Source organism: Bradyrhizobium sp. BR 10261 (genome assembly GCF_019455395.1).
GTDB classification, from domain to species: domain Bacteria; phylum Pseudomonadota; class Alphaproteobacteria; order Rhizobiales; family Xanthobacteraceae; genus Bradyrhizobium; species Bradyrhizobium manausense.
In genome coordinates this window covers 113,582-226,005 of the sequence record NZ_JACOFQ010000005.1, presented here as the reverse complement: position 1 = coordinate 226,005, position 112,424 = coordinate 113,582, and the positions used below count along the sequence as shown (strand labels likewise).

The 112,424-nt window shown below is 64.1% G+C and carries 107 protein-coding genes and 1 tRNA gene (2 of these 108 running past the window's edge); 34 read left to right on the top strand and 74 right to left on the bottom strand.

Annotated elements, in window-relative coordinates:
* The 9 genes from HYH07_RS07895 to HYH07_RS07855 form a co-directional block, all read right to left on the bottom strand.
* Positions 1–139, bottom strand: the 5' portion of a protein-coding gene (locus HYH07_RS07895; protein ID WP_057758191.1) for a hypothetical protein. Its footprint begins 68 nt before the window's first position; only the first 139 of its 207 coding nucleotides appear in the window; the start codon lies at positions 137–139; the stop codon falls past the left edge of the window.
* A gap of 128 nt (positions 140–267) precedes the next feature.
* Positions 268–1,437, bottom strand: a complete 1,170-nt coding sequence (locus HYH07_RS07890; protein WP_220001963.1) for an acetyl-CoA acetyltransferase — start codon at positions 1,435–1,437, stop codon at positions 268–270.
* Positions 1,438–1,497: 60 nt separating this feature from the next.
* Positions 1,498–2,148 carry a bifunctional 4-hydroxy-2-oxoglutarate aldolase/2-dehydro-3-deoxy-phosphogluconate aldolase gene (gene eda, locus HYH07_RS07885; protein WP_220001962.1) on the bottom strand — a complete coding sequence of 217 codons (651 nt, stop codon included), beginning with the start codon at positions 2,146–2,148 and terminating at the stop codon, positions 1,498–1,500.
* A 43-nt stretch (positions 2,149–2,191) separates the two neighbouring features.
* On the bottom strand, positions 2,192–3,157 hold the full coding sequence (locus HYH07_RS07880) for a sugar kinase (protein WP_220001961.1): 966 nt from the start codon (positions 3,155–3,157) through the stop codon (positions 2,192–2,194).
* Positions 3,158–3,186: 29 nt separating this feature from the next.
* Complete coding sequence (gene denD / locus HYH07_RS07875) at positions 3,187–4,173, bottom strand: D-erythronate dehydrogenase (RefSeq protein WP_220001960.1); 987 nt, start codon at positions 4,171–4,173, stop codon at positions 3,187–3,189.
* A 76-nt stretch (positions 4,174–4,249) separates the two neighbouring features.
* A complete protein-coding gene (locus HYH07_RS07870; protein ID WP_057758200.1) occupies positions 4,250–5,125 on the bottom strand; it encodes a carbohydrate ABC transporter permease in 876 nt (291 codons plus the stop codon).
* 2 nt (positions 5,126–5,127) lie between these two features.
* A complete protein-coding gene (locus HYH07_RS07865; RefSeq protein WP_220001959.1) occupies positions 5,128–6,072 on the bottom strand; it encodes a carbohydrate ABC transporter permease in 945 nt (314 codons plus the stop codon).
* A 65-nt stretch (positions 6,073–6,137) separates the two neighbouring features.
* Positions 6,138–7,451 carry an ABC transporter substrate-binding protein gene (locus HYH07_RS07860; RefSeq protein ID WP_220001958.1) on the bottom strand — a complete coding sequence of 438 codons (1,314 nt, stop codon included), beginning with the start codon at positions 7,449–7,451 and terminating at the stop codon, positions 6,138–6,140.
* Positions 7,452–7,507: 56 nt separating this feature from the next.
* Positions 7,508–8,569, bottom strand: a complete 1,062-nt coding sequence (locus tag HYH07_RS07855) for an ABC transporter ATP-binding protein (protein ID WP_220001957.1) — start codon at positions 8,567–8,569, stop codon at positions 7,508–7,510.
* A 205-nt stretch (positions 8,570–8,774) separates the two neighbouring features.
* Between HYH07_RS07855 and HYH07_RS07850 the strand changes: the two genes are divergently transcribed.
* From HYH07_RS07850 to HYH07_RS07830, 5 genes are all read left to right on the top strand, one after another.
* Positions 8,775–9,872, top strand: coding sequence for a LacI family DNA-binding transcriptional regulator (locus HYH07_RS07850; RefSeq protein ID WP_228749306.1), 1,098 nt, complete (start codon positions 8,775–8,777; stop codon positions 9,870–9,872).
* A 127-nt stretch (positions 9,873–9,999) separates the two neighbouring features.
* Positions 10,000–11,829: an IlvD/Edd family dehydratase gene (locus HYH07_RS07845; RefSeq protein ID WP_220001956.1), complete on the top strand. Its 1,830-nt coding sequence runs from the start codon at positions 10,000–10,002 to the stop codon at positions 11,827–11,829.
* Between the two features lie 137 nt (positions 11,830–11,966).
* A complete protein-coding gene (locus HYH07_RS07840) occupies positions 11,967–12,698 on the top strand; it encodes an SDR family oxidoreductase (RefSeq protein WP_057758211.1) in 732 nt (243 codons plus the stop codon).
* 20 nt (positions 12,699–12,718) lie between these two features.
* Positions 12,719–13,465, top strand: coding sequence for an SDR family NAD(P)-dependent oxidoreductase (locus HYH07_RS07835; protein WP_220001955.1), 747 nt, complete (start codon positions 12,719–12,721; stop codon positions 13,463–13,465).
* A 7-nt stretch (positions 13,466–13,472) separates the two neighbouring features.
* Positions 13,473–13,865 (top strand): GFA family protein, encoded by a 393-nt coding sequence (locus HYH07_RS07830; RefSeq protein WP_220001954.1) that lies wholly within the window; start codon positions 13,473–13,475, stop codon positions 13,863–13,865.
* Positions 13,866–13,867: 2 nt separating this feature from the next.
* On the opposite strand, the gene HYH07_RS07825 is transcribed toward HYH07_RS07830, so the two are convergent.
* Positions 13,868–14,779: a DMT family transporter gene (locus tag HYH07_RS07825; protein ID WP_220001953.1), complete on the bottom strand. Its 912-nt coding sequence runs from the start codon at positions 14,777–14,779 to the stop codon at positions 13,868–13,870.
* 92 nt (positions 14,780–14,871) lie between these two features.
* Between HYH07_RS07825 and HYH07_RS07820 the strand changes: the two genes are divergently transcribed.
* From HYH07_RS07820 to HYH07_RS07810, 3 genes are all read left to right on the top strand, one after another.
* Positions 14,872–15,738 (top strand): LysR family transcriptional regulator, encoded by an 867-nt coding sequence (locus HYH07_RS07820; RefSeq protein ID WP_220001952.1) that lies wholly within the window; start codon positions 14,872–14,874, stop codon positions 15,736–15,738.
* Between the two features lie 74 nt (positions 15,739–15,812).
* A complete protein-coding gene (locus tag HYH07_RS07815; protein WP_220001951.1) occupies positions 15,813–16,493 on the top strand; it encodes a site-2 protease family protein in 681 nt (226 codons plus the stop codon).
* Between the two features lie 72 nt (positions 16,494–16,565).
* Complete coding sequence (locus tag HYH07_RS07810) at positions 16,566–16,988, top strand: hypothetical protein (RefSeq protein ID WP_220002029.1); 423 nt, start codon at positions 16,566–16,568, stop codon at positions 16,986–16,988.
* Positions 16,989–16,999: 11 nt separating this feature from the next.
* On the opposite strand, the gene HYH07_RS07805 is transcribed toward HYH07_RS07810, so the two are convergent.
* The 6 genes from HYH07_RS07805 to HYH07_RS07780 all read right to left on the bottom strand — a co-directional run bounded on the left by HYH07_RS07805 (position 17,000) and on the right by HYH07_RS07780 (position 23,064).
* Positions 17,000–17,791 (bottom strand): energy transducer TonB, encoded by a 792-nt coding sequence (locus HYH07_RS07805; protein ID WP_220001950.1) that lies wholly within the window; start codon positions 17,789–17,791, stop codon positions 17,000–17,002.
* 10 nt (positions 17,792–17,801) lie between these two features.
* Positions 17,802–18,263 carry a TonB system transport protein ExbD gene (exbD, locus tag HYH07_RS07800; protein WP_220001949.1) on the bottom strand — a complete coding sequence of 154 codons (462 nt, stop codon included), beginning with the start codon at positions 18,261–18,263 and terminating at the stop codon, positions 17,802–17,804.
* 3 nt (positions 18,264–18,266) lie between these two features.
* Complete coding sequence (gene exbB, locus HYH07_RS07795; protein WP_220001948.1) at positions 18,267–19,229, bottom strand: tonB-system energizer ExbB; 963 nt, start codon at positions 19,227–19,229, stop codon at positions 18,267–18,269.
* The gene (locus tag HYH07_RS07790) at positions 19,226–19,915 is read right to left on the bottom strand and encodes a Fe2+-dependent dioxygenase (protein WP_220001947.1); all 690 of its coding nucleotides are present in this window, start codon (positions 19,913–19,915) and stop codon (positions 19,226–19,228) included. The genes exbB and HYH07_RS07790 overlap by 4 nt, the downstream gene beginning before the upstream one ends.
* Before the next feature lie 20 nt (positions 19,916–19,935).
* Positions 19,936–22,497, bottom strand: coding sequence for a TonB-dependent siderophore receptor (locus tag HYH07_RS07785; protein WP_220001946.1), 2,562 nt, complete (start codon positions 22,495–22,497; stop codon positions 19,936–19,938).
* Positions 22,498–22,824: 327 nt separating this feature from the next.
* Positions 22,825–23,064 (bottom strand): hypothetical protein, encoded by a 240-nt coding sequence (locus HYH07_RS07780; protein ID WP_128960038.1) that lies wholly within the window; start codon positions 23,062–23,064, stop codon positions 22,825–22,827.
* Between the two features lie 390 nt (positions 23,065–23,454).
* On the opposite strand from HYH07_RS07780, the gene HYH07_RS07775 reads away from it, so the two are divergent.
* The 3 genes from HYH07_RS07775 (at position 23,455) to HYH07_RS07765 (ending at position 28,401) form a co-directional block, all read left to right on the top strand.
* Positions 23,455–24,630, top strand: a complete 1,176-nt coding sequence (locus HYH07_RS07775; RefSeq protein WP_220001945.1) for an efflux RND transporter periplasmic adaptor subunit — start codon at positions 23,455–23,457, stop codon at positions 24,628–24,630.
* The gene (locus tag HYH07_RS07770; RefSeq protein WP_220001944.1) at positions 24,627–27,767 is read left to right on the top strand and encodes a multidrug efflux RND transporter permease subunit; all 3,141 of its coding nucleotides are present in this window, start codon (positions 24,627–24,629) and stop codon (positions 27,765–27,767) included. The genes HYH07_RS07775 and HYH07_RS07770 overlap by 4 nt, the downstream gene beginning before the upstream one ends.
* Positions 27,768–27,831: 64 nt before the next feature.
* Positions 27,832–28,401, top strand: coding sequence for an invasion associated locus B family protein (locus HYH07_RS07765; RefSeq protein ID WP_220001943.1), 570 nt, complete (start codon positions 27,832–27,834; stop codon positions 28,399–28,401).
* Between the two features lie 19 nt (positions 28,402–28,420).
* Here the strand turns inward: HYH07_RS07765 and HYH07_RS07760 are convergent, their stop codons facing one another.
* The 14 genes from HYH07_RS07760 to HYH07_RS07695 form a co-directional block, all read right to left on the bottom strand.
* Entirely contained in the window at positions 28,421–29,284 is an 864-nt protein-coding gene (locus HYH07_RS07760) for an FkbM family methyltransferase (protein WP_220001942.1), read from the bottom strand.
* 64 nt (positions 29,285–29,348) lie between these two features.
* Positions 29,349–31,355, bottom strand: a complete 2,007-nt coding sequence (locus HYH07_RS07755; protein ID WP_220001941.1) for a tetratricopeptide repeat protein — start codon at positions 31,353–31,355, stop codon at positions 29,349–29,351.
* Positions 31,356–31,624: 269 nt separating this feature from the next.
* On the bottom strand, positions 31,625–33,100 hold the full coding sequence (locus HYH07_RS07750) for a porin (RefSeq protein ID WP_220001940.1): 1,476 nt from the start codon (positions 33,098–33,100) through the stop codon (positions 31,625–31,627).
* Positions 33,101–33,809: 709 nt separating this feature from the next.
* Positions 33,810–33,883: transfer RNA gene (locus HYH07_RS07745), tRNA-Gln, on the bottom strand.
* 264 nt (positions 33,884–34,147) lie between these two features.
* Positions 34,148–35,173, bottom strand: coding sequence for a 4-hydroxythreonine-4-phosphate dehydrogenase PdxA (gene pdxA, locus HYH07_RS07740; protein WP_220001939.1), 1,026 nt, complete (start codon positions 35,171–35,173; stop codon positions 34,148–34,150).
* On the bottom strand, positions 35,170–36,276 hold the full coding sequence (locus HYH07_RS07735) for a four-carbon acid sugar kinase family protein (protein ID WP_220002028.1): 1,107 nt from the start codon (positions 36,274–36,276) through the stop codon (positions 35,170–35,172). Before HYH07_RS07735 ends, pdxA begins: the two co-directional genes overlap by 4 nt.
* Before the next feature lie 22 nt (positions 36,277–36,298).
* A complete protein-coding gene (locus HYH07_RS07730; RefSeq protein ID WP_228749317.1) occupies positions 36,299–37,219 on the bottom strand; it encodes a dihydrodipicolinate synthase family protein in 921 nt (306 codons plus the stop codon).
* Between the two features lie 234 nt (positions 37,220–37,453).
* Entirely contained in the window at positions 37,454–37,657 is a 204-nt protein-coding gene (locus HYH07_RS07725) for a hypothetical protein (protein WP_220001937.1), read from the bottom strand.
* 119 nt (positions 37,658–37,776) lie between these two features.
* The gene (gene rnz / locus HYH07_RS07720) at positions 37,777–38,682 is read right to left on the bottom strand and encodes a ribonuclease Z (RefSeq protein ID WP_220001936.1); all 906 of its coding nucleotides are present in this window, start codon (positions 38,680–38,682) and stop codon (positions 37,777–37,779) included.
* Positions 38,683–38,731: 49 nt separating this feature from the next.
* The gene (locus HYH07_RS07715) at positions 38,732–39,715 is read right to left on the bottom strand and encodes an antibiotic biosynthesis monooxygenase (RefSeq protein ID WP_220001935.1); all 984 of its coding nucleotides are present in this window, start codon (positions 39,713–39,715) and stop codon (positions 38,732–38,734) included.
* A 10-nt stretch (positions 39,716–39,725) separates the two neighbouring features.
* Entirely contained in the window at positions 39,726–41,123 is a 1,398-nt protein-coding gene (gene guaD, locus HYH07_RS07710; RefSeq protein WP_220001934.1) for a guanine deaminase, read from the bottom strand.
* Positions 41,120–42,349, bottom strand: a complete 1,230-nt coding sequence (locus tag HYH07_RS07705; RefSeq protein ID WP_220001933.1) for a multidrug effflux MFS transporter — start codon at positions 42,347–42,349, stop codon at positions 41,120–41,122. Before HYH07_RS07705 ends, guaD begins: the two co-directional genes overlap by 4 nt.
* A gap of 322 nt (positions 42,350–42,671) precedes the next feature.
* A complete protein-coding gene (locus HYH07_RS07700; protein WP_220001932.1) occupies positions 42,672–44,786 on the bottom strand; it encodes a methyl-accepting chemotaxis protein in 2,115 nt (704 codons plus the stop codon).
* A 234-nt stretch (positions 44,787–45,020) separates the two neighbouring features.
* Entirely contained in the window at positions 45,021–45,623 is a 603-nt protein-coding gene (locus tag HYH07_RS07695) for a TetR/AcrR family transcriptional regulator (protein ID WP_220001931.1), read from the bottom strand.
* A 202-nt stretch (positions 45,624–45,825) separates the two neighbouring features.
* Here HYH07_RS07695 and HYH07_RS07690 point away from each other — a divergent pair, with 202 nt between their 5' ends.
* The gene (locus HYH07_RS07690; protein ID WP_220001930.1) at positions 45,826–47,067 is read left to right on the top strand and encodes an efflux RND transporter periplasmic adaptor subunit; all 1,242 of its coding nucleotides are present in this window, start codon (positions 45,826–45,828) and stop codon (positions 47,065–47,067) included.
* Between the two features lie 185 nt (positions 47,068–47,252).
* Positions 47,253–50,453, top strand: a complete 3,201-nt coding sequence (locus HYH07_RS07685; protein WP_220001929.1) for an efflux RND transporter permease subunit — start codon at positions 47,253–47,255, stop codon at positions 50,451–50,453.
* 37 nt (positions 50,454–50,490) lie between these two features.
* Here the strand turns inward: HYH07_RS07685 and HYH07_RS07680 are convergent, their stop codons facing one another.
* The 6 genes from HYH07_RS07680 to HYH07_RS07655 all read right to left on the bottom strand — a co-directional run bounded on the left by HYH07_RS07680 (position 50,491) and on the right by HYH07_RS07655 (position 55,598).
* Positions 50,491–50,988, bottom strand: coding sequence for a hypothetical protein (locus HYH07_RS07680; protein ID WP_220001928.1), 498 nt, complete (start codon positions 50,986–50,988; stop codon positions 50,491–50,493).
* Positions 50,989–51,082: 94 nt separating this feature from the next.
* A complete protein-coding gene (locus HYH07_RS07675) occupies positions 51,083–51,529 on the bottom strand; it encodes a MaoC family dehydratase (RefSeq protein WP_220001927.1) in 447 nt (148 codons plus the stop codon).
* 387 nt (positions 51,530–51,916) lie between these two features.
* Positions 51,917–52,339, bottom strand: coding sequence for a hypothetical protein (locus HYH07_RS07670; protein WP_057758277.1), 423 nt, complete (start codon positions 52,337–52,339; stop codon positions 51,917–51,919).
* A 12-nt stretch (positions 52,340–52,351) separates the two neighbouring features.
* Positions 52,352–52,573 (bottom strand): hypothetical protein, encoded by a 222-nt coding sequence (locus HYH07_RS07665; protein WP_057758280.1) that lies wholly within the window; start codon positions 52,571–52,573, stop codon positions 52,352–52,354.
* A 114-nt stretch (positions 52,574–52,687) separates the two neighbouring features.
* A complete protein-coding gene (locus HYH07_RS07660) occupies positions 52,688–53,503 on the bottom strand; it encodes a lytic transglycosylase domain-containing protein (protein WP_220001926.1) in 816 nt (271 codons plus the stop codon).
* A 235-nt stretch (positions 53,504–53,738) separates the two neighbouring features.
* The gene (locus HYH07_RS07655) at positions 53,739–55,598 is read right to left on the bottom strand and encodes an NAD(P)/FAD-dependent oxidoreductase (RefSeq protein WP_220001925.1); all 1,860 of its coding nucleotides are present in this window, start codon (positions 55,596–55,598) and stop codon (positions 53,739–53,741) included.
* Positions 55,599–55,824: 226 nt separating this feature from the next.
* Here HYH07_RS07655 and HYH07_RS07650 point away from each other — a divergent pair, with 226 nt between their 5' ends.
* Positions 55,825–56,934: a glycoside hydrolase family 172 protein gene (locus HYH07_RS07650; protein ID WP_220001924.1), complete on the top strand. Its 1,110-nt coding sequence runs from the start codon at positions 55,825–55,827 to the stop codon at positions 56,932–56,934.
* 29 nt (positions 56,935–56,963) lie between these two features.
* Here HYH07_RS07650 and HYH07_RS07645 read toward each other — a convergent pair whose 3' ends face one another.
* The 4 genes from HYH07_RS07645 to HYH07_RS07630 all read right to left on the bottom strand — a co-directional run bounded on the left by HYH07_RS07645 (position 56,964) and on the right by HYH07_RS07630 (position 61,156).
* Entirely contained in the window at positions 56,964–57,830 is an 867-nt protein-coding gene (locus HYH07_RS07645) for an HlyD family secretion protein (RefSeq protein WP_220001923.1), read from the bottom strand.
* The gene (locus HYH07_RS07640) at positions 57,827–58,033 is read right to left on the bottom strand and encodes a DUF1656 domain-containing protein (RefSeq protein ID WP_220001922.1); all 207 of its coding nucleotides are present in this window, start codon (positions 58,031–58,033) and stop codon (positions 57,827–57,829) included. Before HYH07_RS07640 ends, HYH07_RS07645 begins: the two co-directional genes overlap by 4 nt.
* On the bottom strand, positions 58,030–60,081 hold the full coding sequence (locus HYH07_RS07635; protein ID WP_220001921.1) for an FUSC family protein: 2,052 nt from the start codon (positions 60,079–60,081) through the stop codon (positions 58,030–58,032). Before HYH07_RS07635 ends, HYH07_RS07640 begins: the two co-directional genes overlap by 4 nt.
* A 166-nt stretch (positions 60,082–60,247) precedes the next feature.
* Positions 60,248–61,156 carry an amino acid ABC transporter substrate-binding protein gene (locus tag HYH07_RS07630; protein WP_220001920.1) on the bottom strand — a complete coding sequence of 303 codons (909 nt, stop codon included), beginning with the start codon at positions 61,154–61,156 and terminating at the stop codon, positions 60,248–60,250.
* A gap of 189 nt (positions 61,157–61,345) precedes the next feature.
* On the opposite strand from HYH07_RS07630, the gene HYH07_RS07625 reads away from it, so the two are divergent.
* The 3 genes from HYH07_RS07625 (at position 61,346) to HYH07_RS07615 (ending at position 64,303) form a co-directional block, all read left to right on the top strand.
* Entirely contained in the window at positions 61,346–62,587 is a 1,242-nt protein-coding gene (locus HYH07_RS07625) for an amidohydrolase family protein (RefSeq protein ID WP_220001919.1), read from the top strand.
* Between the two features lie 36 nt (positions 62,588–62,623).
* Positions 62,624–63,829 (top strand): amidohydrolase family protein, encoded by a 1,206-nt coding sequence (locus tag HYH07_RS07620; protein WP_220001918.1) that lies wholly within the window; start codon positions 62,624–62,626, stop codon positions 63,827–63,829.
* Positions 63,830–63,979: 150 nt separating this feature from the next.
* Complete coding sequence (locus HYH07_RS07615; RefSeq protein ID WP_220001917.1) at positions 63,980–64,303, top strand: hypothetical protein; 324 nt, start codon at positions 63,980–63,982, stop codon at positions 64,301–64,303.
* Positions 64,304–64,330: 27 nt separating this feature from the next.
* Here HYH07_RS07615 and HYH07_RS07610 read toward each other — a convergent pair whose 3' ends face one another.
* The 6 genes from HYH07_RS07610 to HYH07_RS07585 all read right to left on the bottom strand — a co-directional run bounded on the left by HYH07_RS07610 (position 64,331) and on the right by HYH07_RS07585 (position 69,799).
* The gene (locus tag HYH07_RS07610) at positions 64,331–65,245 is read right to left on the bottom strand and encodes a DUF1932 domain-containing protein (RefSeq protein ID WP_409363887.1); all 915 of its coding nucleotides are present in this window, start codon (positions 65,243–65,245) and stop codon (positions 64,331–64,333) included.
* Positions 65,245–66,114, bottom strand: a complete 870-nt coding sequence (locus tag HYH07_RS07605; protein WP_220001916.1) for an ABC transporter substrate-binding protein — start codon at positions 66,112–66,114, stop codon at positions 65,245–65,247. The genes HYH07_RS07610 and HYH07_RS07605 overlap by 1 nt, the downstream gene beginning before the upstream one ends.
* A 44-nt stretch (positions 66,115–66,158) precedes the next feature.
* Positions 66,159–66,872, bottom strand: a complete 714-nt coding sequence (locus HYH07_RS07600; RefSeq protein ID WP_220001915.1) for a PIG-L deacetylase family protein — start codon at positions 66,870–66,872, stop codon at positions 66,159–66,161.
* 50 nt (positions 66,873–66,922) lie between these two features.
* Positions 66,923–67,807 (bottom strand): amidohydrolase, encoded by an 885-nt coding sequence (locus HYH07_RS07595; protein ID WP_220002026.1) that lies wholly within the window; start codon positions 67,805–67,807, stop codon positions 66,923–66,925.
* A 29-nt stretch (positions 67,808–67,836) separates the two neighbouring features.
* Positions 67,837–68,547: a TetR/AcrR family transcriptional regulator gene (locus tag HYH07_RS07590; protein ID WP_220001914.1), complete on the bottom strand. Its 711-nt coding sequence runs from the start codon at positions 68,545–68,547 to the stop codon at positions 67,837–67,839.
* Between the two features lie 106 nt (positions 68,548–68,653).
* Positions 68,654–69,799, bottom strand: coding sequence for a mechanosensitive ion channel family protein (locus HYH07_RS07585; protein WP_220001913.1), 1,146 nt, complete (start codon positions 69,797–69,799; stop codon positions 68,654–68,656).
* A gap of 121 nt (positions 69,800–69,920) precedes the next feature.
* Here HYH07_RS07585 and HYH07_RS07580 point away from each other — a divergent pair, with 121 nt between their 5' ends.
* The gene (locus HYH07_RS07580) at positions 69,921–71,174 is read left to right on the top strand and encodes a DUF763 domain-containing protein (RefSeq protein WP_220001912.1); all 1,254 of its coding nucleotides are present in this window, start codon (positions 69,921–69,923) and stop codon (positions 71,172–71,174) included.
* A gap of 35 nt (positions 71,175–71,209) precedes the next feature.
* On the opposite strand, the gene HYH07_RS07575 is transcribed toward HYH07_RS07580, so the two are convergent.
* The 8 genes from HYH07_RS07575 to HYH07_RS07540 all read right to left on the bottom strand — a co-directional run bounded on the left by HYH07_RS07575 (position 71,210) and on the right by HYH07_RS07540 (position 75,091).
* The gene (locus HYH07_RS07575; protein WP_220001911.1) at positions 71,210–71,452 is read right to left on the bottom strand and encodes a hypothetical protein; all 243 of its coding nucleotides are present in this window, start codon (positions 71,450–71,452) and stop codon (positions 71,210–71,212) included.
* A gap of 33 nt (positions 71,453–71,485) precedes the next feature.
* Positions 71,486–71,749, bottom strand: a complete 264-nt coding sequence (locus tag HYH07_RS07570) for a hypothetical protein (RefSeq protein ID WP_220001910.1) — start codon at positions 71,747–71,749, stop codon at positions 71,486–71,488.
* A gap of 16 nt (positions 71,750–71,765) precedes the next feature.
* Positions 71,766–71,993 (bottom strand): hypothetical protein, encoded by a 228-nt coding sequence (locus HYH07_RS07565; RefSeq protein ID WP_220001909.1) that lies wholly within the window; start codon positions 71,991–71,993, stop codon positions 71,766–71,768.
* A 1-nt stretch (position 71,994) separates the two neighbouring features.
* The gene (locus HYH07_RS07560) at positions 71,995–72,195 is read right to left on the bottom strand and encodes a hypothetical protein (protein WP_220001908.1); all 201 of its coding nucleotides are present in this window, start codon (positions 72,193–72,195) and stop codon (positions 71,995–71,997) included.
* A gap of 10 nt (positions 72,196–72,205) precedes the next feature.
* Positions 72,206–72,391: a hypothetical protein gene (locus tag HYH07_RS07555; RefSeq protein ID WP_025035631.1), complete on the bottom strand. Its 186-nt coding sequence runs from the start codon at positions 72,389–72,391 to the stop codon at positions 72,206–72,208.
* Positions 72,392–72,538: 147 nt separating this feature from the next.
* Positions 72,539–73,810 (bottom strand): cytochrome P450, encoded by a 1,272-nt coding sequence (locus HYH07_RS07550; RefSeq protein WP_220001907.1) that lies wholly within the window; start codon positions 73,808–73,810, stop codon positions 72,539–72,541.
* Positions 73,811–73,884: 74 nt separating this feature from the next.
* On the bottom strand, positions 73,885–74,211 hold the full coding sequence (locus HYH07_RS07545) for a hypothetical protein (RefSeq protein ID WP_220001906.1): 327 nt from the start codon (positions 74,209–74,211) through the stop codon (positions 73,885–73,887).
* A 106-nt stretch (positions 74,212–74,317) separates the two neighbouring features.
* The gene (locus HYH07_RS07540) at positions 74,318–75,091 is read right to left on the bottom strand and encodes a ferredoxin--NADP reductase (RefSeq protein WP_220001905.1); all 774 of its coding nucleotides are present in this window, start codon (positions 75,089–75,091) and stop codon (positions 74,318–74,320) included.
* A 160-nt stretch (positions 75,092–75,251) separates the two neighbouring features.
* On the opposite strand from HYH07_RS07540, the gene HYH07_RS07535 reads away from it, so the two are divergent.
* Positions 75,252–76,448 (top strand): amidohydrolase family protein, encoded by a 1,197-nt coding sequence (locus HYH07_RS07535; RefSeq protein ID WP_220001904.1) that lies wholly within the window; start codon positions 75,252–75,254, stop codon positions 76,446–76,448.
* Positions 76,449–76,729: 281 nt separating this feature from the next.
* Here HYH07_RS07535 and HYH07_RS07530 read toward each other — a convergent pair whose 3' ends face one another.
* The 8 genes from HYH07_RS07530 to HYH07_RS07495 all read right to left on the bottom strand — a co-directional run bounded on the left by HYH07_RS07530 (position 76,730) and on the right by HYH07_RS07495 (position 84,966).
* Positions 76,730–77,185, bottom strand: a complete 456-nt coding sequence (locus tag HYH07_RS07530; protein WP_220001903.1) for a MarR family winged helix-turn-helix transcriptional regulator — start codon at positions 77,183–77,185, stop codon at positions 76,730–76,732.
* Between the two features lie 11 nt (positions 77,186–77,196).
* On the bottom strand, positions 77,197–77,901 hold the full coding sequence (locus HYH07_RS07525) for an ABC transporter ATP-binding protein (RefSeq protein ID WP_220001902.1): 705 nt from the start codon (positions 77,899–77,901) through the stop codon (positions 77,197–77,199).
* Positions 77,898–78,689: an ABC transporter ATP-binding protein gene (locus HYH07_RS07520; RefSeq protein WP_220001901.1), complete on the bottom strand. Its 792-nt coding sequence runs from the start codon at positions 78,687–78,689 to the stop codon at positions 77,898–77,900. The genes HYH07_RS07525 and HYH07_RS07520 overlap by 4 nt, the downstream gene beginning before the upstream one ends.
* A complete protein-coding gene (locus HYH07_RS07515) occupies positions 78,686–80,575 on the bottom strand; it encodes an ABC transporter permease (RefSeq protein ID WP_220001900.1) in 1,890 nt (629 codons plus the stop codon). The genes HYH07_RS07520 and HYH07_RS07515 overlap by 4 nt, the downstream gene beginning before the upstream one ends.
* Positions 80,576–80,763: 188 nt before the next feature.
* Positions 80,764–81,966, bottom strand: a complete 1,203-nt coding sequence (locus HYH07_RS07510; RefSeq protein ID WP_220001899.1) for an ABC transporter substrate-binding protein — start codon at positions 81,964–81,966, stop codon at positions 80,764–80,766.
* Positions 81,967–82,015: 49 nt separating this feature from the next.
* Complete coding sequence (locus HYH07_RS07505) at positions 82,016–82,600, bottom strand: amino acid synthesis family protein (protein ID WP_220001898.1); 585 nt, start codon at positions 82,598–82,600, stop codon at positions 82,016–82,018.
* Between the two features lie 15 nt (positions 82,601–82,615).
* Complete coding sequence (locus HYH07_RS07500) at positions 82,616–83,512, bottom strand: UPF0280 family protein (protein WP_220001897.1); 897 nt, start codon at positions 83,510–83,512, stop codon at positions 82,616–82,618.
* Entirely contained in the window at positions 83,509–84,966 is a 1,458-nt protein-coding gene (locus tag HYH07_RS07495) for a 6-hydroxynicotinate reductase (protein WP_220001896.1), read from the bottom strand. Before HYH07_RS07495 ends, HYH07_RS07500 begins: the two co-directional genes overlap by 4 nt.
* Before the next feature lie 244 nt (positions 84,967–85,210).
* Here HYH07_RS07495 and HYH07_RS07490 point away from each other — a divergent pair, with 244 nt between their 5' ends.
* Together HYH07_RS07490 and HYH07_RS07485 are read left to right on the top strand one after the other, a co-directional pair.
* Complete coding sequence (locus tag HYH07_RS07490) at positions 85,211–85,693, top strand: (2Fe-2S)-binding protein (RefSeq protein ID WP_220001895.1); 483 nt, start codon at positions 85,211–85,213, stop codon at positions 85,691–85,693.
* On the top strand, positions 85,693–89,208 hold the full coding sequence (locus HYH07_RS07485) for a molybdopterin cofactor-binding domain-containing protein (protein WP_220001894.1): 3,516 nt from the start codon (positions 85,693–85,695) through the stop codon (positions 89,206–89,208). Before HYH07_RS07490 ends, HYH07_RS07485 begins: the two co-directional genes overlap by 1 nt.
* Before the next feature lies 1 nt (position 89,209).
* Here HYH07_RS07485 and HYH07_RS07480 read toward each other — a convergent pair whose 3' ends face one another.
* Complete coding sequence (locus tag HYH07_RS07480; protein WP_220001893.1) at positions 89,210–90,178, bottom strand: catechol 2,3-dioxygenase; 969 nt, start codon at positions 90,176–90,178, stop codon at positions 89,210–89,212.
* A gap of 362 nt (positions 90,179–90,540) precedes the next feature.
* Here HYH07_RS07480 and HYH07_RS07475 point away from each other — a divergent pair, with 362 nt between their 5' ends.
* From HYH07_RS07475 to HYH07_RS07460, 4 genes are all read left to right on the top strand, one after another.
* Positions 90,541–92,280, top strand: a complete 1,740-nt coding sequence (locus HYH07_RS07475; RefSeq protein WP_220001892.1) for an ATP-binding protein — start codon at positions 90,541–90,543, stop codon at positions 92,278–92,280.
* Between the two features lie 209 nt (positions 92,281–92,489).
* A complete protein-coding gene (locus HYH07_RS07470) occupies positions 92,490–93,080 on the top strand; it encodes a peroxidase-related enzyme (protein WP_220001891.1) in 591 nt (196 codons plus the stop codon).
* Positions 93,081–93,090: 10 nt separating this feature from the next.
* Positions 93,091–93,570, top strand: coding sequence for an MgtC/SapB family protein (locus HYH07_RS07465; protein WP_220001890.1), 480 nt, complete (start codon positions 93,091–93,093; stop codon positions 93,568–93,570).
* Positions 93,571–93,680: 110 nt separating this feature from the next.
* Positions 93,681–94,343: a flavin reductase family protein gene (locus HYH07_RS07460; RefSeq protein ID WP_220002025.1), complete on the top strand. Its 663-nt coding sequence runs from the start codon at positions 93,681–93,683 to the stop codon at positions 94,341–94,343.
* A gap of 169 nt (positions 94,344–94,512) precedes the next feature.
* Here HYH07_RS07460 and HYH07_RS07455 read toward each other — a convergent pair whose 3' ends face one another.
* From HYH07_RS07455 to HYH07_RS07430, 6 genes are all read right to left on the bottom strand, one after another.
* Positions 94,513–94,707, bottom strand: coding sequence for a hypothetical protein (locus HYH07_RS07455; protein ID WP_220001889.1), 195 nt, complete (start codon positions 94,705–94,707; stop codon positions 94,513–94,515).
* 215 nt (positions 94,708–94,922) lie between these two features.
* Positions 94,923–95,075 carry a hypothetical protein gene (locus HYH07_RS07450; protein WP_228749305.1) on the bottom strand — a complete coding sequence of 51 codons (153 nt, stop codon included), beginning with the start codon at positions 95,073–95,075 and terminating at the stop codon, positions 94,923–94,925.
* A gap of 178 nt (positions 95,076–95,253) precedes the next feature.
* Positions 95,254–95,487, bottom strand: a complete 234-nt coding sequence (locus tag HYH07_RS07445; protein ID WP_220001887.1) for a DUF6894 family protein — start codon at positions 95,485–95,487, stop codon at positions 95,254–95,256.
* Positions 95,488–95,967: 480 nt separating this feature from the next.
* A complete protein-coding gene (locus HYH07_RS07440) occupies positions 95,968–96,171 on the bottom strand; it encodes a hypothetical protein (RefSeq protein ID WP_220001886.1) in 204 nt (67 codons plus the stop codon).
* Between the two features lie 138 nt (positions 96,172–96,309).
* Positions 96,310–96,552, bottom strand: a complete 243-nt coding sequence (locus tag HYH07_RS07435; RefSeq protein ID WP_220001885.1) for a DUF6894 family protein — start codon at positions 96,550–96,552, stop codon at positions 96,310–96,312.
* Between the two features lie 7 nt (positions 96,553–96,559).
* A complete protein-coding gene (locus HYH07_RS07430; protein WP_220001884.1) occupies positions 96,560–97,291 on the bottom strand; it encodes a Crp/Fnr family transcriptional regulator in 732 nt (243 codons plus the stop codon).
* Positions 97,292–97,440: 149 nt separating this feature from the next.
* Here HYH07_RS07430 and HYH07_RS07425 point away from each other — a divergent pair, with 149 nt between their 5' ends.
* On the top strand, positions 97,441–97,641 hold the full coding sequence (locus tag HYH07_RS07425; RefSeq protein ID WP_228749304.1) for a hypothetical protein: 201 nt from the start codon (positions 97,441–97,443) through the stop codon (positions 97,639–97,641).
* Positions 97,642–97,662: 21 nt separating this feature from the next.
* Here HYH07_RS07425 and HYH07_RS07420 read toward each other — a convergent pair whose 3' ends face one another.
* Positions 97,663–97,806, bottom strand: a complete 144-nt coding sequence (locus tag HYH07_RS07420) for a hypothetical protein (RefSeq protein ID WP_220001883.1) — start codon at positions 97,804–97,806, stop codon at positions 97,663–97,665.
* 273 nt (positions 97,807–98,079) lie between these two features.
* Between HYH07_RS07420 and HYH07_RS07415 the strand changes: the two genes are divergently transcribed.
* A complete protein-coding gene (locus HYH07_RS07415; RefSeq protein ID WP_167354019.1) occupies positions 98,080–98,235 on the top strand; it encodes a hypothetical protein in 156 nt (51 codons plus the stop codon).
* Positions 98,236–98,252: 17 nt separating this feature from the next.
* Here HYH07_RS07415 and HYH07_RS07410 read toward each other — a convergent pair whose 3' ends face one another.
* Complete coding sequence (locus tag HYH07_RS07410) at positions 98,253–98,879, bottom strand: ParB-like protein (protein WP_057758369.1); 627 nt, start codon at positions 98,877–98,879, stop codon at positions 98,253–98,255.
* A gap of 279 nt (positions 98,880–99,158) precedes the next feature.
* On the opposite strand from HYH07_RS07410, the gene HYH07_RS07405 reads away from it, so the two are divergent.
* From HYH07_RS07405 to HYH07_RS07380, 6 genes are all read left to right on the top strand, one after another.
* A complete protein-coding gene (locus HYH07_RS07405; protein WP_220001882.1) occupies positions 99,159–99,503 on the top strand; it encodes a hypothetical protein in 345 nt (114 codons plus the stop codon).
* A 354-nt stretch (positions 99,504–99,857) separates the two neighbouring features.
* Positions 99,858–100,145 carry an acyl carrier protein gene (locus tag HYH07_RS07400; RefSeq protein WP_007592476.1) on the top strand — a complete coding sequence of 96 codons (288 nt, stop codon included), beginning with the start codon at positions 99,858–99,860 and terminating at the stop codon, positions 100,143–100,145.
* A gap of 10 nt (positions 100,146–100,155) precedes the next feature.
* Positions 100,156–100,626 (top strand): 3-hydroxyacyl-ACP dehydratase FabZ family protein, encoded by a 471-nt coding sequence (locus HYH07_RS07395; RefSeq protein ID WP_220001881.1) that lies wholly within the window; start codon positions 100,156–100,158, stop codon positions 100,624–100,626.
* Positions 100,623–101,828 carry a beta-ketoacyl-ACP synthase gene (locus tag HYH07_RS07390; RefSeq protein WP_220001880.1) on the top strand — a complete coding sequence of 402 codons (1,206 nt, stop codon included), beginning with the start codon at positions 100,623–100,625 and terminating at the stop codon, positions 101,826–101,828. Before HYH07_RS07395 ends, HYH07_RS07390 begins: the two co-directional genes overlap by 4 nt.
* Before the next feature lie 21 nt (positions 101,829–101,849).
* Entirely contained in the window at positions 101,850–103,127 is a 1,278-nt protein-coding gene (locus HYH07_RS07385) for a beta-ketoacyl-ACP synthase (RefSeq protein WP_220001879.1), read from the top strand.
* 10 nt (positions 103,128–103,137) lie between these two features.
* Positions 103,138–104,070, top strand: a complete 933-nt coding sequence (locus HYH07_RS07380; RefSeq protein WP_220001878.1) for a lipid A biosynthesis lauroyl acyltransferase — start codon at positions 103,138–103,140, stop codon at positions 104,068–104,070.
* Between the two features lie 183 nt (positions 104,071–104,253).
* On the opposite strand, the gene HYH07_RS07375 is transcribed toward HYH07_RS07380, so the two are convergent.
* A complete protein-coding gene (locus HYH07_RS07375; protein ID WP_220001877.1) occupies positions 104,254–105,978 on the bottom strand; it encodes a tetratricopeptide repeat protein in 1,725 nt (574 codons plus the stop codon).
* A gap of 189 nt (positions 105,979–106,167) precedes the next feature.
* Here HYH07_RS07375 and HYH07_RS07370 point away from each other — a divergent pair, with 189 nt between their 5' ends.
* On the top strand, positions 106,168–110,499 hold the full coding sequence (locus HYH07_RS07370) for an autotransporter domain-containing protein (RefSeq protein WP_220001876.1): 4,332 nt from the start codon (positions 106,168–106,170) through the stop codon (positions 110,497–110,499).
* Between the two features lie 153 nt (positions 110,500–110,652).
* Here the strand turns inward: HYH07_RS07370 and HYH07_RS07365 are convergent, their stop codons facing one another.
* Together HYH07_RS07365 and HYH07_RS07360 are read right to left on the bottom strand one after the other, a co-directional pair.
* A complete protein-coding gene (locus HYH07_RS07365; protein ID WP_220001875.1) occupies positions 110,653–111,765 on the bottom strand; it encodes a polyamine ABC transporter substrate-binding protein in 1,113 nt (370 codons plus the stop codon).
* 6 nt (positions 111,766–111,771) lie between these two features.
* Positions 111,772–112,424: the 3' portion of an aminotransferase gene (locus HYH07_RS07360; protein ID WP_220001874.1), read on the bottom strand. 526 nt of this gene lie beyond the right edge of the window; only the last 653 of its 1,179 coding nucleotides appear in the window; its start codon lies beyond the right edge, outside the window; it ends in the stop codon at positions 111,772–111,774.

Below are 112,424 nucleotides of genomic sequence, written 5' to 3'. Positions count from 1 at the left end.
GGTCGGCAATGCGCGACTCGTTCTGCTCGCCGGAGGCGGCGGCGGCCTGCTCGATCAGCTGTCGGATATTATCCTCGAGAATCGCGATGCGATCGTTGAGGGCTTCGATAGAGAGAGAATCTTCGTAGTTAGTGCTCATGATGCTTTTCCGCAAATCAATCAGGAGCCGTAGGGTGGGCAAAGCAAAGCGTGCCCACCATGATCTACCGCAAGGAAATGGTGGGCACGGCGCTTTTGTGCCTTTGCCCACCCTACAAGAGTCGAACCTTACTTCAATGGCTCGAGAACCGAGACGTAGTTGGCAACGGCAGCGCCGCCCATGTTGAAGATGCCGCCGAGCTTGGCATTCTTCAACTGCATGCCCTCGGGCGCCTGCCCGGCGAGCTGCATCGCGGTCATCACATGCATGGAGACGCCGGTGGCGCCGATCGGGTGGCCCTTGGCCTTCAAGCCGCCGGACGGATTGACCGGCAGCTTGCCGTCCTTGAGCGTCCAGCCTTCCTTGATGGCGCGGGCGCCCTGCCCCCTCGGCGTCAGTCCCATCGCTTCGTACTCGATCAGCTCGGCGACGGTGAAGCAGTCATGGGTCTCGACAAAGGAGAGATCGGACAGCGTCACGCCCGCCTTCTCCAGCGCGCGCTGCCAGGCGACCGTGCAGCCCTCGAACTGGAGGATGTCGCGCTTGCTCATCGGCAGGAAATCCTGGGCATGCGCGGTGGCGCGGAAGCCGATCGACTTGCCCATGGTCCTGGCGGTCTCGGCGTCGGCCAGCACCAGCGCGGCGGCGCCGTCGGACACCAGCGAGCAGTCGGTGCGCTTCAGGGGACCGGCGACGTACGGGTTCTTCTCGCTCTCGGCGCGGCAGAAGTCGAAGCCGAAATCCTTGCGCATCTGCGCGAAGGGATTGGCGACGCCGTTCTTGTGGTTCTTGGCCGCGATCAGCGCCAGCGCATCGGACTGATCGCCGTATTTCTGGAAGTAGGAGCTGGCGATCTTGCCGAACACGCCGGCAAAGCCGCCGACGGTGTCGCCGTCCTCGGGCAGGTACGAGGCCTTGAGCAGGTTCTTGCCGATCTCCGGCCCCGGCGTCCGGGTCATCTGCTCGACGCCGACGACCAGCACGATTCTGGCTGCGCCTGCGGCGATCGCACGCAGGCCCTGATGGACGGCAGCCGAGCCCGTCGCACAGGCGTTCTCCACACGGGTGGCCGGCTTGAAGCGCAGCTTCGGGTCGGCCTGCAGCACCAGCGAGGCGGTAAAATCCTGCGCCGAGAAGCCGGCGTTGAAATGGCCAAGCACGATCTCGTCGACATCGGAGGCCGAAATGCCGGCATCGGCCATCGCCTCATTGGCGACCCGGGTGACGAGGCTCTCGACGGTCTCGGTATCGAACTTGCCGAACGGGGTATGCGCCCATCCGACGATGCTGGCAGTCATGGTCTTCTCTCCCTGGCAGTCTCTTGCTGACCTAAGTCTTAGCCCAGGGATGGCAAGACTTCACGCGGGTTTAAGGGCCTGGAGGGTGCGCTGGCAGATGGCAGTTATGCCGGCCCAGTTCCCGGCCCTGATCTCCGCCGTCGGGCACAGCCAGGAACCGCCGACACAGACCACATTGGGCTCGGCGAGCCAGGTCGCCGCATTGGCCTCGCCGACCCCACCGGTCGGGCAGAACCGGACGTTCGGGAAGGGCCCACCGAGCGAGCGCAGGCCCTTGATGCCGCCGGCCTGCTCGGCCGGGAAGAATTTTGCGACGTCGAAGCCGTAGGACAGCGCCGTCATGAGCTCGGAGGCGGTCGCGATGCCCGGCGCAAACGGCAGGGAGCTATCGGCGGCGACCTTGAGGAGGTCGGGGGTCAGGCCCGGGCTGATGCCAAAGGCGACGCCGAGCTTCTCGACCCGGGTGAAGTCAGCCGGATTGAGGATGGTGCCGATCCCGACGACCGCGTCGGGGACCTCGGCCATCATCGCCCGCGCTGCCTCGATCGCAACGGGGGTCCGCATGGTCACCTCCAGCGTGCGGACGCCGCCGGCCACCAGGGCTTTTGCCAGCGGCACGGCATCCTGCATCCGCTCGATGGTCAGGACGGGAATGACGGTCGCGGCCTTGAACAGCGCGACGAGGTGGTTCTGTTGGGCAGCAGTGGGCATTTTCTGGATCTTTTCGTTGACTCGGTCGTGTGACTTCGTGGCTCTACTTCGTGGCTTGGCGTGTGGTCGCAGGCCGGTGCCGCTTCTTCGGCGGCATGGCATAGCCCGGAATGATGGCGCCGGGATAGCAGATCACGAGACTGGCGAGGCGATGGCCCGATTGGGCCGCCTCGACCGGATCCGAACCGCCGAGCCGGGCCGCGATATAGGCTGCGGCAAAACTGTCACCGGCCGCCGTGGTGTCGACGACGGGCTTTGTCATGGGTTCAGCGCGGACCTCGCTGGTACCACCGGGGTAGCGCAGCAGGCTGGCGGGCTCCGCGAGCCGGAACACCAGCTCCGGCGTAGGGATGCGCGCCATCAATTGCTCAGGACTTTCGCCGGGATAGAGCGCGAGCAGATCCTCGGCCGACGTCAGCACGATGTCGGCGGCGGCAAAGGCCGCAGAAAACACCTCGCGGGCGATGTCGCGATCGGGCCAGCCGCGTGCGCGGAAATTGGTGTCGAACACGAAGCGGGTGCCGAGCAGGCGGGCGCGCTTGATCGCCGCGAACAGGCGGTCGCGCCCGGTCTGATCGTAGATCGAGAGCGTGATCGCGGAGAGATAGACGATGTCGTAGCTCATCAGAGAGTTGAGCAGCTCGTCGGTCTCCGGCAGGCTCATGAGTTGCCGCGCCGCCGCGCTGTCGCGCCAGTGGTAGAACTGGCGCTCGCCCTTGGCATCGAGCTGGATCATGTAGAGGCCGGGCAGCTTGCCCGGCAGTCGCACGACCCGGCGGGTGCCGACGCCCTCGGCGTTCCAGGCCGCAATCATCTCCTCGCTCATCGCATCGTCGCCAAGCGCGGTGAAATAGTCGACCTTGACGTCGAGCCGCGCCAGATACACCGCTGTGTTGAGGGTGTCGCCGCCGAAGCCGCGCGAGAACAGGCCACCGCCCTGCCCTGCCTGCCCACCCTGAGCCTGTCGAAGCTCGACCATGCATTCACCGATGCAAGCCACGCTCGCCATCGTCATATCCACGCTGTTCATCAGTTACGTCAGGCGACGAAGTTGCCGCCGAGCTCGTCTTCGATGTGAATGCGGATGATGTCGTCAAAGGTCTTCTCGGCCGTGGTGAAGCCGAGCTCGAGCGCCCGCTTTGGGTTGAAATTGCGCGGCCAGCCGCCGACGATGCCGACAATGAAAGGGTCGGGCTCCCGCTTGATGCGGGCGGCGACCTTCTCGCCGGCAACGCGCTTCAAGGCGGCAATCTGCTCGCCGACGGTGGCCGACAGGCCCGGCATCGTCAGATTGCGGCGCGGGCCGACCGTGGCGAGGTCCATGGTGCCGGCGTGGAGCAGGAAGCCGACCGCCGAGCGCGGCGTGGCGTGCCAGTGGCGGACGTCCTCGGAGACCGGAAGCACCGCTTCCTTGCCGGCCAAGGGCTCTCGCAGGATGTTGGAGAAGAAGCCCGATGCCGCCTTGTTGGGCAGGCCAGGCCGGATGCAGATGGTCGGCAGCCGGATGCCGATGCCGTCAAGGAAGCCGCGACGCGAATAATCCGCGAGGAGGAGTTCACCGATCGCCTTCTGGGTCCCGTAGCTGAGCAGCGGAGTATGGAAGAATTCGTCGCCGATCGCGTCCGGGAACGGCGCGCCGAACACCGCAATCGAGGAGGTGAACACCACACGCGGCTTGTAGCCGCCGCCGACCAGGCGGATGGCGTCGAGCAGCATCCGCGTGCCATCGAGATTGATGCGGTAGCCCTTGTCGAAATCGAGCTCGGCCTCGCCCGAGACGATGGCCGCGAGATGGAAGATCACATCGGGACGGCCGGCGATCAGCTTCTCGGCAGCGCCCGGCACGGCAAAATCGCCCGAGACCGTCTCGACGGCAAAACCCGCCTTCTCCGGCTTCTTGGGCTCGACCACATCATGCATGGTCAATTTGGTGACGTCGCTCTTGCCGAGCCGGCCGTCGCGCAAGAGACGTTCACACAATTTGCGGCCGACCATGCCGGCAGCGCCCAGAACCAGAATGTGCAAGAGCCTACTCCTTCTTATTGGCCGGAACGCGCCGCTCTTGAAAGATGTTGGCGCGTTCCCAGGCAGGCCCCGCTGGTCATTCCTTCACGGCGCCGGTCATCGCCGACACATAGTACTCTACGAAGAAGGAATAAAGGATAACTACGGGGACCGAGCCGGTCAGGGCCGCCGCCATCAGGGCGCCCCAATGATAGACGTCGCCGTTGACGAGCTCCGTGATGGCGCCGACCGGAATGGTCTTGTTCTCCGAAGAGGAGATGAAGGTCAGCGCGTAGATGAACTCGTTCCAGGACAAGGTGAAGGCGAAGATGCCGGCCGAAATGACCCCCGGCAGCGACAGCGGCAGCGTGATCTTGACCAGGATCTGCAGCCGCGTCGCCCCATCGATCAGCGCGCATTCCTCCAGCTCATAGGGGATGGTGCGGAAATAGCCCATCAGCAGCCAGGTGCAGAACGGGATCAGGAAGGTCGGGTAGGTCAGGATCAGCGCCAGATTGCCGTCAAACAGGCCCAGCTGGAACACGATCGCCGCCAGCGGAATGAACAGGATCGAGGGCGGCACGAGATAGCCGAGAAAGATCGCGAGGCCGACATAGCGCGAGCCGGTGTAACGGAGCCGCTCGATCGCGTAGGCCGCGCAGACGCTGGCGAACAGCGAGATGAAGGTCGAGGACACCGAGACGATCACCGTGTTCCACATCCACAGCGGATAGTCGGTGTCCACGAACAGCTTCTTGATGTGCTCGAGCGTCGGATGCGCGATCAGGAACGGATTGTACTTCTCGTAATCGTACATCTCCGCATCTGGTTTGAACGTCGTCACCGCCATCCAGTAGAACGGAAACAGCAGGAAGAAGATGATCAGGCCGAGCGGGACGTAGACCCGGAGAAACTTCTTCGGAAAGCTCTCCAGATAGTCCATTCCGACGCTTTGGTCGTCCACGGTGGTCATGGTCAGTCCCTCCCGCCCTGTTGCCAGCGCGAGCGCTGAAGCCCGAAGAAGCTGAGCAGGATCGCGGCGACCAGGAACGGGATCATCGCATTGGAGATCGCCGCCCCCTCGCCGAGATTGCCACCGGTGATGGCGCGCTGGAACGACAGCGTCGCCATCAGATGCGTGGCGTTGATCGGCCCGCCGCGCGTGATGGTGTAGATCAGCTGGAAGTCGGTGAACGTCATCAGCACCGAGAATGTCATCACGACCGCGATGATCGGCGACAGCATCGGCAGCGTGATGTGGCGGAAGCGCTGCAGATTGGTGGCGCCATCGAGATTGGCGGCCTCATAGAGCGAGGGCGAGATGGTCTGCAATCCCGCCAGCAGCGTGATCGCCACGAACGGCACGCCGCGCCAGATATTGGCGATCACGACCGACCAGCGTGCATTCCAGGGATCGCCGAGGAAATCGATGTAGCGGGTCAGAAGGCCCGCCTTGATCAGCACCCAGGAGACGATCGAGAACTGGCTGTCATAGATCCACCAGAACGCGATCGCCGACAACACGGTCGGCACCACGAAGGGCAACAGCACGATGGCGCGGATCATCGACTTGAATGGCAGCCGCTCGTTGAGCAGCAGCGCCAGATAAAGTCCGATCGCGAACTTCACGATGCTGGCGGTCGCCGTATAGAAAATCGTGTTGAACACCGAGAGCCAGAACACCGAGTCCTTGGCAAGGGAAACGAAATTGCCAAAGCCGATGAAGCGCCCTGCCCCTCCGATCTTGGTGTCGGTCAGGCCCAGATACAAACCGAGCCCAAGCGGATAGGCCAGGAACAGGACCAGGATGGCCACGGCCGGCACCATGAACATCGCGCCGAGGCAGTTACGGCTCTCAAATGCCCTCGACCACAGGCTGCTGCGTTTCGGCTGCGCGATTGGCTCCGCCAAGACCGCCATATCGGACTCCCCTAGACAAATAGCAGCAGCGTCCGGCTCGCCGGACGCTGCGCTGAAGGTGCGGATCAGACCTGGTAGTAGCGCTTGGCACGCTCGGCTGCGCGCGCCGCAGCCTCTTTCGGCGTCGCAGAACCGGTGGCTGCTTCCGCGAACATGTCGACGAGGACGAAGTCGCCCATCACCGCCGCGGAGGCGTAGCCGAGATCGCCGGCATAGCCGTTGTCAAGGCAACGTTTCAGGCAATCACGGAACGGCGTGATCTTCGGGTCGGAGGTCCAGACCGGATTGTCGTTGTAGGCCGGCAGCGGCGGTGCGACGTAGCCGTTGGAGGCAACCTCCCACGCGTCGTAGTTCTCCTTTTCCCACATGAAACGGAGAAACTCTTTCACCGCGTTCGGATATTTCGAGTATTTGTAACCGTAGGCGATCACGATGTTCTGTTGCTCGGTCGGCTTGCCGACCGGACCGATGGGCAGGGCTGCGTGATCCGTATCCTTGGCGATCTCCTGCTGCTTTGGATCCGGGGAATTCTTGCCGACCGTCCAGATCGAGATGCCATTCAGGGTCAAACTGAGTTCGCCGGACAGGTAGGCCTTGTTGTTGTTGGAATCGTTCCACGACAACACGCCCGGGATGAAGGTCGGATACAGCTGCTTGACGTATTCCAGCGCGGCGATCGTTTCCGGCGACTCGATCACCACCTCGTTCTTCTCGTTGACGAGCTTGCCGCCATGCGCCCAGAGCAGCCAATGGACCCAGCCATTGGCGTCGCCGGTCGCATGTCCCAGCGCAAATCCGGCCGGCGTGTTGTTCTTCTTCAGATTCTGGCAGAGCTTGAGGAAGCCGGGCAGATCCTTCGGAAACTCTTCGAATCCGGCGGCCTTCATGTGGCTGATCCGGTAGTTCATGCAGCCGCCGGTGGCGCCCTGGGGAATGGCGATCCAGCTATTGCCCTTCTTGCCGTATTTCTCGGCGACCGGATACCAACCGCCATATTTTGCGCCGAGATAATTCGCGACGTCGGTGACGTCGATCAGCTTCTCGGGAAACTTGTGGGCATCGTCCAGCGTGCCGATGATGAGGTCGGGACCGGCGCCGACATTGGCGGCCACCGCCGCCTTGGGGCGAATGTCATCCCAGCTCTCGGCCTCGAGCTTGACCTTGACGCCGGTGGTCTCGGCGAACTTCTTGGTCTGCTCGGCGAACTTGTCGTACTCGGCCTGGATGAATTGCTTCCAGCGCAGGATCCGGATGGAGGCGTTCGGCTCGGGCTTGTTGGTCCACTCGGCTGCGCGCACCGGGACGATACCCGGGCCGGCCAGCAATGCTGCGCCACCCAGGCCGGCTTTAAGCACACTTCGCCTGTCGAAATCGCTCATCGTTCTCTCCCTGATTTTTTAATTGTCTTTGGGTCGTCTTAAATCAAGAAACGCCACTACAGGCGTTTGCCTGTCGCCTCGTCAAACAAGTGAATCACGCCCGGATCGGGCTTCAGCTTGACCTTGTCGCCTGGATTGAACTGGTGGCGCTCGCGGAAGACCGCGACGACCTGCTCGCCCCCGAGCTTCGCAAACACCTGCGTCTCCGAGCCGGTCGGCTCGACCACGACGATCTCGGCGTCGGCGCCGTCATCGGCAATGGTGAAATGCTCGGGACGGACGCCGTAAACCACAGGCTTGCCGTCCGAGGCAGCCGGCGCGCTCTTGAGCGGCAGCTTGACGCCGTTTGGTCCCTCGAAGGTCGCAACGCCGTTGACGCGGATATGCCCCTTCAGGAAATTCATGGCGGGTGAGCCAATGAAGCCGGCGACGAACTGGTTTTCCGGCCGGTCATAGAGCTCGAGCGGCGTGCCCATCTGCTCGACGATGCCGTCATGCATCACGACGATCTTGTCGGCCATGGTCATGGCCTCGATCTGGTCGTGGGTGACGTAAACGGTGGTGGTCTTGAGCCGCTGGTGCAGTTCCTTGATCTCGGTGCGCATGGCGACGCGCAGCTTGGCGTCGAGGTTCGACAACGGCTCATCGAACAGGAAGACCTGGGGATCGCGCACGATGGCGCGGCCCATGGCGACGCGCTGGCGCTGGCCGCCGGAGAGCTGGCGCGGGTAGCGGTCGAGCAACGGCGTCAGGGCAAGAATTTCGGCGGCGCGCTTGACCCGCTTGCTGATCTCGTCCGAGCCGGCGTTCCGCAGCTTCAGCGAGAAGCCCATGTTCTCGGCGACGGTCATGTGCGGATAGAGCGCGTAATTCTGGAACACCATCGCAATGTCCCGCTCCTTGGGCTGGACATTGTTGACGACGCGATCGCCAATCGAGATCGTGCCTGAGGTGATGTTCTCGAGGCCTGCGAGCATGCGCAGCAGCGTCGACTTGCCGCAGCCGGAGGGGCCAACCAGGACGACGAACTGGCCATCCTCGATCGGGATCGAGACGCCGTGCAGGACCTCAAAATTGCCGAACGATTTCCGCACGTCGCGGATTTGCACAGACGACATCTAGCTCCCTCCTCCGACCGAGACGACACATCTGCAGCGCCGCCACCGTCTTGTTTTTTCTGAACTTCGCTGACCCGAAGCCCCTCTTAACAGGCGACATTGTCAGCAGTTTGTGCGGGTTTGGCAATTTGTCTTTGGTTAGTCGTTGCTGGTAGCGCTGTCAACGATCCTTTGTTTGCGGGAATGGCTGTGTTATGAGCAACAAATGGGTCGAAAGCGCACCAAGTCTGGGAAGATTCGGTTAGCGGAAGTCGCCGAGCTGGCCGGCGTCAGCCCGATCACGGCGTCCCGCTTCTTCCGCAATCCCGAGGCGCTGTCGGTGGCCAAGCGGACGCGGGTCGAAAGCGCGGCCCGGGAGCTCGGCTATGTGCCCAACCTTGCGGCACGTGCGCTGGCCTCGCAGCGCACCGAAGTGATCGGCGTCTTGATTCCGTCGCTGACCAACAACGTTTTTTCCGACGTGCTGCGCGGCATCTATGACGCGTCCGAAGGCAGCCGTTACTCGATCCAGCTGTCCAACACGCGCTACTCCATTCTCCAGGAGGAGAAGCTGCTGCGGCTGTTTCTGGCACAGAAGCCGGCGGGACTGATCGTCACCGGCATCGACCAGACTACCGAGTCCCGCGCGATGCTTGAGGCGGCCGACTGCCCGATCGTGCAGATCATGGAGATCGGGCCCAATCCGGTCGACATGATGATCGGCTTCTCCCATTATGAGGCGGCGCGCGCGGCAATTGCCCATTTGTTCGCGCAGGGCCACCGCAGGATCGGCTTCGTCGGCGCCCGCATGGATCCGCGGGTGCAGCGTCGGCTCGACGGTTATGCCGCAGCCATGAAAGAGGCCGGCCTGTTCGACCAAAGACTGACCGTGACGACGGCAACGCCGACCTCGGTGACGCTTGGCGGCGCGCTGTTCGCCGATCTGATCGCGCGCGAGCCCGACATCGACGCGGTGTTCTGCGCCAATGACGACCTCGCGCTCGGCGTTCTCTTCGAATGCCGCCGGCGCGAGATCCCGGTCCCCGACCAGATCGCGATCGTCGGCTTCAACGACCTCGAATTCATGGCCTCCTCGGTGCCGACGCTGACGAGCGTGCGGACCAATCGTTACGAGATGGGCAGCACGGCTGCCGCGATGCTGATCGAGGCGATCGAGGGAAAGCGCCCCGAAAAGCCCGTGCTCGATCTCGGCTTCACGGTGATCGAACGACAGAGTTCGCAAGCACAGCGGCCGACGGCGAGCCCCCGCGCGGGCGAATGGGTGGCTGCCGTACAAAATGATAGCGTTACCAACGACCCGTGAGTAATATCCCGATCCTGAGGAAATGTTCGCCAGCAGGCGGGCCGTCTGACCATGCTCGCGCTGCCGGGCAGCGCACCGATCGACATCCCGAACGTCGCACGGTGCGTTTGCATTGAAGGAGAAACCCGTGACAAAAAACCCAACCAATGGGCACGCGCCCGCCGGCAACGGCACCCGCCGCCATCTTCGCTCGCAGGACTGGTTCAACAATCCGCATAATCCGGGCATGACCGCGCTCTATATGGAGCGCTACCTGAATTTCGGTCTCACCCGCGCCGAGCTGCAATCCGGCAAGCCGATCATCGGTATCGCCCAGACCGGCAACGACCTGTCGCCCTGCAACCGCCACCATATCGAGCTGGCCCACCGCGTCCGCGAGGGTATCCGCGAGGCCGGCGGCATTGCGATGGAATTCCCGACCCACCCGATCCAGGAGACCGGCAAGCGCCCGACCGCGGCGCTGGACCGCAACCTCGCTTATCTGGGCCTGGTCGAGGTGCTTTACGGCTACCCGCTCGACGGCGTGGTGCTGACCACCGGCTGCGACAAGACCACGCCGGCCTGCATGATGGCGGCGGCGACCGTCAACTTGCCCGCGATCGTTTTGTCGGGCGGGCCCATGCTGAACGGCTGGCACAATGGCGAGCGCACCGGCTCCGGCACCATCGTCTGGAAGTCGCGCGAGCGGCTCGCCGCCGGCGAGATCGACTATGAAGAGTTCATGGAGATCGTGGCGTCCTCGGCGCCGTCGGTCGGTCATTGCAACACCATGGGCACGGCCTCGACCATGAACGGCCTTGCCGAAGCGCTCGGCTTCTCGTTGCCGGGCTGCGCGGCCATCCCCGCTCCCTATCGCGAGCGCGGCCAGATCGCCTATGAGACGGGAAAACGTATCGTCGAGATGGTCTGGGAAGACCTCAAGCCGTCGGACATCCTGACCCGCAAGGCGTTCGAGAACTGCATCGTCATCAATTCGGCGATCGGCGGCTCGACCAACGCGCCGATCCACATCAACGCGTTGGCCCGACACATCGGCGTCGAGCTGTCGATTGACGACTGGCAGAAATTCGGCCACGACGTGCCGCTGCTGGTCAACATGCAGCCGGCCGGATTCTATCTCGGCGAGGAATTCCACCGCGCCGGCGGCGTGCCCGCGGTGGTGCGCGAATTGATGAAGCACAAGCGCATCCATGAGGACGCGGTCACCGTCAACGGCCGCGGCATCGGCGAGAATTGCAAGAATGCGCCGGCGCCCGACAACGACGTGATCTGGGCCTACGACAAGCCGCTGGTGAAGGACGCCGGCTTCCTGGTGCTGAGGGGCAATCTGTTCGATTCCGCGATCATGAAGACCTCGGTGATCTCGAAGGAATTCCGCGATCGCTATCTGAGCAACCCGAAGGATCTGAACGCCTTCGAGGGCCGCGCCGTCGTGTTCGAGGGGCCGGAGGATTATCACGCGCGGATCGACGATGCCTCGCTCGACATCGACGAGCATTGCGTGCTGTTCATCCGCGGCACCGGCCCGATCGGCTACCCCGGTGGTGCCGAGGTCGTGAACATGCAGCCGCCGGCGGCGCTGATCAAACGCGGCATCCTGTCCCTGCCCTGCATCGGCGATGGCCGTCAGTCCGGCACCTCGGGCTCGCCGTCCATCCTGAACGCCTCGCCGGAAGCCGCCGCGAACGGCGGCCTCGCGATCCTCAGGACCGGCGACAAGGTCCGCATCGACCTCAACAAGGGCAGCGCCAACATCCTGATCTCGGACGAGGAGCTGAAGAAGCGCCATGCCGAGCTGAAGGCCGCCGGCGGCTTCAAGCATCCGCCGAACCAGACGCCGTGGCAGGAGATCTATCGCAGCACCGTCGGCCAGCAATCGACCGGCGCCTGCATGGAGCTCGCCACGCGCTACCAGAACGTCGCCTCGGCGTTTGGCGTGCCGCGGGATAACCACTAGCAGCTTCTGTCATTCCGGGGCGCGACGAAGTCGCGAGCCCGGAATCCGTCAAGCCACCAACATCGCAGCACAATGGATTCCGGGCTCGCGCCAAGAGGCGCGCCCCGGAATGACCAGTTCAAAGGGAGAAAAACAACATGGCCAACCGCCTCAAGGGCAAGCGCGCCGTCGTCACGGCTGCAGCCGCAGGTATCGGACGCGCATGCGCCCTCGCATTCGCGCGTGAGGGCGCAACCGTCATCGCCACCGACATCAACGAGGCGGGCATCGCAGGCCTGACCAGGGAGGGCGTCGCCGAAGTGGCGAAACTCGACGTCCGCAACACGGCCGACGTCAACGCTTTTGCAAAACGTGTCGGCAAGATCGACATCCTGCTCAACGCGGCCGGCTTCGTGCACCACGGGACCATCCTGGATTGCTCGGAAGAGGATTTCGATTTCTCGTTCGACCTCAACGTCAAGTCGATGCACCGGACCATCAAGGCCTTCCTGCCTGACATGATCGCGGGCGGCGGCGGCAGCATCGTCAACATCTCGTCCTGCGCGGCGCTGCGTCCGCCGGCGAACCGCTATGTTTACAGCTCGTCGAAGGCGGCAGTATCGCTGCTGTCGCGGGCGGTCGCGCTGGACTTCATCACCAAGGGCATCCGTTGCAACGCGATCTGCCCCGGCACCGTCGAGACCCCCTCGATGCTCGACCGCGCCGCAGCCCAAGGGCCGCAGGGCAAGGAGATGTTCATCTCGCGCCAGAAGATGGGCCGGCTCGGCACTGCCGAGGAGATCGCATCCATGGCGGTCTATCTCGGCAGCGACGAGAGCGCCTTCACCACCGGTGTCGACCTCGTGGTTGACGGCGGCTACATGCTCTGACGCCCACCGGATCACATCTGATGAACAAGATTGATCTCAACGACCGCGTCGCAGTCGTCACCGGCGGCGCGCAGGGCTTTGGCCGCGCCATCAGCGAGCGTTTCGTCGCCTCCGGCGCCAGGGTCGCAATCTGGGATTTTGATTCAGATTTGGCCGAGAAGACCGCCGCGGAGATCGGCGACAACGTCCGCGTCTTCAAGGTCGACGTCACCGACACCGCAGCCGTCGAGCAGGCCCGCGATGGGACGCTCGCCGCCCTCGGCAGGATCGACATCCTCGTCAACAATGCCGGCATCGCCGGCGTCAACAAGCCCGTCTGGGAGACCGATCTGGAGGAATGGCGGAAAGTTCTGCGCATCAACCTCGACGGCCCCTTCATCGTCTGCAAGGCGATCGTGCCCGTGATGCTCAAGCAGAAATACGGGCGGATCGTCAACATCGCCTCGATCGCCGGCAAGGAAGGCAATCCCAACGCCTCGCACTATTCGGCCTCCAAGGCCGGTCTGATCGCGCTGACGAAATCGCTCGGCAAGGAGCTCGCCGCGCATGACATTCTCGTGAATGCGGTGACGCCGGCGGCGGCCAAGACCGCGATCTTCGACCAGATGACGCAGCAGCATATCGATTTCATGCTGTCTAAAATCCCCAAAGCGCGCTTCGTGCTGGTGGAGGAGCTTGCCGCGATGGTGAGCTGGCTTGCGTCCGAAGACTGTGCGTTCTCGACCGGCGCGGTGTTCGATATCTCGGGTGGACGGGCAACCTATTGAGGACACCATGATCCGGGAAGGTGGATGCCTGTGCGGCGCAGTGCGGTTCAAGGCGGAGGGCGAGCCGCTGAACGTGCGCATCTGTCACTGCCGCATGTGCCAGAAGGCGATGGGCTCGCCCTATTTCGCCCGCGCCCAGTTCGACCAGAAGGCGCTGACAGTCGAGGGGGAGACCGGCCGCTACAAGTCGTCTGAGGCGATCGACCGCGTGTTCTGCATGACCTGCGGCACGCGGCTGTTCTCCTGGCGGCGCAACGGCACGCTGGCCGGCGTCGCGCTCGCGACCTTCGACGACCGCAACGCCTTCGCGCCGACCGAGCACATCTGGGTCTCGGAAAAGCTCGCCTGGGTGAAGCTCGACGACGGCCTGACGCAGTATGAGACGACGATCCCGGCCTGAGGTCAGGGCTGCCTTGAAACGGTGATGCCTGCCGCCTGCACGCGCTTCCCCGTTGTCGTGGCTAACCAAATCCCTGCGAACACCGCGACAATGCCGGCCGCGAGGTTCCAGCGCAGCGGCTCATGCAGCAGCCAGGCGCCGACCAGCGATGCCGTGATCGGATTGACCGTGACCGAAATCGCCACGCGCGTCGGCGTGGTCCGCTCCAGCGCGAAGGCCCATAGATAGAAGGTCAGCGCCGCGCCGAAGGCGCCGAGATAAAGCGCAGCCAGCCATTGGGGCGTGCCGAAATCTGCAACGGGCGCGAAGCTGCCTCGAAAACTTGAAAGCAGGATGAGGCAGAGACCGCCCGCGGCCATGCTCATGGTCGTAAACCCGATTGGGCTGGAGCGCCGGATCAGCGGCTTCGACCAGATGCCATACAGCGCCATGCACAGCGCAGCCGCCATCATCAGAAGATCACCGCGCCAGGCCCCTGACGGCGCCGAGCTCAGGTCAGAGAGGAGCGCGACGGCAACGCCCGATGTTGCCACCACGACACCAATTGACTTGCGCCAGGTCAGGGCTTCGCTGCCGAGCGCGGCGCCAATCACGAGCGACAACAGTGGCAATGTCGATAGCGCGAGCGCACCGCGCGCGGCTGTCGTGAAGATCAGGGATGCGTTGAACAGGATTGGAAACAGCGCGAAAAACAATATGCCGAGCCCGACGGTAGCCGCCCAGTCATCGCGCTCCGGCCAGCGGTCGCCGCGCAGCAGGGTCAGCGGCAGTAGCAGCAGAAAGCCAATGCCAAACCGGAATGAGCCAATCGCCAGCGGATCAATGCTGCCGACGAGGTAGCGCGTCGCGCCAATCGAGGTGCCGCCCAGCGCGCTCGACAGCACCGCGGCCAGAACGCCGAAAATCTCGCTCACGATTGCTCCCTGACGAACGCGCTGACGAACAGCATACGGGCCGTGTCAAAACTGAGAATGGAATTTCCGTCATGCTGGGATAACGTTCCGTCATGACCGCGCCCGACCTCGATCCCGATCTGCTGAGGGCTTTTCTCGCCGTCGCCGAACAGCGCTCGTTCACGCGCGCGGCCCATCGGCTCAACCGGACCCAGTCGGCGGTGAGCGTGCAGGTCCGGCGCCTCGAGCAGCGGCTCGGCACAAAGTTGTTTCAGCGCAACCGGGACGGCATCGTGCAGACCGCCGCGGGCAAAGAGCTGCGCGACTATGCCCAGCGTATCCTGGCTCTTCATGCTGAAGCGGTCGACGCCTTGCGCGCGCGCAAGCCCGAGGCGGTCATTCGCCTCGGCGTGATGGACGATTATGGCACGATCGTCGTTCCGCCGCTGCTGGCGAGCTTTGCCAGGAATCATCCGACCGTCAGGGTCGAGGTCGAGACCGGGCTGACCGCCACCATGCCGGCCCGCCTCGGGGAGGCCTATGACCTCGTCATCGCCATGCATCCGGAAGGGTGTGCCGAGGGCGAGCTGTTACGGCGCGAGCAGGCCATCTGGGCAGCCGCCGCCGCTTGTCGCGCCATGGCGGAAGACACCCTGCCCGTCGCGCTCTACCCGCCGGGCTGCCTGTTCCGCCAATGGGCCGCGGAAGCACTTGATCACGCCGGCCGGCCCTGGCGGCTCGCCTTTGTCAGCCGGACGACGGCGGCGGTGGAATCGATCGTAGCGGAAGGCCTTGCGGTGACCGTCGTGAAGGCCGGCACCCTGCCGCGCCGCCTTCGACCTCTCGGCTTACGCGACGGGCTGCCGCCGCTGCCGGTGGCGGACATCCGCCTCCATTGCGCGCGCGGCCTATCGCGCCCGGCGGTGCTGCTTGCCGATCATCTGCAACGTGGCATTTCGGAACCGGCCACCCTATGTTGAGCTGAAGCATTGCTGCACCGCCGGTTTGGCCAGGTCGTCTGCAAGGCGACAGGCATAGACGCGCGAGATGCGACGTGAACGTTTCCTTGTACGACCTTTCAGTGTGGGTGCTGCCGGTGCTGCTCGCCATCACCTTTCACGAGGCCGCGCACGGCTTCGTGGCGCACCGGCTCGGCGACGACACCGCCTGGCAGCTCGGCCGCGTCAGCTTCAATCCGATCAGGCACATCGACCCGTTCGGCACGCTGATATTACCGGCGATGCTGCTGTTTGCGCATTCCCCGTTCCTGTTCGGCTATGCCAAGCCCGTGCCGGTGAATTTTCGCAAGCTCAACAATCCGAAGCTGGACATGGTCTGGGTCGCCCTCGCCGGTCCCGCCACCAACATCCTGCTGGCGCTGGTCGCCGGCATCGCCGCACACGCCTTGCCCCTGGTGCCGGCAAGCACGGCCCGGTGGATCGCCGACAATCTGGACAACACCATCACGATCAACGCCGTGCTGGCGGTGTTCAACATGATGCCGATCCCGCCGCTCGACGGTGGGCGGGTCGCGGTCGGGCTGTTGCCCCGGCCGCTCGCCCTGCCCCTGTCGCGACTCGAGCCGTTCGGCATGATGATCCTGATCGCGCTGCTGATTTTGCTGCCGCTGGCGGGTTCCCAGTTCGGTCTAAATCTTGATGTTATTTCAGCAATACTGCGAACGTTGACCGGTTATGTGATTCAAGCTGTTCTCTTGGCCACCGGCAATGCGTAGTTGAAACCGTACTTGATTATCCCTGAAGACAAAGCCGAAGGGCTAGAGGCCAACTTGGTCAAAGCTGCCGATATGCTGATCGCGCGTCGCGCCGACACCCGTGCCCGCGCCGATTTCGCCACCTGGAAGATGATGGCCAAGCTGAACGGGTTGTCGGCGCTGCCCCCTGACGCACAGGGCTTCCTGGACGGCTACAAGAAGCTGCTGGAGCGGATGAGCGAGGCTGAGGCGACAGAGGCCGCCATCGCCGAGGTCTACAAATCCTATTATCTGGAGATGGGCGGCGGCGGGAACCCGCCCGACGTCCGCACGCGGCCGGCCGAACCGGCAAGGGACAATGTTACCGCATTCCGGCGCCCGGCTCCCAAGCCGAAAAAGGCCGGCTTCTTCGGGGCGACGACAGTCGGAGGAACCCAGAAACGCCCGCTGCCGGTGGCGCTGATCTTCGCCTGCCTCGTCGTGGTCTATGTCGGGATCAAGTACTACTGGCGCTGACGGCCACACCGTTATTTCGACGGCTTCTTGAAATTCACCGGCAGGCTGAAGGCGAACTGATCGTCGGTCAGCTCGGCCGGCGGAACCGGCACCGGATCCGACCGGCGCACCATAGAAATGGCCGCATCGTCGAAGGCGGGATCCCCTGAGGACTCCGCGACATTGACGGACACGACATTGCCGCGCCGGTTCAGGACCAGGCTGAGCGTCACCGTCGTCGTCTTGATCTTGTCCTTGGGATAGCGCTTGTGAATCTCGAAATAGGCGCTGATCCGCTTGCCCCACTCGGCGGTCAGCTTGCGGATATCCTTGCCAATGCCCTGATGGGGCGCCGCCGCCTTCTCGTCCTCGCGCGCGTCCTCGTTCAGTGCCTGCCTTGCCGATTCCTGGGCGTTCGGCATCTCCTCGACGGCCTGGGTCTCGACCTTGGCCACCTTCGTGGTGTCCTCCACCGGCTTCTTGGAGTCATTCTCAGTGACGAGGCGGTCCGGATCCTCGGCCTCCTGAGGGATTTCCTTCGGCAGATCGGTCTCTTTGACCTCGGCCTGCTGCTGCATCTGCTGCGGCTGGTACTGCGAGGCTTCGCTGTCCGGACCGGGCGGCAACTCCGTCTCGGGGAGTTTTGGCGAGGTCATTTCGACAGCATATTCCGCGCCGTTGGCGCCGAGGCCGTCGTCACCGTCATCGGCACGTAGGTTGGCGAGCGCCAGCGCGGCCCCGCCGAGATGCAGGCCAACCGCTACGACAGCGGCCACGATCCACAACGGCCGCGAGGATCTTGCCTCGAACACAGGGTCGGTCATGGCGCCGCCATCAGGGTTGGACTGCCCCTTGCGCCGGCCCGGCCGCCGCAGGAGGTGCCTCGAGCGCCACCAGCTTGATCCGAGAATAGCCGCCGGATCGCAGGATTTCCATCACGCCCATCAACTCGCCGTACGGCACCGCCTTGTCGGCGCGGAGGAACAGATATTTGTCCTTGCTCATATCGGCGATGGCATCGAGCGAGCTGACGAGGTCGGTGCGCTTGACCGGATTCTCTCCGATCGCCAGCGTCAGATCGGGCTTGATGCTGACATAGGTCGGCTTGTCCGGCTTCTTCTGCGGCTGCGCGCTCGACGTCGGCAGGTCGATCGGCAGATCGACCGTCGACAGCGGAGCCGCGACCATGAAGATGATCAGCAGCACCAGGATGACGTCGATGAACGGCGTGACGTTGATGTCATGCGTTTCCGAGAAATCGTCGTCGTCATCATTCTCGGTGAGCGAGACAGCCATGGCTTACTCCGCCGCGTGGGAATGCGCGCTGCCATGGCTGCGGTCAAGATCGCGCGACAACAGCCGGGCGGCGGCGCCCGAGGCGCGGCTGACGAGCTCGAGATAGCCCTTCGTCACGCGCGAGAAGTGATTGTAGATAATGACGGCAGGAATAGCGGCGACGAGACCGATGGCAGTGGCGAGCAGCGCCTCGGCGATGCCGGGGGCAACCACAGCAAGATTGGTCGTCTGCGACTTCGAGATGCCGATAAAACTGTTCATGATGCCCCAGACGGTGCCGAACAGACCGACGAAGGGTGACGTCGAACCGATGGTCGCAAGCACACCCATACCGACGCGGATACGCCGTGCTTCCGCGCGCACGATCTCGGCGAAGCTCGACGCCGCACGCTCCTTGATCCCACCGTCGCTGGACAGGCCCGCCGACATCCGCGCTTCGCGCAGCGCGGCACTCAGGAAGGACGGCAGGATGCCCTGCTTGGTGCCGAGCGCCATCTGGGCTTCCGCGAGCGACCGCGCCTCTGCAATCCGCTTCAGCGCCGAACGAAGCCTCGTGGAGGCGATCGACAGCTCGATCGATTTTGCGATGAAGACGGTCCAGGTCACGAGCGAGGCGAAGGCAAGCCCGATCATGACCGCCTTCACGATGACGTCCGCCGACATGAACATCACCCAGGGCGACAATTCCTTCATGGCCGGCGCGATGCCGGCCTTTGGCGCTGGCTCGGACGCCGGGGCGATGGCAGCCTCCGTCGCGGGAGCGCTGGGCGTCGCGGCCATAGGCGCAGCAGCCGTGGGCGCGCCTGGTTGCGCCGCGGCTGCGGGAACAGCCGGCGCCGGCTGCGCCACCGCGGGACGCGCCTGCGCCGCCTGGGGTTGCGTCTGGGCGGAAACGGGGGCTGCGAGCCAGCCGGCCGCGAGCAGCACGGCTGCAGCGAGATTAGCGTGGAAAGATGCGGTCTTCATACTTCGGCCCAGCTGCGAATGAGGTTGTGATAGATGCCCGTCAATTTGACCGTTTCGGGATCGTCGCGCCCGAGCCGGGCCACCAGCGCCTGAATGGCTGTGTCGAGGTCAAAGATCATGCTGCGGGCTTGATCGTCCCGTATCATGCTCTGGAGCCAGAAGAAAGACGCAACCCGCGCCCCCCTCGTCACCGGAGTGACCAGATGGAGGCTGGTCGAGGGATAGAGCACGCAGTTCCCAGCTGGCAACTTCACTTCGTGCGAACCGTAGGTGTCCTCGATCACAAGTTCGCCACCGTCGTAATCTTCTGGCTCGCTGAGGAATAACGTGACCGACAGATCGGTGCGAATGCGAAGGCCGGTCAGGCGGTCGCCGCGGATCGCGTTGTCGACATGCAGGCCGAAATGGTGGCCGCTGTCCGCCGCATAACGGTTGAACAGCGGCGGAAAGATCCGGAGCGGGATCGCCGCCGCCAGAAATCGCGGGTTCGCCGTCAGCGCCGAGATGATGCGATGGCCGAGCTTGCGCGCGACCTCGCCGTCCGGCGGCAACTGCTCGTTGCGCTTGACCATGGCCGACTGCGCGCCCGCGGTGGAACGGCCGTCTTCCCATTCGCTGGCATCCATGATGCGGCGAAACTCCGCCACATCATCCTTGCTCAGGACGCCTTCTATGCATGTCAGCATGGCACCTCGTCAGTTCTCCATCAGTAGCGTGCGGACAGGACCAGATAGGCGGCGCGTCCCGGCGCCTCCAGCACGAACGGAGTCGCGCTCTGGTACAGCGCGTCGTAGTAGCGCTTGTCGAAGATGTTGTTGACGAACAGCTTCAGCTGCCAGTTCTTGTTGATCTTGGCTTCCGCGAACGCATCAAAGCGCCAGTAGCTCGGAATCGACGTGCCCTGGTTGGCCGCGAGCAAAGTGCCGCCATAGATCTTGGAGCGGTACACCGCCTGCCCGCCCAACTCCCAGGTATCGTTGAGCTGGTACTTCGAGAGCAGGCTGAACGACTGGTGCGCGATGTTGGCAAGCGGACGCCCGACATTGGAGGCGTAGAGTGTCGTGTTGGCCGGCGGGGCCAGGGACTTCGTCACCTCCGACTGCATCAGCACGAGGCCGCCGAACACGCTCCATTTGTCCGTGATCTTGCCACCCACCCCGAGATCGATGCCGCGGACGCGATAGGCAGCGCCCGCCGTGATGCACGACACGGTCCTTGCCGGAGCCACAGGGGCGAAGGTACAGCCAAGCGCCGCCGCCGCGGCCGTGCTGCCGACGTTCTGCGCCTCGCGCGCGTTTTCCTTGGTCGTCTCGAACAACGCGGCAGTCAGCAGCAGGTGGCGATCGAACAACTCCCATTTGGTGCCGAGCTCGATGGCCTTGTTCTTCTCGGGCCCGAAGATCTGGTTGTTGCCACCGGCCAGATTCGGATTGATGCCGCCATAGGCGGTGCTGGTGCCGTCGAATTCCGAGCCTACGGGATTCGCCGAGGTCGCATAGGCGACATAAACGCTGCCGTTGGGCAGTGGCTTCAGCGTGAGGCCGAGGTTGTAATCCGGAACCAGGAATTGCGCGGACTGCTGCCCGAAAGCACCCGCCGCCGTGAAAGCCGATGTCTTGATGCTGTAATCGTCATAGCGGAAACCGCCGTTGAGGATGAGGAGATCGCGATAATTCGCGCTGTCCATGACGTAGCCGCTGATGGTTTCAATCCCAATCTTGGTCGGCCTGCCGGTCAGGCCCCCCGGTATCGGGAACGGATTGTCGGTGGCCTGCGGATAAAACACGCTGACGCCGGACGTCGATCCCGAGCCGGTGAAAGGCGTCGTCCCGGTCGTGATCTCCGAGCCAAGCCCGGTGTAAGTGTCGATCGACGATCGCTCGTTGTCATATTCGATGCCTGCAAGCAATGTGTGCTTGAAGCCTGCATAATCGTCGAACTTGTACGTCGCCTCGGTCTGGTTGGCGAACACGTCGGTGGCCTGGTAGCGGCTCTGCGGGTTGGCGCTCACAGTATAGGCCGTGAACGGAGCGCCTGCGGCCAGCGTCGGCGATTCCGGCAGTGTGCCGATGTAGTTCTGCGTCGAGTGCGATTCCCGGATCTTGTTGGTGAGCAGCAGATCGGGCGTGACCTGAACTTCTGCATTGATCGTGCCGATATCCTGGCCGGTCCGGTAGAAGTCGCGATTGACGAAGCCGTAGAAATTATTCCGGTTGACCCCGAAGTCCGGGAAAGGCCCGCCTGATGTCGACGACGTGCTCGGCCGATAATACGGCACGCCGAAATCGGGAATGCCAGTCAGCTCGGTGTGGATGTAATTGCCGGTGATCTTGATGGCGTCGGTCGGCTTCCAGGTCGTCGCGACGAAGGCGCCATCGCGGTTGTCCTTGACGCGATCCCGCCCCGCAACGTCGGCATCCTGAAACAGGCCACCGGCGCGAACGGCGAGCGACGGGTTGATCACCTGGTTGACGTCGAGCGTGACACGCTTGGTCTGGTCGGTGCCAAACGTCGTGTCCATGTTGTAGAAGCTCTTCTCGGTCACCGCCTGCTTGGTGACGATGTTGATGGCGCCACCCGCCGTGCCGCGGCCTGCGAAGGACGACGCGGGACCGCGCAGAATTTCGACCTGCTCGGTGAAGAAGTTCTCGCGCACGCTGACGCCGGCATCGCGCACGCCGTCGATGAAGACGTCGTTGCGGGCGTCAAAACCGCGGATGAAGAAGCGATCGCCGAAGGCGTTGCCGCCCTCGCCGGTGCCGAGCGTCACGCCGGCCGTGCTCAGGATCGCCTGCTTTAACGTGGTGGCGCCCTTGTCCTCGAGGACTTCCTTGCTCAGCACCGTGATCGACTTCGGCGTATCGACCAGCTTCTCCGGAAACTTGCCGCCGGCCTGGACGTGATCGACCTTGTAGGGCGCAGCCGGATCTGCATAGGGATTGCGATCAGGCGACGGTGCGGCCGCATCGACGACCGGGGCCACTGCGGCCTGCTGACGTTGTTGTGCCGCACGCCGCAGCGCGTTGCGGGCGCGGACCTGATCAGGCGTCGGTTTTGCGGTGGTGGAGCGCGGCCGCTCCTTGGGCGCGTCGACGTTGACGGGTGGCAGACTTGTCTGCTGCGCTTGTGCTGCGCTCGATACCGATGCGACTGCAATCAGACCTGCAACGGTGGAAACAGTCTTGCCAGCCGCACTATCGAAATTGCAGACCAATGCTTGCCCTACCGCGGTCGAACGCAACGACCGCGGAGCCCTTGCCATACCCATCCTACGCCCCATTCCAATTGCTGCAGTGTGTCGCACCGTGACAGGGCGACACACTGGTCGTATCGAGCGGGGCAATGAGGGTCAACGCAGTCACGGCATGAGCAACGTTGAATCCATCCAGATCAAAACGATTCTAAATTCGTGTTTGAAACCGTTCTAATCTCGAGCTTGTAAGCGTTCTAAACTGGAGCGGATGCTGGTCCTTGCTTCGCGCATCGCGCTTTGCGTCAAAGCACGGGACGCCTGTCGCAGCGAGTAATGTCGCGGGACAGGTTGATGCAGCGAGACATAGCGACATTTGTCTTCGCGCATCATCTTGCGCAGCCGTCAGTCGCTGCTCGGGGGCTTCATCAGCGAGAACAATTCATCGACGGTGCGCTGCGCGGTTGCTCGCACGCGATCGGTGTTGTCCATGCCGGCGATGTTGACGCCGCCAACGACGGCTTTGATCTCGTCGCGGAAGTCGGTGAGGAAGCGCAAGGGATCGCGCTGCTCATTGGCTACGCGCGCGATCAACCCCGTGATCAGAATCTGGCACGCGATCAGCTTGCCGTTCAATTCGTCCATCCCGCACTCCTGACGTGGCGGCGCTGATATGAACGACGCTGGTTTTGGTGACAACCGAAACGCGACCGGGGCGGTTTAGAACCGTTCTCGTGAAGGCATGCGCGCCCGGACTTGCACAGCGCGTTCGCTCGCGTCCTCCATCGCAACGTCACGACGCCTGCGAGTATTCTCTGTCTCTTGCACGCTCCTCGTTCGTGACGAGAGAATGCAGCACTGCACACCGCCGCGTCACCCGGTTGCCTACGGGGTGCAAAGCTTTCCAATTGTTTAGGATTCTCAACTGATAGTGCTGTTTACACTGGAACTTGGCGTGTAATATACAAGCCTTGCTGGAACCCTTTGATTGCCCCGCCATTCGTTGTTTTGGGCATACAAGCCGATACGCTCACAATGAAAAAGTCACGGCCGATCCTGTGGATTGTCATCATCGCAGCCGTGGCCGCCGGCGGCTATTACGGCTGGCAGCGATATCAGGCCGCGGAGGCCGGGAAAGCCCAGATTGCACAGAAGGGTGCGCCGCGCGCGCCCGCCGTGCCGGTCAGCATCGCGCCGGTCCAGAAGACCGACTTCCCGGTTTACCTGACCGGTCTCGGCACCGTTCAGGGCTTCAACACCGTACAAGTCCGGACCCGGGTGGATGGCCAGATCGACAAGATCGCCTTCACCGAAGGCCAGATCGTCAAGCAGGGCGAGCTGCTGGTCTCGATCGATCCCCGCCCCTATCAAGCCACGCTCGACCAGGCCAAGGCCAAGAAGGCGCAGGACGAGGCTAGCCTGGCCAATGCCAATCTCGAGCTCCAGCGTGCGATGAAGCTCGGCGAATTCGCGACCGCACAGCGCGTCGATACCCAGCGCTCGACCGTCGCCCAGCTCACCGCCCAGATCGCCGCCGACGAAGCCGCGATCGCCAACGCCCAGACCCAGCTCGACTACACCCAGATCACGGCGCCGATCACGGGCGTCGCCGGCCTGCGCCAGGTCGACATCGGCAACATCGTCAACGCCTCGAACCAGACCGGTGTCGTCACCATCGCGCAGGTCGAACCGATCACGGTGATCTTCACCGCACCTGAGGACCAGCTGCCCTATATCAGCGAGGGCCAGAAATCCGGCGAGCTCAGGGTGATCGCGTTCACCACCGACGGCAAGAAGACGCTGGCCGAAGGCAAGCTTGCCGTCATCAACAACCAGGTTGATACGACCAGCGGGACGATCAGGCTGAAGGCGGTGTTCGACAACAAGGAGCACACGCTGTGGCCGGGACAATCGGTGTCGACGCGGCTGCTGGTGCGGACGCTGAAAGACGCGACCATCGTTCCCGATGACGCGGTCCAACATTCGACCAACGGCCTCTACGCTTATACCGTCAGCCAGGACAACAAGGCCGAGGTTCGCAAGATCAAGGTCGCCTATTCCATCGACGGACGCTCGGTCATCGAGGAAGGCTTGAGTCCCGGCCAGCAGGTGATCACCGGCGGCCAGTACAAGGTTCAGCCCGGCAGTCTGGTCTCGACGACTGTCGCGAGTTCGGATCCGGTCCAGAAAAACAAGGTCCAACAGGAATGACCGACGGCGGGATTTCGGCACCTTTCATCCGTTATCCCATCGGCACATCGCTGCTGATGGCCGGCATTCTTTTTGTCGGCCTCGTCGCCTATCCGCTGCTGCCGGTGGCGCCGCTGCCGCAGGTGGACTTCCCGACCATCCAGGTCACGGCCAATTTGCCGGGCGGCAGCCCGGAGACGATGGCCTCGTCGGTCGCCCAGCCGCTGGAGCGCCAGTTCGCCCAGATTCCCGGCATCGCGCAGATGACCTCGACGAGCTATCTGGGCACCGCCTCGATCACCATCCAGTTCGACCTCAACCGCAGCATCGACGGTGCCGCGAATGACGTGCAGGGCGCCATCAACGCCGCCAGCGGCCAATTGCCGAAGAACCTGCCCTCGCCGCCGACCTATCGCAAGGTGAACCCGGCTGACGCGCCGATCCTGCTGCTATCGGCGACGTCCGATACCCTGCCTTTGACAAGCGTGAGCGATGCGGTCGATGCCCAGCTCGCCCAGCAGATCAGCCAGCTCTCCGGCGTGGCGCAGGTCTTCATCGGCGGCCAGCAGAAACCCTCCATCCGCATCCAGGTCGATCCGGCGAAGCTGGTCGCCAAGGGCCTGTCGATGGAGGACGTGCGCAGCCAGATCGCGATCACCACGGTCGACAGCCCCAAGGGCAATATCGACGGCGAGAAGCGCGCCTACACGATCTACGCCAACGACCAGCTCACCCAGTCCAAGGACTGGAACGACGTCATCATCGCCTATCGCAACGGCGGCCCGTTGCGCATTCGCGACATCGGCCAGGCGGTCAGCGGCGCCGAGGATGCCAAACAGGCGGCCTGGGCCAATGGCAAGCGCGGCGTATTCCTGGTCGTGTTCAAGCAGCCGGGCGCCAACGTCATCGAGACCGTCGACCGGATCAAGGCGACCCTGCCCCGCCTCGTCGCAGCCATCCCGCCCGCGATCAAGATCGAGCTCATCAGCGACCGCACCACGACCATTCGTGCCGCGGTCGAGGACGTGCAGTTCACCCTGCTGCTGACCATCGCCCTCGTGGTCATGGTCATCTTCGTGTTCCTGCGCAGCTTCTGGGCGACGGTGATTCCCACCGTCACGGTTCCGCTGGCGCTGCTGGGTGCCTGCGCCCTGATGTGGGTGTTCGGCTATTCGCTCGACAATCTGTCGCTGATGGCGCTCACGATCGCGGTCGGCTTCGTGGTCGATGACGCCATCGTGATGCTGGAGAACATCACGCGTTACATCGAAGAAGGCGAAAAGCCGCTCGCTGCCGCCTTCAGAGGCTCCAAGGAGATCGGCTTCACCATCGTCTCGATCTCCATCTCGCTGGTCGCCGTGCTGATCCCACTGCTCCTGATGGGCGGCATCATCGGACGCCTGTTCCGCGAATTCGCGGTCGTGCTGGCGATGACGATCTTCGTGTCGATGTTCGTGTCGTTGACCCTGACGCCGATGATGGCCTCGCGCTTTCTGCGTGCCCATGGCGAAGTGACCCACGGCAAATTCTACAAATGGAGCGAGGGTGCCTTCGACGCGATGCTGCGCGGCTACGAATGGGGGCTCGACCATGCCCTGGCCTGGCGGCGCACCACCCTCGTGGTCTTCTTCGCCACGCTTGGGCTGTCGATCTATCTCTTCGTCCTGATCCCGAAGGGCTTCTTCCCGCAGCAGGACGTCGGCCTGATAACGGCGACCTCGGAGGCCTCGCAGGACATCTCCTTCGCCGAGATGCAGCGCCGGCAGGTCGAGCTCGGCAAGATCGTCATGCAGGACCCCGATGTTGCGACGATCGCGATGAACATCGGCGGCAGCGGCCGCGCCGGCAACAACGGCAACATGTTCATCACGCTGAAGCCGCGCGACAAGCGCGAGGCATCGGCACAGCAGATCATTGCGCGGCTGCGCCCCAAGCTCGAGAAGGTATCGGGCGCCCGTCTGTACATGCAGGCGGCCCAGGATGTCCGCCTCGGCGGGCGGCCGACCCGCACGCAGTTCGAGTTCACCTTGCAGGATGCCGATCTCGCCGAGCTCAACGACTGGGCACCGAAGATCCTGGCCAGGATGCAGACGCTGCCGGAGCTGCGCGACGTCGCCACCGACCAGCAGACCCAGGGCACGACGGTTCAGCTCAAGATCAACCGCGACACCGCCGCGCGCTACGGCATCCAGCCGCAGCTGATCGACGACACGCTGTACGACGCCTTCGGCCAGCGGCAGGTGACGCAGTATTTCACCCAGCTCAACACCTACAAGGTGATCCTGGAAATCCTGCCGGAAATGCAGGGCAATCTCGATAGCCTCAACAAGCTTTATCTGAAGTCGCCGCTGACCGGCGACCAGGTGCCGCTCTCGACCTTCGCGACCTGGACCACCGACCCGGTCCGCCCGCTCTCGATCAGCCACCAGGGCCAATTCCCGGCGATCACCATCAGCTTCAACCTCGCCCAGGGCGTGGCGCTCGGCCAGGCCACCGAGGCCGTGCAGAAGGCGATGGCCGATCTCGGCGCGCCGGCGACGCTGAACTCGAGCTTCCAGGGCACCGCGCAGGCGTTCCAGCAATCGCTCGGCACCGTGCCGCTTTTGATCCTCGCGGCGCTGGTCGTGGTCTATCTGATCCTCGGCATCCTCTACGAGAGCTACATCCATCCGATCACGATTCTGTCGACCCTGCCCTCGGCCGGCGTCGGCGCGCTCGCGATCCTGATGGCCGCCGGATTCGAGTTCAGCCTCATTGCCTTGATCGGCATCATCCTGCTGATCGGCATCGTGAAGAAGAACGGCATCATGATGGTCGACTTCGCCATCGCCGCCGAGCGCGACGAGCACAAGACGCCGGAGGAATCGATCCGGCAGGCCGCGCTGCTGCGCTTCCGCCCGATCATGATGACGACGATGGCAGCATTGCTGGGCGGCGTGCCACTGATGCTCGGCCACGGCACCGGCGCCGAGATCCGCCAGCCGCTCGGCTATGCCATGGTCGGCGGCCTCATCGTCAGCCAGGCGCTGACGCTGTTCACCACACCGGTGGTCTATCTCTACCTCGACAAATTCTCCAACCTGTTCAAGGGCGGCTCGGCCGACGAGGATGGGCTCGAGACGTCGGAGCACGGCACCGTCAAGGAAGCCGCCGAGTAAGCTTGCGTCGCGACATCCGCGACGCTACAGCCAAGCCCTCGGTTCACGCCAACGCGGTCACGCCATGCCCATGCAATCCAGACTTGTCGCCCTTGCCGCCGCTGTTCTGTTGTCGACGGGCGCTGCGTCTGCCCAGCAGGGCAGCAAGAAGAACGCGGCTTCCCCTGCCCCCGCCGCCCAGCCGACGCCTGCACCAACCCAACCGCAGGCCGAGAGCACGCCGCCTCAGCCCGGCTGGATCGCGCGCTGCACCAGCGCGAGCCGCGACGCCCCGCTCGAATGCGCGATCGAGCAGAACGCCGTGCTGACCAAGACCGGCCAGACCATCGTCTTGATCAACATCCGCGTCGCGCCCGACACCCGCACGCCGGTTGCGCTGCTGCAGCTGCCGCTCGGCCTCAATCTCCCGCTCGGCGCCAAGCTTCAGGTCGACGAAGGCAAGACGATCGATCTGCAGATCCAGACCTGCGAGAACCGCGGCTGCTACGCCTCGACGCCGATCGCGCCCGACCTGCTCGCGAGCCTTCGCTCGGGCAAGCAGCTGAAGGTCTCCTTTCAGAACATGGCCAAGGAGACGATCGCGATCCCGATGCCGTTGAACGACTTCGCCGCGGCCTACGACAAGATCAAGTAGTTCGCGCGACCAGCTCTGATCAGCGTTGCGGAAGCTGGATGGACGCCATGTAGTCGCGGATCGACCGATCAGGGATCGACTTGCGCGCAATCAGGTGATGAATACAGTTCGCAGCAAGGTCGAATGAGCGGTAGCAATGATGAGCGATCATTGCCAGATGCTTGAGTTGCTCGACCGTCATGTCAGTCGGCCGCATGAAGTTTCGCACATAGACGATATCGGCCTCCAGCAGCTGGTTCATCGCCGCGTAGGGATTGGATGGGTCGCTCAAGGGAGCGATCATGCGCCGGTTGATGGCTGTAAAGGCGTGAGGAACGAACCCCTGCTTGCGCAATTCGCCATCGATATCGCCGAATGTCGGCTGCTCCTTGTAAAGGCAAAGAAACGAGACCTCCGTTTGAATGGCGACGGCCTGCTTCAGCTTCTGCCGCCCGCTTCCGAAGACTGCCAGCTCGGAGCCCTGAACGTCGATTTTCAGGAAATCCAGATCCCGGATTTCGGCGATATCGTCGAGCCGGCGGGTCTGAACCGGATGTTCGCTGACGACGCTGCCCCATTCGGAAAATTTCGCAAAATGCGACAGCACATTCTGATCCGGAAGCAGCAGGCTCGTCATTCCCGGGATTCGGCACAGACGCAGCTTTGCCTTGTGCCCATTGCCAACGACATAGTGATAGTAGCTCTCGAGGTCGCTCTTGCGGGCATTGAGCTCTGCAAGCGCTTCGTCCTGCGGTTCAAAGCCAACGACGGTACAAAGCCTTCGTTGCAGCATCGCCTTGTAGGGCGGCTCGCCATCGATCGGATTGGCCCCGACATCCACGACCGCGGTCAGCCGTGCCGGCCGGATGAGATTATTGAGAAGGTCCGGTTCGTTGTCAGTCATTTCAGGAGAAGCCTCTGGAAGGAATGACATGAGGCTTCACGCCAAGGCGACCCCATGATGAGATTTACACGGCAAACGAGGCCGGCGCTTCGCCAGCGCAATGCCGACGCCACATTTCATCGAAAGCCTTTTCGATGTGCCGCGTCATCCGGGCGGTATCGAACAGCGGCCAAGTGGTCCGCTGCGATGCCAGCTTGCTCTTCAGGGCGGTTCGAAGTTCGGAATCATGCGCGATCCGAAGCGCCAAGCTCTCGTAATCCTCCAGCGATTGCGTCACCAGTTCAGGCAGGCCGACAGCGTTCAGGATGCTGGCTGCAACGCGTCCTGCAAAGGCGGTGCCGAGGCAGGTCACAACCGGCAAGCCAGCCCAGAGAGCGTCGCTGGCCGCCGTATGGGCATTGTAGGGCAGTGTGTCCAGGTACAGATCGGCGAGCTGGTGGCGCGCCAGGTGCGCGTCGGCAGGCACTTGTGGGGCGAACACGATCCTCTCTGCGGCGATGCCGCGCGCAACGGCCTCACGCTTCAGGTTCTCCCTGACGACCGGGTCGCCATCAAGCAGCCAGAGGACGCTGCCGGCGGTCTCGGCAAGTAGTCGCATCCAGACATCGAACAGCACGGGCGTGATCTTGGATGTTCTGTTGAACGCACAGTAGACGAACGCATCGTCCGGCAGTCCGACCTCGCTTCTGGCAGGTACATTTGCAAGCGATCGCCTTGCGTCGGTCGCCTGATAGCTGTCCGGGAGGTAAATCACCTTCTCGGCGTAGTGCTTCTGCTCGACGTCGGGAATGACGATCCGATCGGCCATGATGTAGTCGATATAGGACGCGCCCATCGTGCCGGCAAAGCCGAGATAGTTGACCTGGATGGGAGCGGCCCGGTGCACGAGGATTTTCGGCCTCGCGCCCGCGGTGAAGCCTCCGAGATCGACGAGAACCTCGATGTCGAGCTGGCGGATCAGCTTGACCACGTCCTCGTCGGCAAGATGGCTGACATCTTCAAAGCGTTCGAATGCTGCCTCCAACCGGCGGCGCATCGCGCTGCGGTCATCCGGCCCGTAGGAAATGGCGCTGACGGCGAAGCGCTCGCGGTCGTGCGCCTCAAAAACCCCGGCCATCAAATTTGCGGTGGCGTGATTGCGAAAATCGGCGGACAAGTACCCGATCCGCAGCCGGGAAACCGGTGACGGCGTTCTGGGTCTCGCCGCACCTCGGTCCGGGGCGACCTCGGTGACGAATGTCTTCGCGCAGGTCAACTGGCGTGCTGGAGACGACGACGCATGAAGGAACATGAAGGGGTCGACCGGCACGCCGGATTCGACGGCCTCGTCCAGGCCGGCCTGTTCACGCTCGAAGTCGCGCCAATCGGCGCGCTTCCGCCTGGAATCAACGAGCTTGCTCAAGGCGAACGGGAAGGCCTTGTTCAGTGCGACAGTTCTTTCGAGCGCTCCGATCGCTTCGTCGTCTCGGCCCATTTGGCGAAGGATCTCGGACAAGACGAAGTGGTACTGCGGATTCGAGGGCGCGAGCGCGACGGCACGCTGGTAGCTGTCATGCGCTTCGTCGAACTGACCGAGCTTCTGGAACGCACTGCCGCGATTTGCGAACGCTGCGCTCGATGGCGCGATCGCAATGGCGCGATCAAATTCCGCGATGGCCCCCTGAAGTTCCTGCCGTGCCATCAGAATCGCTCCGCGATTGAGATGCGCATCGGCGAAATCAGGCGACAGGGCAATCGCTTTCGCAAACCAGGCCAGCGCATCGTCCGTCTTATCCAATGCACGCAGCACGTTGGCATAGTTGAAAACGACGTCGGGATTGCCGGCATCGACGCGGGCGGCCTTCTTGAGCAGCGGCTCGGCGTCCGCGAAATTGCCGCGCTGAGCGTGCAACAGCCCCAGCATATGCAGCGCGACAGGATGCGTTTTGCTGCCCTTCAGGACTGAAGTATAGGCCCGCTCCGCCTCCAACAGATTGCCCGAACGGTGCGCCGCAATGGCCTGGTCCAGACTAGCCGAGGGATGGAACGAGATAGGGGCCGACGCTCCCTTGTTGCGGCTTTGCTGCGCCATAAGACTGGTTCTGCACCCGACGACGGTTGGTCTCTTGGTGAATTGGTGCAAAAACTCTAGTCGCCTTCGCTAGCGAGAACAACGGCCCGCGCCATCGCGCTGCAAGGCACGAAATGACCGCACGCATGCCCATTTTCGCGCGGTAATATCGATGCCAACCAACTCGGCTTTTCGATCCTTCGCGCGGTGACGATGTTCAAAGTGACCGGCAAAAAAATAGACCCCCAGCGAAACCGCTGGGGGTCCTTGTTGTCGGTTCAGGACCGATTTTAGAAGTTACGCTGAGCGCGGAGCAGCATGCTGACTGAGTTCTGGTCCTTCAGCTCGTACACCGCCGCCGGCTTAGCGAACCCGGCCTGCGCGGGTGCCGCAATCGTGCCGGAATACTTCTGGTCAAGATGCGTCCAGCTCACGTCAGCCGTGAACGCCAGGTTCTTGACCGGAGTCCAGACGGTGTTGACACCGACAACCGCGACGTTGAAGTCCGGGTTACAAGTTGCACCAGGAAGCGCAATGGCAGCGAAGTTAGCGCAAATCAGAGCGGTTCCGTTAGTGCCATACTTCACCTGAGCATAGCCACCATAGACGCCGCTCGCCCAGTTCGGGCTCCAGTTGTGGGTGAAGCCACCGCGGAAGCCCCAGGACTTGGTTTTCTCGACGCTGGTACCCGTACCGAACACGCCGTCAGCCAGACTGGCGAAACCGATGCTCTGGTAGGCTCCGATGCCGCTACCACTGTACATCGACCAGTTCTGCGGCCACGCGATATTGCCGAAGACGGCGTGGATGTCACCGTCGGCGTAGACAGCCTGCAAGTTGAGCGAGTCGCCCGCGCCCGTCGGGATGTTCTTGATCGACAAGCCCACCTGAGCCGCCCAACCCCACGTGTCGCCTGGATGACCGGCTGTCTCAAACCCGGGGGTGTAGTAGGCGGGGTGGATGTCATGCGCGACAACCCCGAACTGGAACAGGCCCCAAGCCTGGTCGACCCGGACCTGGGCAAGCAAGTCAGGAGCGCGCGTGCCACCCCAGCTGTTGGTGCCGTAGAGACCGTTTATAAAGTTGGCGGTCGTGAAGGTCGAAGTATTAAAGAGGTACGCTTGGCCATTAGCGCCGGTCGTCGGCTCCTCAATAGCCAGCGAGCCGGTGATGCCCTGGCCGAAGTCGGCGGTGTAGGCGGCCTGGTTGATACCGGTCACGTGGTTGGAACCGCCGGGAATGGTGTCAGGACCGCCGGCCGGATAGCCCGTCCACGGCATATCGAAGATCGAGACGGTGCGACCGAAGGTGAAGCCAGCGAACTGAACGAACGCATGGTAGAGGCCGAGAGAAGCACCGCCGCTTTGTACGTTCGCCTGCTGGGTATCGAACGAGAAGACCATGTCGGCGAAGGTGCGAACCACGCCATACTCGGTCGCCGTGCGCGTATCGACCGTGAGGTCCATACGAGCGCGTGTGCCCCAGTAGTTCGTCAGACGGTTGTTCGAACCCTGGTTGCTGTTCGGCAACGTGCTCGACATGAAACCATAGTCACCGCCCGTGCCCCAGTAGTCAGCGCGCACGTAACCACCGAACTTGATGCAGGTATCGGTGCCCGGCATGTAGTAGAAACCCGCACCGTACAGCGAGCAGATCTTCACGTATTCGACCGCCTTGGCCTTCACGGGGAGATCGGCTGCTTGAGCTCCGCCCACGGCGATCAGACCCGCCGCTGAGCCGAGCAAAAGGCTCTTAACCAACTTCATGTTAAACCTCCAAGTTGCTCTTCAGGGAAGGTCACTGACCCGAACGGCCAATTCCCCAACCCCCTTTAAATCACCGCTTTGGCCGCCTTCGCGTCTTCGGACACACCCGCATGAACGCGAGGGACTTAAGCGAAAGACCTAAACGGGACGACCTTGGGATGCCCCCCTCCGTCGCCCGATCACCATGATGGATGGCCGATGCACACGCAACATCCGAACGGGCCCAAACACCCCCGAACAATCCGAATCCGGGCAGGTGTTGCACAAAAATCACGCAACATTTTTTCGACCAGGACCGAATAATCAATTGATTTTACTTCATAAAATATCGATCACAGCTGCGTGACGCTTGGGGTCCCCGATGGAACCCGTCACCATGCGGTTGGCAGGCTAACGCTGGAGACCACACTTCAGAGCTTGGAAAGGTCGAATCGGGCCGCGTGGGAAGAGCGCTCCGCGCCACACGTCATCGCAGCAGCAACGAAGATGATCACACGCGCATTTCAAATTATGACGTGTCACGCGGACGCATCAGTTCACGAGCCGTATTTTGCGCGGCGAGTGAAGATCGCAGCTATGCGAAGGCGAACGGCCATGGCGCTGGTCGTTCCCACACGATGGGTTGCTGAACAGAGATTGTCGGACGAGGATGGTGACCGCGTTCGCGCTCGGCGAATCAATGGACGATCCCGGTCGGGAATCTTACGCTTGGCTGGGGAACCTGGATTCGAACCAAGACAAACAGAGTCAGAGTCTGTTGTGCTACCGTTACACCATTCCCCAACGGAATAGCCGAACAAATTCAATGTCTTACTGATTTGTCCGACTGTGGCCGGCAGCGCGGTTTGCGCAAATCGCGGCTCAGGCGTGCAGCCTTCTACCTGCTCAGCCATAGGCTGGCAAGCGCGGCTGTGCATCTGGAGGATCGCACGACGATCGCACTTGCCGGATTGATCGAACGCAAGTTCGGCGGGTTCGCCGCCGCCGTCGCGCGCGCGGCGGCGACGGCTAGAACGCGATGAGATTGGGATCAATCATCATCGCCCTTCAGGAAACGCCGGCGGCAAGACGCTCGGCATAATCAATGGCCTCGATCAGGCTGTGCTCGTTGGCGATGCCCCTGCCGGCAATGTCGAAAGCGGTGCCGTGATCGACCGAGGTGCGGATGATCGGCAGGCCCAGCGTAATGTTGACGCCTGAGAGCTCCTGCCAGCGACCGGTCGTGGGATCGACCTGGAAGCCGAGCAGCTTTACGGGAATGTGCCCCTGGTCGTGATACATCGCGACCGCCGCATCGAACTGGCCGGCGCGCAGCTTGACGAAGATGGTGTCGCCCGGCACGGGGCCGACGACGTCCAGACCATCGGCGACGGCTTTGGCGATCGTCGGCGCGGAAACGTCGATATCCTGCCGGCCGAACAGACCGCCCTCGCCGGCATGCGGATTGAGCGCGGCGATCGCGATCTTGGGCTTTGCAATGCCGAGCCGGCGCAGCGCGTCATTGGTGAGATCAATCACCATACGCAGTCGCTCCGGGGTCAGACGCTTCGGCACGTCCTCCAGCGCCACATGGGTCGAGACATGGCTGACGCGCATGTTGCCATGGGCGAGCAACATCACCGAGCCGCGCACGCCGGTGAGATGCGCCAGCATCTCGGTATGGCCCGGGAAGTGGTAGCCGGCCTTGTTGAGCGCTTCCTTGTTCAGGGGCGCCGTGACGATCGCCGCGGTGCGGCCGGACTGCGTCAGCCGGACGCCCTGCTCGATCGCCTTATAGGCAAAGCGGCCGCCATCGGCACTGAGCACGCCCGGCTTGATCGGATCGCCTTCGGCGTCGGCTTGCAGGTAGCAGAGATTGGGCCAGTCGCGATCGTCGGCGGTGACCTCCGGGATCGCAACGTTGGCGCCGAGCACAGCCTTCGCGCCATCCAGCGCCGCGCCGCTGCCGATGATGAGCAGGCGGAGATCGCCTCTGGCAATCCGTTCTTTCAATCCGACGCAGGCCTTGACGATGATCTCCGGCCCGATTCCGGCGGGATCGCCCATGGTGATGGCAAGGTGACGAGAGGTCATGTCGAACTCCCCAAATTGAGCAAATGATTGTCCCGCAGCAGATCGCGCCACAGCTCGCGCGCGCCGAACGCGCCGGATTTCGAGATGACATCGACGCCGGCCCAGCGGCCACCCTGCAGCGTCGAGCGGGGCAGGCCTGGCACGATGCGACCCGTAACCTGAAGCGCATGCGCACCGAGCGCAACGCATACGGCCTTCAACGTCTCGCCGCCGGCAACGATCAGGGTTCCCGGCGGTTCGAGGGCGCCGGTGAGCGCCGTCAATTTGCGAGCGATCCGTTGCGCGGCCTCGGCGCGCGCCAGGTCATCGGGAAGCGCGAATTTCACCAAGGCCACGCCGCCGTCTTCGAGTTTGCGCAGAACGCGCATACTGCTTTCGTCTTCGGCCAACGAAATTGTCGCCTCACCGCACGCTGCAAGCTGCGCTGCGGTTGCGGCTTGGTCCGAGCCGAACAATCCGAGCACGGGCCGCTTAAGTTCAGGCGAAGCATCGGCGCGATGATTGCGCCCAAGCGCGCCGGCCAAACCGCCGCTGCCGCACCAGAGCACAGGTCCCGGCATGCGTCGCCCCATCTCGGCGACGCGGTCGAGATCGAGGTCGCTCTCGGCGTCGAAGACCTGAACACCGCCCTGTGACAGCGTGTCGGAACAACCCCGCTGCGCCGCGATGCCCTCCTGCCTTAGCTGATCCAGCAGATTGTCGCCAACGCGATGCCAGTCGCCCTGCACGGTGCGCGCATATTGCTGGCCCTCGACCGTGCGGCGTCCCTGATAGTCGAAAGCAGGTGCGACCACGCAAGACGCCCAATGGCCGGTGTTCAGGCAAGCGCCGAGTTCGGCCGCCCACGCACCACGAAGCAGGCTGTCGACTTTCTTGTAGGCGATCTCGCCGTCCTGAAGCAGCGGCGCCAGCCGAGTGACGATCTCGACACTCTCGGTCTTCGAACGCTCACGAGTGCCGCTGTCGATGGCCAGGCTCCGCGAGACCGACGCAGCGGACGCCTCCGACCAGATCACGTCGAACGGCCCGCACAGGCCGACGAACTCCGCCGCCGTGTCGAGCGCACCGGTAAGATCGTCGGCAAGCATTCGGATGTGCGTCATCGCCATGCCTTGTCGTTAGCCTCTAAGCGGCTTTCGCGAATGCTGCGGCACTTGCGAGCAATTCTTTCACTTGAGCTGCCTGCAATGTCTCGAGCGGCGGCCGCAGGCGCTGCCAGCCGGCGTGACCTGTGCGCTCGGCCATCAGGGCCTTGAGCGAGGGCATCTGCGCGAAGCGCGAGACCAGCTCGCGCGCCTTGACAATGCGCGACTGCGCTGCAGCGAGGCTTGCATCGTCGTCGCTATCGCGGAAATGCTTGAAGACATAGGCAAGGTCGCGGGCGACGAGGTTCGAGGTCGCGGTGATGCAGCCCGCGCCGCCCTTGCGCAGCAGCGGCAGCAGCAGCGGGTCGGCACCCGTCAGCACCGCAAAGCCCGGGAAACGCTCGATCATCGCGGTCATGTTGGCGAAGTCACCGGAAGAGTCCTTGATGCCGACGATGGTCGACGGATAGTCCTTGCGCAGCCGCTCGATCAACGCGTGCGAGATCGGCTGCATCGACATCTGCGGGATGTGATAGAGCACGATCCTGAGCCTGGGATTGGCGATGCGCTGGATGATCTCGCTATAGGCAGCATAGACGCCGTCATCGCTGACGTTCTTGTAATAGAACGGCGGCAGCATCACCACGGTCTCGACGCCGACCGACAGCGCGTGGCGCGTCAACGCAACGGTCTCGGTGAAGGCCGCGACGCCGGTGCCCGGCAGCAACTGGTTGGGCTTGATGCCGCCAGCGATCACGGCCTCCAACAATGCCGTGCGCTCGGAGACCGAGAAGGAGTTCGCCTCCCCCGTCGTGCCGAGCATCGCGATGGCCTCGCAGCCTTCGTCCAGCAGGTAGCGGCAATGCGCGATGAAGCGCGCGTGATCAGGCGCGAGCTCGGCGTCGAGCGGCGTCAGCGCGGCGGAGAAAACGCCATGCGGATGCAAGGACTGTGAGTGCAAGGAGTTGGGTTGGAGCGATGATGTCGACAAAGCTTCCTCCGATCGTTGGATCGACGTTGTTCGAAATGCGAACATCCATGATCTGATCCGTTGGTAAGAGCCGGCCGCCGCGGCGTCAACGGCCGCGGCTGTCATGGCAGGGCATTCGGACACGGCCAAGGTCGGGCCCGGTGCAGGATCTCGCGATCAAGTCGGAACTATTGAGGTGATCGCGGGACGCGATCTTGGCGGCGGCTATTCCGGAACGAGCGTCGCAAGCCCGGCTTCGATGATGCTGATTTCCTCGCTGACCTGCGCGATGGCCTGCTTCGGGTCGACACCGGTCACGGCCACCAATTGCCGCAGGAGGTCCTGGCGATGCGTCAAAATACCTTCGAGCGCACGGCGATCGTTCAGCCTCACATAGCCCTCGACGATCAGTTCAACGGAACGCGACATCAATACTCTCAATACAACCTGATTTCTGATCTCGCGAAAATACCGCGCTGGCGCGCCGCTGCGGGAATGAAGTCGTGTCAACCTTGACAGGTAAGATTAATGGCCGTGCAACGCACTGCCTAAACAGTGATACGATCCAGATCAGCGGCGATCCTGACGCTCGGAAAGATCCTTGCAGCTTCGGCCAGGATCTCGTCGTCCTCATAGCGACCCGACAGATGAGTCAGAACGAGCTGCCGGACGCTGTTGGCGGCCGCGAACCGCGCCGCCTCTGCTGCCGTGAGGTGGCCGTAATCTCGCGCCGTCCGCGCATCCCGATGCAGGAACGTTGCCTCGATCACGAGCAGATCGGCAGCCGCGACCTGCTCTGAAAGCCCCTCGGTGGTCTCGGTGTCGCCGATCACGACCAACTTCTTGCCGCCGCTTGGCGGCCCCAGGACATCCTCCGGGTCAATCGTCCGGCCACCTTCAACGACGATCGGCCGACCTGCGGCCAGCTCACCGCGCATGGGTCCATCGGGCACACCAAGTGCTGAGAGACGATCAGACAACAGATGACGGCGCGCCGGACTCTGGAATGAGAAGCCAAAACTGTCAGTGTCGCGATGGCGGACCGGAAAGCAGTCGATGCTGAAGTCGCCTGCGTTGACGACCTGCCCTTCCGAGAGGGGCACAAACTCCAGTGCGATCGGCGCCCTTCCCGCGCCCCACAGGCCTGCAAGCATGCGGATCACGATATCGAGCGTTTCAGGCCCGCCATGGATGGTCATCACGTCGGAAGTCTGCCGAAGCCCCATCGTCGAGAAGAGACCGGGGATGCCCAGCACGTGATCAAGATGTCCATGCGTGAGAAGAATGCGATCGAGCCGCCGAAAGCCGGCGCCACTTCGCAGCAGCTGGCGCTGCGTTCCCTCCCCGCAATCGATCAGCATGCGCGTGCCCGCGGCCTCGAGGAGGAGCGCCGGATGATTGCGTTCAGCAGACGGAACGCTTGCGGAGGTGCCAAGGAATGTCAGGGCGAACATGGTGGTCACTTGTCCAGAGGATCGGCCGATGCCCGCCCCCCAGACGGCCTCACCGTCCCCAATGCCACGTGAGCAGCAGTGCGTATAGCCCCATTGACGCGGCATAGAGTGCAGCAAGCAGTGCGTAGCCCGCGATCTGACGGCCAAACGCGGCCTTCGGCGCGATCCACCAATCGAGCGCCTTGAACGCAGCAGGCACGAGCCACCAGCCGAGCAGCTGGGTGCTGACGAGATTGCCGACGAAGAGCGACAGCCAGATCGGCACCCCATGGCTGTCGATCAGCGGGTGGCTGACGAAAGTGCCCCAGAGATAGACCACGGGATAGAGCACCAGAAGGACGATGAGGTTGCTCTTCCAGATCAGGTTCAAACTTTGCTCCGGGGCCTGGGCCTTGCCGGCCGGGAACCAGAAATTGAAGCCGTAGCTTGCCCTCTTCACGCTCATGCCGGCGTTGAAGCGCGCCCCCTCTTTCAGCAACGTCTGCCGCAAGGGCGAGTCGAGCCAGGCGCTGAGGTTCGCATCGCTGTCGAACGACAGGATGATGATCCACTCATCGTGTAGGCCCGGAATTGGGCGCTCGATCTTGTGACGGAGGAATCCCTTGAACTCGGCTTCTGCGGCCTGAATGCGCTGCTGCCATTTGAGGAAGGCGTCCTCCAACCCAACTGGCACCTTGAACGAAATGACGGCGGAGACGGCGCTGTCGCGCTCGACGCCGGTATCGGGCAGGATATGGACATCCTCCGAACCGACGAAGTAGCGCTGCACCTCCGCGATCAGATTCGCCCGCACCTCGCTCTGAAGCCAGGCGCGCGCCGCGGCCGGGCTCGCAAAACGCACGATCGTCACCCAGTCGACATGCGCCGGCGGCTGTGGCGGAACCACCTCCTGGCCGAGAAAGCCGGGCCATGCCTTGAGCACCTCGCCCACCTCGCCGTTCCATCGGGCGAACGCGGCAAAACCATCGTCGGCGATCCGGCGCTGGATGACGAGTGCGACCGCCTGACCGGCCTTGTCGGGTGATCCGTTCATCGCGTCCGTTTCAACTCTTCTTGTAGAGACGCTTGCCCATCACCCAGGTCTCGTCGACGCAGCGATCGTCACCGACCATCATGACGGCGAACAGGATGCTCGCGGCCTCGTCCATGGAGCGCGGACCGGCGCCGTCGGCGATCAGCGACTGGTGCCAGGCTTGCGCGATTTGCCCGCCGTTGGGATCGAGCGCGACGAAATCGGCCTCCTTGCCCGGCTCGAAATTGCCGAGCTTGTCGTCGATATAGAGACCTTCCGCCCCGCCGAGCGTGATCGACCAGAAGCCACGATAGGGCGAGAGCTTGTTGCGCTCGGCCTCGGCAAGATCCTTGCGCGCCGGATCGATGCTGCCGTCGAGCAGCGTGTTGTTGCACATACCGACCTTGTAGGCGTCATCCAACACGGAGATCATCGAGAAGCGGTTGCCGCCGCCGACGTCGGTGCCGAACGACATCTTCACGCGATGCTCCGGATCGGTGGCGCGGCCGAGACGGAACAGGCCGCTGCCGAGAAACAGGTTCGAGCACGGGCAGAACACCACCGCCGCCCCCTTCTTCGACATGCGGCGGAACTCGTTGTTCGAGAGGTAGACGCCGTGGCCGCCGGAGAATTTTGGCCCGACCAGATCGAACTTCTCGTAGACGCCGAGATAGTCCTGGCAGTCCGGATGCTCGACCAGCACGCCGCTGCACTCGGCCGGGTTCTCGGAGATGTGGGTATTGACCCAGCAGTCGGGATGCTCGTGCTTGAGGCGCCGGCACGCCTTTAGCAGCTCCGGCGAGGCGCCGAAAGCAAAGCGCGGCGTGATGGCATAGAGGTTGCGGCCCTTGTTGTGGTACTGCGCGATCAGCCGCTTGCTGTCGCGATAGAAATTCTCGGGAGTATCGATGAAATCGGCGGGTGCGTTGCGATCGATCCCGGTGAGGCCGGCGATAACGCGCATGTTGCGGCGAGCCGCTTCCTCGAACAGCTCTTCGGTCGAGACCGGCGAGGAGCTGGTGAAGGCCTGGCAGGTGGTCGTGCCGGACGCCAGCAGCGCGTCGAGGAAACGCTTCACGCCCTCGCGCGCGTAATTGCGATCGCGGTACTTGAGCTCTTCCGGATAAACCCATTTTTGCAGCCAGGGCAGCAGCTGCTCGCCATAGGCACCTAACACGCGGGTCTGCGGCAGATGGATATGACCGTCGATGAAGCCGGGGACGATGATGCGGTCCTTGATGTCAGTGATCTCGACGCCCGGATGCGCGGCCGCGATTGTCTCGTAGGGCCCGAACGCCTTGATGATGCCGTCGGTGACGACCATGAGGCCGTCCTGATGGAAGCGCGCTGCGGCCTGCTCGTTGCCGACGTGCTTCCAGGGATCGTCGACGAAGTCGAAGAACGTGCCGCGAATACCGACTGTGGTCATGACGTGATTCCTTGTTGTGTCTGGGTGCGCGCCGCCGGCAACGAGATCGCGAGCAGCACGCCCGCGATGGCGCAGAGGCCGAGATAGAGCAATCCGATCGGCGCCTGTGTCTCTTCGGGCAACACCGCCGCGATCGCCATGGCGCCGCTGACGGCGAGATAGCAGAGCGCGCTGATGAGGCCGCCGATCAGGCCATGGTTCCGCTCGAACAGGCCGAGCCCCATGCCGTACATCATCGGGCACAGCACGCCGCAGCCGCCGAGCACCAGCGCGCCGCCCAGTGTGATCGACACGAAGTCGAGGCCGAGCGTCATGCCTGTTCCGGTCAGGACGCCGGCGCCGGCAACAAACAGCGCGAAGGCGCCGAAGCCGAGCATCCGGGCCGGCAAAAGCTGCGCGAAATGCGCGCAGCCGAGTTCGCCGGCGAGATTGACGCCGCCAAGGCCGAGCGCGACGAGGCCGTAGATGGCTGCGGAGTAACCGAGCCCGGTCTGATAGAAGAACGGCGCGACGACGCCGAACGCCAGCTGCGCACTTGCGGCCGCTGCGAAGACCAGCACGAAGGCGAGGAAGCCCGGACGCAGCAGCGCATCGCGCAGGATGCCGGCGGTGCGGCGCGGATCGAATGGCGCACGTCGTTCGGCTGGCAGCGTCTCGGGCAGGAGGAACACGACGATCATGGCGACGGTGCTTGCGGCGATGGCGATGACGACGAAGACACCGCGCCAGGATGTGAGGTCGACGATGAAGCCACCGGCCGCCGGCGCAAGCACGGGTGCGAGCCCCCAGGCCGCGCCAAGCAGACCGGAGATCGCGGTCAGCTCAGGGCCGCGATAGCAGTCGGCGGCAACCGCATAGGCGACCACGAGGCAGGTGCAGCCGCCGATGCCTTGCAGGAAACGCAAGCCCAGCAGCAGCGAGGCGCTGGTGGCCATCGCACAGGCGAAGCTCATGGCGATGAGCATCGAAAGACCCGCGAGCAGGACGTTGCGACGCCCGAGCGTATCGGAGGCAATGCCGACAGGCACCAGCGCGAGGCTCATGCCGAGCATATAGGCGGTGACGGTGTTCTGCATCGACGCGGAGTCGGTCGCCAGATCCACCACCATCTGCGGCAGGCCCGGCGTATAGGCATCGAGCGGAATCTGGCTGAACGGCACGACGCACAACAGGATCGGCACGATCCCCCGCCTGGCGCGACCGGCGTCCGAAGCAAGTGCAGTCATGAACAACGCCCCCACAGTGCCCGCGGGCACCGACTTTTCGTGCGCGCAATGAGACGCACGATGCGGGTTTGCGGGTCTTGACGCGCGGGACCGTGCCACAACTTTATGTAGAAATTCTTAGAGGTCCCGTTTCGATGCGCGCGGCCGTATTCGCGGCGTCAGGACCCTCGGTCGAAAACGCGAAAACAACCCCATGCACAGTACAAATCACTGGCGAATTTCGCGCCTCACGCCGCGCGCCTCGCTGACCCCCTGAGGTTTATCGCCTATGGGAATGGCGCTCGCCGGCCGACCGTCGACATCGCAACGGCCCGGAATGCGGTTACGCCGCGCGCATGTCTTCCAGGAACTTCCCGACCTCGAGCTTGAGCCGGCCGGAGTCTGCGGCGAGCAACTGGGCGGTGGCCAACACATGCGAGGAGGCCGAGCCGGTCTCGCTCGCGCCGTGCCGGACGTCGGTGACGTTTGCGGAGACCTGCTGGGTGCCGTTCGCCGCCTGCTGCACGTTGCGGGCGATTTCCTGCGTGGCCGCGCCTTGCTCTTCGACGGCGGCAGCGATGGCCGAGGAGATTTCCGACAGCTTCTCGATCGTGCCGCTGATCTCCCTGATCGCGCCGACCGATTCCTGTGTCGCGGACTGGACGCTGGTAATCTGTTGGCGGATTTCCTCGGTTGCTTTTGCCGTCTGCTGCGCCAGCGCTTTCACCTCGGAGGCGACCACGGCAAAGCCGCGGCCGCTATCGCCGGCGCGCGCCGCCTCGATGGTGGCGTTCAACGCCAGCAGATTGGTTTGGCTGGCGATCGAGTCGATCAGTTCCACGACGTCACCGATCCGACCCGCGGCCTGCGACAATTCGCTGACGCGTTCATTGGTGCGGCTGGCCTGCTCAACCGCGTCTCCGGCGATGCGTGCGGACTCCTGGACCTGGCGGCTGATCTCGTGGACCGAGGAGGTCAGTTCCTCGGTGGCGGAGGCTACCGACTGCACGTTGGCGGAGGCTTCATTTGAGGCGTCTGCGACCGCCATCGACAGCACCTTCGACCGATCGGCCGTGGTGTTCAGTGTACCGGCGGAAGCCTCGAGCTCGGTCGCCGCGGACGAAACCGTGTTCACGATCTCGCCGACCATGGCCTCGAAATTGCGCGTGATGGTCTCGACGCGGCGGCTGCGCGCGATCTGCGCTTCGGCATCACGCGCGACTGCCTCGTCCGCGAGTTTCTTCGCGATCAGCGCATCCTTGAAGATCTGGAGCGCGTTTGCCATGGTACCGATCTCGTCGCCGCGATGTCCGTCCGGAATTGCGACATCGAGATCGCGGTCGGCAAGCCGCAGCGTCGCGCCCGTCAGTCGAGTCAGCGGGCGGATGACCTGGCGCATCACCGCGACGACGACTGCGAGCGAGGTGGCGAACACGACGAAGAGAGCCGCAAGCGCCCAGACGAGCCGGGTCTGCGCCTGCGCGATCGCTGCGTCGTTGGCCCTGTGGGCAAAGCTCAAGGCGGCGTCGCGCAGAACCAGCACGCTGTTCAGGACGGTCCCCCAGTCGGCCTCGCCGACCGGGGAAGGACGCCCCTCGCGTGCGGCCGCGGCGACGTCGCGAAACCGTGGCTCGCCTTCATCCATCAGTGTCGTGCGCACCGGCTTGATGGCGTTCACGAGCTCAGGCGCATCTCCGGCATTGTGCACACCTTGCTCGATCTGCTTCCAGATCAGCGCGACCTGGCCGCTCAGCTCGGTCGCTTCGACGATCTGCGCCGCGGATATGGGCTGCTTACGGACCAGAAGGCCGAGGAGGGCCGCACGGGAGCCGTTGATCGCGCGCATGGCTTGCGCTCTTTGTGCGAGCTCCGCCGACGGCAGCAGGTTTTCGATGTCGCTTCCGACGCGCGACAGGCTGATCAAGGCTTCGCTTGTCGCAGCCGTGAGCGCATCGACCGCGCGGGCCAGACCGTCGACGATGGCCGACTGGCTATTGGCGGGGCGCTGCGCCTTGGGCTGCATCGCGGCCTGACGCGCGACATTGCGCGTATTCTGCAAGGCTGTTTCGGCGGCTTCGATCGATCCCGCCGGCAGCTCAGCCGCGCGAATCGCCTGCTTTGCGGCACCGATCGCTTCATCCGTGGTGGCGAGTGCCTTGTCCAGAGCGGACAGGTTCTCGGGCGTGGCAGCATCATTCAGACCCATGACCGCGAACCAGGCGGAGCGTTCGGCCGGGATCCGGCTGTTGGCCTTCATCACCAGCTCGAATGCGGACAGCGCGCGCGCCGCGCCTTCGCTCTTGCGGAGATCGCCCCATCCGCTCCAGGCGATTGCTGCCGCGAAAGCCACCGCGAGAAGGCTCGTGATCAGATTGCCGGCCAGCAACCGCCATCGCAGGCTGACGCCCTTCTGACGATTGACGGATGAGCGTTCCGGCGGACGGGAAAGATCTGACATCATAGCACCAGGCAAATCGCGCGATTGAGCTGTGGAAGGGATCGATGGGCCGCTTGTTCGGGCACGGTACTTCGCAATCGCAACCAAACCCTTACGCTTGGAACCCGGGCATTTACGGGATGCCGATCATCGACCTGACGCACAGACTGACGTCCGCGACGATCCTGAACGGGCGATCCCAATGCCCAACGCCTGCTCATCGCGAGGCCGCCCCCTTACCAACGGCGGCGTGGCCTAGTCCCGCGCCGACTGCGCCTCGACGGCCTGCACCGCGACGCTCGCCACCTGACGCAGCGCCTCTCGGTCGGAGCCCGACGATGCCATCACGCCCATGCCGACCGATACGGCCGACACATAGCGCGCGAGCGCGGCGGGATCGGATGTCGGCTTCAGGTCGCCCTCCGCCTTGGCGCGGATGAAACGCTCGCGGAGCTGATCTTCGTTTTGGGCGCGGCGCGCGGCGAGCTCGAAGGGGACGTTCTCGGAGCCGGTGCCGCAGGCGATGCCGCCCTGCACGAGCAGGCAGCCGGGCGGATTGGCGGGATCGGTCTGCTTCTCGGCGATGCCCATCAGCATCCGCTCGGCGACCTCGCGGGCGGTCGGTGCGGACACCACCTCGTCCATCCACGCGCCACGCAATTTGGTGTAGCGGTCGAGCGCGGCCTTGAGCAGGCCTTCCTTGTTGCCGAAACAGGCATACAGGCTCGGCGGGTTGATCCCCATGGCCTCCGTGAGCTGGGCAATCGTGGCGCCCTCATAGCCGTGGCGCCAAAACACTTCCATTGCCCGGTCCAACGCGACGTCAGCGTCGAATTCGCGGGGGCGTCCCATGCCCATATCACTGATCTCCTCGGATTCGGCGCCGTCCCTCAATCTCAACGCCAGGTCCTATCTATTTGTTATATCTTTCTCTTCTCTTCCGCCTTCGCATTCTTGCGGTAAGCGGCTACAATTTTCTTAGCAAACGGTACATAAGTATCTTGCGCTGCGATATCCAGCTCCACATCTGTAGTGAACACTACATATCTGGAGCGCGCAAATGCCCCCCACCCCAAAAGTCTCTCGTCCCGGCCGCATCCGCCGTCTTCTCGGTGGCGTTGCTGTTGTGGGCGCCCTCGCCGTGGCCGGCTCGATCGCGACCGGCCACTACTTCCGTTCGGCCCAGGCAACCGCAACGGCGGCCGCGGCCGAACAGGCCGTGCCGGTGACGATCGCTCTGATCGAGCCGAAGCAGACCGTGCTGTGGGACGATTTCTCCGGCCGGCTCGAGGCCATCCAACGCGTCGAGCTGCGGCCGCGCGTTGCCGGTGCGATCCTGTCGACCAATTTCACCGAAGGCGCGCTGGTGAAGGCCGGCGACGTTCTCTTCAAGATTGATCCGGCGCCTTATGCAGCCGAGGTCGACAAGGCTGCTGCACAGCTCGAAGCCGCGAAAGCTCGCGTCGTCTTCACCCAGAGCGAAGTCGAAGGCGGCGCGCAGCTGGTCGGCAACGCCGTGGTGACGCGGCGCGACTACGACCAGCGCGACAACGCCAATCGCGAGGCCATCGCCAACGTCAAGGCGGCTGAGGCGACGCTGCAGACCGCAAAGCTCAATCTCGACTACACCGAGGTGCGCGCGCCGGTTGACGGCCGCGTCGGCAAGATCGAGGTCACCGTCGGCAATCTCGTCGCGGCCGGCACCGCCTCTCCCATCCTGACCTCGCTGGTCTCGGTCAATCCGATCTACGCCTCGTTCGATGCGGATGAAGAGGTCGTACTGCGGGCGCTGAATTCGATCGCGGATGGCAGCGGCAAGCGCGGCAATCTCGACCAGATCCCGGTGGAGATGACGACGTCAGGCGGCCTTTCGGCCAAGGGCCACATCCAGCTCATCGACAACCAGGTCAACGGCCAGAGCGGCACCATCCGCGTCCGCGCGGTCTTCCAGAACGAGGACGGGCGTCTGATCCCCGGCCAGTTCGCCCGCGTGCGGATGGGCCAGCCGAAGCAGCAGACCCTGGTGATGATCGACGAGCGCGCGATCGGCACCGACCAGGACAAGAAGTTCGTGATGGCTGTTGGCGATGACAGCCGCGCCGTGTATCGGCCGATCACGCTCGGCGGCGCGGTCGACGGCCTGCGCATCGTCACCGCGGGGCTCAAGACTGGCGACCGCATCGTCGTCAACGGTCTGCAACGCGTTCGTCCCGGCGCCCTCCTCAAGACGGAAGTGGCGGCGATGGGCGCGCGCGGGCAGCAGGCTTCGAACCACAGCGACCAGGACGTGGTGCAACGCTGACACTATCCGTCATTCCGGGGCGCGCGTAGCGCGAACTACGGTGCGCAATTGCGCACCTGAGAAACCAGAGCTTTGGAAACTCCGATCATCCCACCTCGAGATTCCGGGTTCGCGCGCTTGGCGCGCGCCCCGGAATGACGAAGGAGAGACCGGAGACACGCAAAATATTGCCCAGGGGCGAAGCCATGAATCTCTCAAAGTTCTTCATCGATCGTCCGATCTTCGCCGGCGTGCTGTCGGTGCTGATCTTCCTCGCCGGGCTGATCTCGCTGTTCGCGATGCCGATCTCGGAATACCCTGACGTGGTGCCGCCCTCCGTCCTGGTGCGCGCCACCTATCCCGGCGCCAATCCCAAGGTGATCGCGGAAACGGTGGCAACGCCGATCGAGGAGCAGATCAACGGCGTCGAAGGCATGCTCTATATGTCGAGCCAGGCCACCACCGACGGCGCGATGACGCTGACGGTGACGTTCCGCCTCGGCACCGACCCCGACAAGGCAACGCAGCTGGTGCAGAACCGGGTGCAGCAGGCCGAGCCGCGCCTGCCGGCCGTGGTGCGCCAGCTCGGCATCATCACCAAGAAGTCGTCGCCCGACCTCACCATGGTCGTGCATCTGCTGTCGCCGAACAGCCGCTACGACATGACCTATTTGCGCAACTACGCGGTGCTGAACGTCAAGGACCGCCTGGCGCGGATCGACGGCGTCGGCGACGTCCAGCTCTATGGCGCCGGCGACTATTCGATGCGGGTCTGGGTCGATCCGCAGAAGGCGGCCGAGCACGGCCTGACCGCCAGCGACATCGTCAAGGCGATCCAGGCGCAGAACGTCGAGGCCGCCGCCGGCGTGGTCGGCTCATCGCCGAACGTCAGGGGTATCGACCTGCAGCTCTCCGTCAATGCGGAAGGGCGGCTCGCCAACGAAGAGCAGTTCGGCGACATCGTGGTCAAGACAGGCACGCGCGGCGAAGTCGTGCGCTTACGTGACGTCGCGCGCATCGAGTTAGGAGCCTCCGAATACGGCCTGCGCTCGCTGCTCGACAACAAGCAGGCGGTGGCGATCCCGATCTTCCAGGCGCCCGGCTCCAACGCGCTGCACATTTCCGATCACGTCCGCGCCACCATGGCGGAGATCAAGAAGAACATGCCGGAGGGCGTGTCCTACCAGATCGTCTACGATCCCACCCAGTTCGTGCGCTCCTCGATCGAGGCCGTGATCCATACGCTGCTGGAGGCGATCGCGCTGGTGGTGCTGGTCGTGATCCTGTTCCTGCAGACCTGGCGCGCCTCGATCATCCCGCTGCTGGCCGTGCCGGTGTCGATCGTCGGCACCTTCGCGGTGATGCACGTGTTCGGCTTCTCCATCAACGCGCTCAGCCTGTTCGGCCTCGTGCTCGCGATCGGCATCGTCGTCGACGACGCCATCGTCGTGGTCGAGAACGTCGAGCGCAACATCGAGGCCGGGCTGTCGCCGCGCGATGCGACCTATCAGGCGATGCGCGAGGTCTCGGGGCCGATCATCGCGATCGCGATGGTGCTGATCGCGGTGTTCGTGCCGCTCGCCTTCATCTCCGGCCTCACCGGGCAGTTCTACAAGCAGTTCGCGCTGACGATCGCGATCTCGACCGTGATCTCGGCGGTCAACTCGCTGACCTTGTCGCCGGCGCTCTCGGCGCTGTTGCTCAAGGGCCATGACGAGCCGAAGGACCGGCTGACGATCATTCTGGAAAAGGGTTTTGGCTGGTTCTTCCGCCGCTTCAACCGGGCCTTCACCTACTCCTCGAACAGCTATAGCGGCACGGTAACCAAGGTGATCTCGGGCAAGGCCGCGGTGATGGGCCTCTACGTCGTCCTCGTCGGCGTCACCGCTTTCCTGTTCCAGCAGGTGCCTGGTGGCTTCGTGCCGGGCCAGGACAAGCAATATCTGGTCGGCTTCTCGCGCTTGCCCGATGGCGCCACGCTAGACCGCACCGAAGAGGTGATCCGCAAGATGAGCGACATCGCGTTGACCCAGCCCGGTGTCGAGAGCTCGGTTGCCTTCCCGGGGCTGTCGATCTCCGGCTTCACCAACTCCTCCAACGCCGGCATCGTGTTCTCGACGCTGAAACCGTTCGACGAGCGCAAGGATCCCTCGCTCAGCGGCCCCGCGCTCGCGGCCGAGCTGAACAAGAAATACGCCGGCATCCAGGAAGCTTTCATCGCCATGTTCCCGCCGCCGCCGGTCAACGGCCTCGGCACCATCGGTGGCTTCAAGCTGCAGATCGAGGACCGCGCGGGCCTTGGCTATGAGGCGCTGAACGACGCCACCAAGGCGTTCATGGCGGCGATGCAGAAGGCGCCGGAGATCGCCGGCGTGTTCTCGAGCTTCCAGGTCAACGTGCCCCAGCTGTTCGCCGATATCGACCGCACCAAGGCGCTGCAACTGGGCGTGCCCGTGACCGAGGTGTTCAACACGCTGCAGATTTACCTCGGCTCCTACTACGTCAACGACTTCAACAAGTTTGGCCGCACCTATTCAGTCCGAGTCCAGGCCGACGCGCCGTTCCGTGCCCGTGCCGACGATATCAGGCAGTTGAAGGTGCGCTCGTCCTCCGGCGACATGGTGCCGCTGTCGGCTCTGCTCACGATCCGCCAGAGCGCGGGTCCGGAGCGCGCGATCCGCTATAACGGCTTCCTGTCGTCCGACATCAACGCCGCCGCTGCGCCCGGTTACTCCTCCGGCCAGGCGCAGGACGCGGCGACGCGCATCGCGGCGGAGGTGCTGCCCCCCGGCTTTGCCTTCGAATGGACCGACCTCACCTATCAGGAGTTCATCGCCGGCAATTCCGGGCTCTGGGTGTTCCCGCTGGCTATCCTGCTGGTGTTCCTGGTGCTGGCCGCGCTTTATGAGAGCCTCACTTTGCCGCTCTCGATCATCATGATCGTGCCGATGGGCCTGTTGGCTGCGATGTTCGGCGTCTGGCTCTCCAAGGGTGACAACAACGTCTTCACCCAGATCGGCCTCATCGTGCTCGTGGGACTCTCGGCAAAGAACGCGATCCTGATCGTCGAATTCGCCCGCGAGCTTGAATTCGCCGGCCGCACGCCGATCCGGGCCGCGATCGAAGCGAGCCGGCTGCGACTGCGTCCGATCCTGATGACGTCGATGGCGTTCATCATGGGCGTGCTGCCGCTGGTGCTCTCGACCGGCGCCGGTTCCGAGATGCGGCGCGCGATGGGTGTTGCCGTGTTCTCCGGCATGATCGGCGTCACCGTGTTCGGCCTGTTCCTGACGCCGGTGTTCTATGTGCTGCTGCGGACCATCACCGGCATGAAGCCGCTGGTGCATCACGGCAGCGACATCAGCGCGGCACCGGTACAGGGCTCGGTCGCCAATCCCGGGCACTAAAGCCTGATGGGACCGGACAACCAGATCGCGCCTCGATCTATTTCCGGTTCTCCTCGCAGAACTTTAGCGCGGCGAGCGCCTCGCCGGCGCGCGGGATCTGCATCTCGATGCTGTCGTCGTCATCGTCCTCGAAGTCCAGCGTCAGACGCTTGGCTCTCGACAGGCGGTCCATGATGGACTGATCGTACTCGAAGATGCCGCGCACGGTGGTCTTGTCCATGACCTCCCACTTCGCCTTCGCCATGATGTCGGCGTCGTCGGTGCCGACGTCGGCACGCAGGATCTCGCCGACCTTGTCCCACTCCCAGCCATCATAGATCATCACGATCACGATGGCCTTGTCCGAATAGGTGATGACGATGACGTAGTCGCGGTTCTCGTCGTCCTTGTCCTTGTAGCCGCGGCTCGCGTTGCAATGGGTGTCCTGGGTCCGTTTCTCGATGGTCCAGTCGCCGACCTTGGATTGCTGCGCCACCGCTGGCCCGGCGATCAAGGCCGCGGCGAGCAGTCCAGCGGCAAGGCAGAATCTTTTCATGTCAGCCCCCAGCGTTTCCCCGCGCCAAGCTGACCACCTCTGCCGGAAAGCCGCAAGGGCCGGCTCGACGCGCCCGCCGGCGAAGCCGGGCCGGCTACGTTCGCCTTGGCACGATCGCGATCGGGGTGAAGGTGTAAACCTCCTCGCCCTTCTGATTGAACATCGTCCACTTCACCATGGCGATGCCCTGCGGCTTCGACTTCGACGGCGTCAGGCTCATGACCTCGCCGACCAGATGCAGCCGATCGTTCGGCCGCACTGGAATGGTCCAGCGCAAGCCATCGACGCCGGCGCCGATCAGCGGGTGCGGCCCGAAGGGCCGGGTCTGGATCGCCAGATTCATGGCGATCGCCGCGGTGTGCCAACCCGAGGCAGCCAGGCCCTTGAACAGGGTGTCCTTGGCGGCTTCGTGATCGAGATGCATCGGCTGCGGGTCGAACTCGGCGGCGAACCGCTTGATGTCGGCTTCGCTGACCACGACCTCGGGGGATTTGAAGCGCATCCCGAGGGTGAGATCGTCGAACCAGGCGACCTGAGCCATGATTTTGCCTCGAAATGTGACATGCCGCGCGCGCAATGCACACGGCCAAAAGGTGGATCGTTCGGGGGATGTAGCGGTTCGGCCGCCCGCAGGATAGGTCCCGGTTCCCCGCGAAACCCCTTTCCTATCTCGACGAAACACGCCTGAAACAGAGAGCCGGTTATCTAGTTGTCAAAATCATACAGGGACGTGCGCCATGCAATTCTTCCTCGACCTGATCAGCGAATATGCCTGCTGCCAGCACCTCGTCGCCCAGCCGCTTGGGGAGGACGAAATATGATCGAGCTCATCTCCGTTGTCCTCGCCCTGTGCAGCATCGCCGTCTTCGCAGCGCACGCGGTGGACGCCTATCGCACCACCCACTTCTAGCCAACAGTGGCGGCGCGGTTAGAACGGCCGCCGGTAGAAGTGCTCCGAATGCGTCGCCGGCGGAAACCGGTTGGCGAGTGCCAGCGCCCCCTTTTCGTCCGTCTCGAGCGCGATCTTCTGCGCCAGCATGACGTCGCCGGGCACCAGGAAGCCTGACGGGACGAAACACCACCCCATCGTTGCATTGCCTGACGCATCGACCTCGTGGACGTTGGCGGCCGTGCCGTAATGGATGCGATAGCGCTTGCCGCTATCGCAGCCGATGACGTCGAAATGCCGGTACTGCTCGAACTGAGCGCGCTGCTCGTCGGAGAGCCATTCAGCCAATAACCGCCTCCCCCGCGCCTCGGGCGTGTTCTCGCCGAAGAAGCGCCGGTAGAGCTCGCGGAGCGCGTGCAACCGCGCCCGCGCGGGCGCGCGGAGCCTGAAGACCGCGATCATGAGCCGTTCAGATCAACCGCCGACCAGGCGGGGATAGAACAGGGTTTCGTGCGCGGTCGGGTCGAACGATTTGATACGCGTGACTTCGCCTGGCCCAGTCCGGTACGCCGCGGTGAAGCCCGCACCGGTCAACTCCCGAAAGCGTTGTTCGGCCTGCGCCAACGCTTCGGCATTTTCGGGATCAAACTCGTGGCGTGTATCGCCAGTCTGGTCCATCACGATCTGGGTAGCCATGTTGAGTTCTCCTCATGCCCAGCCCTGAACTTGATCTAAGCAAACCTCGTGCCGTCGGTTCCTGAAAGCAACAACTTTCTCTCTGAGACGTCCAGTCACGCCTTGCGGAGCAACTCAACGCACCGCCGCAGTCCCGCCCCCGTCGATCTGCCGGCCCATCAGTGCAATGGCCTTTTGGTAGACGCCGGCAGCATTCCAGGCCTGGATGGCGGCGAAATTCGGCTCGCCCGGCTGGTAACCGGCTCCCGCACGCCAGCCATTGGCCTTGAGGAAGTTCGCCGTCGAGCTCAGCGCGTTGGCGGCGACGTCGAGATTGCCGGTGCCATAGGCCAGGATGTTCTTGGGCATGAACTGGGTCTGGCCGACCTCGCCATGCATGGAGCCGCGGGTCGCCCCTGATAGCACGCCGCGGTCGACCAGCTTCAGCGCCGCATAGAGCTGCTCGGTAAAGAATTCGGGGCGACGGCAGTCATAGGCCAGCGTTGCGATCGACGAGAGCATGTTCTGGTTGCCGCGCTGGCTGCCGAAGCCGGTTTCCATGCCCCAGATCGCGATCAGCGGTCCCGGCGGCACGCCGTAACGCTGCTCGATCGAGGCGAACATCGCCGCCTGGGATTGCTTCAGAGACCGGCCGCGCGCCACGATGGTGGTGGCGCCGCGCTTGGCCAGGAACTGGTCGAGCGACAGCGAAAAACTGTGCTGGCTGCGGTCGGCATTGATGGTGGCGCTGGCGTAATTGGTCTGCATCAGCGCCGCGATCGCGGTCTGGCCGATGCCCTTGCCCTGCGCTTCCGCGCTGAACTCGCGCTTCCAGGCCTCGAAACCGCCGGGCCCGTTGCCGCATTGCGCAGCCATGGCCGAGGGAGCCAGGGACAACAATAGCGCGGCCGCGCCGATCAACGCCGTCGCAACGGTCCTGCCCTCAGTCATTCCTGCGCTTCCTTTTTTCTTTCAGATTTGCGCGACCGGCTCGCGCGCGGGCATGATCCTACGTCAGCCGTATCAGCTCAAGCCCCGACCGGTGCAATCAATGCAAGCAATGCGCTTGACATGAACAAAGGCTGCCGTCGGTGCCGAGCAGGAAATCCACCATGAGGCCCTGGTGCTGCCGGTACATGTCTGTTCCGGTCGCCGCGTCGCACCCTTAGGGCCGGGATCATGCCGTTCATGCGGAGACCGCAGCGCCGTCGCTCTTCGCGTCGGCGCCATAGGTCAATTCAAGCCCGTCCAGATTACCCTCCTTGCGCCAGATGGCGAGCAGCCGGAGGAACGCCATTGGTCCGCGCCAATACTGGCTGTTGCGCGCCGCGATCGGATCGAACACGCCCTCATTGTTGTAGTAGCCCGGCGTGCATTCGGCGAGATAGGACTGGCGGCCGACCGCGGCCTTGACGACCTCATCGACCCAGGCGTTCTCGGCTGCGAGCGTCGGCTCCAATGTCCTTGCGCCGCGCTTGCGCGCCTCGGATATCACATAGGCGATGTGCTGCGATTGCTCGTCGATGATGTGCGGGAAGTTCGCGCTCTGGCCGGCCTGCACGGTCACGATCAGGAAGCAGTTCGGGAAGCCGCGGCTGTAGAAGCCGTGCATGGTCTTGACGCCATCGCGCCAGCGCTCGGACAGGCTCATGCCGTCGCGGCCGTAGACTTCAAACCCCATGCGGCGCGCATAGTCGGTGCCGACCTCGAAACCGCTGGCATAGATCAGGCAGTCGAGCTCATAGGCCTTGCCGCCGGCGACGACCGCATTCTCCGTGATGGCTTCGACGCCCCTGCCTTTGGTGTCGACGAGATGCACGTTGGGACGGTTGAACGTGTCGAGATATTCGTCGTGAAAGCACGGCCGCTTGCAGAACGCCTTGTACCAGGGCTTGAGCGCCGCTGCTGCCGCCTCATCCTTCACGATCGCATCGACGCGGGCACGGATTTCCTCCATCTTGCGATAGTCGGCCTGCTCGATCACCTTCAGCGCCTCTTCCATCGAGGCGACCTTATGCTTCTGGCGGCGCGGCGCCAGCAGGATCTCGCCAAGCAGGCCGGTCCAGCCGTCCTGCACCAGATCCTGCTCGAACGGCTCGCCTGAAATCACCGCAGTGAAATTGTCCATCCGCTCGCGCTGCCAGCCGGGCTTCAGGCTTTCCACCCAGGCGGCATCCGTCGGGCGGTCGGCGCGCACACCGATCGCGGACGGCGTGCGCTGGAACACGTAGAGCTCTTTGGCCGAATGGCCGAGATGCGGCACGCATTGCACTGACGTGGCGCCCGTGCCGATGATGCCGACGCGCTTGTCGGCAAGACCGGTAAGACCGCCCTCCGCACTGCCGCCGGTGTAAGCATAGTCCCACCGGCTGGTATGGAAGCTGTGCCCCCTGAAGCTTTCGATGCCGGGGATGCCCGGCAGCTTCGGCCGGCTCAGCGGGCCTCCCGCGAGAATCACGAAGCGCGCGCGGATGCGATCGCCCCGATCGGTCTCGACCAGCCAGCGCCCCTCCTGCTCCTGCCATGTCATGCGCGAGATGACGGTCTGAAACAGCGCACGCGCGTAGAGATCGAAATGGCGGCCGATGCGGCGCGAGTGTTCGTAGATCTCCGGCGCGCGCGCATATTTGCGCACCGGCATGTAGCCGGTCTCTTCCAGCAGCGGCAGGTAGATGTAGCTCTCGGTATCGCAGGCAGCGCCCGGATAACGATTCCAGTACCAGGTGCCGCCGAAATCTGCGGCCTTTTCCACAATGCGGAAATCGTCGATACCGGCCGCATGCAGACGCGCGCCACACAACAGGCCGCCGAAGCCACCGCCGACGATCAGCACTTCGGTTTCTTCGCTTAAGGCTTTGCGCGCAAAATCGGCATCGGCCCAGGGATCGTCGAGATAGCGGGCAAAGTCGCCTGTTACCTCGACATATTGCGCCTTGCCCTCGGAGCGCAGACGCAGGTCGCGCTCGTCACGATAGCGCGCACGCAAGGCCTGGATGTCGACCGTAGGTTCGCCGGCTGTTTCGGTCTTGTGTCTTTCCGCTGACATCGATCTCCTCCACCGCGGGCCGCTGCTTCGCCGGCAGCTCGTGCCACTTAGCCCCGAAAAAGAGACGCATGCAATCGCGTCCATCGGAGATGGCAGGAACGCCCTCTTCCTCTCGCCGTCCGCAAGAGAGGGTGCGTCCGCTCTTTCGCTACGCCGTCATCTTCATCTTTTGGTAGATTCGGCAGCGATATATCCCTGATATCGCTAACTCCTGATCGAGGACATCATGGTGTTTTCCGGATTGGGCCTGCATCTCGGCAATCTGTCGCGCCTGTCGGACGCGCAGACACGGTCGATCAGCCCCGAGAATTTCACCGGCGAAAAGGGCAAGGGCGGCATGTCCGTCGATGGCCCGGCAGCGCGTCAGGCCCGCGACCTCGGCCGGGGCTGGAAGGTGTCTCCCTATGTCGTGATCGAGCCCGGCGCGACGTTCACGCTCGCGGACATCGAGGGCCAGGGCGCGATCCAGCAGATCTGGATGACGCTGGCGCGCGGACGGCTTCGCCATTCCATTCTGCGCGTTTACTGGGACGATCAGGTGCAGCCGAGCGTGGAATGCCCGGCCGGCGATTTCTTTGCCTGTGGCTGGGAGGAATTTGCGCAGGTGTCGTCGCTCGCGGTCTGCGTCAATCCGGGACGCGCCTTCAATTGCTATTGGGAGATGCCGTTCCGCAAGCGCGCGCGCTTCACGCTGGAGAACCGCAGCGAAGAGGCACTGACCGTCTACTACCAGATCAACTACACCCTGACCGAGGTGCTGGAAGACTGCGCCTATTTCCATGCGCAGTTCCGCCGCACCAATCCGCTGCCGTACAAGCAGGTCTACACCATCCTCGACGGCATCAATGGCCGCGGCCATTACGTCGGCACCTACATGGCCTGGGGCGCCAACAACAACGGGTGGTGGGGCGAAGGCGAGATCAAGTTCTTCATCGACGGCGACGGCGAATTCCCGACCATCTGCGGCACCGGCACCGAGGACTATTTCTGCGGCGCCTATAATTTCGATCCCCATGTCGCGCATGCCGGCCAAGGGCAATCCCGCTATGTGGAGTTCACCACGCCCTATGCCGGCCTGCCACAGGTGATCCGGCCCGACGGCGTCTACAAATCGCAGCAACGGTTCGGCCTGTACCGCTGGCACATCCCCGATCCGATCCGCTTCCAGAGCGACCTTCGCGTGACCATCCAGGCGCTCGGCTGGCTGCCCGGCGTCAGGGAATCGAAATATCTCCCGCTGCAGGACGACATCGCCTCGGTCGCGTTCTGGTATCAGACGCTGCCAACGGCATCATTCCCTGAGCTGCCCGGCCCGGACTATCTGGAAATAGCTTAGGCGTGATTCAGAAAAATGCGCACGCGCCTTCAATTCAACACCTCCACCGTCGCCGAGCGGCCCGCGACCAGCGAGATTGCTTCAGGCACCGGGTCCAGCGCAATGCGCACGGGCACGCGCTGGGCGAGACGCACCCAGCTGAACGTCGGATTGACGTTGGCAAGCAGGTTCGCACCTTCAGCGCGGTCGCGGTCCTCGATGCCGGCGGCAATGCTCTCGACATGGCCCGTGAGGGTCGCCTTCTCGCCCATCAGACGCACCCGAACCTTGTCGCCGACGCGGATCCGCGCAAGCTTCGTCTCTTCGAAATACCCCTCGACATGCAGCGTGTCGCTGTCGACCAGCGCCATCACGCCCCTACCAGCGGAGACGTAAGCGCCGGGCCGCAGATCCATGTTGGTGATCACGCCATTCACGGACGCCCGGACCTCGCTGCGATCGAAATTGAGCTGGGCGACCGCGCGGTCGGCGACCGCGGCATCGAAGGCGGCCTTGGCCTGAAGCTGGGTCGCTAGCACCTGCTCCTGCTTCTGCTGCGACACCGCGTCCGTTGTCAGCGCGGTATAGCGCTTCAGATCGGCATTGGCCTGGTCGAGCGAGGCCTGATGACCGGCGACAGCCGCATCGGCCTGCCGCAGCGCCAGCGCAAAGCGCTCGCGATCGATCCTGAACAGCACGTCGCCGCGATGGACCTTCTGGTTGTCCTTGACCAGCACCTCGGTGACGAAACCGGAGACGTCGGGCGCGACCTGCACCACGTCGGCCCGCACGCGGCCGTCGCGGGTCCAGGGCGATTCCATGTAGTAGCCCCAAAGCTCGCGGCCGACACCGATCGCGGCGATAACAGCGATGATGGTCACGGCAAGCCGGCCGAGCCAGGCAAGATTTCCCTTCATGAGAGATACTCCGAGAGATAGACGACGCCGCCGAGCAGGCAGACGAAGGCTGCGAAATCGAACAGCGCGCGGTGCCAGACCAGGCGGTAGAGGTCGAAGCGCTGCATGACCAGGCGCAAAATCGCGCTCAGCACATAGGCGACGATGATCCAAAGCAGGAGCGCCGGCACGAGCACACCGTAGATGTCGATCACATATCTCATGCCGCCACACTTGCATCTGCGCGCGGCCGATAGGCCGGCGCGTCCGGGAACAGACCGCGGCGGATGCCGACGAGGCCGATCAGGGCATCTTCGCGCGCACTGTCATTGGGATCCTTCACCGCCTGGCCCAGCGCCCGGTCGACGCTGGCCAGAAGCTCGCGCGGCATGCCTCCGCCCGCATAGTTGCGGCAGGCGATGGCGAGCTGGTCGAGCATGTCGTCGATGACGGCGATGGTCGACGCCGCAAGCCCGTAGCGCGCGCGGCGCAGATCGATGATGTTGATGCCGATGCGGAGCTGCACGAGGCTATCGGCATCGCGGCGATCGCTCTCCGAGAGGAACGCAATGCGCTGCACCAGCAGGCCCAGCCGGTGCAGCATGAGCCCTGCGAACTCCGCCCGGTCGCGTTTTCCGCGCCGCTCGGCGGCAACCGCGATCGTGATCCAGCTCGACAGCACCAGGCGGTTGGCGATCCACTCCGCCCCTACCCCGCGCGCGATCCGCGTCACGATCTCGGCAATCAGCACGCCGACGAAGAAAGCCACGGCGGAATTGGCGTAGGAGGCAAAATCGGCGGCGTAGGTCGATTGCAGGGCGAGCAACGTGGCGGTGTTGGCCGCGAGCGCCATTCCGGTCCCCGCCGTGGCGGGCCGGCTGATCAAGAAGCCGTAGAGCAGAAAGGTCGGCGCCAGCGCAACGATCAGGACTTCGATATGGGAGATCGCGGGAATGATCGCGAACAGATAGATCGCGACCACGACGATGCCGACCAGCGACCACAGGCCGAAACTGCGGATGAATCGCGCGGGCTCATCCTGCGCGGCGAAGAACGAGCAGGCGACGGCCGCCATCATTGGCGCCGACGCGCCGTCCGGCCAGCCCGTGCCGATCCAGAACACGCAGGAGATCAGGATCGCCACGGTCGCGCCCGCCGCCGACCACAGCGCCAGGCCGCGATCGCGGTGACGCGCCGGCGCAGCGCCAGCCTCGGATCGGAACGCCAGATCGAGCGTGGAGACGTTGCGGTTCTCGGCAATGGCCTCGGTCAGCGCACGGCAGTCGCGCGAGAGGTCGACCAGATCGCGCAACCGCGACAGCAGGCTGGTGGTGATGATCCGTTCCCAGGACGCGCTGTCGTTCAGCCCCGCCTGCTGCTCCGCTATCGCGCCACGGACACGCTCGGCTGGCTGCCGCGCGCTGACGTCACTTCCAATCCATTGCGCAAGCTCGTCCAGCAGGCGCTTCAACTCCGGCTGCCGCTGCAGGGCCTCCTCGCCCAATGCAGCAATACGGTCCTCGATCGAGGCGATCACCGGCAGCAAGGTCAACATCCGCAGCCGGATTTCGCCGAGGCCGGTCACAGCATTGCGGTCGGTCAGGCGATCATAGGCAAGATGAGTTGAGAGCGTGTCGATCTCGACGATGTCGGTCGCGAGCTTGAGGCGCTTGTCGCGGCGCGTTTCGTCGGTCGCCTCCCGCAGCAGAACGACCTGGCTGAGGCGGCGTGCATCGGAAAGCCAGGTGTCGACGCGATGAGCCACGGCGGGCGCGACGCTGCGGGGGAACACGATGGTCGAGACCAGGCTGGCGCAGATGATCCCGAGCGAGATCTCCTCCAGCCGCGCCACCGCCGTGTCGAAGATCGCGTCTGGTTGGGACACCGAGGGAAAACCGATCAGGGCCACCGTGTATCCCGCCAGCATGAAGACATAGCTGCGCGGCGTGCCGTCGAGCAGCGACAGATAGAGGCAGAACCCGACCCAGAGCGCGATCGCGAGGCATAGCAGTTCCGGCGCATTGACCAGATTCGGCACCAGCGCCACCGTCATGGTGGCGCCGACCAGCGTTCCCATCACGCGGAAGAACGCCTTCGAGCTGGTGGCGCCCGCCAGCGGCTGCGAGGTGATGTAGACCGTCGCCATGGCCCAGTAGGGCCGCGGCAGGTCCATGGCGAGCGCAATGACAAGCGCCAGCATCGAGGCGGCAAACGTCTTCAACGCGAAAATCAAGTCCGCGTGGCGGACCAGAAACGGCTCACTTTCGCGCATGACTATTTCGCCTCTGGAAGCGCCGCTGCCCCGATGCGCTGGTGCGTCGCGAAGGTTATCGCAAGTTCGTCCCCACCGATATCCTTCGGGCCTCGCCCACCCCTGTCGGATGTAGCGTTTTGGCACGGGTCTCTCCCAGCGGTGAGAGGTGGAAGCCGCCCTCGCCTCACTTCACCGCATACACGTCCGGATCGGCGCTCGAGCTCGGGTTCTTGAAGGCGGCGCGCAAGGCCGGCGACATCGGAACGTTGTAGTTGATGCCGTTCGGCGGGGTCGGCGATTCCAGCCACTTCCTGTAGAGCACCTCGATCTCCGGGCTTGCGTAGAGCTCGGCGGTCGCGCGATCGGCCAATGCCTTGAACGGCGCGTCGTCCCGCCGGAGCATGATCCCGTAGGGCTCTGGCTTGGAGAAGGTCTCGTCGCTGATCATGAACTGCGCCGGCTCCTTCGAGCGCGCAATGGCGACCGCGAGCTGAATGTCGTCGAGCGCGTAGGCCTGCGCGCGGTCGGTCTCGAGCAGCAGGAAGGCCTCGGCCTGATCCACGGCCGGCATGATCTTGATGCCGAGATCGCGCTCGGTGTTGACCTTGGCGAGCTGGTTCAAATTGACCGAGCCCGCCACAGCCGTGACCGCCTTGCCCTTGAGGTCGTCGATGGTGTTGATCTTCGCGGCCTTCTTGGCGGCAAAGCGCGTCGCGCTGAGGAAGTGCGTGTTGGTGAATGCGACCTGCTTCTGGCGGTCGGCATTGTTTGTGGTCGCCGAGCAGTGCAGGTCGAGCGTGCCGTTGACCATCAGCGGGATGCGGTTCGACGAGGTCACCGCGACATAGTTGACGGCAATGTCGGGCATGCCGAGTTGCTTCTTCACGGCGTCCACAATTCTGAGGCAGATATCCATGGCAAAGCCGACCGGCTTCTGGTTGCCGTCGAGATAGCTGAAGGGCACCGAGGCTTCCTGATAGCCCAGCGCAATTTTCCTGGTCTCCTTGACCTTCTGGAGCGTACCGGAGAGATCTTCGGCGGACGCTGAGCCGGCAAGACAAGTGACGGCCAAGAGAACGGCGGGTAGACGCATCGAAAGCTCCTGAAAAGGTCGCGCCGCCATGCCGGGCGCAATCGAGGCGGTGATAGCCCAGCCGCACGCCAGCCACCAGACCGGCCAGGGTCTACCAGCTATCGCGGCTTTCGATGTGGCGGCAGGCCCTTCGTCTCCGCTACATTGGCACGATCCAGGACTCGCCGATCTATCAGCCAGATCTTCGCCATGACCGCCCAAACCGCTTTCGACCTGATCTTCCGCAATGCCCTGCTACGATCATCCCCGACACCCGTCGATATCGGCGTGAAGGGCCGACGCATCGCTGCGATCGAACAAAAACTCGCCTTCGAGGCCGTCGAGGTCGATCTCGGAGGACGGCTGGCGGTGCCCGGATTCGTCGACACCCACATCCATCTCGACAAGGCCTGCCTGCTCGAACGCTGCGGGCACATTCACGGCACGCTCGGCGATGCCATCCGTGCCGTCTCGGCGATGAAGCGGGATTTCAACACCGACGACGTCTATGCGCGCGGTGCCAAAGTGCTCGAACGCGCCGTCGTGCACGGCACGACGCGGATGCGCACCCATGTCGAGATCGACCCGCGTATTGGCCTGCGCAGCTTCGAGGCGATCAAGGCGCTCAAGCGCGACTACGACTGGGCGATTGATCTCGAGCTTTGCGTGTTCCCGCAGGAAGGGCTGACCAATGATCCCGGCGCCGACGAGCTGCTGGTTCAGGCCCTGCGTGACGGTGCCGATGCAATCGGCGGCTGCCCCTATACCGACACCGACCCGAATGCGCATCTGGCACGCATCTTCGACCTCGCCCAGGAGTTCAACCTCGATGTTGACCTCCATCTCGATTTCGATCTCGATTCCTCCTGGTCGCATCTCGACGAAGTCATCAGGCAGACCGAGCAACGCAATTACGGAGGCCGCGTCGCAATTGGGCACGCCACAAAGCTTTCGGCCCTACCGCCGGAGCGGCTGAAGGCCGCCACCGCGCAATTGGCCAAGGCCGGCGTCGCCGTTACCGTGCTGCCGGCGACCGACCTTTATCTGATGGGGCGCGAGGCCACCCACAACGCACCGCGCGGGCTGACGCTGGCGCACAAGCTCGCGGGCGAGGGCATCGTCTGCTCGATCGCGACCAACAATGTGCTCAATCCGTTCACGCCGTTCGGCGATGCCTCGCTGCTGCGAATGGCGAACTTCTACGCCAATGTCGCCCACGCCGCCGTCGGCGATTTCGACACCTGCCTCGATCTCGTCACCGAGCTGCCGGCGCGGCTGATGAATCTCAGGGATTACGGGATCGCGATCGGCAAGCCTGCCGATCTCGTCGTGCTCGATACCAGCGACAGCCGCTTCGCCATTGCGGAGCTGCCGGATATCCTGATGGGATTCAAAAGCGGACGGCAGACTTTTGAGCGGTCGCCGGCCAAGCTGCTTCGCCCGCGAAACTGAACCACGCGCGACACATCGACCCGACGGAGCAACCGGATGGCCTTCGACAAGATCTTCCTGAACGCGCGCTTCGATGGCGGGGCGCGGCATCACATCGCGATCAAGGATGGCCTGATCGCTGCGCTTCTGCCGGCCGACGCGCCCACTGGCGGCGCCGAGACTATTGATCTCGGCAATGCCCTTGTCGTTCCCGGCTTCGTCGAGGGCCACATCCATCTCGACACCAGCTTCTATGGCGACGCCTGGCGTCCGCACAAGCCGTGCACCAATGGCTTTGACGTGCACGAACGCGTGGCCTTCCAGGCCGAGAACATGGCCGAGGCGGCGCCGATGGACGTGCGGGCGCGCAACCAGCTCGATCTCTGCATCGGCAACGGCTCCACGCAGATGCGCAGCCATATCATGGTCGATGGCTCTGTCGGCCTGAGATCGCTCGAGACGATCCTGCGCGTGCGCGAGGAATACAAGAGCTTGATCGACATCCAGCTCGTCGCCTTTCCCCAGAGCGGCATCTTGACGAGCCCGGGCACGCCGCAATTGCTCGATGAGGCCATCGGCCTCGGTGCGAACCTCGTCGGCGGGCTCGATCCCGCCAGCTTTGATCGTGATGTCGAGAAGCACCTGGACGTCGTGTTCGGCGTCGCCGAAAAGCACGGTGTCGACGTCGACATCCACCTGCACGACATGGGCACGCTCGGCGCCTTCGAGATCGAGCAGATCGCGGCGCGCACGCGCGCGCTCGGCATGCAGGGCCATGTTGCCATCAGCCACGCTTACGGGCTCGGCGATATCACGGTGGACCAGCTCAAGAGCGTCGCCGACATCCTCGCCCGCTCCGGCGTCGCGATCATGACCAACGCACCGGGCGCCCGCGCCTTCCCGCCGATCCTTATCCTGCGCAGCGCCGGCGTCACCGTGTTCAGCGGCAACGACAATATCAGGGATTCCTGGTGGCCCTATGGCGACGGCGACATGCTGCGCCGGGCGACGACGCTTGGCTATCGCTCGGGCTTCAACACCGATGAGGAGCTACGTGTCGCCTTTGACGTCGTTACCGTGTCAGGGGCCAGGGCGCTGCGACTTGAAGGCTACGGCCTGCATGTCGGCGCCCACGCCGATTTCGTGACGTTGAACGCCGAGCATGTTCCGGAGGCCGTGGTCGCCGTGCCGCAAGGCCGCGCTGTCTACAAGGCGGGTATGCTCGTCGCGCGCGACGGCAGGATTGTCGGGAAACGTCCCTGATCCCCACCGCTTTCCGGCCGGATTCATCGCCAATCGCCAACAAGACCGAGTCCAGTAGAATCCCGGACCGTAGCTCCACGCGTTGCTAGAAAGATGGCCCTCACCATAATTGCACACGCGCACTGACCATCTGCGTTCTCCGGGGAAGTTATGGATACGTTCGGCGCATTCAGCAGCATTGACTATCAATCCATCCGGGCCAGGACGCCCGCCGAGACCGCCGTCAAGCGATTGAGCGGCATCGGCGAAGTGCTGTCGGGGCTCGACATCGCCACGATCCACTCGCCGGACGATATGGCCCGCGCGCTGCGCACCCTCGATACCGCCGACAAGTGCATTCGCATGGTCCTGACTGAATTCAAAAGCGAGCGTACCAGGGACGTCATCCGCGAAGCCAGTCGCCTGAACGACCTGATCGAACTCGCTCGCGATGAAATCTCGGGCCTTCGCGACGACGGCAGGCCGCTGAGCTGAGCACTTCGCACTTTTCAGGATCATGCTTTAGCGTTTGATCTTCGCCAGAATCCGGTCCGCCTCGGTACGCCAATCCGCGCTGCGAGCGAAATCCTGCGTACCCTTCGGCCCGAACACGCCCTCATCCGCGAGATCTGCGACCCAGGCCTGACGCTCGGCGGTACCCTGGGCCGACCAGGGCGTCAGGCCGGCCTCACGCACCGTCTCGGCGACCTCACGCACTTCTTCGGCTCGGCGACGGCCGTGCTCGATCACCCGCTGGAAGAAATAGGCGCCCTGCCTCTCCCAATTGATGCCGGGAAACGTCTCCGCGAGTGAAGCCAGCACCGCATCCTCGACGCCATAAGCGCGTGCGGTCGTAAAACTTTCGATCACCATGGCCTCCAGGCCCTTGATCATGATGCTGCGGCACATCTTCACGGCCGAGGAAACGCCGAGCTTGTCGCTGGCGACCTTGGCCGCAAAGCCGATCGCGTTCAGCAGCGGCTCCAGCTCCCTCGCGCCGGGGCCACCAAGCAGCAGTGGCACCTTGATGCGATACGGCGGCACCGAGGTCATCACGGCGCCCTCGACATAACGTCCGGCAGCGCCATCGATCAGCGCTGCTGCACGCTGCTTGGCGCCCGGCGACGCTGAATTGAAATCGAGAAACCAGGTGCCCTGGTTGATCGCATCAGCGCAGGCTTTTGCCACCGGCACGGCCTGGCTGGCGGTAACGGCCGAGATGATGAAGTCGGATTTTGCGGTCAGTTCGGCATGAGACGCTGCGAGCGTCACGCCGAACTTCCCAGCATGTTGCTTCATCGCAGCGCCCTGCTCGCCTCCGAGTTTGACGTCATAAGCCGCAACCTTGATGTCCTGCTGCCGCAGATCCTCGGCCAGGATCCGGCCGACCTCGCCATAGCCCACCAGCCCGATCTGCCACCGCTTCGGATCCGCCATCAGTTCAGTCCTCGTGTCGTCGCGTCGAAAAGCTCCTCGACCGCATAGCGGCGCGGAATTAGCGCCTGCTGGAATGCGTAGTCGACGATCAGCTCCAATGGTTTTCTGTTCGCCTCAATGCCGAACGGCAACAGATCGGGCGTCGCCGCCGGCTCCATCTGCTCCTTATTCCGCTTGAGCAGATCATAGACAGCAGCGACGATTTCGGGGCGCGATTTCGCGAGGCTTTCGGTCACGACCACGAGATGATTGACCGGCACGACGCCGCGGCGCGCATACCATTTGGCAGCTTCCGCCGCGGGATCGGGGAAGAGCGACTTCAGCCCGGGATCGTCAGTGGTCTCGCCAAGGACGGCGTCGACCTCGCCATCCAGCAGCATCTGCAGGACCTTCTTGTCTTTCGGCGCCCGCTCGGTGGTGTCGACATATTCGGCAACGTGCGGATCCTCGAACGTGACCCATTTGATCTTGTCGAGATTGACACCGTAATCGTTGGCGAGGATGCCCCGGATCCAGGCCCCGGTCGTCGTGGTGAACGAGCGGATGCCAACGCGCTTGCCTTCGAGATCATCAGGTCCAAGCGTCCCGCGCGCGGGGTTGTACAGCGCATAGGCATGCTGGAAGCGGCCGAGCATGGTCGCCGGCAACAGCACCAGCGGCTTGCCGTGCGCCTTAGCCATCAGATAGGTGACGATCGCCATCTCGCAGACGTCGAACGCCTGCTCGCGCACCATCGGTTTGAACGCCGTGTTGGTCGGCGTGTACTCGATGAGGTCGAGCTCGAACAGGTCGGAGCGGAGCTCGCCGCTCTTCACCGCCTTGACGTGAGGGTGATTGCCGAGCACGGCCTTCAGCTTGAGACGATCCATCGGCCCGCTCCTAGATCAGACGATGTTGCGAACGAGGACCGGCTTCATGCCAGCTCCTCCGCAACCGTCGGAAACAGGCGCTGATAGGCTTCGCCATAGGTCATGGTCACGCCCGTGTTGCGGCTGCCCTGGATACCGCGGTTGAGCGCGACGCGCTCGTAGTAGCCCCAGAGATGCTTTTGCGCGGCGAGGATCTGGAACGCCTCGTATTTCTCCTTCCAGACCTCGTCGATCTTGAGCAGCAGGTCCGGCTTGTAGTTGCACTGCTCGGGCTGGTGCGGCTCGAACAGGAACACCGGTGGCGCGGAATATTTGTACTGCGCGCCGGGCTTGTGGCCCATCGCCTGCGCGACCACGCGCGTCTCCTGGGCGAAATGCGCCGCGTTCGGATGGTCGAAATTATAGGGGTCTTCCAGCGCATGCGTCAGCACGAAGCTCGGATTGAGCTCGCGGTAGATGTCGACCATGCGGTCGAAATGCGCCTCGGTCAGCTTGAGCGGATAGTCGCCGCAATCGAAAAATTCGATCTCGGCACCGAGCAGCTTTGCCGCCCGCTCCGCCTCGTCCTTGCGGCCGGCCTTGACCGATTCCAGCGTCGCGCCCTTTTCCTTCCAGGCGAACTGGCTCTCGCCGCGCTCGCCAAAGGACATGCAGACGATCTTCATGCGATAGCCCTTCTTCGCATGCAGCGCGATGGCGCCGCCGGCACGCCAGACGAAATCGCCGGGATGGGCGGTGATCACGAGACCGGTTTTCATGGGAGAACTCCCCTCTTCTCAAGTAGACGTTCCGTCGATCGCCACCGCGGTCATCCGTCGAATCCAAACAGGCGCGCGGGATTATCGACCAGGATTTTTTGCTGGAGCTTCGGCTCCGGCGCGAACAGCGGGATCAGGTCGACAAGATCGCCGTCATTCGGCATCACCTTGACGTTGGGATGCGGCCAGTCGGTGCCCCAGATGACGCGGTCCGGTGCTGTCTCGACGATCTTTCGCGCGAACGGCACGGCATCGGTGAAGGGCCGACCGGCCGAGGACACACGCTCCGAGCCGCAGATCTTGACCCAGCATTTTTCATCGCGCCGCAGCAGCTCGATCAGGATTTTGAACGGGAGCTGGTCGAGCCCTTCGGCGGCCTTGACCCGCCCCATATGGTCGATCGTGTAGCTCAGCGGCAGCCTGGTCAGCATGTCGGCATAGTCAGGCAGATCGACGGCATCGAAATGCAGATCGATGTGCCAGCCGAGCGGCGTCACCATCGCGACGATGCGGTCGAAAATGCGCTTGTCGGGCACCCCGCCGAGATGGCGGACGAAATTGAAACGGCAGCCGCGGAAGCCGCCTTCGTGCAGCGCGCGCAAGCCCCGCTCGGTGATGGTGTCGTCGATATTGGCGACCGCGCGGTAGGCGCCGTTGCTCTCAGCGATCGCGTCGAGCGCCACCGTGTTGTCGGTGCCGTGCACGCTGGCATTGACGATGACCGCGCGCTCGACGCCGAGCTTGGCGTGCAGCACCTTGAAGTCCTCGAGCGGCGCATCCGGAGGCGTGTAGGATCGGTCGGGCGCGTAAGGATATTTCGCGCCGGGGCCGAAGATGTGGCAATGCGCGTCGCAGGACAGTTTTGGCAGCCTGAACTTTGGCGTGCGCGTGTTGGGATCGGGCGCTGGAGTGGTGGGCGTGTACGTCATCGTCATCACTTGAACCGCCGAGCGAGACGTTTCTTTCAGGTCTTGTTGCTTGCGACAGTCGGCCGCCGCGCCGGCACGGCCTGATCCAGCGCTGGCGCCTGGAACGCGGCCACGGTCGCCTGCACCATCTGCTCGATGGCATTGGCGGCATCGCTGCCGTCGGCCTCGCCGCGCGACAGGCGCGAGACACGTTCGGGCGTCACGAGCGAGTAGTAAAGCGCGCCGAGCAGGAAGTGGCTGCGCCAGACGATGTCGGTGCGCGGAATGTGCGGCAGGCTCTCGTGGATCGCGTCGATGAAGGCGTGGCTGGTGTCGTCGAAGGTCTGAGCGATGATCTTTCGCGCCACGTCGTTGCCCTCGGCCGACATCACCGCACGCAGCCGCGTGAAACGCGCGCCGCCCCCGGCAAGATCACTGCCCGAGGTGAAGGCCGGCACCACATAGGCCCGAACGATGGCTTCCAGCCGGTCCTGCAGATCGCGCACGCGCCTGGCGGCGGCGAGCAGCTCGGAGCGGCGCAAGTTCATCGGTCCGCAATGGCGCCGGTAGATCTCCAGCAGCAGGCCGTCCTTGGTCTTGAAATGATAGGTGACGCTGCCGGGATTGGCGCCGGCCGCGTGCGCGATGTCGCGCACCGAGACGGCGTTGAAGCCGTTGGTGGCGAACAACTCCTCGGCCGCGGCGAGAATCGCCTCGCGCATGTTCGGCTTGCGGGCCGTGTCCTTGCTGGTGGGCTTGCGTGCCATGCTATTTGTACTATCGTACAAAAGATCAGGTCTCGTCAACAAAAACCAGGGACAACGTCCGGAAAGCTGAAGGCTGCCGACATCCGCACGCAGCGAGGCTCTCCTCTCAATTGTGCGCGCCCGCCCGCATCTTCTCCGGCGCGGCCGGACGCCGGAGCAACTCGGCATCATCGCGCCCGCCCTGCGGGATCAGGATGGCGCGCTCGCGCGGCAGTGCCTCCGGCATCTCGTCGCGGATGAAGGCGATCAGCTTCTCCCTGACCTCGCAGCGCAGGTCCCAGGATTGCGGCGCGTTCCGCGCGCTGACCAGCGCGCGCAACTCGATGGTGCGCTGGTCCGCATCGATCACCTGGAGATTGACCACTGCACCGTCCCATAGCTTGGATTCCTTCACGGCTCCCTCCAGCCAGCGCCGGATGCGCGGCACGTCGGCGCGGTAGTCGACATGGAGCGCGATGACGCCGATCAGGGACGCGGTGTCGCGTGTCCAGTTCTGGAACGGCTTTTCGATGAAATAGGACAGCGGCACCACCATGCGGCGCCAGTCCCATAGCCGGATCACGACGTAGGTCGCCGCGATGTCCTCGACCCAGCCCCACTCGTTCTCGATGATCACGGCATCCTCGATCCGGATCGGCTGGGTGATGGCGATCTGCAGGCCCGCGATCAGATTGCTGAGCAGCGGCCGCGCGGCCAGACCGACGATGATACCGGCCGCGCCGGCGGAAGCGAACAGACTGACGCCGTATTGCCTGACCGAGTCGAACGTCATCAGCGCCGTCGACACCGTGATGATGACGATGATGATGTCGGTCACGCGCTTGAACACGCGCACCTGGGTCACGTGCTTGCGCGCAACGAAGTTTTCGCTGACGTCGCGAAAATTCTGCAAATAGCGCGCCGCGCTCATGTCGACGATGCGTATCGATATCCAGCCAATCAGCGCGATAAAGGCAACCACGAACACGCGCGTCAGCGGGTTGCGGAACGCATCGTCCAGCGGCGCGAGCGGCAGCACCAGCGCGACGGCGGCAAGACACAGCGCCAGCTGGGCCGGTCCCGACGTGCGCTCGATGAACACGCTCAGCAGCGGAAGCCGGGTTCCGAAGGTGCGATTGAGCAGAAAGACCGCGAGCCGATAGAACGAGAGCGCGATCAGCATCGCCCCGGCGACCAGGCCGAGACCGATAAACCATGACGGTATCCACCCGAACATCCTGTCGATGTCGGTCATGACGGCTTGGCGATTCATTCATGTCCCCGCAATTGCGTTGGCGACCCAACGCTCTTTCGGCGGCTTCGCTCCCACGCTCAGTGCAATGCAGCATCCCTCTGGTGCAACCGTCGCCGAATTGCGCTATCTGTAGGCAATCATGACTCGCCGAACCGGCAGCGCCGATCTTCCCTTGCACAGCGGACGAGTTCCGCCGTGGCTGGCGAGCCGCATGGCATCGCTGGGTGCCATCGTCACGCAAGCGATCGTGCTGCATTATGGCCGCGACGCGTTCATGCAGCGGCTGTCGCATCCGTTCTGGTTCCAGTCGTTCGGCGCCGTGATGGGGATGGACTGGCACTCCTCAGGCATCACGACGTCGGTGATCGGGGCGCTCAAGCGCGGGCTCGGCCCGCTCCAGGACGAGCTCGGCATCTATGTCTGCGGCGGCCGCGGCCAGCATTCGCGCAAGACGCCGGACGAGTTGTCGCAGCTCGGCGACCGCGTCGGCTTCGACGGCGCAAAGCTCACGCGCGCCAGCCGCCTCGTGGCCAAGGTCGACAGCGCCGCCGTGCAGGACGGTTTCGACCTTTATCTGCACGGCTTCTTCGTCACCGCCGACGGCAAATGGACGGTGGTGCAGCAGGGCATGAACGGCGACAAGCGCCAGGCCCGCCGCTATCACTGGCATTCTGAAGCGTTAAGGAGTTTCGTCGACGCGCCCCACAGCGCCATCGACGGGCCGCAGCAGGGCGAGATCGTCAATCTCACCGACCACCGCGCCGACCTCTCGCGCAGCGCGCAGCTCGAGATGCTCAACGAGCTCGGCCCCGATCGCATTCTTACCGAATTCGAACAGCTTTCGGGCACGACGCCCGAGCCGGCGCAGGCCATGCTGCCGCATCTGATCATGCCCGCGCATCATGACGTCAGGCCGAAAGACGTGTTCGCACGCCGACTGCATGGCACGCTCGCGGCCGCAGCCGAGCGCGGACCGGTCGATTTCCCTGAACTGTTGCTGACGCCGGGCGTCGGTGCGCGCACCGTGCGATCGCTGGCGATGGTCGCCGAGGTCGTGCATGGCGCACCCTATCGGTTCAAAGATCCTGCGCGCTTCTCGCTCGCCCATGGCGGCAAGGACCGGCATCCCTACCCGGTTCCGATCAAGGTCTATGACGAGACCATCCGCGTGTTGAAGGGCGCGATCCAAAGCGCGAAACTCGGACGCGAGGAAGAGATGCAGGCGATCAAGCGCCTCGACGACCAGGCCCGGCGGCTTGAGCGCACCGCAAGCGGGCCATCGGTCGAAGCGTATATCGCCGGTGAGCGAGAGGCTTCGCCCGATCTCGGTGGCCGTTCCGTGTTTGGCTGGGAGCACGATCTGGTTGCCGCGACAAAAAAGCGGACCGGGTAATCCCCGGTCCGCAAGTCAGCGGGAGGACCGCCTTGTCAGGTCTCGTCGGCGTCTGGCTCCTGTTCGAGCCGGTTGGCCGCGTGATCCTGATACTGTTCGGTCTGGATGGCCTTGCCGTCCATGCCGCGAATATCGGAATGCTGTTTCTTGTCCCTGTTGGACAGAACCATGTTGTCGCCGATCATCTCTTTCGGCACGTCGGTCAATGCGCCGGTGCCGTCGCCCTTGCCATGCATGCCCGATCTGAAATGCGTCTTGCTGCCGTGCCCAGCTGGCATCAGTCTCTCCTCTTGCAGTGATCTTGCGAAAGCTCAGTGCTTCTGTTGCGCCGGCGTCGGTTTCGGCGCCTTGTGGCCGCTCTGGCCGGGATCGTTGTGCTTGTTGTGATCGCTCTCCTGGTTGAGGCCACCGCGGCTCACCGGAAATTCGCTGTGACGAGCCTCCGGGTTGACACGATGGACGCGCGTGTCTTGCGGGTTATGACCGATAGCCTGCTCCAGCTCTCGCGCATCCGGAACATCCGGCTTCCGCTCGAGAATTCGCACCTGCTGTTCGTGAGTCTTCTTGCCCTGCATTTGTGGGCCTCCAATCTTACCGGCCTCTTCGGGGCGAGCCGCTTCGCGCGACATCCTTGTCGATACCGCCACCGATGTTCACGTCGTTCTCGACGTCGCCTTCGATCGTGTTCTCGCCCAGAACGTCCTCGAGGTCATCAGGCGAAACGCCCGCCATGTTTGCACCCTTCGATCCGCCGATCAGGGGATTTTCCTGCAGATCCTTCTCGGTCGGCGCGTACAGTTTCGGTTGCTTGTTGGTCATGTCACCTGCCTTTGCCTTTTCCGGCCTCGTCGTGCCTGTGATGGGCATCGTGTTCACCACCGCCGCCGGACACCCGGCTGTGGCTGCGCTGCGGGTCGTCCGCCGGCGGCTTCTTCACCTGATGCGGCGCCTTCGCGTTCTCGTGCGAGGCTCCGGGTCCGCCCTGACGAATGCTGTTCGGTGTCTTTGTGGATGTCGACAATGTCGTCTCCTCAGCGATCTTGCTGATAGCCTTGGTTGGTCGTGTTCTGCTTGATGTTGCCCTGCTGTCCCTGCTGATCCGGATTCTCTGCACGCTGCTGACCGTGCGGCATCTGATCGGCGGGCATTTGCTTGCGATCGCCAGTTCCCTTGCGGCTCTGATTGTCCGGTGGAACAGGTGGCATCTTGCTGGCCATGATCTTGTCTCCCGTTAAGACGTAGATCTGCGACATGAGCCCAAGGAACTCCCCTCTGCATCATGTCACGATGACAACAGCACGAACGGCGCACCGTTCCTGGCCGATCACAACAGGCAAAGATTTTCCGAAAGGGCGTCGGCGACGTCAGTTCGCCGCGGCGAGGGAACGATCATCTCTCGTTCCGATGCGTGCGGTCGTCTCTGTTCCGCGGGCCTCTGACGTGACGGGAAGCTTCGCGATCGCGCGCAAGCCCGGCCGCTTGCGCCAGCGCACCTGCGTGGAATCAACAGCCAGAGCGAGTTTCGGCCATCGCACAAACAGTGCCTCGAGCGCGCAGGCTGCCTCGATACGCGCGAGCTGATGGCCAAGGCAGAAATGGATACCCGTCCCGAACGACATGTGCCGGTTGGGCTTGCGTTCCAGATCCAGGCGCTCCGGCCGCTCGTGCACCGCCGGATCCATATTCGCGGCGGCGAGCATCACCATGACGCGATCGCCCTTCCTCAACGGCACTCCCGCAAGCTCGATGTCTCTGCGCACGTAGCGCGGCTTCGAAAACTGCACCGGGGAGACGAAGCGCAAAAACTCCTCGACGGCGAGCGCGGCGCGGCTCCAGTCCTGTTCCATCCAGTCCCGCAGCCCGGGATTTCTGAGCAGCTCGTAGACCGAGCCGCTGATCAGATGCGTGGTGGTCTCCGAGCCTGCCGCCAGCAGCAGGAACACCATCGATACCATTTCGTCCGGCGTGATCTCGCCGCCCTCGCGTTCGACCTGGACCAGTTCGGCAATCAGGCCCTCGCCGCCCCGCTCGCGCGCGATCTGCAACTGTTCCTGGAGGTAAGTCCGCATCTTGCGGAACGCGAACAGCAAGCGAAAGAAGCTGACGACGTTCGTCAGTGAGGACATCGCATTGGCCCAGGCGATGAAGCGCGGGCGATCGGCCATCGGGAGGCCGAGCAGCTCTGAGATCACCGACAGGGGCAGGATGCGCGCATAGCGCTCCACCAGATCGGCCGGGGTGCCGTTCGCGAACAGGTCATCGGCCAGACCATCCGCCATGGCGCGGATGCGCGGCTCCATCGCAACGATGGCCCGGCGGCGAAAGGCTTCGTCCACAATGCTGCGCAGCCTGGTATGATCAGGCTCGTCCATCGTCAGCATGTTGTTGGCGATGGTCTTGACCAGCCCCGGCATCCACCAGCGCAGGCCGGCGACTTCGCCGTCTTCCTTGCGCAGCGTGAAGATCGTGCTGTCCTTCAGCAATTGCGCCGTCGCATCGTGAGTGGTGGTGATCCAGACGTCACCGACGAGGGGGAAATGCGTGGCGACCACAGGGCCTTGCGCGCGCAGCGCGGCAATGGCCCTGGGCGGATCGCGAAAGAAGGCCTCGCTGGTGAAATCGAGGCGCGGTGCCATGGGATCACCAAATTGGTTCGTGGCGCCTCAACCAGATGGTGAGCGAGGCCACCGGCGCAAGGGCCGGAACCGGGCTATCCCCGCCCCGGCGAGCGTGGGCCCGCCTTGCGCTGCTGCTGCGTCGTATAGGCATCCCAATGGCTCCAGCTGCCATTGCTGAGGCTTTGCAGATCGGTGCCGAGCGGACGGCGCGTGCGCTTGTCATGCTCGGCGATGACGCGTTCGGATTGCGCAATCTTGCGCTTGAGTTCCCCGATAGTCTTCTGGGTCTGGCCGTTGCGCTTGGAGGACGCGATCTCGCCCATCGTGAAGCGCGCGGTCTCAAGCGCCTTCAACTCGGCGCGGTTTTTCTTCAACTGAACCCGGTGCCAGGCGATGTTGCTGTCGCTGTCCGCAACCATGTGGGAACTCCGCTGATTCGCTCCCCCAGTGTACCAAGCGCCGAATCGGCGGGGCAACGCCCGGCCGAAGGCGAAAATGCGGAGATATTGCGAGAAAACGCGGCGTTTAGCGTTCGGCAAACGCCTTTTCGACCACGAACTGGGCGGGTTCACCATGGTTGCCCTCCACGAAGCCGCGCTCGCCCAGCAGCACGCGGGTGTCGGCGACCAGCGCCGGACTGCCGCAGATCATGACGCGGTCATGGGCCGCCTCGATGGCCGGCAGGCCGATATCGGTGAACAGCTTGCCCGAAGTAATGAGGTCGGTGATGCGGCCGCGGTTGCGGAAGGGATCACGGGTCACGGTCGGGTAATAGATCAGCTGGTTCTGGATATACTCGCCAAGCAGCTCGTCCTTTGGCAGGTGCTCGGTGATCATCTCGCCATAGGCGAGTTCCCTAACGTGACGGCAGCCGTGCAGCAGCACGACCTTCTCGAACCGCTCATAGGTCTGGGGATCCTTGATCACGCTCAGGAACGGCGCGAGACCTGTGCCAGTGCCGATAAGGTAGAGGTTGCGGCCCGCTTCCAGATTGTCGATGACCAGCGTGCCGGTGGCCTTGCGGCTGACGATGATCGCGTCACCTTGCTTCAGATGCTGGAGGCGCGAGGTCAGCGGACCATCGGGCACCTTGATCGAGAAGAATTCGAGCGTGTCCTCGTAATTGGCGCTGGCGACGCTGTAGGCCCGCAGCAAGGGCTTCTCGCCCACCTTGAGCCCGATCATGGTGAATTCGCCGTTGCGGAAACGGAAGGTCGGGCTGCGGGTGGTCTTGAAGGAGAACAGCGTGTCGGTCCAGTGGTGGACGCTCAAAACGCTTTCCTGATTGAAATTGCTCATCTCACCCTTCCGTTTCGCTTCTAACGCGGTTTTTCGAGGCGGTCAGCTATGCGTCGTTTGTATACGATCATTCGTATACTAATGAATAATCCCGCTTGATCCCGCGGTCAAGGCTGCCCAAGATCGAAAGCGTTGCAGTTGGGAATGAGGAGCCCTTTCCATGGCGCATGACGCACCCCAGGCCACCGGACCCTTGAAGCTGGTGATCCGCAATATCGGCCTGATCCTGTCCGGCGCGCTGGAAAAGCCCATTCTGGACGGCGACACCATCGTCGCCGAGAACGGCAAGATATCAGCCGTCGGGCGTTACAAGGATCTCAACACCGAAGGTGCGACCACCATCGTCGACGCCAACGGCACGACGGTCGCCCCAGGCCTGATCGACAGCCACGTCCATCCTGTCGCGGGCGACTGGACGCCGCGGCAGAACCAGATCAACTGGATCGACAGCTCGCTCCATGGCGGCATCACCACCATGATCTCGGCGGGCGAAGTGCACATGCCCGGCCGCCCCCGCGACGTCGTCGGGCTGAAGGCGATGGCGATCTTCGCCCAGCGCGCGTTCTGGACGCTGCGTCCGGGCGGCGTGAAGGTTCACGCCGGTGCGCCGGTGATCGAATGCGAGATGGTCGAGGAAGACTTCAAGGAAATGGCCGCCGCCGGCGTCAAGCTGCTCGGCGAAGTCGGGCTCGGCGGTGTGAAGGACGGCCCGACCGCGCGCAAGATGGTCGGCTGGGCGCGCAAATACGGCATCCAGAGCACCATTCACACCGGGGGCCCCTCGATCCCCGGCTCCGGCCTGATCGACAAGGACGTGGTGCTGGAGGCCGATACCGACGTGGTCGGCCACATCAATGGCGGCCACACCGCGCTGCCCGACGACCAGATCCGCTGCATCTGCGAGGGCTGCAAGCGCGGGCTCGAGATCGTTCACAACGGCAATGAGCGCTCGGCGCTCTACACGCTGCGCATCGCGCGCGAGATGGGCGATCTGCACCGCGTCATCCTCGGCACCGACGGGCCGGCCGGCTCCGGCGTGCAGCCGCTCGGCATCTTGCGCATGGTCTCGATGCTGTCCTCGATCGGCGAGCTGCCGGCCGAGCTCGCGTTTTGCCTTGCCACCGGCAACACCGCGCGGATGCGACAGCTCGATTGCGGCCTCATCGAAGTCGGCCGCGCCGCCGACTTCGTCATCATGGACAAGGCCCAGCACTCGCCCGGCAAGAATATCCTGGAGAGCGTCCAGCTCGGCGACCTCCCCGGCATCGGCATGACCATCATCGACGGCATCGTGCGGACGCAACGCAGCCGCAACACGCCGCCTGCGGGGCGGGTACCGGAGGTGGTGGCGAAGTAGAGCCGGGAAGAAGGTTGCCGTAGGGTGGGTTAGCCTTGTGGACTGCGCAAAGCGCAGACCGCAAGGCGTAACCCACCTCTTTGCTACCCGCGGAGACAGAAGTGGTGGGTTACGCCGAGCAGATGCTGCGCATATGCAGGGCTAACCCGCCCTACGAGATCTAACTCTCAGTTCGTTCAGTGCCGTAGGGTGGGCAAAGCGAAGCGTGCCCACCATTCTCTCCTCGATCGTGGAGGTCGTGGGCACGGCGCAAGAGCGCCTTTGCCCACCCTACGAGACCGTCACCGCAGCTTGTTCAGCAGCGCCATCAAGAGCTCGCGCTCTTTCGCATCGAGCGGTGCCAGCGTTTCGCGCGTGATCGCAATCGCGTTCGGCGCGAGTTTCTCGGCAAGCTGCTGACCGGCGCGCGTCAGGCTCACCAGCAGCCGCCGCCCGTCTTCGGGATCCTGGCTGGTCTCGGTCAGCCCACGCGCGGTCAAACGATCGATCACACCCTTGATGGTCGCGACGTCCATCGCGGTCAGCCGTCCGAGCTGGTTCTGCGAGCACGGCCCGGTCTCGGCAAGCTTCGACAGCGCCGCCCACTGTGTCGGCGTCAGGTTGATGCCGATGTCGCGGGAGAAGATCGCGCTGTGGCGCTGCCAGACCTGGCGCAGGATGAAGCCGACCTGCTCGTCGAGCACATAAGGCGGTTTGGCCGGTTTGACGTTCTTCTTCGCCGTAACGCTTCTCGCCATCCGTCCCCGCCTCACAACGACAAATGCGCGTCACGAATATCCGGACGCGCGTCAAGCTCGGCCATGGTGCCGCCGAAGCAAATGCGGCCGCGCTCGATGATATAGGCGCGATCGGAAATCAGCCGTGCAAAATGCAAATTCTGCTCGGAGACGACGATGCTGACGCCTTCCTTCTTCATGGTCAGGATGGCATCGACCATCTGCTCCACGATCTTCGGCGACAGGCCTTCCGAGGGCTCATCCAGCAACACCAGCGACGGATTGCCCATCAGCGTGCGCGCAATGGTCAGCATCTGCTGCTCACCGCCGCTCATGCGGCCGCCGGGACGATTCTTCATTTCGCCCAGATTCGGAAACAGCGCGAACAGCTTTTCCCGATCCCAGTGCGGCGCATTCGGCCGTTTCGGCTGGCGGCCGACTTCGAGATTCTCCTCCACCGTCAAATCGGTGAAGATGCGCCGCTCCTCCGGCACATAGCCGAGCCCCTCGCGCACGATCTCATGCGTCGGCTTGGCAGAGACGTCCTTGCCCTCGAACATGATGCGGCCGGTGCGCTGCGCGACGAGGCCGACGATCGAGCGGAACGTGGTCGACTTGCCGGCGCCGTTGCGACCGAGCAGTGCCACGACTTCGCCCTCACCGACCTCGAAACCGATGTCGAACAGGATATGGGCGGGGCCGTAATGGCTGTTGAGGTCTTGCACCGTAAGCTTCATGCCGAGGCCCCCTCGCGATGCCCGCCCTCGTACAGCAGCCCCTCGCCGAGATAGATCGCCTGCACCTGCGGGTTGCCGCGCACCTCGGCCGGCGAGCCCTCGGCGATCAGCGTGCCGCGATTGAGCACGATGATGCGGTCGGCATGCTCGAACACCACGTCCATGTCGTGCTCGGTAAAGAGCACGCCGATCGACTTCTCCTTCGCGATCTGCGCCGTGAGCCGCATCAGCTCGACGCGCTCGCGCGGCGCCATGCCGGCGGTCGGCTCGTCCATCAGCAAGAGCTTCGGATCGTTGGCGAGCGCCACCGCAAGCTCGAGGCGCTTGAGGTCGCCATAGGCGAGCTCGCCGCACGGCCGGTCCGCATAGCCGCTCATGCCGACCAGCTCGAGCAGCCGGCCGGCCTCGGTGCGGTCGACGTCAGGCGCCGAACCCCAGAGATTGAAGAGCTGCCTGCCATGCGAGATCAGCGCGACCTGCACGTTCTCGCGTACCGTCATGGTCGCGAAGGTCGCCGTGATCTGGAAGGTGCGCCCCACGCCCATGCGCCAGATCTCGCGCGGCTTCTTGCCCGTGGTCTCCTCGCCAAGCAGGCGCACTTGGCCGCTATCAGGCTTGTTCTGGCCGTTGAGCATGTCGAAGCAGGTGCTCTTGCCCGCGCCGTTCGGGCCGATCAGCGCCAGGATTTCGCCTGATCGCAGCGAGAACGAGACGCCGCGCACGGCGTGGATGCCGCCATAGGATTTGGTCAGGCCTTCGACCGCGAGAAGTGGGGGTGCGAGGCTCATTCGGCAGACTCGATCGGCTTGGCGAGCAAAGAGGATCCCGGCGGCGATGACTTCCTGCGGCGCTGCGCCAGCACCTCGAGCATGCCGACGATGCCCTTGGGGAAGACAACGACGATCAGCACGATGAAGCCGCCGAGCACGAGCTTGGACAGATCGGTCTGGCTCACCAGCCAGATGTTCAGCGCCTTGTACACGATGGCGCCGATCACCCCGCCGGACACCGTTTCGACGCCGCCGAGCAGCACCATGACCAGCGCATCGACCGAGAGCGAGATGCCGAGATTGTCAGGAAACACGCTGCCCTTCAGATAGGCGAACAGCGCGCCGCCGATGCCGGCGGTGGTGCCCGCGATCACGAACGCCGTCCACTGGATGCGCTTGGCATCGATGCCGACGGCCTCGCTGCGCAGCACCGAGTCACGCGTGGCGCGCAGCGCGTAGCCGAAAGGCGAGAACACCGCGATCCTGAGCGCAATGGTGACGAGCGCCGCAACGCCGAGCGCCAGCCAGTAGAAATGCGACGGGCTCGCGGCCCAGCTCGCGGGCCAGACGCCCAATATGCCGTTGTCGCCACCTGTGACGCTGACCCACTGGAACGCGATCGACCACACGATCTGCGCAAAGGCCAGCGTCAGCATCGCAAAGTAGACGCCGGAGAGCTGCACCGCGAAGAAGCCGAACACGGCGGCCCCCATGCAGCCGAGCAGCGGGCCGAGCAGCAGGCAGACAATCATCGGCAGTCCCGCCAGCTTGGCGAGGAACGCGACGCCATAGGCGCCGAGGCCGAAATAGGCGGCGTGGCCGAACGAGGCGAGCCCGCCGACCGACATCAGGAAATGCAGGGAGACGGCGAAGATCACGAAGATCGCGATTTCGGAGCCGACGGTCAGCGCGTAATTGCCGGCGAACAGCGGCAGCAGCGCCGCGACGACGAGCGCCGCCAGCGACGCCAGCCGCTCGTTCGACGTCAGTGGCCGCCACGGATTGACCGTGAGGCCCGGCGTCCTGCGCGCGGCCGCCTCCGGCTTGCCGAACAGGCCCCAGGGCCGGACGATCAGCACCACGGCCATCACCAGGAAGACCAGGATGATGGAAATTTTTGGAAAGATCAGGATGCCGAACGCGTTCAACTCGGAGACCAGCACCGCCGCAACGAAGGCGCCGACGATGCTGCCAAGGCCGCCGATCACGACCACGACAAAGACCTCGACGATGATGCGCAGATCCATAGCGTGATGCACGGCATCGCGCGGGATCTGGAGCGCGCCGCCAAGCGCGGCAAGGAAGACACCGACCGCGAACACCGACGTGAACAGCCATTTCTGATTGACGCCGAGCGCGGCGACCATGTCGCGATCCTGCGTCGCCGCGCGCACCAGGACGCCCCAGCGCGTGCGCTGGAACAGCAGCCAGAGAATGCCGAGCACGACGGGCCCGAGCACGATCAGGAACAGATCGTAGCTCGGGATGTTCTGGCCGAAGAAATCGACCGCGCCCTTGAAGCCCGGCGCGCGGCGGCCGACGAGGTCGTCGGGCCCCCAGATCAGCACGACGAGATCCTCGACCATGAGCGTGAGGCCGAAGGTGCCGAGCAATTGGAATAGTTCGGGGGCGTGATAGATGCGACGGAGCAGCACCATCTCGACGAGGACGCCGATCAGCGCCACCGCCAACGCCGCCGCGACCACCCCGCCCCAGAAGCCGAACGCTCCGGAGAAGCGCTCGGTCAGCGTGAAGGCGATATAGGCGCCGATCATGTAGAAAGCGCCATGCGCGAAATTCACGATCCGCGTCACGCCAAAGATGATCGACAGGCCCGAGGCCACCAGGAACAGCGACGCTGCGCTGGCGAGTCCGGTCAGAAACTGTACGACGTAAAAGGCCATCGGCGGTCCGGGTTGGATTTAGTGCGATCCCGCGACGAGCGCGGGCCTTGTAGGGTGGGTTAGCCCTGCAGATGCGCAGAGCGCATCTGCTCGGCGTAACCCACCACCTTTTGTCGTGTTGCGCCGAAGATGGTGGGTTACGCCTGCGGCGTAACCCACCCTACGGTAGCGGAATTCCGAACGGCCTCTCAATCCTTCGGGCGCAGCTTCTCAACTTCGGCATCACCAGGCAGATAGTCCGCGCCCTTCTTGTAAGCAGCGTCCACCATCACGCCCTTGCCGTCCTTCTGCGCGGTCTTGCCGACGAAGGCCCCTAACGTCGACTGGTGGTCGATCTTGCGGAAGGTGATCTCGCCGAACGGCGACGGCATCGAGATGCCTTCGGCCGCCGCGATCATCTTGTCGGTATCGGTCGAACCGGCCTTGGCCAGGATCGCCGCCGCCGCCTTGATCGTCTGGTAGCCGACGATCGAGCCGAGGCGCGGATAGTCGTTGTACTTGGCCTGATACGCCTTCAGGAACGCATCATGCTCGGGCGTCTTGATCGAGTACCAGGGATAGCCGGTGACGATCCAGCCCTCGGGCGTCTCGTCCTTGAGCGGATCGAGATATTCGGGCTCGCCGGTCAGGAAGGACACGACCTCGCGCCCCTTGAACAGGCCGCGGGTGTTACCTTCACGCACGAGCTTGACGAGGTCAGGACCGAAGGTGACGTTGAGGATGGCTTCCGGATTGGCCTGCGCCACAGCCTGCACAACCGGGCCCGCATCGATCTTGCCCTGCGGCGGCCACTGCTCGTCGACCCATTGGATGTCAGGACGCTTCTCCGACATCAGCTTCTTGAACACGGCAACGGCCGACTGGCCGTATTCATAGTTCGGCGCAATCGTCGCCCAGCGTTTTGCCGGCAACTTGCTGGCGGCTTCCACCAGCATGGCGGCCTGCATGTAGTTGGAGGGACGCAGGCGGAAGGTGTACTTGTTGCCCTTCGCCCAGGTCACGGCGTCCGTCAGCGGCTCGGCCGCGAGGAAGAACACCTTCTTCTGGTTGGCGAAGTCGGAGACCGCCAGGCCGATATTCGACAGGAACGTCCCCGTCAGCATCGCAACGCCTTCGCTGGAGACGAGCTCGTTGGCCGCGGTCTGCGCATCGGCCGGCTTGCCGCCGTCGTCCTTGGAGACGACCACAAGCTTCTTGCCGTTGATGCCGCCAGATGCGTTGATCTCTTCGACCGCGAGCTGCCAGCCCTTGCGGTAGGGTTCGGTGAATGCAGGCAGCAGCGAGTAGCTGTTGATCTCGCCGATCTTGATGTCCTCCGCCAGCGCCGAATGGCCCATGCCGGCAGCCAGAAGCGCAAAGGCCGCGCCGACGACGTAATTTCTTGCTCGCATCCCAACCTCCAGTTTTTAACTCGCGAAATCTTCTGTTTCAGACCATCTTCTATTTCAAACCGTCTTCACCCTTGATCTCGGCCACCGTCAGCCCGCCGACGCGCGGCAAAGGACGGCCGCTGTCGGTGACGGCGACGGCCACCATGATCTCGTTGGCGCGCGGCGCGTCGTTGATCTGCACTTCCATGCCGTCGAAATGACTGCGCACGAAGGCGGCGTCCTTATGCCCGAGCGGAATGTCGAGCGTGGTGCCGGGGCCGCTGCGCTTCTTGGAGGATGGAATCAGCGCCGCGCCCTTGCCCAGAACTTTCCGCACCGGCGCGCCCATCTTGGGATGAAGGATCGCGGCGGCATGTTCGAGCTCGCCATTCTCGCCGACAGCGGCGGCCTTGCCGTAGCTGTGCGCCTGGGCGCCATCGATGCCGAGCGCCGCCACCGCGCGCTTCGCCAGCAAATCACCAAGCTCCTCGCCGATCGCGATCAGTGGCGAGAGATCCTCGACGTATCTTCCGGCAAAGGGATTCTCGATCACGGCGATCGCCGCCGCGCGCCGTGTCGGCGGCGAGACCTGGCGGCCCATCTCCATCTGCGTCTCTTCGACGACGGTGACGATCTTGCGGATGATCGCGCTCATGCTTCACGTCCCTGTTCAGGCATCGACCGCATTCTCCAGCATCAGCGGGCGCGACCGTTGCTCTTCTATGGTCCTGGTTCCGATGACAAGCATATCACCACAAAGCCTGAGCACGGCCCCCTCGATCAATCCGCGATCGAACAATTGCCGTGCACATTCCGCGCCAGATTCCAGCGCGGTGGCGATCTCTTCTTGCGACAATTCCCCGACGTCGCGGGTGACGAGACGTTCGCCGAGATCGCTGTCGGGCTGAAGCTCGTTGGCGGGCTGCCTGACGATGGCGGGATGGCCGGGCAGATCGACGGCATTGGCGATCACGGTCGCCGCCGCGTCGGCCTGCGAGGCGGTCGCCGCCAGCACCGTCACCGCATCGGCAATGCCGAGCGAAAAGCTGCGGCCATGGCGGCCGCTGGTGGCGATGCCGCGCACGGGATCGTCCGCATCGATCCTCATGGCGCGCATCACGCCATCGCGGTCGGGCCGATCCATCAGGCCGACCGAAAAATGCTCGCCCCGGGCGAGATGCAGGGCGATGTCACCGCCGTTGTTGACATAGACACGGTCGAGCGAGGCGGCGCCAAGCATCGCGCCGAGAATCTCCTCGGCCACGCTGCCGGCCACTGCTGCCATGGGCGTGATGAAACAATCGGCGGCGTAGGGCGCGACAGCTGCATGCATCCGGCACGCGACTACGCCTTTCAGCGAAGTTCGCGCCTCGGCGGCCTTGCGCAGCTCCGGCAGTTCCGTACAGAGCTCATCGAGCAGCCCGGTGAACCGCCGCGATGCAGCCTCATAGGCCGCGCGCACCTGATGCGCCGGGCCCCTCGCCTCGACGATCAGGTCAATCGGTCCATCCTGCAAATGCAGCCGCCGGCCATCAGACAGCAATGCGATTTGCGGGAGCCGTGTCATGCCCGTCGTCCCGGGATCGGATGCTGCCAGGGCAGCTGACGGACATCGTCGCCGCCTTTCACCTCGGACAGCGGCTTGACATAATCCATGTGCCCGCCGAGCGCGGCGTAGTCGGACAGCTTCATCGTGAATTCGATCGGCGCGACCAGTGCCGGCGTCGGCACATAACCGAACGCGCCCGCGGGCATCTGCGTCACGTCGACCATGTAGGTGATGCCGCCGCCCGGCCAGACATAAACCGCCGCACCGCCGCTGGTGACGCGCGTCAGCGCGTCCTTCACCGAGCGCGTCAGCCGCACCGGATTGTCGGTGACGCCGGCGCGCAGCGAACCGCCCGCACCGGCCATGAACAGCACCGTGCACAGCGCCGGCTCACAATTTTCCTGGATGCGCTCGACCGTGAATTTCAAATCGGCCGGCATCTCGGTCTCGACCGGCTTCAAGGCTTCGTCGAGCACGTAGTAGGACGAATGCTCGCCTGTCGTGGACACCATCAGCATTGAGAGGCCAGGCCTGGCCTCCTTGGGATCGAATGGCCCGAGAATCGCGAGCGGATCGGAGATATTGGTTCCACCCCACCCGGTGCCGGGATCGGCGACCTGGAAATAGCGGCCGGGCGTCGAGCGCCGGCCCTTCATCTTGATGCCGGTGTCGGCGATGTCGAGCAGCTTTCCCGCCTGATGCTCGGAGAGCACGCCGGTGATGTGGTCGTCCACCACGACGACCTCATCCACCTTGCCGTGCCATTGCTTGGCGAACATGCCGATCGTCGCCGAGCCGCAGCCGACGCGCATGCGCTCTTCCTTCACGCCGTTGACGATCGGCGGCTGGCCGGCCTGCACCACAATGCTGGCGCCGCCGTCGATGGTCAGCTCCACCGCCTTGCAATTGGCAAGGTCCATCAGCGTGTCGCAGGTGACGCGCCCCTCTTTCTTGGAGCCGCCAGTCAGATGGTGCACGCCGCCGAGCGACAGCATCTGCGAGCCGTATTCGCTGGTGGTGACGTGGCCGACCGCCTCGCCCTGCGCGCGCACGGTCGCGGTCTCCGGCCCGAGATAGCGGTCGGTGTCGATCTTCACCTTGACGCCGCAATAGGAGAAGATGCCCTCGGTGACGACAGTCACCATGTCGACGCCGTCGACCTCGGAGGAGACGATGAAAGGCGCCGGCTTGTAGTCGGGATAGGTCGTCCCCGCGCCAATCGCGGTCACGAAGGTCGAGGGCTCGTGAACGAGCTTGCCGTCCCAGTCTTCGCTGCGGCTGAACGGCACCAGCTTGCCGCCCTGCGACACGGTACGTTCCAGAATGACGTGCGGATCGACGCGGACGAGCTTGCCATCGTGATTGGCATAGCGGTCGCAAGCGCCCGCCGCGCCCGGCTTGATGTAGCACATCACCGGACAGGCATCGCAGCGGATCTTGTCGGTGGCCGCGCTCGTCGTTTCCATCACCATGTCAAAGCCAGCAGAGCGTGCGGTTATCATTCGTATACGAACGATGTTGCGCGCGGTCCCGATAGCTGTCAAGCGGCGCCGCGCGCGAAAAGGCGCGCCTGCCGAATAAAACCTCATTTGCCTCCCGGCCTTGTCCACAAAGCGGGCAGCCACGCTGCATTGCGGCATGACGGCTTGCACGTTTGTGTACAAACGGTATCGTCGCGACAGAGAAATTTCACGACCGCAGGGTTTGGGAACGAGGATGACGCAGCCACCGATCCGCCTCACCGTGAACGGCAGGATCCACGACGTCACGGCGGAGCGCCGGACGCCGCTGCTCTACGTGCTGCGCAACGATCTCGGACTCAATGGGCCGAAATATGGTTGCGGCCTGGGTGAATGCGGCACCTGCACTGTCCTGATCGACGGCGCGGCCGCCCGCTCCTGCGTCATTCCGGTCAGCGGTTGCGCCGGGCGCGACATCGTGACGCTCGAAGGCCTCGGCACAAGCAACAAGCCTGACGTGGTGCAGCAGGCCTTCATCGACGAGCAGGCCGCGCAATGCGGCTACTGCCTCAACGGCATGATCATGACCACCAAGGCGCTGCTCGCGATCAACCCGCAGCCGACCGAGCAGGAAGCGCTCGCGGCGTTGCGCTACAATCTCTGCCGCTGCGGCACGCATGTCGAAATCCTGCGCGCCGTGATGCGCGCCTCGAGCCAGCTCGCCGAGGCCGTTGATTGATGGCCTCTCTTGCTTCGAATGCAGCTGCGCGAGGCTCGCTCATCGTCGTCCGCACGGTGGACGAGGTCACATCGGAAACCTTCATCCGCATCGCCGCGGACGGTTCAGTCACGGCCTATAACGGCCACGTCGATCTCGGCACAGGAATCCGCACCGCGCTCGGCCAGATCGTCGCCGAAGAGCTAGACGTCTCCTTTGCGCGAGTCATCGTTGTGCTCGGCGACACGGCGGTCGTGCCGAACCAGGGCGCCACGATCGCCAGCGAAACCATCCAGATCACGGCCGTTCCGCTCCGCAAGGCCGCAGCGCAAGCGCGACAGTTCTTGATGGCGCGCGCGGCCGAGCGGCTGGAACTGCCGGAGACTGAGCTCAAGATCGAAGACGGCCTGGTGCGCGGTCATAACCACAGCGTCAGCTATGGCGAGCTGATTGGTGGCGTAACCATTCGTCTCGAACTGGCCGATGACGTTGCCGTCAAGGCCGCCAGCGACTACGCCATCGTCGGCCAGTCGATGCCGCGCGTCGATCTTCCCGCCAAGGCCACGGGCGAATTGACCTTCGTGCACGATATCCGCCTGCCCGGCATGCTGCATGGCCGCGTGGTGCGCCCACCCTACTCCGGCGTCGATGCCGGCCCGTTCGTCGGCACCAGCCTGATCGCCGTCGATGAAGCTTCCGTGCGCGCCATTCCCGGCATCGTAGCCGTCGTCCACATCGGCGATTTCGTCGGTGTCGTCGCCGAGCGCGAGGAGAATGCGATTCGCGCCGCCGAGCAGCTTAAGGTGAGCTGGAAGCCGACGCCGGCGTTGACCGATCTCGCGGATGTCGAGACCGCGCTGCGCGCCCAGCCGTCGACGCCCCGCACGCTGATCGACAAGGGCGACGTCGATGCGGCGATCTCGGGCGCGGCCAAGCCGATGCGGCGTACTTATGTGTGGCCGTACCAGATGCACGCCTCGATCGGCCCGTCCTGCGCGGTCGCGGACTTCCAGGACGGCAACATCCGGGTCTGGTCCGGCACGCAGAATCCGCATGTGCTGCGCGCCGATCTCGCACTGCTTGTCGAGCGTCCCGAGAGCGAGGTCGAGGTCATCCGCCTGGAGGCCGCCGGTTGCTATGGCCGCAACTGCGCCGATGACGTCACCGCGGATGCGCTGCTGCTGTCGCGCGCGGTCGGTCGGCCCGTGCGCGTGCAGCTGACGCGCGAGCAGGAGCACGCCTGGGAGCCCAAGGGCACCGCGCAGCTGATCGACGTCAATGGCGGGCTCGATGCTGATGGCGGCATCGCCGGCTACGACCTCGCCACGCGCTATCCCTCGAACGCGGCGCCGACGCTGGCGCTGCTGCTCACGGGGCGCATCTCGCCCGAGCCCGCGGTCCTGCAAATGGGCGACCGCACCGCGATCCCGCCTTACGACTACGACCACATGCGCGTCGTCGCCCATGACATGGCGCCGATCGTGCGCGCGTCCTGGTTTCGCGGCGTCTCGGCGCTGCCGAACACCTTTGCGCATGAATCCTACATCGACGAGGCCGCGACCGAAGCCGGCGTCGACCCGATCGAATACCGCCTGCGTTATCTGAAAGACCAGCGCGCCACCGATCTTGTCAACGCGGTGGCCGAACGCGCCGGCTGGACGCCACGTCCGGTGCGCGAGGAGAAGGACGGCGAGATCGTGCACGGGCGCGGTTTTGCCTACGCACTCTACGTTCACAGCAAATTCCCCGGCTATGGCGCCGCGTGGTCGGCCTGGGTTGCGGACGTTGCCGTGAACAAAACCACCGGCGACGTCAGCGTCACCCGCGTCGTCGCGGGGCAGGACTCCGGCCTGATGATCAATCCGGACGGCGTGCGCCACCAGATCCATGGCAACGTCATCCAGTCCACCAGCCGCGCGCTGATGGAAGAAGTTTCGTTCGAGCGGGGCGCGGTGGCGGCGCGCGAATGGGGTGCTTATCCGATCATCCCCTTCCCCGACGTGCCGAAGATCGACGTCCTGATGCTGCCGCGACAGGACCAGCCACCGCTCGGCGTCGGCGAGTCCGCGTCAGTCCCGAGTGCGGCCGCGATCGCGAATGCGATCTTCGATGCCACCGGCGTGCGCTTTCGCGAGCCTCCATTCACGCCCGAACGCATCCTGAAGGGCCTGTACGGTGAAACGTCGCGGGAGCCACAAGCGCTGCCCGCGCCGGCGACGCCAAAATCGTCCCGCATCTGGGAGAATCCCTTCGCAAGACGCGCCGGCGTCTTCGCGACGATCGCGGCCGTCTGCACCGCCGCGATCGGCATCGGCGCCGCGCTGCTGCCCGGGCGTGCCATCGCGCCGATCGCACGTCCCGACGCATCGGTCTATTCCGCGGCAACGGTCGCACGCGGCGAGCAGCTGGCCGCACTCGGCAATTGCGCGGAATGCCATACGAGCCTCGGCGGCGTGCTCAACGCCGGCGGCCGCGCACTGGAGACGCCATTCGGCACGATCCATTCGACCAACATCACGCCCGACGTCGAGAGCGGCATCGGCGCCTGGTCCTATCCCGCCTTCGAGCGCGCGATGCGCGACGGCTTGCATCGCGACGGCCGGCAGCTTTATCCCGCCTTTCCCTACACGCATTTTTCGAAAACCAGCGACGCCGACATGCAGGCGCTCTACGCCTACCTGATGGCGCAGCCCGCGGTGCGCGCGACAGCGCCCGCGAACGCGCTCGCCTTTCCGTTCAACATCCGCCCGCTGCTCGCGGGCTGGAATGCCCTGTTCCATCAGGCGCGCGGGTTCAAGCCCGAACCCGCCAGGTCCGAGCAATGGAATCGCGGCGCCTATCTGGTCGAGAGCCTCGGTCATTGCAGCGCCTGCCATTCGCCGCGCAATGCGCTCGGCGCCGAGCAACACCAGGCCTATCTCGCCGGCGGCTTTGCGGAAGGCTGGGAGGCGCCGCCATTGACCTCGCTCTCGCACGCGCCGATCCCGTGGAGCGAGGACGAGCTGTTCACCTATTTGCGCACCGGCCATTCGCGCTATCACGGCGTCGCGGCCGGCCCGATGGCACCGATCGTGAGGGATCTCAAAGCCCTGCCCGATCAGGACATCCGCGCGATGGCGGTCTATCTCGGCTCGTTCAACGATACCGTCGCCGATGCGCCCGCACTCGCGACGAAGCTCGAGAGCGCAACCCGGGTCACCGTGACATCATCGAGCGGCGCGCGGCTCTATCAAGGCGCCTGCGCCGTCTGTCACGAGGTCGGTGGCCTGCCGCTGTTCGGCAGCCGGCCTTCGCTCGCGCTCAACAGCAATCTGCACAGCGCGACGGCGGACAATCTGGTCCAGGTGATCCTGCACGGCATCACTGAACCCGCCTCGAGCGATCTCGGCTACATGCCCGCGTTTGGGAATAGCATGAGCGATGCGCAGGTCGGGGAGCTCGTCACCTTCCTGCGCGGTCAGTTTGCGCCGGACAAGCCGGCCTGGACCGGCTTGCGCGAGACGATCGCGCGCGTGAGATCGTCAACGACGCACTAAATCAAGCGCGCGTCTTCATCTCCACCGGAGGCGTGCCATGGGTGTGGAACGACTCGATTGTCTTCAGCCCCCAGGCCTGGCCCTTCTTGCGCTCCTCTTCCGTCCATACGATCGGCTTCCAGTCCGGCGCGAGGATCAGGCGCGCGCCGGCATTGGCGACTTCGACGCGGTTGCCGCCGGGCTCGTAGACATAGAGGAAGAAGGTCTGCTGTATTGCGTGCTTGTGCGGCCCGGTCTCGATATGCACGCCGTTTTCCAGGAAGATATCAGCCGCGCGAAGAATCTCCTCGCGGCTGTCGAGCGCGTAGGTGACATGGTGGAAGCGGCCGGGCGTGCCGGAATGGTCGAGCGAATAGGCGAAATCGTAGCTCTTGTTCGACATGGTCAGCCACATCGCAGCCTCGCGGCCGTCATTGAGCACGATCTGCTCGGTCAGCCGGCAGCCGAGATAGGTCTCGAAGAACTCGCGGTTGGCCTTGATGTCGACGGCGAGGCAGTTGAGATGGTCGAGCCGGCGGACATTGACGCCGCGCGCGGGAAAGCGCTGCGCCTGATTCTTCAACGCCGGCTTCAGCTCCGGCGGCGCCTGATACCATTCGGTCTCGTAATAGAGTTCGACGATGTGTCCGTCGGGGTCGCGGCAACGGAACGTCGGTCCCTGCCCCATGTCGCCGTCGATCCAGCCGATGTCGAAGCCGGAGCCTTTCAGCGCGGCGACGCGGCGCTCCAGTGCCTGCTGGCTGCGCGCGCGCAGTGCCATATGCTCCATGCCTGACGTCTTCGAGGCCGTCAGCTTGAGCGAATAGCGCTCGTAATCGTCCCAGCCGCGCAGGTACACCGACTCGCCCTTCCGCCCGCTGATGGTCATGCCCATGACGTCGACGAAGAACTTCAGGCTCTCGTCGGGTTTCGGCGTCAGCAGCTCCATGTGGCCGAGATGAGCGAGATCGAGGATCGGTTCGGGCTGCATGGGTGTTCTCCAAAGCCTCGGCGGGCGCGGCTCATTTGTACTAATGTACAAATGATTAGGTCTCGTCAACAAACCCGTGCGTGCCGGCCGAGAGCAGCCCCGCCTCGTCACTGCGAGGGTCATTCTCCCGACGGCGGGCGGACTGCCCGAATGGTAAAATTTTCCTTAATTCGAATGAGGCTCAAGGGCCTGGAAAACCGGCATTTTCGGGCGGTTTCCGGCAGCAAGCATGCACTCGGAACAACTCTAGCCGTCGAATTGTAGCGGATTTAACAAAGCCCCCACGACTGCCGTTTAACCGTTTGTGCAGCGACGCCCCCGCATAGTCGCAGAAACAGTCTGACTTTTCAGGTTCATCCATCGTGACATCCTTTGGACGCGTGATTTCGGTACGTGGATCGCTCGCCCGGGTCGGGCTTCTGGCGCAGAGCCAGATGTCGATCTCGGAGGTGCGGGCCACGGTCGGCCGCTTCGTCAGCATCCGCTGCGCCAGCTCGGTCATCGTCGCCATGATCACCGAAGTGTCCTGCGAGAATCTCGCGAGCACCGGCGAATACGTCGCGATCGCCTCGGTCGACCTGCTCGGCGAAATCCTTAACGCCGCCGACAAGGCCAAATTCCAGCGCGGCGTCACCAATTATCCGACCATCGGCGATGCCGTCGACCTGATCACCAGCCAGGAGCTGCGCACGATCTACGCGCCGACCGGGTCGGACCAGATCAATGTCGGCTTCCTCCAGCAGGACCGCTCGGTCGTCGCCTATGTCGACATCGAGGAAATGCTGTCCAAGCATTTTGCGGTGCTGGGATCGACCGGCGTCGGTAAATCGACCGGCGTGTCGCTGCTGCTCAACGAGATCCTGAAGGCGCGGCCGAACCTGCGCATCTTCCTGCTCGACGTGCACAACGAATATGGCCGCTGCTTCGGCGACCGTGCGCTGGTGCTCAACCCGCGAAACCTGAAGCTGCCGTTCTGGCTGTTCAATTTCGAGGAAATCGTCGACGTGCTGTTCGGCGGCCGCGCCGGCGTGCCGGAGGAGCTGGACGTCCTCGCCGAGGTGATCCCCATCGCCAAGGGCATCTACACGCAATACCAAAACACCGACCGGCTTGGCCTGAAGCGCGTCGATCCCAAGCAGATCGGCTTCACCGTCGACACGCCGGTGCCGTACCGTCTGGTCGATCTGGTCTCGCTGATCGACGAGCGCATGGGCAAGCTGGAAAACCGCTCCTCGCGCATCATCTATCATAAGCTGATCTCGCGCATCGAAGCCGTGAAGAACGATCCGCGCTACGCCTTCATGTTCGACAACGCCAATGTCGGCGGCGACACCATGGCCGAGGTGATCAGCCATCTGTTCCGCCTGCCCGCCAATGGCAAGCCGATGACGGTGATGCAGCTCGCCGGCTTCCCGGCCGAAGTCATCGATTCCGTCGTGTCGGTGCTGTGCCGTATGGCGTTCGACTTCGGCCTCTGGAGCGACGGCGTCTCGCCGATGCTGTTCGTCTGCGAGGAAGCACACCGCTACGCCTCCTCCGACCGCAATATCGGCTTCGGGCCGACCCGCAAGGCAGTCTCGCGCATCGCCAAGGAAGGCCGCAAATACGGCGTCTATCTCGGCCTGATCACGCAGCGCCCCGCAGAGCTCGACGCCACCATCATCTCCCAGTGCAACACGCTGTTCACGATGCGTCTTGCCAACGACCGCGACCAGGCGCTGCTGCGCGCCGCCGTGTCGGATGCGGCCGCGAACCTGTTGTCCTTCGTGCCCTCGCTCGGTACCCGCGAGGTGCTGGCGTTCGGCGAAGGTGTCGCCCTGCCGACGCGCTTGCGCTTCAAGGAAGTGCCGCCGCATCAATTGCCGCGCGGCGAGGCCACCATTTCGAGCGTGCCGTCGATGTCTGCCGGTCACGACATGCATTTCGTCGGCGCGGTGCTCGAGCGCTGGCGCGGTGCGACCTCGCAGCGCGACGTGCCGAACGATCCGGTGTTCGCCGCGCCGCCCGCCAGGACGCTCGCGCCGGCCGAAGCGCCCATGCTTCAGCCCTCGCTGGGCCTCGACCCCGACCGCTTCTCGTTGCTGAAGAAGCCGCTGCGGTAAGGGGGCGGACACCGCTTCTACAAATTCCGCCGTCATGCCCCGGCTTGACCGGGGCATCCAGTACGCCGCGGCCTCTCGATTCAATCGCCTGCGTCTCTGGAATACTGGATCGCCTGATTACATCGGGCGATGACAGTGCACGCGTGGCACATTGAGCGAGCCCCCCTCATCGACTATGGTTTCCCGCCCCCAAGCCGGAATCCATGCCAATGACAAAATCCGCGGCGCAACGCTTCTCCGCACCCGCCATCGACAAGCTGCCCGACGACATCCGCACCCGCCTCCTCGCCGTGCAGGAAAAGAGTGGTTTCGTGCCCAACGTCTTCCTGACGCTGGCCTACCGTCCCGACGAGTTCCGCGCTTTCTTCGCCTATCACGACGCGCTGATGGAAAAGGATGGCGGGCTTACCAAGGCCGAGCGCGAGATGATCGTGGTGGCGACCTCGGCCGCCAACCAGTGCCAATATTGCGTGATCGCCCATGGTGCGATCCTGCGCATCCGCGCCAAGAACCCGTTGATTGCCGACCAGATCGCGATCAACTACCGCAAGGCCGATATCACGCCGCGGCAGAAAGCCATGCTCGATTTCGCGATGAAGATCTCGGCCGACGCACAGCGGATCGCCGACGAGGATTTTGCCGCGTTGGCTCCGCATGGCTTCAGTGACGACGACATCTGGGACATCGCGGCGATCTCGGCCTTCTTCGCGCTGTCAAACCGTCTGGCAAATTTCACCGGCATGCGGCCGAACGACGAATTCTACCTGATGGGACGCCTGCCCAAAACCGACAAGAAATGACCGAAAAGCAATGACCGAGCTCGACTGGAGCGAAATCCTGCTGCGCCTCGGCGTCGCCACACTGGCCGGCAGCGCGATCGGGCTCAACCGGGATTTGCAGGGCAAGCCGCTCGGGCTGAAGACGCTCGGCATCGTCGGCCTCTCCACCGCGACCGTGGTCCTGCTCGCGCTGCAGCTCTCCGAGCCCGGCAAGGTCGTCGATGCCACCAGCCGGGTCATCCAGGGCATCCTCACCGGCATCGGCTTTCTCGGCGCCGGCGTCATCGTCCATGAAAGCGAGCGGTTTCGCGTTCGCGGGCTGACCAGCGCCGCCTGCACCTTCCTGGCCGCCTGCCTCGGCGTGGTCTGCGGCGCCGGACAGTGGAAGACCGTCGCGATCGCGCTGGCGCTGACCTTCATGTTGCTCACGATCGGCCGCCGGATCGAGCGCCACCTGCACCGCATGCTCGGCGGCAAGGACGAGCCGCACGAAGACAACGGGCAAGCGTAGCGGCCCTTGCTCAAATCTTCCGCTCGCATATTGCTCCGACGCGCTGATAATTGCCGCGAAAGATTTCGCTGATGCCCGCCACCGACGACGGTTCGAACTTGAGAGACATGATGGATACCAGCACTCACGACCCCGGCGACGTCACGTTCGACTTCCGCGAACTGTCGGCGCGCGACAAGTACAAGCTGCTGATCGGCACCGTCGTGCCGCGGCCGATCGCGCTGGTGACGACGGTCGACCCCGACGGGAAGATCAACGCCGCGCCGTTCAGCTTCTTCAACTGCCTGTCGGCCGATCCGCCGATTCTTGCGCTCGGAGTCGAGAACCATCCGGACATGCGGTTCAAGGACACCGGCCTCAACATCCGCCTGACCGAGGTCTTCACCGTCAACATCGTCTCGCACGCCATTGCCGAAGCGATGCACGTCTGCGCCGTGCCGTTCGCGCCGGAGCATGATGAACTTCAGGCCGCGGGCCTGACTGCCATGCCGGGCAAGACCGTGGCGTCACCCTGGATCAAGGAGGCGCCGGCCGCCTTCGAATGCCGCCGACATGTCACGCTCGAACTCGGCAAGTCGCGTCAGATCATCCTGGGCGAGATTCTCTTCGCGCATTACCACTCGGACGTCGTGGATGCCGAGCGCCTCCACATCGACCCGGCGAGACTCGATGCCATCGCCAGGCTCGGTGGCAGCACCTGCTCCACCATTCGCGACCGTTTTGACATGGAAACGCCGACGCTCGACGATTACTGGAGCCAGCGGCAGTCCTAGAGCATGATCCGGACCCGGAGGGCCGCGTTAGCGAAAAATGTGAAGCGGTTTTTCCTCGCGACATCAGCGGAACGCGTTTGCGCGGATCATGCTCAAACAGAGAGCTAAAGCGCGATGACGATGCAACCCAATCCCATTGCGCTTTGGGCGAGCATCGATCTCACGGCGCTCAGGACGTATGCCCGTCGAAGTCGCCCTCGGGCGTCTTCTTGGCGCGTTGCGGGGTCATCCTGGCCGGATCCGGCTGGCCTGGAACGCCGCGTGGTCCGAGCTGCGCGCGCTGGAGATCCTCTTCGGAGAATGCTGGCTCGACCCCGTTGGGTTCGGTGCGCCTGATGGCATGAATGTCGTCTTTCTCGCTCATGCTGGACTCCTTGCGTTGCGAGAGCCTGACCAATCAAAGCCAGGCGCAGGCGTTCCAAACCTGGCGACCAAGCCGGGTTCCCAATTCCGCAAGCTTGACGTCATGCGCGCGAGCCAGCGGTCTGAAGAAAGAGCGACCCTCGCCCAAGGGGTTCGAGCGAAGGCCAAAGTAAGGGAGAGGCACGGGTCGCCCATCGTGGCGCGATGGCGTCGTCCCTAAGTCGGAGGACGCAGTCCCGGCGAAGACACCCAATCCTCCAGATGCGCCATGGTGTCCGCGTTGCGCGCTTGCTTGAGAAGCTGGTCCCGCTCGATGCCCGGTGGCAGCGCCTCGGCGCGCTCACGCATCGCGATGGCAAGCCTAGCCAAGGTCTCTCGGAGTATCTCGGCTTGTTGGACGCGATGCCAGTGCTTCAATGTCGCAACCCCCCGTCCAATCAGGGATCCCGGGGTCCGATCAAGGATCCCTGGTTAACGCTACGACCGAAAAGCGCGGCGTTCTCCAACATAGGTTATAGCTGCACTGCGATTTAGACGGCCGCGACCGTCAGCCGAGGCTTGCGCGGATCGATATCTGGAAGACGCGCGCACCGTCCTCGGTCTGCACCTCCAGACGCCAGTCATCGTCGGGCTGCAGATCGCCATCGAGGTCGCGCAAGCAGTCGCCGGCGTACCGTGTCGCGACTTCCCAGGCCGCGCGTCGATCCGGAAGTTCCTGGCCAAGCTCGTCGCGGTCGTTCGACCGATCGCCGCTACAGATGTTGAAGTAGAATCTGGGCATCGCCAAACCCGTCCCGGGATTCCCGACGGGTAAAGTAACCCATGTTAATTTGGTTCCTATTCGCCCCGCTGGTTTTGGCCCGAAGGGGCGAAGTCGGTGGCACCTGACCGACGCCGGCGGGACGATTTTCCTGTTTTCGTGGGAGTTAGCTTAGGTTAACGACTGGCGCCGTCCGCATCGTCATCCTCACTTTCCGGGATTTGGGGGTGCGTGATGTCATTGTTTCAACGGTTCTGCTTCGTCGTCGCCGCAACTGGAATGATCGTCCTCGTCGCCGCCAGCGTCACGCTGCTGTTGTCCTGACCGGTTCGCTGGGCCGCGGGTCAATGGTAACGACGACCTGGATTGCCGGCGCATGCGCAAGCTCCAACCATCTGATCGCTTCATCGACCCAATGGTCGTGATTGAGAGGATCGGCCGCGGCCTGTTCGCGGCAAGCGGCCGCTTGGATCAGACATGCCGCCCTGCGATCCACCGGGTTCACTTCGAAACGAGCTGGCCCGACGTGGCCAACCATCCGTTGATGCTTCGTGCAATCTCCGCCTGACGCGCCTTCTGCAACATGATGTTGCGAGCTTCCCCTAGCGGAAGCTTTCCCGCCGCCTTGCGCGCCGCGACCGCCGCCTGCTCCAATCGATCGTCGAACGGTACCGTCTGCTTACGGCGGTTGCGCTTCTGTGTCATGGAAACCTCCGTGCCGGTCTCCACGCTGCGCCTCGACGGCGCCGATGTCGCTAACCTGGGTTATCGCGCGCAGCCTTATAAGTTTTCACGTCGGAGGAACAATCGCGCCCTCTGCGCGTCTTGTGCGAACGCTCGAAACTAGCCGTCAGCCAGCTTTTCGACCGAGAGCGTGATCGAGATCTTCAGGCACGGCGCATGTTCATCCTCGCGCACGTCGACGACGACCTGGTCGGCGCTCCCGGCCACGAATGCTTCGCGGGCGATGGAGGCACCGGTCAGCACCGCTTCCTTGCGGGCAACGTCCACGTCGGCGAAATTCTGCCCATCCTCATCCGGGATGAGACGGCTGTCCTCGCGGATATCAAAATGGAAGCGCGGCATCCGGACCTCAAAGGGTTGGCGATTGATGCAGGTAACGGGGTTCGAAATCCGCTAGTTCCTGAAACTTCCGCTCGTCGAGCACGGTGACGCGGCCGCGATTAAGCTCGACGATCCCCTCCTGGCGCAGCTGTCTGATCACCCGGTTGGCGTGCACTGCGGTGATGCCCAGCGCCTCCCCGATCTGCTCCTGCGTCAGAGGCATTTCAAAGCTGTTGCTGTCCAGCCGCCCGATCAGCCTGAGGCGCTCGCGCAGCTCGATCATGACATGGGCGAGCCGTGCCGGCGCGGGACGTTGACCGACATTGACGATCCATTCGCGAAACATTGCGGAGTCGATCAGCGTGTCGCGCCAGAACATCTCGGCCACGCGCGGGCTGCGCCGATGCAACTTTTGCAGCGCCTCATGACTGATGAAACCGAGCGTCGCCGGCGTCAACGTCGATAAATCATGGTCCATCACGTGCAGAAACAGGCTCATGAGATCAGGGATCTCGCCGGGGATATGCAGCGAAAGGATCTGCCGCTTGCCATTCGCAAGGGTCTTGGAGCGCGCGCAAAATCCGTCCACGATCAGGCAGCAGTCGGTCGCGCGCTCGCCATCGCGCACCACCGCCGTCTCGGCCGGAAACTGCCGCACCGAGATCGGAAGGGCTTCGACCTCCTTGATATCCTCCCCCGCAATTGCGGAAGAAACGCGCAGTCGCTCGATGAGCGCCGCGCGGATCGCGTCGCTGGGCACTTCTTTGGCTCCCGTCGTGGAGAAGGAACTCAAGGCGCCGCCGCGCCCGCCGGGACAAAACCCGCAATCGCCTCGCACGGTTCCAACAAAAGTTAAGGACGCGGCTTGGCGGCGCGTGGTTGGCTTGGCGCTCGAAAGGGCAATTCATCATGAAGAAGCGCAATCGTACGCGACCGGCCCAGTCCCTTCAGGAACGGCTGACCAGGTTCACGCAGAGCGCCCGCGCCGCGGCCAACAATCTTCCGGTCGGCGCCGAGCGTCACGCACTGCTGCAAAAGGCACGCGACGGCGAGGCCGCCGCGGCGATGGAGCGTTTGCTCTCCTCCCCCGGCCCACAAGGCCCGAAATAGGCGGGCCGGGCAGCCGGATCGCTAGTGCTTCACCATCAGCGGGAGCGCAGGTGCGAAGCGCTCCTCGAACGTCAAAGTCCTGGCCTGGTGGACCGCGGCGAACGACGCCGAGAGTCCTGCTGAAGCAACCACGGCCAAGCCAATTGCGAAAACCAGACGGCGCATGTGAGCCTCCTTTGTGAGCTCGACTACCATGATTAAGTGGAGCGGCTCTGTTTCAGGACGGTTTCGTCAGCGCGGAAAATGATTGCGTTCAAGCGGCTGTGATGAGGTCGGCCTCGTCGGGCCGCATGCCATCACCAACTCATGAGCATCGCCGTTGTCTTGCAGCGAGCGCGAGGAGTGACGGGAATTTCCCGCCCGCGAGCGCGATCGGCTATCGCAGGACGCCGCGACAGGCAAAACCTGCTTGCGTGCAGCGCCTTCGAGGAAACTCACATGAAGATCGTGATTCAAAAGCTCAATGGTCTGTGGCACCTCATCGTCGGATCGTATCGAATCCGTACCCCCTTTCTGGAGACCCAGGACCGCGCGCTGGTCGTGACATACGCCAGGCGCGCCTACCCTGGCGCCAAGATCTTCCAGCGCGACTGATGGAAGCGTTGCGCGCTTCAATCGTCCGATGCCGGCCCGCACCAGCCGGGCAGGTAGATTGCATCCTTGCTCTTGGCCGCAGCCAGCGCCTTCTCGAGCGCCTTGTCGAAGTTGGCGTCCACCGCCTTGCGCGACAGCTTGCGGCGCAGGAAGTCGGCCCATAGAAATTCGGAGAACGGCGTGGTGTCCTTGGCGAAGCCGCCCATGCGGCGGAGCTCGCCGGCGAGGCTGCGGAACGGATCGTCCTTGAGATCGGCGACCGATTTCGGCAGATCGCGGAATGACCGGCGCTCGCCCTTGGAGTCGTAAGGGTAGACCCAGCGCTTGTTGTCCATGACGCCCCAGAACGCTTCTTTCTCGACCATGCGAAGGTCGCCGACGACAGTCACCAGCACCTGCTTGATGCCCTCGTCGTGGAGCGCGCGGCCGAGATGGTGATGGTCGATGACGTAGTAGCGTCCGTCAGGGCCGGCGACGACGGGGATCATGTGGGTGCCAAGCAGGTCGGACTGCTTGTTCTTGCCGTGCTCGCGCCAGCGCTTGCGCTTCTCCTTGACCTCGCGCATGCCGACCGTCATCTGCGTCGGCCGAAGCGACAGGATCGGTACCGGGTGCACTCTCGGCTCGCGCGCGTTGGTCGTCATGATCGAGGGCCTCTCATCTGGTTGCAAGCTGTCGTCCGGGTTCCCGATTATGCCATCGGCCTTGCGGCGGCAACATGCGTTCGAGACACCAAGCGCGATCCGGACCCGCAGTGTTGCGGCGCAACCCAGAGCTTCCTAATGCCTGGATGACAACCGGGGCCGGTTATGAGAGGAGGGTCATGCGAACGCGCAATGCACGTGCGCGTTGAGAAGATTTTCTGCACCCACGATGTCGCCTGTGCTATTTAAAAATCGCTGCTTCGGAGTGATCCCCGCCCCATGAAATCCCAGCGGCCCATAACCTCGGACGACGAGCACCGGGTGCTCCAGTTCAGGCCGCGCACGACGCCCTCTCCGGTGGTTCATCGGGGCAGCGCTGTCGTCCAGAAGCTGCGGGCAGCGGCGCCCGAACCGCGCGACCTGTCAGGTTATGAAAGGCCGCGCGAGGCGCCGGACGATTTCCGACATCGCATGCTCGCCAACGTCGCCGCGCTCGCCTTTACCATCGCCCTGACTGCGATCGGGATCTGGCTCGCGGTCAGCATCGCCGATCTGCGCCGCACACAGGATTGCGTGCTGATGGGCCGCCGGGACTGCGTCAGGATCACGACACCGCACATCTAGGCCCGGCCGGGGACGTCGTCGTGCCCGGGCTTGTCCCGCCTGCGCGGCTGAAGCCGCTTCGGCGCGGGGAAGGCCCGTGCATCCACGTTCTTTGGGCAGCTGGCAAGGCGTGGATGGCCGGGACAAGCCCGGCCATGACGGCGCGACCACAGAACGCCAGTACGGGGATGGGGCAGCATCCCCAGCCCTGTCCCCCACCCCGTCCGGCTCCATTGAACTCGGGGCGGCGCTCCGATATACGGGCTCTCGACCCGTCCAGAGGGGGGTTTGAGGGCGTCATCAGGGGCGCGATGCCCACCCACCGTGCCGCTCTGGGAACCTGACAAATATCAGCAATATATCAAAGGCTTAGTGATGTCCTCCACATTCGATCAGGTCGCTACGATCATCGCTGAAACCTGCGACATCCCGCGCGACACGATCACGCCGGATAGCCATGCCATCGATGACCTCGGCATCGACAGCCTCGATTTCCTGGACATCGCGTTCGCGATCGACAAGCAGTTCGGCATCAAGCTGCCGCTGGAAAAGTGGACCCAGGAAGTCAACGACGGCAAGGCGACCACCGAGCAGTATTTCGTGCTGAAGAACCTGTGCGCGCGCATCGACGAGCTGGTTGCCGCCAAGGGCGCGAGCGCCTGATCGGGCGGTCATGCAACTCGAATACTTTCACATGATCGATCGCATCGTCGACCTCAAGGTCGACGAGAAGACGATCGTCGTCGAGGCCCAGGTCCCCAAGGAGAGCACCGTCTTCGAGGGGCACTTCCCGGGCTATCCCCTGATGCCCGGCGTGCTGCTGATCGAATCGATGGCACAGGCCTCCGGCTTTCTCCTGCTTGGCGTGCTCAAGTTCGAGCGCATGCCGATTCTCGCTGCCGTGAAGGAAGCCAAGGTCCGCGGCTCGGTGTTTCCGGGCGACCTCATGACGCTCGAGGCGAGCGTCGCCCATGAGGGCTCGGGCTACGCGATGACCGAGGCGAAGCTCCGGGTTGGCGGCAAGCTCCGTGCGAACTCGAGCCTCACTTTTACGCTGATCCCCTTCCCCAATTCGGATATGCGCGGATACATGGACGCGGTCGCAACCCGCGTCGGCTTTCCGCAACAGGCCGTTTCGCCATGACTGACACCGCTTCGAAGCCGGGCCAGACCGAAGTCTGGATCACCGGTATTGGTCTTGCCACCTCGCTTGGCGAAGGGCTCGACGCCAACTGGGCCGCGCTCCAGGAAAAGCGCATCAATGTCGACGAGACCGGCTTTGCGCCCTTCATCGTGCACCCGCTGCTGCCCGTCTCCTTCGACAGCCAGATCCCGAAGAAGGGTGACCAGCGCCAGATGGAAGCCTGGCAGCGCATCGGCGTCTATGCCGCGGGCCTCGCGCTCGACTCGGCCGGCATCAAGGGCAACAAGGATATCCTGTCGAAGATCGACATGGTGGTGGCTGCCGGCGGCGGCGAGCGCGACCTCAACGTCGACACCGGCGTACTGAACGCTGAAGCCAGAGGCGCCAATGCCCCCGGCTTCCTCAACGAGCGGCTGATGAGCGATCTCCGGCCGACGTTGTTTCTGGCCCAGCTCTCCAACCTGCTCGCCGGCAATATCGCCATCGTCAACGGTCTCGGCGGCACCTCCCGCACCTTCATGGGCGAAGAGGTTGCAGGCGCCGATGCGCTGCGCATCGCGCTGTCGCGCATCGCCTCGGGCGAGAGCGACATTGCGCTGGTCGGCGGCTCGCATAATGGCGAGCGCAAGGACCTGTTGGTCCTCTATGAATTCGGCGACTTCAACCTGAAGGACAAGTTCGCTCCGGTGTGGGCGCGCAAGGACCACGCCGGCTTCGCGCTCGGCTCGGCCGGCGCCTTCCTTGTGCTGGAATCAAAAGCGCACGCGGAAGCGCGCGGCGCCAAGCCTTACGCAAAACTGTCAAGCGTGGTGACCGATCTGGCCCGCCGCAAGCAGTCCGGCGACATGGAAGCGACGCTGGAGAAGCTCTGGGACAAGCTGCCGAAGCGCGCGGGCAAGGGCGCGATCATCTCGGGCGCATCAGGCGCAGAGCCGGCGACCTCGGAGGAGCGCGACTTCCTGAAGAAGCACGCCGACTTCCCGGTACGCGCGACCGGTACGATGTTCGGGCACACCATGGAAACGCAGTTCCCGCTCGGGATTGCGCTCGCCGCGCTCTCGATCTCGCGTGGCGCGCTGTTCCCGCCGAACGATTCGACCGGGACCGAGATTGAAATGCAGGGGGCGCCCACCCAGATTGTCGTGGTGGGAGCCGGACACTGGCGCGGCGAAGGCATGGCGCTGGTCGAAGCGGTTGACTAGCTTCATCGGGGGACGATCGACATGACTGCACCACGCGACAAACTCGGGCGTCCCGTCGTCGTCGTCACCGGCATGGGCATCATGACCTCGCTCGGTGCCGGCAAGGCCGACAATTGGTCGAAGCTCGTTGCAGGCGAATCCGGCATCCGCACCATCACGCGCTTTCCGGTCGACGGCCTGAAGACCACGATGGCCGGCACGGTCGATTTCGTCAGCGTCGATCCGTTCTCCTCGACCGGCCTGTCCGAGCGGATGGCCGAGCTCGTCACGGAGGAAGCCCTCGAGCAGGCCGGCATCGGCGCCAAGGGCGATTTCCCGGGCCCGCTCTTCCTCGCGGTTGCGCCAGTCGAAGTGGAGTGGCCGCAGCGCCGCGAGCTCGGCCGCACCGTGGGCGCGCCCGACTTCACTTACGACGATCTCTTGCGCATCTCCGGCGGCGGCAAGTTCAGCGCCTATCATCATCGCTTCATGTTCGGCTCGGTCGCAGCCCACCTCGCCGAGACCTTCGGCACCAAGGGCTCGCCGATCTCGCTGTCGACGGCCTGCGCATCCGGGGCGACCTCGATCCAGCTCGGCGTCGAGGCCATCCGCCGCGGCGAGACCGATGCGGCGCTGTGCGTCGCCACCGACGGCACCGTGAATCCGGAAGCGCTGGTGCGCTTCTCGCTGCTGTCGGCGCTGTCGACCCAGAACGATCCGCCGCAGGCGGCCTCCCGCCCCTTCTCCAAGAACCGCGACGGTTTTGTCATGGCCGAAGGCGCCGGCGCGCTTGTGCTGGAGAGCTACGAAGCAGCTCTCGCGCGTGGAGCAAAGATTCTCGGCGTGATCGCCGGCTGCGGCGAGCTCACCGATTCCTTCCATCGCACCCGCTCCTCGCCCGACGGCAAGCCGATCATCGGCTGCATGAACAAGACGCTGGCCGATGCCGGCATGACACCCGACCAGATCGACCACATCAACGCGCACGGCACCGCGACGCCCGAGAACGACAAGATGGAGTTCAACACGACCTCGGCCGTGTTCGGCGATCTCGCGCAGAAGATTCCGGTCACCTCCAACAAGTCGATGGTCGGGCACACCATCTCGGCGGCCGGCGCGGTCGAGGCGATCTTCTCGCTGCTGACGCTCGAGCATCAGCGCATTCCGCCGACCATCAATTACGAGACGCCGGATCCCACCATCCTGTTCAACGTGGTCGGCAACAAGGCGCGCGATGCCCGCGTCACCGCCGTGATGTCGAACTCGTTCGGCTTCGGCGGCCAGAACGCCTCGCTGATCCTGACCCGCGAACCGGCCTGACCAACGCAGCATGGCGCTGATTCCTGTCAGCACGAAGATTCGCGCGCGCAATGCAGCCAAATCGATCGCCGGAGGCCTGATCGGCGCCGCCACCGTCGGCATGCTGCGCACCACGCGCTATTTCGACCCGGTCAAGACCTCCGACTTCTTCGCACGCGTCACCAAGCTGATCGGGCCGCGCCTGCGCGAGCATCGCATCGGCCGCGCCAATCTCACCGCGGCGTTTCCCGACAAGTCGCCCGAGGAGATCGAGCAGATCCTGATGGGCGTGTGGGACAATCTCGGCCGCGTCGGCGCCGAGTTCGCCCATATCGACCATGTCTGGGATTACGATCGCGCGCATCCGGAACGCAGCCGGATCGAATTGTCGCCGCGCACAATCGAGCTGTACGACCAGATCCGTGACGACGGCAAGCCGGCGCTGATCTTCGCCGCGCATCTCGCCAATTGGGAATTGCCCGCGCTCGCCGCGCCCGCGCACGGACTCGATGCGGCGATCCTTTACCGCCGGCCCAACATCGCCTCTGCCGACCGCATCATCCAGGAGATGCGCCAGGTCAATATGGGCACGCTGATCCCGGCGGGCCGCGACGCGCCCTTGCGGCTCGGACAGGCGCTCAAGGACGGCAAGCACGTCGCCATGCTGGTCGACCAGTATCTGACCGGCGGCGTCGAGGTCACCTTCTTCGGCCGCAAGACCCGCGCCAACCCGACCTTGGCCCGCCTGCTCCGCCAGGTCGAGTGCCCGATCCACGGCGTGCGCATTATCCGCCTGCCAAACTTCCGCTTCCGCGCCGAGCTGACCGAAGAGATTCCCCCGGTGCGCGACGCCGACGGCAAGATCGACATCCAGGGCACGATGCAGGCGATCACGAGCGTGGTCGAAGGCTGGGTGCGCGAGTATCCCGAGCAGTGGCTGTGGCTGCACCGGAGATGGCGGTAGTTGCTCCGTCATTGCTGGGAGCCGGGAGCGCGCCTTATACTCGGTGTCATCGCCCGGCTTGACCGGGTGATCCAGTATTCCAGAGGCTTTCGTTGGAGAGTTCGCTCTCACAATTGGCGCCTCGGCGTACTGGATGCCCCGGTCAAGCCGGGGCATGACAAGGACTACAATATCCCCTCGCCCTCACTCCTCCGGCAATCCCGCATCCACCTCGGCCTGCACGACACGTTCCCAAGCCGCGACGCAGATCGGGCTAGCGTTCTTCATCGGCGGCCAGACGCTTTGCCTGTTGGTGCCGGGCCGCAGGCGCAGGCCCTCCGCGATCGCCGCCCTCGCCTCCTCGTCCCGGCCCAATCTCTGATAGGCGGCGGCGAGCAGGAAATGCGAGCGGCCGGTGCCCGGCGTGATGGCGATCGAGCGCTGCAGCCACGGCAGCGCCTCCTCGTAGCGGCCCATCAAGGCATTCGCCGTGCCTGCGCCGAGCAGCCAGGTCCAGCGCGAGGCCGGCGGCGTGTCGTAGCGATCGGCCTCTTGGAATGTCGTGAGCGCATCGTCGAAGCGGCCGAGATAGATCTGGCCCAAGCCGATCAGGTAGAGCGCGGCGCCGTCCCAGGGATCGAAGCTCAACGCCTTGGCGCAGGTGACGAGGCTTTCGACGAAATGGTTGGTCGCGCTGAGGAAGCGGCAAGAGGCCTCGAGCACCGGGATCGAATTCGGCCTCGACCGCAACGCCTGCTCCAGCGTCGCATTGGCCTTGGCCTCGACAATGGGCGCTTCCTCCGGGCTGAACCAGACCATCTGGATGCCGCGCATCTGCAGCGAGGCGAGCGCGACCGCGATGTCGAGATTGTCAGGGTCGTCGTTCAGCACCTTCTGCAGCATGGCCTGCGCCGCGCCAAAACGCTCGCGCGTGGTCTGGTTGATCGAGGCGAGCGCCTGCTCGACCGCCACCTTGTCGCCGCCCGCCGACATCATGCGGCGCGCCGATGACGATGCACGCGGCTCCAGGATTTCATTGAGGCGGCGCGCCAGCACATGGCCGACGCCCGCTGCGAGCCGCGCCTGCGCAAGCTGCACGTCCACCGCCTCCGCGCTGACCGACGCTGTGGCGACCGCTTGAACCTCGCCACTGCCGGTCTTGATCATGCGCGCGCGCAGCGTCCAGGACTGGTCGGCAAGCTGCAACTCGCCGCGCAGCTCGTAATCGGATGAGGTGGCAGGCGCGGCCGGGCTTCCGCTGCTCGCGAGCGCCGCCACGACGCTGATGTTCTGGATCCTGGCAAAACCGTCGGTCAGACGGCCGGTGACCTCCGCTGCCATCGCCACGCCGCGGGAATCGTTGCTGGCATCAACGATCGGCATTACGGCAATGCGCGGCGGCGTCCGCTTGAACAGCAGGTCCGGCTTCAGCACCGGCGCGGCCACCGCAAGCCCCATCACGATCACGCCGAGCCCCGCCACCGCGGCGGCGGCGGCACGACGGCTCAAACCGAACATGGCGCGTTTCTGAGCCGCAGGGTGGGCCGTAACCACCGCCTCGGGGTTAGGCGGGCTCACGTCGATCCGAGCCGGCGGCGCCGCCTCGGCCTGCGCCGTGACGTCAGGCGTGTCCACGACTTCCGCCGCCAGCAGATAGCCGCCGCCGGAGGCGAGCTTGATCAGCTGCCGCCGTTCGTCGCCAAGCGCGGCGCGGAGCTCGCGGATGCACTGGAACAGGCTGTCCTCGCCGACATGGACGTTCGGCCAGACCGCCTCCATCAGCTCCTGCTTGCTCAGCACCCGGCCGCCGCTGGCTGCAAAGAGCCGCAGCATCTCGAATGTCTTGGGCCGGAGTTTGATTGCAACGCCATCGGCCGAGCGCAGCTCTGCGCGCTGCTGGTCCAGCTCGAAGCCGGCGAAACGAAGCAAGCGAACCCCCAACACGTCTCTCAAGGCGGCTCATATAGCCGAAGTCTGGCGAAAATGCCCGAAAATCGGCCCTGAAACGCAAATATCAGAAACTTTCAGAAACTAGCCAACCCCTTATCAGGACACCACTCCACGCCCGATGCGAAGACTCCCATCGAGGACTCGGGGACCTGCGTGTTGGGGGAAGTGGTGAAGACCGGGAAAGATTGTTTCAAAGCCGGCAGCCGTCTGCGGGCCGCGCTGCTGACGTCGTCGGCGCTGGCCCTGGCCTGGGCGCTGCCGGCCGGGCCCTCGCGCGCCGCGTCGAATGGCACCTGGCTCGCCTCGCCCACCAGCAACGATTACGGCAACGGCGCCAACTGGGACGGCGGCTTCGTTCCGCCGGCCACGGCCTCGTTCGGCGCTTCGAACACCACGAGCCTGGCGATTTCGAGCGCCAGCGTCGGCGGTTGGACCTTCAATGCCGGCGCCTCGAACTACGTCTTCAACGTCAATAACGAATTAGACTTCACGGGCGCCGGCATCACTGTCAACGGCGGCAGCGCCACCATCATCAACAAAGACTTCCTGCAATTCTTTGGCAACAGCACGGCGGGCACCGCCTCTATCACCAACAACAGCTTCACCGTGCTGTTCTTCAACATCAACAGCACGGCAGGCGACGCGACCATCACCAACGACGTCAACGGAACTCTGTCTTTCTACGACGCCAGCACGGCTGGCAGCGCCACCATCACCAACAGCGGCAACCTGCGTTTCTTCGCTGCCAGCACGGCCGGAAACGCCACCCTCATCAACAACGCCGGAGGCTCCGTCGACTTCTCGCTCAGCACCGGTCCGAACGGCGACGGCAGGCTGAGCGCCGGCTCGATCGCGGGCGCCGGCGCTTACAACCTGGGCGCCAATGAGCTGACGGTCGGCTCCAACAATGCCTCGACCGAGGTCACCGGCATCATCTGGGGCGCCGGCGGCTCGCTGGTCAAGACCGGCACCGGCATACTGACCCTGTCGGGCGCCAACAGCTATACCGGCGGCACCACGATCAACGGCGGCACGTTACAGCTCGGCAGTGCCGGCGGCGTCGGCTCCATTGTGGGGACCGTCAACGTCGGCGCCAGCGGCACGTTCAGCGTCTTCAACGCCGACACCAGCGGCATCACCAGCATCTCCAACGGCGGACACACGTTCTTCCAGAACGCAAGCAGCGCCAGCAGCGCCACCATCACCAACGGTGGGGTCCTGAAATTCAACGACACGAGCACCGCCGGGGCCGCCACCATCACCAACAGCGGCAACCTCATTTTCAGCAATTCGAGTTCGGGGGGCAGCGCGACTATCATCAGCAACAATAACCGCCTGTATTTCTACGATACCAGCACTGCGGGCAGCGCAAACATCACCAACAGCGGCATGAGCATCGCCGATTTCTTCGACAATGCTACGGCCGGCAACGCCACCATCACCAACGGCTACTACCTGTTTTTCTTGGGCAACAGCACGGCCGGAAACGCTGTTATCACCAACAACAATTACCTGTCTTTCGAACAAAACAGCACGGCAGACCACGCTACTCTCACCAACACTGGATCGCTGGTATTCTTCCACAACAGCACAGCTGGCAGCGCGACCATTACCAACTCCAATGTGCTGGCTTTCCGCGACGGCTCGACGGCCGGCAGCGCTGTCATCACCAACAATGCCGGCGGAACGACCTCTTTCCGGGAGAATTCGACCGCCGGCAATGCGCAGCTGATCAACAACGCCGCCAATGCCGTCTTCGACTTCTCCGGCAGCACCGGCCCGAACGGCGACCACAAGCTCAGCGCCGGCTCGATCGCCGGCAACGGCATCTTCCGTCTCGGCGCCAACGAGCTGACGGTCGGCGGCAACAATTCGTCGACCGCCGTCAGCGGCGTGATCGCCGATGGCGGCGCCTACGGCGGTGCCGGTGGTTCGCTGGTGAAGACGGGCACCGGCACGCTGACGCTGTCAGGCACCAACACCTATACCGGGGGCACCACCTTCGCCGGCGGCACGGTCAGCGTCTCCTCGGACGCCGATCTCGGCGACCTCGCGGGCAGCCTGACCTTCAAGGGCGGCACCTTGCAGATATCAGGCACGACATTCACCACCACCGCACGCACAATCACCCTGGGGGTCGGCGGCGGCACGCTCGATATTGCTGACGCAACCAACAATTTCGTCATCAGCCAGAATCTCAGCGGCGGTGCGCTGACCAAGTCCGGCGCCGGCGCGCTGAGCTTGGCCGGCGCAGCCAATCTTTCGGCCCTGACGATTGCCACCGGCACGTTGGCGTTCATCGGCAACGCCACGGCCGGCAACACCACGATCACCAACAACGCCTACTTGAAATTCGGCGATACCAGCACAGCCGGCGGCGCGACCATCAGCAACAACTCTCTGTTGACATTCGCCGACAGCGCCACGGCCGGCGGCGCCACCATCAACAACAACGGTGGGTTGGGGTTCACCAACGGCGCCACGGCCGGCAATGCGATCATCAGCAACAGCGGCAACGTGGTTTTCACCAACGCCTCGACGCCCGGCAACGCGCGGCTCACCAACACCACGTCCGGCGCCGTCTTCGGCTTCATCACCCGCGGCCTGAACGGCGACGGCAAGATCAGCGCCGGCTCTATCGCCGGCAACGGCCGCTTCAATCTCAACGGCGCGGAACTGACGGTTGGCGGCAACAATCTGTCGACCAATGTCATCGGTGTCCTCACCGGCGACGGAAGCATGACCGGGACATCGCTGGTCAAGGTCGGCGCCGGCACGCTGACGCTGTCGGGCATCAACACCTATATCGGCGCGACGATCGTGAACGGCGGCACGCTGGCGGTAAACGGCTCGATTGCATCCTCCAGCAGCCTCACCGTGAACACCGGCGGCACGCTCAGTGGCACCGGCACCGTCGGCAACACGACAATCGCGAGCGGCGGCACGCTGGCGCCGGGCAATTCCGTCGGCACGCTGACCGTCAGCGGCAATCTCGCCTTCGGTGCCGGCAGCTTCTACCGGGTCGAGGTCTCCACCACCACCGCCGACCGGACCAATGTCTCGGGCACCGCGACGCTCACCGGCGCCACCGTGCAGGCGGTGGCGATCCCCGGCAGCTTCCGCAGCCAGACCTACACCATTCTCAATGCGAGCGGCGGCCTCGGTGGAACGCAGTTCGCCGGGCTGAGCGTCAGCGGCAGCTTCAGCCCCGCGCGCAATCCGCACCTCACCTACGATCCGAACAACGTCTATCTCGTGCTCGATCCCGGCGCGATCGTGCTGCCGGCGGTCACCGGCGCCAACCAGAGCAACGTGGCCGGCGCCATCAACGGAGCCGTCGCGGGCGGCGGGACGCCGCCCGCCGGCTTCGACGCGCTGCTCAACTTGGGCCAGCCGCAGCTCAACCACGGGCTCAGCCAGGTCTCCGGCCAGCCCGGCGCCGCCGGCACGCAAGCCGCGTTCAACGCCACGCAGCAGTTCGTCGGCATGCTCGACCCGTTTGGCGGTGGCGGCACCGACGGCGAGCGCGGCGCAAGCGCTGGCGACGGCGGGACTCTAGGCTACGCCTCCACCGCACCAGATAACGCCAGGGTGCGCGAAGCCTACGCCGCGGTGACGCCCCGCGGGGCCAGCGGCGAAATCATCGACCGCCGCTGGGGCGTCTGGGCCTCCGGCTATGGCGGTGCCAGCACGTTGAACGGCAACGCCGCGGCAGGTTCGACCACCACCACCAGCCACATCTACGGCACCGTCGTGGGCGCCGACTATCGCGTCTCCCCGAACACGCTGCTTGGCTTCGCCCTCGGCGGCGCTGGCTACAATTTTACGCTGTCGGACAGTCTCGGCGGCGGCCGCGCCGATCTGTTCCAGGCCGGCTTCTACGGGCGCCACACATTCGGGCCAGCCTACCTCTCCGCGGCACTCGCCTACGGCTGGCAGGACGTCACGACAGATCGCACCGTTACGGTGTCAGGCACCGATAAGCTCACTGCGAATTTCAAGGCGAGCACCTTCTCCGGCCGCCTGGAAGGCGGTTGGCGCTTCGCACCGATCCCCGCCTCTACCTTCGGCGTGACGCCTTACGCGGCCGCACAAGTCACCACCTTCCACCTCCCCGGCTACGGCGAGAGCGCGATCGTCGGCAGCAACCAGTTCGCGCTCTCCTACTCGGCGCAGGACACGACGAATGTCCGCACCGAGCTCGGCGCCCGCACCGACCAGCGCTTCCTCGTCAGCGACGGCGTGCTGACCTTGCGCGGTCGGCTCGCCTGGGCTCACGACACCAATACCAACCGGCTCGTCAGCGCCGCCTTCCAGACGCTGCCCGGTGCGGCGTTCACCGTCAGCGGCGCGCAACCGGCGGCCGACTCCGCGCTGGTCGGCGGCCGCGCGGAAATGAAATGGAAAAATGGTTTCTCGCTCGTGGGCACGGTCGAGGGCGAGTTCTCCCAGAGCACGCAGACTTACACGGGCAAGGGCACGGTGCGGTATGAGTGGTAGGAGGCGCTGCGCGCGGTATTACGCCCGCGCGCCGATTAAGCCAGGCCGGATCGCGACTTAAGCACCGCCACCGCGGACAATCCGCAGGTGGCGTTTCTACTGTGCATGGGGTTGTTTTAGCGAATTTGGTTTGTCGGGGCTGGTCTCGAGCCTCTACCGCCCCGTCTTCACCTTGGTCCAGAGCCGGTTGATGATGCGCTGGGTGGCGGGATCGCGGGCGGTGATGACGAACAGCTTTGCGAGCGTCGCCTCATCAGGATAGATGTTCTTGTCGCCCAGGATCTTCGGGTCGATCAGCTTTTGGCTGGCAAGATTGCCGTTGGCGTAGGACAAAAAGTCCGAGTTCTTGGCGGCGACGTCGGGGCGATAGAGATAGTTGATCAGCTCGTAGGCTTCCTTGACGTTCTTGGCATCCGCGGGGATCGCGAGATTGTCGAAGAACATCTGCGTGCCCTCCTTGGGAATGGTGTAGCCGATCTCGATGCCGCTCTTGGCCTCGGCCGCGCGGGCGCGGGCCTGCATGATGTCGCCGGACCAGCCGACCACGAAGCAGATCTCGCCGGTCGCGAGCGCGCTTAAGTATTCGGACGAATGAAACTTGCGCACGGACGGGCGGACTTTTGCGACGGCGTCCGCGGCCTTCTCGAGGTCGGCCTGCTTGGTCGAGTTCGGATCGAGCCCAAGATAACTCAGCGCCGCCGGAAAGATGTCGTCGGCGGAGTCGAGCATATGCACGCCGCATTCTTTGAACTTGGCGAGGTTCTCCGGCTTGAAGACGATGTCCCAGCTGTCGATCTTGGCGTCGGGGCCGAGGATCTGCTTCACCTTGGCGACGTTGTAGCCGATGCCCGTTGTGCCCCACATGTAGTTCGCGGCGTAGACGTTGCCCGGGTCGTAAGTGGCGAGGCGCTGCGTCACCACCGGCCAGGCATTGGCGAGGTTCGGCAGCTGCGACTTGTCGAGCTTCTGGAAGATGTTCGCCTTGATCTGGCGCTGCAGGAAATAGGCCGTGGGCACCACGACGTCATAGCCGGACTTGCCGGCCATCAGCCGCGTCTCCAGCGTCTCGTTGGCATCGAAGGTGTCGTAGACCACCTTGATGCCGGTCTCCTTGGTAAAGTTCTCAAGGACATCCGGCGCCATGTAGTTCGACCAGTTGTAGAAGTTGACGACGCGCTCCTCGGCGCCCGCCCCTTGCGAGAGCAACGTCAGCGCCGCGGCGATCGCAAGACCAAGGCGAAACCTCGACCGGCTGACGTTGGTCATCTCTGTCTACCTCTTGCGTCCGCGTATCGCGTCCGACAGCCGCTCCAGCGCGGTGTCGAGCGTCTGGTCCTTCTTGGCAAAGCAGAACCGCACCACCGAGGTCACAGGGTCCTGCTCGTAGAATGCCGAGACCGGGATCGCCGCGACCTTGTAGTCTTTCACGATCCGCCAGCAGAACTCGGTATCGCTCTCGTTGAGCCCGAGCGGCGACAGGTCGACGGTGAGGAAGTAGGTACCTTGCGACTTCAGCACCGGGAAGCCGAGGCTCTCGAGGCCCCTGGTCAGGCGATCCCGGCTCCGCGTCAGGTCTCTCCGCATCGACAGGAAGTAGTCGTCGGACTTGCCGAGGCCGTAGGCCACGGCGGCCTGCAGGTTCGGTGCGGTGGTGAAGGTCAGGAACTGGTGCACCTTGGCGGCAACGCGCAGCAGCGGCGGCGCGGCGCAGACGAAGCCGATCTTCCAGCCCGTCAGCGAGAAGATCTTGCCGGCCGAGCCCACCTTGATGGTGCGCTCACGCATGCCGGGGATGGTGATCAGCGGGATGTGCTTGTGCTCGTCGAAGGTGACGTGCTCCCAGACCTCGTCGCAAATCGCGATGACGTCGAACTCCTGGCAGTACCGTGCCAGGAGCTCGAGGTCCTCGCGCGGATACACCACCG

What these genes read in the sequence shown, in the direction of transcription:
- HYH07_RS07645 (WP_220001923.1), bottom strand. Translation starts at nt 57,830, where the DNA reads ATGAAGGGAAATCTTGCCTGGCTCGGCCGGCTTGCCGTGACCATCATC.
- HYH07_RS07590 (WP_220001914.1), bottom strand. Translation starts at nt 68,547, where the DNA reads ATGGCACGCAAGCCCACCAGCAAGGACACGGCCCGCAAGCCGAACATG.
- exbB (WP_220001948.1), bottom strand. Translation starts at nt 19,229, where the DNA reads ATGAAGACCGCATCTTTCCACGCTAATCTCGCTGCAGCCGTGCTGCTC.
- HYH07_RS07810 (WP_220002029.1), top strand. Translation starts at nt 16,566, where the DNA reads ATGCTGATCGCGCGTCGCGCCGACACCCGTGCCCGCGCCGATTTCGCC.
- HYH07_RS07675 (WP_220001927.1), bottom strand. Translation starts at nt 51,529, where the DNA reads ATGGCTCAGGTCGCCTGGTTCGACGATCTCACCCTCGGGATGCGCTTC.
- HYH07_RS07545 (WP_220001906.1), bottom strand. Translation starts at nt 74,211, where the DNA reads ATGGTTGCGGACAGCGACAGCAACATCGCCTGGCACCGGGTTCAGTTG.
- HYH07_RS07760 (WP_220001942.1), bottom strand. Translation starts at nt 29,284, where the DNA reads ATGACTGACAACGAACCGGACCTTCTCAATAATCTCATCCGGCCGGCA.
- HYH07_RS07605 (WP_220001916.1), bottom strand. Translation starts at nt 66,114, where the DNA reads ATGGATCGTCTCAAGCTGAAGGCCGTGCTCGGCAATCACCCTCACGTC.
- exbD (WP_220001949.1), bottom strand. Translation starts at nt 18,263, where the DNA reads ATGGCTGTCTCGCTCACCGAGAATGATGACGACGACGATTTCTCGGAA.
- HYH07_RS07365 (WP_220001875.1), bottom strand. Translation starts at nt 111,765, where the DNA reads ATGACCAACGTCAGCCGGTCGAGGTTTCGCCTTGGTCTTGCGATCGCC.
- HYH07_RS07790 (WP_220001947.1), bottom strand. Translation starts at nt 19,915, where the DNA reads ATGCTGACATGCATAGAAGGCGTCCTGAGCAAGGATGATGTGGCGGAG.
- HYH07_RS07565 (WP_220001909.1), bottom strand. Translation starts at nt 71,993, where the DNA reads ATGACCAACAAGCAACCGAAACTGTACGCGCCGACCGAGAAGGATCTG.
- HYH07_RS07460 (WP_220002025.1), top strand. Translation starts at nt 93,681, where the DNA reads ATGGATACCAGCACTCACGACCCCGGCGACGTCACGTTCGACTTCCGC.
- HYH07_RS07555 (WP_025035631.1), bottom strand. Translation starts at nt 72,391, where the DNA reads ATGGCCAGCAAGATGCCACCTGTTCCACCGGACAATCAGAGCCGCAAG.
- HYH07_RS07655 (WP_220001925.1), bottom strand. Translation starts at nt 55,598, where the DNA reads ATGTCAGCGGAAAGACACAAGACCGAAACAGCCGGCGAACCTACGGTC.
- HYH07_RS07575 (WP_220001911.1), bottom strand. Translation starts at nt 71,452, where the DNA reads ATGCCAGCTGGGCACGGCAGCAAGACGCATTTCAGATCGGGCATGCAT.
- HYH07_RS07570 (WP_220001910.1), bottom strand. Translation starts at nt 71,749, where the DNA reads ATGCAGGGCAAGAAGACTCACGAACAGCAGGTGCGAATTCTCGAGCGG.
- HYH07_RS07480 (WP_220001893.1), bottom strand. Translation starts at nt 90,178, where the DNA reads ATGCAGCCCGAACCGATCCTCGATCTCGCTCATCTCGGCCACATGGAG.
- HYH07_RS07775 (WP_220001945.1), top strand. Translation starts at nt 23,455, where the DNA reads ATGAAAAAGTCACGGCCGATCCTGTGGATTGTCATCATCGCAGCCGTG.
- HYH07_RS07635 (WP_220001921.1), bottom strand. Translation starts at nt 60,081, where the DNA reads ATGCGCGAAAGTGAGCCGTTTCTGGTCCGCCACGCGGACTTGATTTTC.
- HYH07_RS07850 (WP_228749306.1), top strand. Translation starts at nt 8,775, where the DNA reads ATGGGTCGAAAGCGCACCAAGTCTGGGAAGATTCGGTTAGCGGAAGTC.
- HYH07_RS07510 (WP_220001899.1), bottom strand. Translation starts at nt 81,966, where the DNA reads ATGCGAGCAAGAAATTACGTCGTCGGCGCGGCCTTTGCGCTTCTGGCT.
- HYH07_RS07495 (WP_220001896.1), bottom strand. Translation starts at nt 84,966, where the DNA reads ATGGTGATGGAAACGACGAGCGCGGCCACCGACAAGATCCGCTGCGAT.
- HYH07_RS07695 (WP_220001931.1), bottom strand. Translation starts at nt 45,623, where the DNA reads ATGGGCATGGGACGCCCCCGCGAATTCGACGCTGACGTCGCGTTGGAC.
- HYH07_RS07490 (WP_220001895.1), top strand. Translation starts at nt 85,211, where the DNA reads ATGACGCAGCCACCGATCCGCCTCACCGTGAACGGCAGGATCCACGAC.
- eda (WP_220001962.1), bottom strand. Translation starts at nt 2,148, where the DNA reads ATGCCCACTGCTGCCCAACAGAACCACCTCGTCGCGCTGTTCAAGGCC.
- HYH07_RS07670 (WP_057758277.1), bottom strand. Translation starts at nt 52,339, where the DNA reads ATGATCGCGGTCTTCAGGCTCCGCGCGCCCGCGCGGGCGCGGTTGCAC.
- HYH07_RS07410 (WP_057758369.1), bottom strand. Translation starts at nt 98,879, where the DNA reads ATGACGACCAACGCGCGCGAGCCGAGAGTGCACCCGGTACCGATCCTG.
- HYH07_RS07465 (WP_220001890.1), top strand. Translation starts at nt 93,091, where the DNA reads ATGACCGAGCTCGACTGGAGCGAAATCCTGCTGCGCCTCGGCGTCGCC.
- HYH07_RS07550 (WP_220001907.1), bottom strand. Translation starts at nt 73,810, where the DNA reads ATGGCACCGCGCCTCGATTTCACCAGCGAGGCCTTCTTTCGCGATCCG.
- HYH07_RS07615 (WP_220001917.1), top strand. Translation starts at nt 63,980, where the DNA reads ATGGATACGTTCGGCGCATTCAGCAGCATTGACTATCAATCCATCCGG.
- HYH07_RS07870 (WP_057758200.1), bottom strand. Translation starts at nt 5,125, where the DNA reads ATGACCACCGTGGACGACCAAAGCGTCGGAATGGACTATCTGGAGAGC.
- HYH07_RS07705 (WP_220001933.1), bottom strand. Translation starts at nt 42,349, where the DNA reads ATGACTGCACTTGCTTCGGACGCCGGTCGCGCCAGGCGGGGGATCGTG.
- HYH07_RS07690 (WP_220001930.1), top strand. Translation starts at nt 45,826, where the DNA reads ATGCCCCCCACCCCAAAAGTCTCTCGTCCCGGCCGCATCCGCCGTCTT.
- HYH07_RS07830 (WP_220001954.1), top strand. Translation starts at nt 13,473, where the DNA reads ATGATCCGGGAAGGTGGATGCCTGTGCGGCGCAGTGCGGTTCAAGGCG.
- HYH07_RS07665 (WP_057758280.1), bottom strand. Translation starts at nt 52,573, where the DNA reads ATGGCTACCCAGATCGTGATGGACCAGACTGGCGATACACGCCACGAG.
- HYH07_RS07715 (WP_220001935.1), bottom strand. Translation starts at nt 39,715, where the DNA reads ATGAACGGATCACCCGACAAGGCCGGTCAGGCGGTCGCACTCGTCATC.
- HYH07_RS07680 (WP_220001928.1), bottom strand. Translation starts at nt 50,988, where the DNA reads ATGAAAAGATTCTGCCTTGCCGCTGGACTGCTCGCCGCGGCCTTGATC.
- HYH07_RS07425 (WP_228749304.1), top strand. Translation starts at nt 97,441, where the DNA reads ATGAAGAAGCGCAATCGTACGCGACCGGCCCAGTCCCTTCAGGAACGG.
- HYH07_RS07685 (WP_220001929.1), top strand. Translation starts at nt 47,253, where the DNA reads ATGAATCTCTCAAAGTTCTTCATCGATCGTCCGATCTTCGCCGGCGTG.
- HYH07_RS07585 (WP_220001913.1), bottom strand. Translation starts at nt 69,799, where the DNA reads ATGAATCGCCAAGCCGTCATGACCGACATCGACAGGATGTTCGGGTGG.
- HYH07_RS07860 (WP_220001958.1), bottom strand. Translation starts at nt 7,451, where the DNA reads ATGAGCGATTTCGACAGGCGAAGTGTGCTTAAAGCCGGCCTGGGTGGC.
- HYH07_RS07580 (WP_220001912.1), top strand. Translation starts at nt 69,921, where the DNA reads ATGACTCGCCGAACCGGCAGCGCCGATCTTCCCTTGCACAGCGGACGA.
- HYH07_RS07780 (WP_128960038.1), bottom strand. Translation starts at nt 23,064, where the DNA reads ATGGACGAATTGAACGGCAAGCTGATCGCGTGCCAGATTCTGATCACG.
- HYH07_RS07755 (WP_220001941.1), bottom strand. Translation starts at nt 31,355, where the DNA reads ATGGCGCAGCAAAGCCGCAACAAGGGAGCGTCGGCCCCTATCTCGTTC.
- HYH07_RS07515 (WP_220001900.1), bottom strand. Translation starts at nt 80,575, where the DNA reads ATGGCCTTTTACGTCGTACAGTTTCTGACCGGACTCGCCAGCGCAGCG.
- HYH07_RS07765 (WP_220001943.1), top strand. Translation starts at nt 27,832, where the DNA reads ATGCCCATGCAATCCAGACTTGTCGCCCTTGCCGCCGCTGTTCTGTTG.
- HYH07_RS07630 (WP_220001920.1), bottom strand. Translation starts at nt 61,156, where the DNA reads ATGCGTCTACCCGCCGTTCTCTTGGCCGTCACTTGTCTTGCCGGCTCA.
- HYH07_RS07420 (WP_220001883.1), bottom strand. Translation starts at nt 97,806, where the DNA reads ATGCGCCGTCTGGTTTTCGCAATTGGCTTGGCCGTGGTTGCTTCAGCA.
- HYH07_RS07770 (WP_220001944.1), top strand. Translation starts at nt 24,627, where the DNA reads ATGACCGACGGCGGGATTTCGGCACCTTTCATCCGTTATCCCATCGGC.
- HYH07_RS07435 (WP_220001885.1), bottom strand. Translation starts at nt 96,552, where the DNA reads ATGCCGCGCTTCCATTTTGATATCCGCGAGGACAGCCGTCTCATCCCG.
- HYH07_RS07400 (WP_007592476.1), top strand. Translation starts at nt 99,858, where the DNA reads ATGTCCTCCACATTCGATCAGGTCGCTACGATCATCGCTGAAACCTGC.
- HYH07_RS07380 (WP_220001878.1), top strand. Translation starts at nt 103,138, where the DNA reads ATGGCGCTGATTCCTGTCAGCACGAAGATTCGCGCGCGCAATGCAGCC.
- HYH07_RS07455 (WP_220001889.1), bottom strand. Translation starts at nt 94,707, where the DNA reads ATGAGCGAGAAAGACGACATTCATGCCATCAGGCGCACCGAACCCAAC.
- HYH07_RS07415 (WP_167354019.1), top strand. Translation starts at nt 98,080, where the DNA reads ATGAAGATCGTGATTCAAAAGCTCAATGGTCTGTGGCACCTCATCGTC.
- HYH07_RS07395 (WP_220001881.1), top strand. Translation starts at nt 100,156, where the DNA reads ATGCAACTCGAATACTTTCACATGATCGATCGCATCGTCGACCTCAAG.
- pdxA (WP_220001939.1), bottom strand. Translation starts at nt 35,173, where the DNA reads ATGACCTCTCGTCACCTTGCCATCACCATGGGCGATCCCGCCGGAATC.
- HYH07_RS07600 (WP_220001915.1), bottom strand. Translation starts at nt 66,872, where the DNA reads ATGAAAACCGGTCTCGTGATCACCGCCCATCCCGGCGATTTCGTCTGG.
- HYH07_RS07540 (WP_220001905.1), bottom strand. Translation starts at nt 75,091, where the DNA reads ATGAGCAATTTCAATCAGGAAAGCGTTTTGAGCGTCCACCACTGGACC.
- HYH07_RS07700 (WP_220001932.1), bottom strand. Translation starts at nt 44,786, where the DNA reads ATGTCAGATCTTTCCCGTCCGCCGGAACGCTCATCCGTCAATCGTCAG.
- HYH07_RS07835 (WP_220001955.1), top strand. Translation starts at nt 12,719, where the DNA reads ATGAACAAGATTGATCTCAACGACCGCGTCGCAGTCGTCACCGGCGGC.
- HYH07_RS07880 (WP_220001961.1), bottom strand. Translation starts at nt 3,157, where the DNA reads ATGGCGAGCGTGGCTTGCATCGGTGAATGCATGGTCGAGCTTCGACAG.
- HYH07_RS07390 (WP_220001880.1), top strand. Translation starts at nt 100,623, where the DNA reads ATGACTGACACCGCTTCGAAGCCGGGCCAGACCGAAGTCTGGATCACC.
- HYH07_RS07595 (WP_220002026.1), bottom strand. Translation starts at nt 67,807, where the DNA reads ATGACGATGACGTACACGCCCACCACTCCAGCGCCCGATCCCAACACG.
- HYH07_RS07620 (WP_220001918.1), top strand. Translation starts at nt 62,624, where the DNA reads ATGGCCTTCGACAAGATCTTCCTGAACGCGCGCTTCGATGGCGGGGCG.
- HYH07_RS07650 (WP_220001924.1), top strand. Translation starts at nt 55,825, where the DNA reads ATGGTGTTTTCCGGATTGGGCCTGCATCTCGGCAATCTGTCGCGCCTG.
- HYH07_RS07785 (WP_220001946.1), bottom strand. Translation starts at nt 22,497, where the DNA reads ATGGGTATGGCAAGGGCTCCGCGGTCGTTGCGTTCGACCGCGGTAGGG.
- HYH07_RS07530 (WP_220001903.1), bottom strand. Translation starts at nt 77,185, where the DNA reads ATGGCGAGAAGCGTTACGGCGAAGAAGAACGTCAAACCGGCCAAACCG.
- HYH07_RS07485 (WP_220001894.1), top strand. Translation starts at nt 85,693, where the DNA reads ATGGCCTCTCTTGCTTCGAATGCAGCTGCGCGAGGCTCGCTCATCGTC.
- rnz (WP_220001936.1), bottom strand. Translation starts at nt 38,682, where the DNA reads ATGTTCGCCCTGACATTCCTTGGCACCTCCGCAAGCGTTCCGTCTGCT.
- HYH07_RS07520 (WP_220001901.1), bottom strand. Translation starts at nt 78,689, where the DNA reads ATGAGCCTCGCACCCCCACTTCTCGCGGTCGAAGGCCTGACCAAATCC.
- guaD (WP_220001934.1), bottom strand. Translation starts at nt 41,123, where the DNA reads ATGACCACAGTCGGTATTCGCGGCACGTTCTTCGACTTCGTCGACGAT.
- HYH07_RS07640 (WP_220001922.1), bottom strand. Translation starts at nt 58,033, where the DNA reads ATGAGATATGTGATCGACATCTACGGTGTGCTCGTGCCGGCGCTCCTG.
- HYH07_RS07470 (WP_220001891.1), top strand. Translation starts at nt 92,490, where the DNA reads ATGACAAAATCCGCGGCGCAACGCTTCTCCGCACCCGCCATCGACAAG.
- HYH07_RS07445 (WP_220001887.1), bottom strand. Translation starts at nt 95,487, where the DNA reads ATGCCCAGATTCTACTTCAACATCTGTAGCGGCGATCGGTCGAACGAC.
- HYH07_RS07820 (WP_220001952.1), top strand. Translation starts at nt 14,872, where the DNA reads ATGACCGCGCCCGACCTCGATCCCGATCTGCTGAGGGCTTTTCTCGCC.
- HYH07_RS07735 (WP_220002028.1), bottom strand. Translation starts at nt 36,276, where the DNA reads ATGACGCACATCCGAATGCTTGCCGACGATCTTACCGGTGCGCTCGAC.
- HYH07_RS07890 (WP_220001963.1), bottom strand. Translation starts at nt 1,437, where the DNA reads ATGACTGCCAGCATCGTCGGATGGGCGCATACCCCGTTCGGCAAGTTC.
- HYH07_RS07725 (WP_220001937.1), bottom strand. Translation starts at nt 37,657, where the DNA reads ATGTCGCGTTCCGTTGAACTGATCGTCGAGGGCTATGTGAGGCTGAAC.
- HYH07_RS07405 (WP_220001882.1), top strand. Translation starts at nt 99,159, where the DNA reads ATGAAATCCCAGCGGCCCATAACCTCGGACGACGAGCACCGGGTGCTC.
- HYH07_RS07750 (WP_220001940.1), bottom strand. Translation starts at nt 33,100, where the DNA reads ATGAAGTTGGTTAAGAGCCTTTTGCTCGGCTCAGCGGCGGGTCTGATC.
- HYH07_RS07440 (WP_220001886.1), bottom strand. Translation starts at nt 96,171, where the DNA reads ATGACACAGAAGCGCAACCGCCGTAAGCAGACGGTACCGTTCGACGAT.
- HYH07_RS07525 (WP_220001902.1), bottom strand. Translation starts at nt 77,901, where the DNA reads ATGAAGCTTACGGTGCAAGACCTCAACAGCCATTACGGCCCCGCCCAT.
- HYH07_RS07855 (WP_220001957.1), bottom strand. Translation starts at nt 8,569, where the DNA reads ATGTCGTCTGTGCAAATCCGCGACGTGCGGAAATCGTTCGGCAATTTT.
- HYH07_RS07840 (WP_057758211.1), top strand. Translation starts at nt 11,967, where the DNA reads ATGGCCAACCGCCTCAAGGGCAAGCGCGCCGTCGTCACGGCTGCAGCC.
- HYH07_RS07500 (WP_220001897.1), bottom strand. Translation starts at nt 83,512, where the DNA reads ATGACACGGCTCCCGCAAATCGCATTGCTGTCTGATGGCCGGCGGCTG.
- HYH07_RS07805 (WP_220001950.1), bottom strand. Translation starts at nt 17,791, where the DNA reads ATGACCGACCCTGTGTTCGAGGCAAGATCCTCGCGGCCGTTGTGGATC.
- HYH07_RS07610 (WP_409363887.1), bottom strand. Translation starts at nt 65,245, where the DNA reads ATGGCGGATCCGAAGCGGTGGCAGATCGGGCTGGTGGGCTATGGCGAG.
- HYH07_RS07660 (WP_220001926.1), bottom strand. Translation starts at nt 53,503, where the DNA reads ATGACTGAGGGCAGGACCGTTGCGACGGCGTTGATCGGCGCGGCCGCG.
- HYH07_RS07865 (WP_220001959.1), bottom strand. Translation starts at nt 6,072, where the DNA reads ATGGCGGTCTTGGCGGAGCCAATCGCGCAGCCGAAACGCAGCAGCCTG.
- HYH07_RS07535 (WP_220001904.1), top strand. Translation starts at nt 75,252, where the DNA reads ATGGCGCATGACGCACCCCAGGCCACCGGACCCTTGAAGCTGGTGATC.
- HYH07_RS07385 (WP_220001879.1), top strand. Translation starts at nt 101,850, where the DNA reads ATGACTGCACCACGCGACAAACTCGGGCGTCCCGTCGTCGTCGTCACC.
- HYH07_RS07625 (WP_220001919.1), top strand. Translation starts at nt 61,346, where the DNA reads ATGACCGCCCAAACCGCTTTCGACCTGATCTTCCGCAATGCCCTGCTA.
- HYH07_RS07505 (WP_220001898.1), bottom strand. Translation starts at nt 82,600, where the DNA reads ATGAGCGCGATCATCCGCAAGATCGTCACCGTCGTCGAAGAGACGCAG.